Genomic DNA, 115,343 nt, shown 5'->3' on the forward strand with positions numbered 1-115,343 from the left:
TAACTTTAGCGAAACAATATCTTTTACAAAATGATATTTTCACCAAGGGGTAAGTGCGCCCTTTTTTAGTCAGATAATAAAATCAAAATTTTTTCATTTTTCTATTGACATTTATTAGCTGGACTTTTGTTTCACTATTATTAGACAGTTTTTGTCCTAAAAAAGTTTTATATACATTAGAAAAATATTCTTACTTTTTTCTTACAAAATTAATAAAATATTATGTTAGTTTATAGAAAGCCTATATTTTAGGCACAGCTTTAATCTGATACACAAAAAGGACCTTATTTTAAATCAACTTCAAGAAATTCACATTTACTTTTTCTTGGAATTTAAAATAAGATCCTTTAGAAATTTTAATCTTTTATTACTATAATCTACTAACTCTATAGCTAAAATTAAATTACAACTTCCATCAAAAATTTACTATCACATTCCAGCCTTTATCTTCTTACCAGCGATTTGGTAAAGAAATGGTATACTTGCTTTGCTCACACTATTCGCACCTGCTTGTTGTACAAATGTTGTCATGCCTACTGTATCACATTGCTCACCTTTAATATCCGCACCCATTTTGCCTGCAAAAGTACGGTAATATCTTGCACGACGAGCAACCGCACCTGTTCCATTTTCAGATTGACCGGCTTCATTATTGATTATAATAATTGTTAAACCAAAGTTTCCATTGTATTTTGCATTTGCTCCATTTGATTTTGGCTGCCATACTCCGGTAATTACTTCATGACAGGAAGGTTTTGGAGGCTGTGGTGTCATCCAGAACCAAATTCCAGTCATAAAACCTAATACACCATCTTGTGCAACTTTTTCAGGATTTTTTAATAAGACAGAGCTGTCGCCAAATAACACGTCGGAACATAAACCATAATTGTAATTATAGGACAATTGAATTGGTCCACGTCCGTGGTAACTCTTTCCTTCTACCGGAAGATAAGAAGTACCTGAGCTTTGAACGTATCCAATTGCACTCGAACCAATAAATCCTACTTCTTCATTAAAATATAATCCGGACAGGCTTTCATCTACTTCTCCTTCAACCGTTCCACCACCCGTTTCATGGGAAATATTTGCCAAGAATCCTGCAAGCTCACGTTTACGTGTATTTAAATCACCAACTGCCAAAAATGAACCATAGTCACAAATAGAAGTACAAAGTTCTTTTTTTCCTTCCAGCCACTCTGCCCCAAAGCTTGCATCACTATAAATTAACTTCTGTTCTTTCGTCGTTTTATCAAGGCGAATTAAACGATAACACCATTCTGCTCCTTCATACCACTGTACCTTAATAATTGTATTAGCAAGTGTTTGTAATGCACTTTGAAGATTTTCATAAGAATAGTAATCTGGCAAATTAGATGGATCTTTATAATATTGTTTTGTAGCTGAACAATTCTTCCATGCTTCAGATCCAAAACGGTATGGGAATAATTCTTCATAAGAACTTTTTGGAATTAACTCGTTTAATCTTCCCATTGCAGCTTCCGGTGAATAGTCTTTATTAATTCCACCATATAATTTTTCTATTTCTGCATCACTTAATACTTTATTAATTGCATTTGTTTCCGCATTTTCATCCTTCTGATAATTTTTCTCATCTTCTTTTACAGTCCATTCTGCATCTTCTACAAATACCCATGGATCACCTGCATCCGGTTTTGCACCTGCATTTGCATACCATTTATTCTGATAGATTTTTCCTTTATAATATACTTTCGTATTTTTATTTGGATAATTTACATAATCTTTCCAAAATGGATATGGTGGCTCTGTTTTTGTTGCATCAGTTATGGAATCATTTGCTGCAAGCTTTATATTGTCAGACGCCGTTGTAACAGCTGGTAATTTTTTAAAGCATGCATCGATTGTTTTTGCAAACTTGTATCCGTTTGTTGCATCCCAGTTAATTGACCAAGTCATAGCACCCCTTAAATTAGGGTAAGCCTTTGGAGGGGTAAAGCCTCCTGCTTCTTTTCCATATACAAGACTTTCAATGGCTGCTACGACATTTGCAGGATCTTGATATCCGCCACCTGCTGCTCTTGGTACAGCCGGAAGACCGAGTCCTATCTGGTCTGGACGAAGACCACTTTCTAACTGTGTCGTTGCAAGAGAATTTAAGAACCCAATTGTTCCCTGATTATAATTAGCACCGCCATATCCTGGCATTCCGCCGGAATTATAATACTGTGTATTCATAATTGTAAGAATGTCACTTACTTCTCTTGCTAATTTCAAATAAGTTGCATCGTATGTATAGACATCCAGTGTCTGTGGTGCCATTGTTAAAATAAAATCATTTCCTGCTTTATCAGCTAAAAGATGCAGTGCCTTCGCAAGATTTGGAACATCAATTCCATGCTCTAAATCTACATCAATTCCATCAAAGCCATATTCTTTCATTAAACTATAAGCACTGTCAGCAAAATTCTTTGCTGCCTCCTGGCTATTGATAATTACGTTACCAACCTCACCTCCGATTGCAAGTAACACTTTTTGACCCTTTTGATGTGCTTTTGTCACATCTGCTTTAAATTCATCAACGGTATATCCGCCTAATGCCTTACTTAATTTGGCATCAAGATTAAAAGTAATCTCGCCTGCTTTTTGTGTCGCATCTGCAAACGATACACAGATTACATTATATTCTTCTGGTACTTCTTTAAGCTTTAAGCAAGTAGCTCCATTATCAAAATTCTGCCAATAACCTGTAAGAACTCTTCCAGGAAGTGGTGAATTACTTGGCATTGGTTCTGTTGATTTATCCGTTACTGTTATATTACAAGTTGCTTGTTTATCACTCACTGTAGCTGTAACTGTAGCTTTTCCTGCGGCAACTGCAGTTACTACGCCATTTAATACTGTTACAATAGAATTATTACTGCTTGTCCATTTCACCGATTGATTTGTTGCATTTTCTGGCGAAATAGTAGCAATTAATGTAGCCTTTTTTCCACTTTCCAATGTTAATTCTGTTTTATTCAATGCAATTCCAGTTACGGTCACATCCTCTGTCCCAGGATTTGGAGGAGTAGGAATCTCACCTGTATAACTCTCCCATAATGCAGGTGTGCTAGCTGGTTCCCATCCTTCTAAAGATGTGTGTGACTGTTTACATTGATAGTAACCCCCTTTGTAGGAAACAATATCTCCCTTCGCATAACTTTTGCCTGTTTCCCACGATGATACTGTTTTTGCTGAAACAGCTTCTGCCATTGTCTGTACAACAGGTGTTTTTACCCCATTCACCCAGAACCGATCAGTCCCTGTAGAAGCATGAATGGTCACAGCTGGTACAGATGTCATAAGCATAACCGTAGACATCGTTAGACAGAGCATTTTCGATAACTTTGATTTCATATCCTTCTCTCCTTTTTTGGTTTATTTGTACAAAAATAATAAAATATTATTCTTGTTATTGTCTATTGTAACATCTCTTTCCAATTTGTCCTTGTTTATGTTTGACATTTTTTGTGTATTTTTGTTATTCTTATTTAAATCATCAATTCATTTGCAATTTTCATTCTTTTTCGACAAAATTTACAAATACATAACTGTATTTTTAAATAAGTAGTTCTATCGCAGAAAAAAAATGTCTATGATAATATGATGTTGAAATTTATAACAAAAAAACAACAAACTCTGCTTATTGGATTACTAATTTTTCTCAGTGTCTTTTTCACTGGCTGTTCTCCAATCAGTAGCAATGTTAATCTTTCAAGTTCAGCAACAAATACTTCTCAAAATACTGCTAATAAACAAAGTTCGAATATAGAACAAAATGAAACTTCAGATAAAAATAAATTATCGGTTACTGAAAACGGTACCTATACAAGTAAAAAAGAAGTTGCATTGTATATTCACACATATAAAAAACTTCCATCGAATTACATTACAAAGAAAGAAGCCCGTTCCTTAGGCTGGAATAGCAAAAAAGGAAATTTATGGGATGTAACAGACCATAAAAGCATCGGCGGTGACCGATTTGGAAATTATGAAAAAAAATTACCTGACCATAATGGACGTAAATATTATGAATGTGATATTGAGTATGAAGGTGGCTATAGAAACGAAAAGCGAATCGTTTATTCTAACGACGGACTTATCTTTTATACAGAAGACCACTATCAAACGTTTGAAAAATTATATGAATAAATTAAAATAATACCAGGGTCAAAAGATCATTAAAATTGTTGGAGTTACGATTATGAAAGAAATTATATTAAATGTTTCAAAATTCAAAAATGAATCCGATATACACAGATATTTAAAAGAACAATTAAACTTTCCCGAATATTATGGCAATAATTTAGACGCACTCTATGATGTATTAACCGAAATTAATGAAAAAGTTACATTCCGATTAAAAACAGAAAACTCTTCTAAATTACTGCAATGTATAATTACTGTTCTCTATGATGCAGTAGCAGAAAATTCAAATTTAACGATTATTTCTGATGATGTTTCAATTCACAACTCATACAACGGAAACGGGGGGCTGTCGCACTAAGAATTAGTGCGCAGCTCCTTTTACTAAAAATTCGACGGTGTGAAATATTTTCTGTAAATTAAGATCTTCTATGATAATTGATGGACTTGACGGCAGATTCTGCTGTCGAACCCTTGGTTAATTAATATCAAAAATAAGTTGGTATGTCAAGAGCACCCGGAAAATCCGGGTGTGCATTTACTCTTGATATACCGACGTTTTTTGTTACTCAGGCATCCGCTCTGGATACAGGATGGCAAGTTCTCCACGTACTTTTCCCCAATTTCGGATTGGAATAGTCCATTTCTTAGCAATTTCAAAAGTTGCTAAATAGAGGACCTTTAACAATGCCTGTGGGCTTGGAAATACGCTTCTTTGGAAAATTTGAAAATTGGAGATATGGCATCCCAATTATCCTTCCAGCGTGTCATGGAATTGGGATATTGACTCTCCCATTTTTCCCTTACTAATGGACGGTTCCGCCATTCTTCAATTTTAGGAAGCAGCTTATCTGTTATATCAGATACCATTCCCTCTCTGACTTCAAAACCGTAGATATCTTCTATCGTTTCCGGTATCTGCCGTGTGGTCATCCCCTTGGCATACATAGCGATGATTTTGTCATCAATCGCTGAGATGTCTTTTTTCGTTTTGGCAGCACCTGTGGTTCAAAAGAATTCTGCCGGTCTTGTGGAACATCAACCTCGAATTCTCCGTATTTACTGCGGACACGTTTCTGTTTTGTCCCATTTCGGTAATTCGGTTCGCTGGATTGCTCATATTTGTCATAGCCAAGATGTTGATCCATTTCTGCTTCCATCATCTCCCTGAGCGTGCCAGAAAGCAGGTCTTTGAGGGCATCCTGGATATCATCCGCATTCTCAATGTCATACTCTTGAAGCAAGCCCTGGATGATGTTTCGCTTGCCCTCTGTCATTGGTTTCGGTTTGTAAACTTCTTTTTTTCTGTTTGCCATAATTTAAGGTCTCCTATGATATTTAGATTTTATCATAGAAGACTTTACTCCACATCTATCTTCTGATTTTTACAGAAAAAATTTCATAGTCTCAAAAATTCACGAAAATAACAAAAAGATAAATAGTAAAACTATACAAATAATTCCAAAAATACTCTTTGTGTCTAGCTGTATTCTTATGAATTTTTTTAAAACTGATTTTTCTTCACCTATCTTATTTTTTGTAACATTGAAATAAAAAACAGCTAAGTACGAAAATATTAAAAAAAGGATAAAAAATAATAATAAAAATACGTCTTTCATTTAACTACCTTCTAATCTTTAGATTTTATTCTTTATTCCAAATAGTGTCAATTTAAAAGTTGGTGTCACATCATTGACTAATATACAAATTCCCAATAATTTTGGTGCGAATCTCCCGGGATTTTTATGTTCACTTGACATTCGCACCAAATATTTTATTAAAAAATTAATGGATCTGTAACATCAAACCCTGGCTTTGCACCGATATGCTCTATTTTATTTTTATAATTATTGCCCAAATAATAAAAGCGTAAACTATCTACGTTCTTATCAATTATTTTTTCTAATTCTGCTTTTACCTGCCTGCATTTTGTAGCATCCATATTGCATTCACATAATCATGAAGCAAATTCCCCTCTACCGTCCTTACATTTTCCTGCCATTGCATTTCAATATATGACAGTGCCCATTGCCTTCTGCAAAATGCAAAATGTTGAATTCCTGATAATTGTAAATAATCTTCTTCGTTATACAAGGGAATATTCCTCCGGAGCTACACATTCACAATCTAATGGCAACAGCTCAACGTCATAGTCAAAGAAAGATTTTGGACGTACCACGGATTTCTTAGGCTTAATTTGGATACTTCTATGTACTTTTGCAGTTGAAGCCTTTGGTGTTTTTTCATTGTGCTGCCACCAATATACTTTACAAACCTCCATACTGCCCTCCGGTCTTGCTGAAGAAGCATCATTTTCAAATAGTGTCTTTAATGCTTCCTTTAATAATTCTGCATCTTCTTGAGAAAATCCTGTTTTCTCCGCTAATTGGACATTTACACTTCCTTTTATTAAATAAAGACCAAACTCAATTCTATGCTTTGTTCCCATTGTATCCGATGCTTTACTTTCTTTTCCACCTTCACTATTTACACTCTTTGTAATCTGCATACTGACAATATCAACCGGATTGATACTAACTGCCTGATGAATAGAAACAGGACCACGGATTCCGAGTGATACGTCAACTCCCTTAAATGCAAACACTTGACCAAAAGCCCGGACATCTATCCAATTTTCACATGCTATCTTAGTACAAAGTTCCCTATTTGCACTTTTCTTCTTGTCAATTTCTTTTTTCAGCTCTTCGCATCCTTCTGCCCTGTCTTTTAAACTTGTATAAGAATCTGTTGTCCTATCATCTGATTGAACAAAAATCGTTTCACCCATATCTTGAAAACGATTTCTAATTTTTCTCTTAATGCAGACATCTGAAATTTCCCCGTAACCATCAAAATTTTCTCTAGGTCGATTTCCATTTAAAGGATCTCCATTTGGGTTCGCATTTGTTACCGAAACAATCACTGCAAAATCAATCTTTCCTTTTAAATTAGTCATTTTTATTTTCCTCCTCTTCTTTTTCTTTCTTATCTTCCGCTTTTGCTCTATGAGTCATATCATACGATTGACAATGGAAACCAAGTAAATATAATCCATCTAATTTTTCATTCTTTATAAACTCTTCTCTATTAAACTTTGCTGTAATTTTATCCAATAACTGACTATAATACATTCTTTCGGATACTTTTTTCTTATTTAAATAATTTTGAACATTTTCTTCTATTGTTTGCCAAGTCCGATATGGATTCTGAGAAAATGCACACATAAATCGTTTTGCATTCGTTACTCTGTTTTTATCTTCTTCCCTATCAAACGTAGTATATTCAATTCGGTCTGCTACAGCTAACAACCTTCCATATAGATAACTTCTATCACCGCACTCCTCATCTACTTTTCGTATGTCATACTCAGTCTGAACCGATTGTTGTAACTCTTCTTTTTCTAAATCCATAGCTTTTCTCCTTCTTTCCATCTCATCCATTTTTTTCTTTTTAATAAAAGAACATGCAAGCGATAATGCTCTTTCCCAATTATCGTACTCTTCAAACGAAACCGGTGAAGAAGCTCTTTGTACTGCTCGATTTACGAAATCTATCGGCAATGGCTTTTTCTCTGTAATACAAGGCAGCAATCTTTCACATAAATTAGAATATAGCTTCACCTTATTATTTAAAGTCAGTATCCCCTTTTGCTCTGTTCCATATAATACTTCTGCAATTTCCTTTATTCCAACCATTCCAATAAATGAATAGTTCTGCTTGTCCTTTTTCTTTTTATGTAACCATTCACAGCTTCTGTGCCAATATTTAATATTTTCAATATACCTTGCTGATTCAAATGTTTTATATTCTGTCATTGCAAGCCGACCTGTTGTAGCAGAGTTAAAAGAAAGTAAAACAATTTTAGAAGTATCCCCAAGCTTAGTCTTATATCCTCTCATTGCCTTCAAGAATCTTTCCGCCTGTTCTTCTCCTGTCGCCTGTACTTCATTTGCTTTTAATTCTTCCAGCTCCAACGCTTCAAATAAACTATCATAGTCATCGCATATTTTATCTGTGTCAAAACTCCAATCAGGAATCGGTTTTAAATTCGATTCCCATATTACAAGACACATATCATTAAAATGATATCCTTGTCTTCTTATAATCCACTTTAACGCATTATGTGCTTTTTGAGATGCTTCATAACCAATCGAAAATGCCTCTGCTTTATTTCGAAATCGTCCACGAAATGTGAAATTTGCACTGTCATTTGATGAGATAAGTTTTGCTCCATCTCCTTCATTTCTAATTTTTTTTGAATGTAAAAATGAAATCTGAGCATTTTCTCCTGTCAGATAACATAATTGTGGCTCATGAAATGTTGATTTATAATAATCAATAAAGCTTTTCTGCAATGTTTTATCCAACCAGCACTCCGAAAAAAATTGTCCTGAATTATCATTTAAAATATCTTCTTCTGCATCTATGATTTCTTCGATACAAAATCGGACAAACGCTTCTTCCTGTGGAATCCCATTTAGTTTTTCCTTTTCTATAAATACGCCGTTTTCATCTAGTTTTAAAATACCTGCCCTTGATAAATCTGTTATCAACGTCTGTTTTACTAAATATTCATATAAAGCATTTACTTTTTTATGTGTATAAAGAGAATTTCTCCACTTCTCTAACTCGGTTATATAAAGCTCATAATTTTTAGAATAATCTTTTTTCTTGTTATTATAATGAAGCATATAATCACCACATAGATATTTCAAGTTATCACAAAATGGATGTGGTTCAACTCCTGCAGTCCTGCTTCCTGACTTTTCAGTTACCGGTATAATTGTAAGCTTATCCTCCTCTGATACTCTCTCTGCTCTAATAAATTTCCCATTTTCATCAATTATAACTGTTATTTGTGCCGCAACCGTTGTATGAAAAGGAGGCAGTAGTACAAGAGGTCTATTCTGTCGAAATCTTATTTCTCCAGCAATTGCTTCTTCTTTCTCATATAAGTCTAAAAGTTCTCTAACCCAATTCACACTTTTTACCCAGATCATGAATGTCATAGACATCTGATCCTATAATCCTTTCTTTTCATTTTCAATTTTAAGTTTTGGTTTCCAACTTTTATATATTCTCTTTAAACTCCATAAGACCTGTAAAGTTCTGAACTCCAAATTTTTTTATTTCCATTTCTTTTATATGCCTTTTTTCCACACACTGTTCAGGTCTTATAAACTCAATAATTCCACCTTTTTTCATTACAGGACGCCAAAAACGAACCGTCATTTTATTCTTATCATCTTCTAAAATTGCTTCATCTGCATAAGTAATTCCATGATACATAAAACCATATGCTACCTCGCCCTGCATATCGTCATAATAACTTTCTCCTTCTCCAAACACACAAGGTTCAACATACCCCTGACATTCCCTTACCCCAAGAAAAACATCTCGCCTCCCTCCTCTTTCTATCATACGCTTTGCTATATTATGATGCTTGTGCTCATTACGGTCTGCTTCCAATTCCGGTCGATTTTCATTCCATTCAAAATGTCCACGAACTTGATAACACACATCTTTTAAATATGTATAATATGCCAAGTCATTTCCCCCATCATAGTTTAGTGGACGAATTGCTTTCGTTTCTGTTTGGATTGGATTCATAACCCGAATACAATCGATAACCCAATAAAACGTTGGTTTCCAATATACACTATTCATAATTCCTTTTATTGCCTCATAAGTTGGGATATGAAAAGTACAACGTTCTCCCCCAACTCTCGTTACTATATCAGAAAATAGAGCATACTCTCCGCTTACTTGAAATTCTACTGTATTTCTATAAATCATCTTTTCTATTCACCTACAATCTGTCATATCATTAACGTATCCATTCACACGAGAAATGTTGATACCCCTGTTTTTTTACTATAATAATTCTCACTTAAAACAAAGAATCTATTATCGCAGATTGGAGAAACTGCCTTCCCAAGCTCTGCAATCATTTGTTTACTAATTCCTACTATATATGGCTGAAGATTTCTTAAATCCTGTTTTTTTTCTGATAATGATCTAGTTTCATCTTGTAAATAATCAATTAACTTCTTTGCCGTTTCATCATATTCTACAATTACATTAATTTTTCCTTGATTTTCTATCACTTCAAACTGATCTCCTGCAGTTTTAAAAGCCTGCTTTAAATGTAAGCGTTGTTCTTTATGAAAAGACTGCCATATAGAACAATTCGAAGATAAAAGCTCAATTAAAGATGTATCTTTTTTTTCTTTAATCGAAACTAAATACTGCATCTCATCAAAACGGCGGCTCATAAATAATTTATAATAAAGCTCTAACGCCTGTTTTGATTCAAGGCTATAATTCAAAGTCGCCGGATTTCTGCGATATTGATACAAAACCTTTCTCATCGTATCCTGTGCAATTTTAATATCTCTTAGCTGTTTTGATATACGCTCTGCCTCTTCAGACATCTGTACAATATAAACCTGCCCTATATCTATCTCACCATTTCGGTTACATCTTCCCGCCGCCTGTATAATATTATCAAGACCTGCAAGAGAACGCACCACGCATGGAAAAGAAATATCTACTCCTGCCTCAATAACCTGAGTACTGATACATAGAATGGGACGGGTATTTTTCTCATTAGTCAGCTGTACTTTTAAAAAGTCTAATGTTTCCTTTCGATTTTGAGGACACATATTCGTGCTTAAGTGAAATAAATAGCACTTATCTTCTTCATATTTGTTTGAAAATAAATCATACAGATCCTGAGCTGTTTTTTTCGTATTTACAATTACCAATACTTTTCCTTTTTCCAGCAATAAATCCGTTACAAAATCACCTAATTTTTCAATATCCCATCCCTTCTCTATATCTTCCTCTGTCTTATCAATGATTACTGTCCTTTTAAAAGCTTCTTTATAATCGTCTATCGTTTCTACCATATTTTTTACAGGCAGTAAACGATTAGAAGGCAATTGATCAAACAACGGCTGAGTTGCAGAACAAAGTACAATTGTTGTGTTACAAAATGTTGTTAAAAAATTGACAGCTAAATTAAATAACTCTGTAATTCGAACCGGAAGTGCCTGTATCTCATCAAAAATAATAACACTATTACACAAACGATACATTCTTCTAACACTTTCCGTCTTTGATGAAAATAACGTATTTAATAGCTGAACTGCCGTTGTCACTATAATTGGAGAATCCCATCTCTCCGTTAATGTCTGATATTTCTTTTGTTTTTCCGTATCTTCGGAATCAATTATAACATTGCTATGATGTTCCAATACGATTTGCTGATTACCAACTGCATCACGAATTGTTTCTGCATTTTGCTCCAAAATAGAATTATAAGGTGCAACATAAATAATATGCTCCCGCCCAAATTTCTTTGCATGATATAAAGCAAATCTCAAACTGCTTAATGTTTTTCCCGCACCAGTCGGTACAGTCAATCGGTATAAAAATTGCGACCTTTCCGCTGTTCTCCTACATTGGTCCGAAATCCGGCTACGACATTGATCTAAAACTTTAGCTCCTTCAAATTTGCTTAATTTACTCTCTAAATTTAAAATAGATTCTTCCCAAACATCTTCTATCTCTATTCCTGTGCTTTCAAATTGCATTGGTTTGTTTTCAGCAAAAGCATTTGTGTCAAAGCGATCACTGTCAATTAAAAGGGATAAAAGTATTCTTTCATATAACCCTAAAAAGAAATGCACATTTCCATAACTGTTTTTTCTTCCTTCAAACTTAATAAAATTAAGAAGTTCCAATTGAATTTTTTGAAAATCCTGCTCTGCCTGTTCTATATAATTTAATATTTTTTCTTTTTCTATATACTGGTAAAAACGTTCTGATACAACTGAAAGCATGGTCATATTGCTTTTTCTTCTTTTAATCAAAGATTCTCCGGAATCTAAACAAAAGCAATCATTTACGCCATGATGAGAATATATACTATATTGTATAAATTCAGAAAGAAACTTGTTTTTTAACAAACCGTCTGCTAACAACCCACCCGCCGTTGAATGTGTTACCTTTCTTCTGACAAACGCTTTTTGCTCCATCGCTTCATGAATATACTGGTCAAATTCATCATGATATTTCCCACAATCATGAAAAATGCCCGTCAGCCAAGCGATTGAACGCAAGTAATCTAACGGGCAATTATTTTCTGCTAAAAATGCAACTCCTCTGTTATGAGAAGAAACAGTTTGTATTCTATCCTTATTCTGCTCATCAAAATGAGCAATATATTTTTCATTCATAAAAAATTTGACTCCCATTTACTATTACTACATTTTTCTCACTTATTCCACTTTATTTTAGCATATTGTACAAATTTGTCAATCTTTTTTTAAATTTTTGTACAAATTTTTCATCTATCGTATATTTTTTGTTATAGTCAGAATTAACACCTCTTCAAAGATTAGAATCCGCCATTCTGGTATGCTCTCGCTATTACATACGATGGCTCATAAAAAGCACTGCAATTATAATTATCAATCACCTCGCAAATGTCATTATTATACACTCTGATAATACCATCTACGTAATTCTCTTTTGATGACATCGTATCTCTTATCAAACGCTGATAGACTGCTCCCATATCAAGCGGAGAAGGAACTATCGCAGCCATTTCTTTATCCACTGCAGTAATGTCATAGTCACTTGCTTTTAAAGCATAATCTTTAATCCAGTCTTCTTCAACTTTCAATGGGTTTTCACAATGCAATACATTTGCGCAGCTTAATAAATGATATAAGCCATCTTTTCCAATGGTATTTACAACATATTTATTCTTCTGTTTAATATGTCTTGCTACCCTCTCTATCATATAACATACAAAATAAAGATCATTTATCTCTATATCTTCTTCTGGGAAGTACTTATTCTTCATAATGTTTCACTCCCTTCAAAAGTTAATGTTTTCAAAGCTTCTTCCGTACAAAATACAATCTGATGTGTGGGATAATTAAACCTTACAAGTCCCCAAAAAGCATCTCTTGGGATCCTTCCATCAATAAATCCTTCAACAAAATTCCAAATTTGATCATCAGCCATAGGTCCTTCAACAATATCATAATCATGCTCAATACCTCTTCGACAATCAACAACGAAATCCAGCCATTCGTTCGTCATTTCATCAAATTTCAGTATTTTTAAATCAGCATTTGGTGTGTATTCATATCTGCTTACAACAGAGTCACCCTTTCTTGTCATGGCCCATCGCTTTGCCTGTTTCTCGTAACTGGTACAATAAAAGCCATAACCAAAATCTTTGTAGAAGCCATTCTGAAGAATACGCGGAACAAACACTTCTACATTACTGCCATGATATACACTATTTTTTTCCATAAGCGTCCTCCTCGTCTATTCTTCCATACTATCATCCAATGTTTCCTCATTGGAATCATTATATGATTCTATTGCATCCGTCTCATAGCCAGGAATCTTAATATCTCTGACATAAACCTAATCCGTTCCTACTCTTAGTCCTTTCAATATTATATATGCTCTGTAATACATAATCTTCCGTAAAAAGTATAGACCTATTACACATATAAAAATGCTTGACTACAACAATATACATTCTTTATCAGTAAATTCAACACCTTTCGCTAGCACTATGCCAAACAACATTGTTTCTTAAAAAGACAGTTGATTCTCATAAAGGTGTCTAACACTATCATCATTATCACAGCTATTATAAAGACCTCATAACTCTGACAAACCTCCTATATACAAAACTTTACCTTCATTTATTTATATACAGTATACTATAAAGCTCTATTCCTATGCAACTACTTAATTTGTTCCTCCAGGACAATGAAAATTATATATAAATTTGTAACTATTTTATATAGAAACTTTATATAAATTGAGCTATAATTTGTTGAAGCAAGTCGAAAAGGAACGTAGAAAGGATGACTAAAATGCTACAGCATCAAAGACAAATGTCAGAATCTATGGCATTAGGTATTGTTCTAACTCTTGCCGGAGGTTTTCAGGATGCGTATTCTTATAACTGCAGAGGAGCTGTCTTTGCCAATGCCCAAACCGGTAATATTGTTTTATTAGGTCAAAATCTTGCAAATGGAAATTGGCAACGTGCCTTACACTATTTATTTCCTCTGATTGCTTTTATCAGTGGTGTCTATATAACCGAATGGGTTCGTGAATTTTATAAAAATTATAAAAAGGTTCATTGGCGTCAAATCATTCTTATCATTGAAATTGTAATGTTATTTATTGCAGGACTTCTTCCCCAAAGCCTTAATACACTCTCCAATGTTTTAATGTCCTTTGCATGTGCAATGCAGGTCAATAGTTTTCGAAAGTTCAAAGGGATTCCGTGTGCAACAACAATGTGCATTGGAAATATGAGAAGTGCCACCGAAATGTTATGTAAATATCATATTACAAAAAATCCTGAAATGAAGAAAAAAAGTTTACATTACTATTTTATTATTTTGATTTTTGGGATTGGTGCAGCACTTGGTTCAATCTTTACAAACCAAATCGGCAATCATGCAATTTGGATTTCAGCCTTCTTAATGTTTATCGGCTTTATTATGATGTTTGTAAAATAGCAGGTTTCTTATTTGTCATTTTAACACATCCTCGCGGAGCGTTTTTGCTTTATAGGAGACGAAGCTTCCTATAAAGTAAAAAAAACCACAAAACAGATATTTACATTACGCAATATTTTTAATTCGTACCGTAAATAACGTTTTGTGGATTTTTTATTAAATTAATGATTCATATAACCTTGTAATATCTTTCACATATCTTCTTTTATTCTTCTAACCGAAAGTCCTCTAAGACTTTTGCTAATTGTTCTGCATGTTCTGAAAGCTCTCCACAAGATGCCGCATTTTGTTCTGATAATGCTGCATTTGTCTGTGCAACCTCAGATATCTGCCCTACTGCCTGATCAACCTGCTTTAATGCGTCAGTCTGCAATTGAGAAGCATCTGATACATCTTTTGCTAATTTTGCTATTTCAATTGTGGACTCTACAATTTCATTTAAAGATTCTGCTGTACGACTTACTAACTTAGCGCCTTGTTCTACTGCTTCAATACTCTTTGTTATCAGTTCTTCTGTTTCTTTTGTCGCATCTTTCGTTTGAGTCGCAAGTTCACCAATCTCACCTGCTACAACTGCAAACCCTCTTCCTTCTTCACCTGCTCTTGCTGCCTCAATGGATGCGTTTAATGCAAGAAGGTTCGTCTGTCCCGAAATGCCTTCAATAACGGTAATAATTTTCGAAATCTGCTCAGAAGCTTCTGTTATCATATTCATTGCCAGTTTCAACTCTTCCATCTGCTGGCTTCCGCTCTCAACCATTTGCTTTGCATTTTTTGACTGAATGTTTACATGTTCAATATTTTTTGTATTTTTTTCTACCTGTTCTGCCACTGTCTGTACCGTTGCAAGCAATTCTTCAATAGAGCTTGACTGTTCCGTTGTTCCTTGGGCAAGTGACATAGAAGCCTGTGAAATATTTTCAGAGCCATCCGCAACCCTGTCTGCTGTCAGCTGAATCGAATGAATCATTTCCTTAAAAATCTGAATAATAGAAAGCATTGACTTCTTTATATCAGCAAAATCTCCGACGTAATCCGCCTCTACTCCAATCGCAAAGTTCTTTTGTGACATCTGGCTTAACACTTCGTCAATATTATATATGTAAGCTTTTAATTTTTCAGCCATATGCCGAATACCCTCTGCAAGTTCACCAATCTCATTGGAAGCTTCATACTCTAATTCGAAATTCAAATTTCCCTGTTCCATTTGAAATAATGCTTCCTTTACTTCCTCTAATGGAATTGTGATACCATTTGCAATTCTTTTGCCAAAGCGGTTTGCCAATACAATATTGACAATCGTCATAACAATCAGTAAAGCCACTAATATCCAAACACGCAGGCTGGAAGCCCAGACATAGGAATCCATATTTTCAGATACACCGCTTGCAATTATTTCAATCTGCTCTATTATCTTGTCAACAATAGGAAAATATTCTTTTTCAAGATTAGCTTTTGCCTTATCAACCTGTCCTTCTTTTGCCAGTGAAATTGATTGCTCAATCGTATCTTTTCCTTGATTTATGCCACTCTGAATATTGGCAACTTCCGGCTGATTGTTTCCCGATAAAGTTTCTATCAATACAATTGCTTCATCTAATTTCTGCTGATTGCTTTCTAATTCTTCTTCGTATTCTTTAACCTCACTTAAATCTGTCGCAACGCATACCTGATAGATTCCACTCTTAATTTCCGAAAGTGCCTCCTTCGCTTTCCAAGTCGCATCCTCGATCTTACTATACTCCTCATTAAATGTTTTTAACCGATTTAATCCATCAAACAACGTTATAATAGAAAAGACAGTCATAATTACAATAAATATCGTAATGACACCATACGATTCCCGAAGCCGAACTCCTATTGGTTTCGACCCAAACTTCTTTTTTACTTCCCTCGATACCTCTTTTCTAATATCCTCTGTTTTCTTTTTCACATCCTGCATATTCTGCTGCATAATCATCCCTCCATCTGCTTTTGTAATATTACGAAAGCACTTCGCTTTATAATAATATACCAAATGCAGCAGGGAATGTCTACAATCGATAGCAATATAAAGTTCTTGCTTATCATCCGTTTCCATTTACTAAAATCATCTGCTTATAATCCGTTCGCTTTCTCAGTCCTGCACATATTGTCATTGTTACTGATAAAATATAATTAAAATCGTCTTGTACAGAAACAGCCCTTTCCAAATATTCCCTATGAATTTTATCTAACCACAAATCTAAACGCTTTAATGGTTTTTCCCGTTCTCTTAAAAACCATGATTCTCTATTCTGCATTTTATTTTTAAAATATTGATGTAGGGAAGATTCATATTCTGTATGTTTTTTTGATTTGTAACCAAAACGATCATTGTGAGGTCTTGTAAAAGAATCCGTCAAATAGTGCATCATTTTTCCAATACTATACCATTCATAAAAAGTATTATTTCGTTTTGCACGAATTGTCTTAAAAAGGAACTTTTTCCGGTAATGATAGCTATGTCCCTGAAACCATTTTTTCTCAGAAAGAGAAAGGTAAGTTAACGGATTTACGTCGGGAACTAGGTTTCCAAGTAAAAAAGCTAATTTTTTAATTCCATTTATCTCTATATGATCCACCATATATTTTGCTAAAAAATAATGATCCTTTGTTTCCATAGTATGCACCTCCTTTCTTTTATTTTAGCACTTAAACTTAACTCAATGTCAATAGATTATATATGAATTTTTTGTGAAAACTTTTGTCTTAATTATAGAGTATATCCAAAAAAATGAGAATATTGTATATCACAACATTCCCATTTTTTCCAATTTAATTTAATTTTTTTAGTAAATCTTCAACATTTTCTACTTCGCTCATTTTTACTTCATCTCCAAAAAATGTTTCCATGTCTTCCTCTACTGTGCTAATTCCGGCAATACCAAAGTTATCAATTAATACCTTCGCTACATTTGGGGAAAGGAACGCTGGAAGTGTTGGTCCAAGATGAATTTCTTTTACGCCAAGATATAATAAACTTAATAATACAATAACCGCTTTTTGCTCATACCATGCAATATTATAAATAATTGGAAGTTCATTAATATCTGCTAACCCAAATATTTCTTTCAATTTTAAGGCAATTAGCGCTAAAGAGTACGAATCATTACACTGACCTGCGTCTAGTACTCTTGGAATACCGTCAATATCACCTAAGTTAAGTTTATTGTATTTGTATTTTGCACAACCGGCAGTTAATATAACCGTATCTTTTGGAAGTGCCTTTGCAAAATCTGTATAATAGTTTCTCTTAGAAGCTCTTCCATCACAGCCTGCCATTACTACAAATTTCTTAATCGCACCAGATTTTACTGCATCAACTACTTTGTCAGCTAATGCAAATACCTGCTCATGTGCAAAACCACCGATGATTTCTCCTGATTCAATTTCTGTTGGAGCACTACATTTCTTAGCAAGCTCAATAATTTCAGAAAAATCTTTCTGGCTTCCTGCTTCTCCTTCAATATGCTTACAGCCTGCATATCCTGCTGCACCCGTTGTAAACATTCTGTCTTTATAAGATGCCTTTGGTGGTACAATACAGTTTGTTGTCATTAAAATCGGTCCATTAAAGCTTTCAAATTCTTCCTTTTGTTTCCACCATGCATTACCATAATTTCCAACTAAATGTTTGTATTTTTTCAAATGAGGATAATAGTGTGCCGGAAGCATTTCAGAGTGAGTATAAACGTCAACACCAGTTCCTTCTGTTTGGATTAATAACTGCTCGAGATCGGAAAGGTCATGACCGGAAACTAAAATTCCCGGATTCTTTCCTACGCCGATATTTACTTTTGTAATCTCAGGATTCCCATAAGTCTTTGTATTTGCAGTATCTAATAATGCCATACCTTCTACTCCAAACTTACCAGTTTCCAGCGTTAATGCAACAAGTTCATCTATTGTTAAAGAGTCATCAAGCAGTTTCATAAGTGCAGACTGCATAAAACAGTCAATTTCTTCGTTATCATAACCAAGTACATTTGCATGCTTCGAATATGCAGATAACCCTTTTAATCCATAAGTTATTAATTCTCTTAAAGAGCGGGTATCTTCATTTTCCGTCGCTAAAACACCAACTTTATCTGATTTTGCTTTTTCTTTTAACAAATTATTTACCAATGGAGCTTCCTCGCCAATCTCCCATGTTGCAGCTTCCGATAAATTGTTCTTATCTGATAATTGGTTTAGCAATTCCTTTTTCATTGCTAATGTTTCTTTTACTCTTGCATAAAAAATTTCATCATCAAAATTTGCATTTGTAATTGTTGTAAACAAATTTAGTGTAATATAATGATTGATTTCTTTTGAAATTTCTTTTCCTTCTGCCCGTAATCTTGTTGTAACCTCTGATATTCCTTTTGTTACATAGACTAACAAATCCTGCATATTCGCAAGATCCGCACTTTTACCACAAACTCCCGCCTTTGTACATCCTTTATTTCCTGCTGTTTCCTGACATTGATAGCAAAACATTATCTTATCTTCCTTTCTTACTCTTATACTCTATTTTTTATTATGATTCAAGAATTCTTCCATCTGTTGATATTGTCACTACTTGCCATGGTATAAACTTACCGCTTGCCTGAAGTGCATTTTTTACTGCATTCTCAATTCCACCACAACATGGTACTTCCATTCTTACAACTGTTACACTTTTTATTTCATTGTTACGAATAATTTCTGTTAGCTTTTCTGTGTAATCCACATCATCTAACTTTGGACATCCGATTACTGTAATTTTATTCCGAATAAATTCATTATGAAAATTTCCATAAGCATAAGCGGTACAATCTGCTGCCACTAACAGATTCGCATGTTCAAAATATGGTGCCTTTGTAGGAACCAGTTTAATCTGTACCGGCCATTGACGTAATTTTGAAGTAATTACCTCTTTAGGCGACGTATCTTGCTCTTCTAAATTACATCCTCTATGAATCTCTTTTGCCTGTGTTCCAGGACATCCACAAGGCAAAACTTCTTTTATACTTTCTTCTTTTTTTCTTTTATTTTCTAACACTGCCTGTTCATCATAGGCTAAAGCTTCTCTTTCTATAAACGTAATTGCTCCTGTTGGACAAGCCGGAAGGCAATCACCTAAGCCATCGCAATAATCATCCCTAAGTAGTTTTGCCTTTCCATTTACCATTCCAATTGCTCCCTCATGACAAGCAGCTGCACAAAGTCCACAACCATTACATTTTTCCTTATTAATCTCTATAATTTTTCTTATCATAAACGTTATCTCTCCTTTTTCATTCAATCTCTTTCTTCTATTGCTTGACTTGATATGGGAATCATACTATAATAACTTCATCATGTATGTTGTTAGAACAACAAAATAAAAAATGAGCAAATTTTTTAACCAGAGGTGACCTATGAATTATGAATTTATAGCCAAAACATCCATATTTCGTGGAATAGCACCAACCGAATTAAAGGTCATGCTTTCCTGCCTTCAAGGCTATACAAAAAAATATACAAAAGGAGAATATGTCTATCGTGCAGGAAGCCACGTTCAGGCAATGGGGTTGGTTCTCTTTGGAAGTGTAAATATAGAGCAAAATGATATTTGGGGAAATCAAAATATTTTTGCTAATATCAAAACAGGACAGGTTTTTGCTGAAACCTATGCCTGCACGCCATCCGAGCTTATGATGGTTGATGTAATCGCTGTAGAACAAACAGAAATATTATTTCTAAATATTGAAAAAGTTCTAAAACTATGCCCTTCCAATTGTGATTTTCATAACCATTTAATTCGAAACTTACTGTCCGTTATGGCCTCTAAAAATTTGAATCTCACCTACAAAATTACTCATATTACTTCCAAATCAATCCGTGGGCGGCTTTTATCTTATCTCTCTTATCAGGCAATGGAACAGGGTACCTATAATTTTGAAATCCCATTTAACCGCCAGCAACTTGCCGATTACCTTTGTGTTGACCGAAGTGCAATGTCCAACGAACTTAGTAAGATGCAAAAAGATGGTTTGCTAACCTATCACAAAAATAAATTTCATCTGCATGAACATTCTTATGAAATGGAATTATAATTTGAATAACGAATAATAGAAAGAGTGATGATTATGAGTAGCTTAAATTATCTCCAATTTCAACTGCCCAATCAGAACTATTAGCTAGAACGACGCCAACTATTTGGGATGTATTAATCGCAATTTGTGGCGGCACTGCGGGAGTCATCGGTATTACAAGAAAGGAAAGTTCAAATGTAATGCCGGGTGTTGCAATTGCACTAATGCCTCCTCTATGTACTGCCGGTTACGGAATTGCAATGGGCTCTCCCCGTTATTTTCTTGGTGCTATGTACTTATTTTCCATTAATGCTTATTTTATCTGCCTCTCTACCTGCTTTGTTATGCTTACATTAAAAGTACCTGTAAAATCAAGTTTGAATGAACTTAAAATTTTATTTCCTGACGTGCTACATTATGAAACCGGTGTAACAAAATCTTATGATAAGCATACCAAACAGACGAAACAGTATCTCACAACAACGATTATAATATCAAAAGCAATGTTAAACTTCTATAACCTGAACCACATCACCCGGCTGTTTTCCAATCCTGTGAAGAATTTCTTTTTTATATATGACATGGCGTTTCCATTTTACTTGTTATAAATAAACCGCTCCAATTCATTCAATAAAACATCAAAATCCAATGGTTTAACAAGGTATCCCGTCATTCCTGCTTCATACGCACGAATTTTATCTTCTTCAAAAGCATTTGCTGTCATTGCCAAAATTGGAATCTTCGTTGCATCTGCCCGTTCCAACAGTCGAATTGTACGAACAGCTTCCAGACCATCCATAACTGGCATTCTCACATCCATTAATATTGCAGTATAATAATTTAAACTGCTTTGCACAAATAACTCAACCGCCTGTTTTCCATTTTGAGCTGTTGTTACCTCTATCCCATTTAATTCCAAAAACGTTTTTGCTATTTCCCGATTTAATTCATTATCCTCAGCAAGTAAAATTTTACTGCCAACAAATTTTTGCTTACTAATCTGCTTCCTTTCAAATAAATCGTCATCATTCAATTTATAAAATGCATCATAAATATTCGCACGAAATAACGGCTTACATACAAAATAATTGACACCGGCAGCCCTTGCCTCCTCTTCAATACCACTCCAATCATAAGCAGAAATCATAATAATCATTGTATCCATTCCTACTAATTTGCGAATTCTTCTGACAGTTTCAATTCCATCCATATCCGGCATTTTCCAATCAATCATGGCAATATCGTAAAGCTCTTTCTTTTGAAGCGACTGCTTTATTTCTCCAATTGCCTTTTTTCCGGAATCCACCCATTTTACACAGGCTCCTACTTCTTCTAAAATTATCGTAGTCTGTTCCCCCACAATTTCCTCATCATCCGCAACAAGCACTTTTAATCCTTTTAAAAGTTCCTGCATTTTCCGCTCCCGCTCTTTCTCTTCATCATCAGAGACCAATTCAAATGGTACTGTAAAAATAAAGGTTGTTCCTTCTTTCTTTTTGCTTTTTACTTCTATGGTTCCTCCCATCAACTGTATCAAATTGTATACAATTGAAAGACCCAAACCACTTCCTACATTATCCCTGGCTTCACCGGCCGCTTCCTGCTCAAACGGCTGAAAAATTATTTTTTGAAACTCCTCAGACATTCCAATTCCTGTATCCGAAATACGAAATTTTAAATAGCAAAAACCATTTGTTCTTTTTTGCTCCCTTATGCTAACCTCTATTTTTCCTTCTGCAGGAGTAAACTTTAACGAATTCGATAATAAATTCAGCAAAATTTGTTTTAACCGTAAGGAATCTCCAATATAATATTGCTCTAATGGTTCTTCATGATACACTTCATAAGAAAGATTCCGTTCCAATGCTTGCGGATAAATAATCTGATTAATCTCTCCAATCAATTCAACGAAATTAAAATATTCATGAGAAATTTCCATCTTTCCTGTTTCAATTTTCGACATGTCCAAAATATCATTAATCAAAGAAAGCAAATAACGCGAAGACGCATCGATTTTTTTAAAACAGTCCTTTACACTTGTGCTGTCTTCTGCTTTTATCTGACCTATTGTACTCATTCCAATGATTGCATTCATCGGAGTCCGAATATCATGGCTCATTCTTGATAGAAAATCAGACTTTGCCCGATTAGCCGCCTTAGCAGAAGCCAAGGCATCGCGGAGCAATTGTTCTTGCCTCGCCTTTTCAATTCTCTGGGCATCCAAAAATTTTATTAACTCGATTGCTAATATATCATCATCAAACGGATTTTGAACGTAAATTACCTGAATTGATATCCAGTGGTATTCTTCATCAACTATCTTTTGTTGAAGTTCCATATAAATTTCTCTTTCTCCACATTCAAAACGCTTTATAATTGCTTCTCTTTGAAAGGTTGTCGCATAGTCCAACTGATAAGAAGGATAAACAAGTTCTATTGATTGATTTATTAATTCACTAAATATCCCTGTTCTTTCCTTTATAAAAAATTCCTGTTCTTCAATAAAACAATTGTATGTGTTCTTTGTTAAATTGAGGCTTATGATTAGCGGATATGCTGTACAAATTGCCGCTCTAAGCGATTGATTTTCTACAAACTCCTCCTGTTCTTTCTCCATTTCCAATCGTTTCAATTCTGTTACATCAGTAAATACTGCCTGGATTACCTCCACACCATCTACATTTATAATTTTTCGCATCGCAACATTTACCCATGCATGCTCCCCATTCTTTCGAAAAGTTTCCCTTGTGTAATTAATCGTTTCCCCCTCCAAAGGTAATTGTCCAATAATTGTTTTAACCCATTCTCTGTCTTTATCCATAACTGTTTGAATTGGGCTTTCTATTTCACTCCAATATTCTTCCTCTGACGAGTAACCATAAAATTCCCATACCATCCGGTTTACATTAATAATCCGATATTCTTCATCTGTAGTAAACTGAATAATTCCACACGGGATAGAATCAAACAACTGAGCTAAAAAATGCTCCTGTCTTTTATTTTCCTGTGCTTTTTTCTGTAGTTCATTTTCTAATTTATGATATGCTCCAGATACTTCATCTGGAAATAAGTCTTCTCTTGTGTTCTCTACAAACGGAATAGAATGATGAATATGTACTACGCAAAACTTTTCTTCTTTCTGCTGTATTACAAATGAAATTCGATGATAAACCATGTCTACTTGAATATTTGCATCACATAAATAAATTTTTTTGTCAATAAGTGAAATCAAGTAGGTTTCTTCATACTTTTCTCTAACTTTCATTCCTTCTATAATTTTTAAAATAGCATCCTCTCTGCCTTCCGCTTTTTCGTTTTCTTTTGTTCCAATCCATATAATATTCTCTGCAAAAGACGAAAATAAAAAATCCTTGTCAGGTTTCCTAAGAATGTTCCTCACTAATTGCCTGGTAAATTTCTCTACCTCTTTCACCGTCTTTTCATACATTTTTAGGACCTCCTCTTTAAGCATATCAAATTTTGTTAAATTAATCATATCATAGAAAATGGTTCGTGAAAAGAAATGATTTTCTATATTTTGCTGACCGTTTATTCCATTTTATGCGAAATAAAAAAAACAGAAACCCTCTCTCTAAATAACTGCAATTATGAAAAGGCACTAAAACTTGCATATTTTTTATACAAGTTTCAATGCCTTCTGTTCTGTAAGTCCAATATACTATACACGATTAATTTTCGATCATTCGGATAAATATATTCGCCTTTTATTTTATCGTTTTTATAATTGCTTCAGTTACAACATATTTATGTTTTGCATTACTTTGCTTTTTAATTTGATAACTCATAGTCCCAATCTTTGTCTTTGATTTCGTTTCATCATCATAAAGGTAACAAGTACATTCTACTGAATATTTCTGATTACCTAAGTTATAAATTTTATTAATTCCTATTGTTGGATATGCTGTTCCCCAATCTCCCAATACAATAGCAATACTTCCATCTGCTTTCTTATACACGAGCTTATCAATAAACTTAAGATTTTTTGTATTTGTTGGAATCTTACTATAGTTTATACTTTTGCCAAAAATATCTTTAAAATTCTTTTCTAAACTCGTTTTTTTTATTATTGCTTCTGACTCCCCATTCTTACATTCCGAATTAAATGCGGCAACGCAAATTTTCGAATATTCATTCAATTTACCAATTTTCTCTTTTTCTTTTCTTGTCATTACAATACCATTCCAGTATGCAAAATTATTAATCAACTGTTTCACCATCTTTTTGTCCTGAAATGTCTTCGTAACATTTGTTTTTGCTGCTATCTTAGCATAACTTACATTCGTTCCCTGACAAACACTTATCATTAAAATAAATGAAAGGAACATACAAAAAATTCTTTTTTTCATACTTTAACCTCTTTTCATTCATATAGCTATAAAAGAAGACAAGCCCCTCAGACATAAGTCCTTAGAGCCTGCCTCAACGTATAATAGGGTGGGAGTAGAGAACATTTAATGTTCTCTATCTATAATTATATATCTATTTGTAAAAAATTTCAATAGTTTATTTAAGCACTTTTACATTAAAATCTTCTTTTATCCATATAACGCATTTTTCCAGCTACCCGAATCTCCGGCTCTACTTTTGGTCGCTCTCCTGCTTCCTCATTAAATACAGCACGAATTCCACCTGCAAGCTCGCTTATGCAATCTGGACAAAATCGCCCATACCGGATACTGCAGCCACACTTTTCACATTTTAAATAAAAATCGGATCCTTCTGGTATTTCTAACCTTCCTTCTCTTAGATAAGAAGTTATTACTTTTTCTTTTACCCCCGTCGCTTGAGCAATGACTAACAATGGTGCCGTTCCATTTTCTCGCAAAAACTCTTTTATTTTCCCCAAATCATTGAGTGTTTCATATCCACACTCCATACATCTGTATTTTACATTGCTAATTGGCTTCATTTTCCCTTTGCACACTTCGCAATGTAAAATTTTCCCTCTGTTTGCTAATTTCTCAATTTCATTTAATATACTATCGCTCATATCTTCCCACCATTCCCTCTTTTTCTCTTTTTTATAGTTCGTTTCCTTTCATTAGAAAACGACATTCTAACCACTCTCTGACTCTAAAAAAATTGCTATTATCAAAATACTATTTACAATTTTACATGAATATCCGTTTGATTTCAATGGGCTATTATATGCATTTTCATCTTTCACTATAAAAAACTCGAAGAGGCTGTCGTATTAAGTGCATATTTCTAAGAATTATACAAAAAAACAATACAATATAGTATTTATTATTTTCCTCTACACATGCAGTCTACAACTCTCCGACAAACATTTCTACATTTATTACCAATTCCATGTTTCATGATTCTAAAAATTCCCCACATGCCAGATTCAATATCCCATTTTAGACTTCCAGAGCGATAAAGATAATCGCCCGGGCAGCAGATGGAGTCTTTAAGTTCCATATTGAAAGTGTTTCCAACACTAATCGCTCCCTGAATTGGAATTTCCCTAGAATAAGGATCATCTGGTTGTTCTTTCCACTGACACCCGTGAATAGCAAATCCTACATTTCGAGGTTTATCGGCCGGCATTACCGTTCGAAAAACAATTCTTTCCCCTGTATATGCTTTAAAAACAGGTGTAGCCGGATCACCATGAATTTTACTACTAAATACTCGTGCTATCCTACTGTCCTTTTCCAGCCGATTTGCAAAACGTTCAGAACGATAATTATATCCTTTTTCTCCTGTGTCTTCTGCATCTGGTACTTCCCCATCTTCTCCTGATGCCGTACGAATTAAAACACCATCTTTATCTAGCAACCGAATTCCATTTTGAATCAACACAACACATTCGCGAAAATTTTCAACTCCCGGAGCGGTTATCACAGCCTGTTCTTCATACAACGCCTTAGAAAGTGAAAAATTACGATACCATTTTGCTCCCGGAGGTTCAATTAGTATTGTTCCAAATAATCCGTGATATCTATGATTTCTCATGTCACCAAAAGATTGAAGGATACATGCTCCATATTCCTTATCTGCATACCATAAGTATTTCTTACTCTCTCCAGGACCAACTGTTTGTTCTCTGTTATTGTATCCTACATTGACACCAGAATCACAAATTGGATCATATCTTAAAAACTGTGGGTTCAGTGATACACGCATTGATGGCTTATGTTTCATGTCAAGCGGAACTCTCGGATAGTCAAAATATTGTATTGGATTATCAAAATCAAAAAGATTATGAAGTACAACTTCAATCCAATCTCCTGCATTTGCCCGTAAAATCAAAGGCTTTGGCTGATAATTTTCACAAAATGCTTCTTTCAGCTCTTCCAGCGGAACAAAAATTAATCCATCCGGATCATGATCTCCATGTTTATTGTAAAGTATCTTTCTTTGTATTGCTGCCACCTCATACTTACGAATTGTGGCATCCTTTCCAGGACATGGGGGCAAAGGAAGAATCTGATCTTTTCCCTTACATAGTGGCTTCAGCCATTTTTTAGGCTGGTCATACGACCGTATGATTCCCCATAATCCAAGCCATGCATCATCAATGCCTCCAAAATAATAAAGATAATCACCAGGACCATATTTACTAGTAATATGGATGTTAAAAGCCTCCGAAATGCCCATCGTTTGTGATGCCACATCTGGCGATGCAGGATCTGACACTTCCCTTTTCCAGTTCATACCAGTAAGATTAAATACATGCTGTTCTTCATGAGCTCCATCCAAAAGCCGAATCATCATTTCGTCACCCGGATAAGTTTCCAAAATCGGCGTGGATGGATCTCCATGAACAAAAGAACTAAAAATGTACGCTGGATCCTCATCTTTTTTTAGCCGTTCCGGCATAGGCTCAGAACGATAATTAATTCCCATTACTCCTGGATCATCATGAGACCCCGGAACTTCCGGCGGATTCAAAGGCTTCCCATTTTTATCAAATAGTAACGCAAAATCATGAACAAATAACGCATATTCTCTAAATGACGTTCCATCTTTTCTCTTTATAACTGCTTTTGTACCAAATTTAAGTTCTTCTCCTGTAGAAACATCATGAAAAGTAGCTCCTGCTTCTTCAACAAAAAGTGCTCCAAATACACCATGCTGCTGATGGGAATTCGCGAATAGATGATCATGAAAAAATACAGCCCGAAGTTCCGTATCAAGAAAGAATCGTTCAATCAATGTTTCATACTTTCTTGCACCGGCAATATTATTCCAGCCATTTGCAGCACCATCGGAAACAATCGTATCAAATTTTACTAAATGAATATGAAATCCTACAATATCTGTCTTTGTTTTCATTTGAAACGGGCTTTCCTCTATATATTCCGGCAGTAGATTTGTAAGACGTACTTCAACACAATCTCCTGCATTTGCCCGAATAACAAGTGGTTCTACACAAATCGTACCTTTTTCCACTTTCTCTATATAGGAATCTAAACCACCATGTTTTTCTAACTCTTCCTTCAAAACAAAAAACCTTCCTTGTGGATCATTCCAGCCAAAATGATTGTAAACAATTTTCGCCTGGATTAACGCAATTTCAAATACTTTAATCTTTTCTTTCGTTTCACATTCACACTCACACCTGTCAGTGTGGCAGGGACAAGTGTCACTGTATAAAGCACCTGGTCTGAAATTCTCTACAAAATTTTTTTCCTCCAACTTTGTAGGCTCTATCTTATTACTTCCATCTGCATTCAATATCCCGAATGGAGGCTGCAATGGACGCTCGCCAAATGTACCATTAATAAAATTTGGATACCCCGGATGATTCTTATCCTTTTTCGGCGGTAATACTCGATCCTTTAATGGCATTAACGGAGGTATTTTTGTTCCATCCGGCAATTTTCCAGTTCCATCTTCTAATCTGTCATAAATTCGCCACAGCGTCCACATGCCTTCATGAAAATGTGGATATAAATGGCAGTGAAAAATCACATCCCCAATTGTTCTATTTAAGCTTCCAGTACCATGAAGAATATCCAACGTAAAACACTCCTGTGGACTTAAAGAAACGGAATCAATAATGGTAGAATTTGGATTATCACCTTCTAATTTCCACTGATGATTATGAAGATGAAAAACATGAGTTTCCTTTACCCCGCCATGGATTAAACGTATCTTAGAAGGATCTCCTACGTAAGCCCGTAATATTGGCGGTGCCGGATCTCCATATACCCACGAACTCATCGAAATATCTTCCCCTGTATCTGCATGCTCCTCTGTAAGTGGAAGTCGGTTTCTCATAGGTTCTGAGCGATAACTTATCGCTGTCGTTGCAGATGGAAGCCCCGTATGCGGATCAATAGGTTGGTTTCCATCTTTATTTTTAATTTCTAATTCATCATGGAAAAATACGGCATATTCTCGAAATGCAGGATGAACAGGATGATAAATATCGGCAAATAAACCACTCTCCAGCTCCGCTCCGGTTTCTGGATCAAGCCACCTAGACTCTGCAGCTTCTACAATAATTGCACCAAACAAACCATGGACATTCGTTCCTTCTTCACCACTTCTTGTATCTCCCATATCCTGAAAAGAATAGACACCTTCTCGATTGGCATACCATGTATAAATAATTTGATTTTTTGTAGTTGAATCTCTGTTATATCCTACACAAGCACCATCGGATGTCTGAACATCATACCCAAGTCCTTGAACGTGAATAGAAAGAGAACGATTTAGTGAATGGGTAAAAACAATTTTCACTTTATCCCCGACATTTGCCCGAATTACCAAAGGTTTTACCTCTTCATAAGGTTGAGGTATTTCCTGTGAAAAATTACGCCATGCTCCCTCCTGAATTCTCTTAGCATCTTTTTTCAATACATATACTAATCCATTTGGATCATAATCGCCATATTTATTATATACAATTGGAATTTCAATTGCTTCAATTTCATATAATCGACATTTTTGCCGGGTGGGATACTGATATAATTCCATTTTTACTCCTCCTTTACTCTGCACAGTCCGATTGTAAAAGTCTTATATAATGATTTGCTTCCCGCAACACATGATCTGCAAGAAGCGGAAGAATAATCGATGAAATCTCACAGTTTAAAATTCCATTTGCACCAGCTTCTTTAAATTTGCGATATTCTAACGTTTCTTCCAACGATTTTCCAGTTAATCCAAAAGTGGCACGACAATCCTGTTCTCTGGCTTTTTCCAAAAGTTCTTGGTATTCCATCGCAAATTTATCTGCCGTTTTAATCAATTCTGTTTCCGATGGATCCAACAAACCTCGTATAAACAAAGCATGCTCCATCATAATTCGATTCCAGAACTCTTCTGTCTTCCTTAAATTTTTATAAGAAGGCTGCTTATTAGAAAGCAATTCTTCTACCGTAGCCCGATAAAGTTTCGCCTCTCTAAGAATATGTTTAATAAGTAAAGGGTAGTTTGCATTAAAAAGGGTTCCTTTACTGACTGCTGCTAAAATTGATTCTTTAAAATCAATAAAAGCATCTAAAAGCCTAATTGCTCTTTGGTTAATCTTATGAACTACATTTATAACTTCTCTTCCACACCCCATTCTACAGCCTGGAGAAAGATTCTGTTCCTGTATCGAAATTTTACTATCAATTGGAATTCCACTTAAGCATTCGGTTCTTCTTTCCGCAGGGATTGTAAATTCGGTCACCAATTCTTCCGATTTCAAAATCATTTGATTGACCCTTCCATTGCTGATATTCACTGTATCCCTTAACAAATTCTCAAATTGCTGCCGAAACCAATCTGCCTGTTGAATCCAATCCTGATTTACACATGGAAAACCAGCTTCTAAAAAAAGCCCATGTTCTTTCATAATCCTTGAAAAAAATAAATGTGTTTCTAATGATAATGTTGCATAATTTTCCATAAGCTATCATACCTTTTATTTTATACTTCTTTCTAATATATGCAAATCCCAAAGATATCGTGTTCATGCAGGAAAATATATATAAATATTGCTTGTTTCTACTTTCTATGTAGGCAAGCAGTGCCAGAACGAAAGTTCCAAATGTCCACATCAAATAAATTGCTTCAAATTTAAACGAATTTATTCTTCCAATTAATAACAAATAAGAGAACATTTTGAAGGCTTTCGTTTCAAAGTGCTCTCTTACTAAAATAATTTTATTTTTTTCATCATTTAGCGAACCATTTGTACAATCTTCCTTTGATTATGATATGAGATTTTCAAGTGAATATCATAAAGCTTTTCAATTGTCTCTTCTGTGATTACCTCATCTGGTTTTCCCTGAAGCAATAACTTTCCTTCTTTAAGCCCAATTACTTCATCACTATAGTATAACGCATGGTTAATATCATGCAGCACCATAATAATTGTAATTCCATATTGCTTATTTAAAGTTTGAATCATCTCCAGCAATTCAATTTGATGACGAATATCTAAATAGGTAGTTGGCTCATCTAAAAATAATATTTTTGTTTTCTGAGCTAATGCCATAGCAATAAAAACTCTCTGCCTTTGACCACCCGACAATGTTTCCACAGCCTGGTTTCTATAATCCTTTATATTTGTTACTGCCATCGCCCATTCAACTATTTCAAGATTTTTTTCTTTATCGCCATTCCAGAATGAATAATATGGTGTACGCCCATAACTTACCAACTGTTCAACTGTCATCTCTCCGGATATTTTATTATTTTGATGAACAACTGCAACCATTCTGGCAAATTCCTTTTGATTGATACGCCGAATATTTTTTCCATTCAATAAAATTTTCCCATGATTTGGTATCAAATTCTTTGTCATTAATTTTAGCAGAGTTGATTTACCACAACCATTTGCCCCTATAATTGTTGTTATTTTTCCCTCTGTAATTGAAAAAGAAATTTCATTTAATACATTTTCTAAATACGAACCTTTTCTTTTCCTTTTATTCCGGTACGCAAAAGAAAGCTGCTTAACTTCCATATTGTTCACTCCTTCTAAGTAGTAAAATAAAAAATGGTCCGCCTGCCACTGCCATTATAACAGAAGCACTAATCTCATACGGAAAAGCGATTACTCTTCCAACCGTATCTGCAAAAAGGAAAATTGTTGCCCCAAGCAGACCTGAATAAGGAAGTAACACTCTATGATTCGTTCCTACTAAAATTCTTGAAATATGTGGTACAATTAATCCCAGAAAACTAATTGTGCCAGCAATGGAAGAGGCAATGGAGGCAAGTAATACAGCAACAATGGAAATTGTCATTCTAATATAAGTAACATTAATTCCAATTGCCCGCACAGTTTGTTCATCTAATGCTAATAAATTACACCAACGTATGAAAAGAAACGATATCAACAACATAATTGGAATATAAAAGATTGCAATTTTTACATCTTCCCATGTTTTCATTGCAATTGTCCCATTTACAATTGAAGCGGCTCCTGTCTGATTTTGCCCACCCATTGTTTGAAATACTTCAGAAAGACCTGAAAATACTGTACTAACCGAAACACCAACAAGAATAATTCTAAGCGGACTAAGGCCTTGTTTCCATGCAAGAGAATAAACGAGGAAAAATGCCGCAATTCCTCCAACAAATGCTGCCATTGGTAAAAAATAAATTGAGGCTGGAAAAACTATTGTAAATATTGCAGCTACAAATCCTGCCCCTCCAGAAATCCCTAAAATTCCCGGATCAGTTAGCGGATTCTTTAGTACCGCCTGTAATAATACACCTGACACTGAAAGCGCCGCACCAACTAATATTGCAATTATAATTCTCGGAAAACGCAAATCATACACTGCTGCCACATTTTCATCAAATTCAATAAACAGTCCCCGATATAATTGCAATGCTGTAAGTTTTATACTTCCTGTATTTACTGCCCATAAAAAAATAATTAGCAAAAGAATACTTGTAATAAGAAATACAAAGATATTTTTTCCTGTCCTATTTTGTTTTCTACGTTCCATGCCCTTGCTTTATCCTCTCTTTTTCCATCATTTATTCTTTAGGATATAAAATAGATTCTAATTGCTCCAATGCATCTTGATACTGAAAATTTGCACTCATTCCAAATTGATTATAAGAAAGATTATATACTTTTTTATTTTTAACCGCCTTAAAATGTTTCCATATATCATTTGTTTTAAATTCCTCTGAAAACATTTCCATAACCTCATCCGGCAATGCATGTGCAGTTCGCAATATAATATCAGGATCTTTTTTTAGCATATCCTCCGTATTAATTGATAAAAAATCTTTTTCTTCTCCCTGATACACATTGATTCCACCTGCCATCTTAACAAGACTTCCCACATAAGAAATTTCTGTTGCCACAACATAAGAGCCTGGAAGCCCCATTAAAATTAATACATGTGGCGGAGTTTTTCCCTTATTTTTCTCTTGAAATGAAACATAGAAGTTTTCAAATTCCCGCACTAGCTTCTCTGCTTCTTCTTTCCTATCAAACAATGCTCCCAATTCCTGAATGGATTTATACATTCCAGGTATACTGTTAAGATTTAAAAAAGCATATTTAGAATCAATTGCATCATATTTCGGTTTTAAATCAGATATAAGACTAACCGGGGAAAGTATCCAATCTGGCTTCATAGAAGATATAACCTCCATATCAGGTGACATTGGCATACCAATTTCTGGTAAATCTTTATAACATTCTGGTATTTTATATATGTCACTATGAGGAACTCCTGCTAGTGGTATATTCAATTTTTCACAAATCTCTGCTGTCGAGACAGAAGTTGCAATAATTGTTTTTGAATTTTTCCCCTGCGTCTGATCAACACAGCCAGAACAAGAAAAAAGAACAGCACAGAATAAAAGAATAAGGAATATTTGTTTTAATTGTTTCATTTCAAATCCTCCATTCTCTTTATAAAACAGATCCCACCTATTATTGAAGCTCCAATTAAGCATGGAGGAATTGTAATAATCAATATACATTGCCACACTAATGTCCATGGAAGTGCAGCTACCGAACCGGAATTTATATTCTCTTTCTTATTGTCATCGGTTTCCTTTACTTCTTTATCCGATTCTGCTAATCCATTTTCAGTAGAGTCAGAATATACAAGTCCATCTGCCTGCTCAATTAACTCAGCACCTGTCGCCGTCATGCTCTCCAATTGAACTATCTTTTCTTCTGCATCTTCTACCTTTTGACTAGTAGAATTATTTTCTACACTTTTATTAAGACTTGTTTCTTTCTCTTCCACTTGATTTTCCACAATATCACTCTTATTTTTCTGAATTTGCCCCGTAATACCATTCTTTTGTATTTTTTTATTTTTCACTTCAGTAGCAGTAGTGTTTGATGATGTTGTTTTCTCTGCTCCTTTGTTATTCTTATTCTCACCGCCTTCAGAAGATACAGTAACGATAAAATCACCACTTCCTTCTTTTAAATCAGAAAATGTAAAATAAAATATCACATTTCGTCCCATGGCTGTTACATAAAATTCTGTTCTTACAATTGCAGTTTGATCTGGTATTTGAAATCGATAATCCGTACAGTATTTATTTCCAATGTTTTCCTGCATAACTTTACTAGGACTTTTCGTCCATTTTGAAGTTCCTTTTTTCTGAGTTTGAAATGATACTTTACTGATATTATCAGTCAAATAAAAACGAACTGTTGCATATATTTTCCCGCTCTTTTCTTTTTCAATCAAGGCTTTCGGATTCAATACACTTTCTGTCATTCCTTGTCCAATTCCCTCATTTTTTCCAGAATCCTCAATTTCACCTGTAATCGGATGTTTATATGATGGAATTGTTAAAGCAATATATGCTGTACCTATTCCATTAGCCAAAGCCGAAGTTTTACAAAATATTCCGGCTGTACCTATAATTAAAAGCATCGATATGCCTATTGCTCTATGTAAAGATATTATTTTCTGTTTCATCTTAATCCCTTCTTTATAAACCGAAAAAACACAAGAATCATAACCCCTGTAAAGAAAAATGAACCTGCTATCGACAAAAACAAAATATGTTTTGTAAAATTCAAATTATCTTCTTTTTGTTCGCCACTTTGTAAAGTGCTATATTCTAATTGATCTATTTGTTCAGTCCCGTCAGTTTCATTTATCGGATTTTCTTGGATTTCTTCGGTTTGAACTATTTCTTCTTTATCCTTTTCTTGCTCCATACCTTCATTTACACTCTGTTTCTCGATTTCTGGTACTCCTATATTTTCTATATCTTCGCTTATATTAAAACTATTTTCGTTCGTAAAATTTTTATTTATCTCTAATTCATTTCCTTTTTTCTTCAAAGCTATTGAATTACTACTTATCGTTTGATTTTGTAATTCTTCTGTTACAGCAAATTGACCAACCTGATTTGTCGAAAATAAATAATACGTTCCTTTTTTTACTGCTGTCATTTTTATTAAATTTCCATTCTCAACTCGATAGATAACTATTTTTTTTCCTTCATATTTCTTTTTCATTGGAAAATAAATTTGTATCATTCCATTCGGTTGTATACTTTCTTTCTTACTGGAATATAAATTAATTTCATACAAATATCTCAGTTTATTTTCCTTGTTTAATGCTTTTTCTGCACTAGAAATTTTACTGCCAGAACTTATTTTTTTGCAATCAAAAATTACATCATCAGGTAATACATTCTCTTCTGCAATAATTTTAATCTTTGTTTCTTTATCTATTAAATTCACAGCCTTTGACTGCGATACAGTATCCGTAGGTTTCGAAATCATTTCTATCTTTGTCGTATCAGGCACTTGCTTTAATGTATCCCAATCAATTTTTAATCTGGCAGGCAAAGGGTCATTTCCCATTACTTCTACTTTAGGGTCTATCTTCACTTCGATAAAATTGTTTTTATGAGGCATAGAAAAAAAAAAAATACTAGGCTGCCCACCCAGATTATTACGAGCTGTTATTTTTGCAGTTTTATAATGATTATCTTCCTGCTTAATTTCAAGCGTTTGAAGGCAAGCTGTTATTGTACCGACAGTCATTGGATATGTTGCCAATTCCATGATATATTTTCCTTTTTTAACTGTAATTAGCGCCTCATGATTTAATGCCAAATTGCCCATAGAAGCTTTGTCAGATACAGCATGCCATAAGTTCACAACAACTGTATATTTTCCATCTGGCAAGTTATCTTTATCTAGCTTTACTTCATTCTCTGAATTAGAATTCTCTTCTTCTTTTTCATATTCGTTCCATTGTTCTAATTCATTCTGCCCCAATGTATAATTTTCTATGGAAGCCTCATTTGTTGAGGCTTCCAATAGGCTGACTGGAACGGAATGAATTACTTCATCTATTGTATGTGCTTTTGTGTTACCAGACCTAAAACCCAATAAGAAAATAATAATCAAAAAGCTTATCATAATCTTTATGTACTTTCTATTATCTGTTAGCAATTCCATTCCAAACTCCTTTTACTGAACAGTTACTTGAATTGTCTTTTTTTCTGTACCGCTTTTTACTACAATTTTCACTTTTCCTTTTTTCTTTGCTTTGACAACACCACTTTTATTGACAACAGCAATTTTTTTATTACTGGATGAATAAATCACTTTCGCTTCCGGCTGTTCTGTAACTTTTATTTGTGCTGAACTTCCCTTTTTTAATGTAATCTTTGTGCTCGCTACCTTTAATTCAGCTTTTTTTAATGAACTGTAATCAATTTTTATTCTTGCCTCTTGATTTCCAAATCCCATACTTCCCATAATCGGAACATAAACATGCACCCATACATAATCCTCTCCCAATTCTACCGGTATAGAAAGTTCTTTCGGATATTTTTCCCCTTTACAGCTAGAATCCTTACTATCTGAACTATTGAATTCATCAATCACGTCATAAGCAGATACTACCGTTGCAGGCTTTTTCGTATAAGTTTCCGGATATCCCTTTTCATTCCACTTAATATCTGTCATAAGATTCAACTGAGATAAATAGCCTGTCATTCCAGAAAACTGCATAGGCTTTAATGTTAAGCACAGTTCTCCCTTTCCATTTTTTACAATTAACTTTGCAGTTTGAGAAAGTGCATTATTTCCCATAGACTCCTTGTCTGAAATTGCATTCCATAAATTTACTCCAACTTTATATACTCCATCTGCAATTTTTTGTTTATTCTCCGCTGTTTCGGCAATGGAATGAAAGGTTGTATCTGCCGCCAATGCTGGTACTGTCTGTATTGTAAGTGAAGATGCTAATAATGCTATTGCCGCCATTTGAATATATTTTTTTCTCATCATAACACTCCTTTATTTCTGCTTTATCAATTTTCCCGATTTATCAAAATAATATTTTATTCCTTTTACCGTAACCCATTTTGAAACTGCAAGTTTTCCATTTTTTTGTGCATAGTATTTATTTTCCTTATAGGTTACTATTTTTGAAGTTATCATTTTGCCACTTTTGTTAAAATAGTATCGGTTTCCTTTATAAGTTACTACTTTTGAAGTTACAGCTACACCATTTTTTCCAACATAATATTTTTCATTTTTATAAGTAACCATCTTAGAAGTTACCATTTTTCCATTTTTGTCAAAATAATATTTTTTGCCATCAGATTTTATTAATTTGGAAATTACTTTCTTACCATTTACATAGTAATATTTTTCGTCACCCTTTTTTTGAAAGCCATTTAAGTCTATTTTATTAGAAGGAGAATCTGTTGTTTTATTATTTTCCTTTGATTCTTCGTTTTCTTTTTCATCTGTAGGCTGCTTTATTACCAATTCTTGTTTTGTATCCGTTGTACTGCTTGTTTCTTCTTTTATTGTGCTGTTAGAAGAATCTGCTGTTTCTGTTAATATGGAACTAGATATTTTTCTAATAGAAGAATAGTTAATTTTCAAACGTGCTTCCTGATTACCTGCTCCAAGACTTCCCATTACAGGAACATAGACATGCACATTTGTATATTCTTCTTTTGGAAGAACCGATATGGCTATACGCTTTGGATAGTTTTTACCTTTGCATCTTTCATCTGTACTATTCTTTCCATTAAACTGGTCTACTACGTTGTAGTATCCAATTATCTCTGCTGGTGTTATCTCTGATAAATATCCTGTTTTTCCTTGAAATGATAAAGCAGATAAATTTACATACAAAGTTCCCATTCCATTTTGAATCACTAATTTACCAGACTGCCCTAAGGCTGCATTTCCCATAGATGGCTGATCTTTATAGGCATGCCATAAACTTACAGATACCTGATAAGTTCCATCTTCCAATCCCTGATTTATATCAGCAGTCTTTTCCTTAACTATAACAACACAACTGGCTGTTACTCCATTTGCTTCCGCTTTAATTGTTGTCACACCTGCTTTCTTTGCTGTAACTACTCCGGCTTGTGTTACAGAAGCAATTGTCTGATTTTCTGAACTCCATACCACTTTATCACTATCACCTGTTACTATAGCTTTAATTACCGCTTCTTCTGTTTTAACCAAATCAATTGACGATTTGTCAAGACTGATTCCTGCTTCTTTCTTTTCAATAGCATTTGCAAAATCAATGTATAATCTTGCTTCTTGCCAACGACCGCTGTTTAACTTAATATCTGTATAATTTACATTTTTAGAAAGCGTAAAGGTAAGCTCCATAATATGCTTTTCGTTATCCATTTTTGTAACTTGCGCTTCCTTATATTCTCCACTGTCTAAATACTGAAGTCCTTGTATATACGCAGTCTGACCAAATACAACAAGTGGCTGTGTTTCTAAAATAACTGTTGTTTTATTCGATTTAACTTGAAGCTGTGCAGATTTAATAATGCTGTTTGCCATAGAAGTTTCTTCTATTGCCACTTTACGAAATTGTACTGTTGTATTATAATTTCCATCTTTTAGTGTATACTCAGCTACTGCATTTTCTGATTCTTTTTCATTATTATTTTGTTGTCCCTGTTGATTTTGGTTTTCTGTATCTTGCTCTTTCGTTTCTTGGTTCTCCCCAGGTTCTTCTTCATCCTGTTGCTTTTCTTCCTGAGCAGTTTTATTCTGTTCGTTTTCACTCTCTTCTTTTACCGCATTTTCATAATCCAATTTTATTCTAGCTTCTTGGTCACCAGCACCAAAACTTCCCATAATTGGTACATACATATGAACCCATGTATATTCTTCACCAACAGTTACGGGTATACTTAATTCCTTTGGATATAGTCGTCCTCTGCAATTTTCATCTGTACTTGATTCATTATTATAATTATCTACTGTATCATAAGTAGATAACACAATTGCTGGCACCTTCCTATAGTCAATAGGATATCCATTTTCATTAAATGTAATATCTGACATAACATTTAACTGTGATAAATATCCCTCCAAACCAGAAAATGATAGTTTTTTCATGGTTAATGTCAATGTTCCTTCTCCATTTTCCACTTTTAAAGTCGCTGTATGTTCAATTCCCGCATTTCCCATAGATGGTGCATCACTTGCTGCTTTCCAAAGATTTACCGGAATTGTATAGATACCATCACCTATTGCTGCCTTTTCTGTTTCTCTTGCCCTAGCCATATTAGGTGTTCCCATACCCAACACCATTACAAAAGCTAATAAAACGGATAAACACTGTTTGAATACATAATGTCCTTTCATCATATCCTCCTTAATTCTCATTTTTTATTTAGTTAGTTTTAACTAACCATTTCAAACAGCTATTATCTTACCATAATATATTAATTGGTCAACGACCTTTTTCGTTGCACGGAATGCAACATTTTATATTTAGCTTCCAATTTTTTCTTTTCTTTTAGGCAAAAAATAAATGTTGTTTCCAATGCAACCATTTTTTGATTGTTGATAACATTTTTCAGTTATTGTAAAAAAAGAATAAGATTTGCAGCACTTTCCGGCATATGTATACTGCCCGCTGTACAAGTCATAATTAATCGAATCATGCCACGCAAAATATTGTCCTCTGGGATATAAACAAACCTTATAGCCTCAAGTGGAATATATGCAATCTCGTCATCAATCGTTACTTTTTTAATCTGATGTTCGTATTCATATTTCATTGTCCGCATTTTTCCTTGAATTTGAATTCGACTTCTAGGCGATGTTTTTCTAATTGTTTTTAATTTTAAACAAACGTGCCCACGATTCTTTCTCAATATTAAAACTGCTGGATGAAAAAATGCTTCATTTGCCATAGATATCTGATCAATTCCCATTTTTCTATCCTTATAAAAAACATACTGGATTTTATAAGTTCCCTCTTCTATATATTGACAAATTTCTTCTCCATTTAATATAATTTTTCGCTTATTGTCGCTTCGAAGCTCTTGATAAACCTTGGTCCAAACTCCCTTTACCTGGAAAAATTGAATTGTTTCATTTGAACATACCTCCAGTATCGCATAAGCATCTTCCTTAGCAGTTTCCTCTCCAACCCCATTGCATTGCAGCATATATCTTAAACAATCAAATCGTTTTTTATAATCACTTACATAGCTTTTTCCATAAGGCGTCAAACTGAATTCCTCATCTAATATTCCCTCCTGAATTCCATTAGAAATTGCTCTACTCACTGTAGACTTATTTACACCAAAAATTCTTGCTACCTCACTTATATTTTTCTTTTGTTCCTGCCTAATAAGACAAAGAAGATATTTCATCTGATTCCCCGTCATCTTTCTTTCCTCTCTTTCTAATGATGGTTAGTTGTAACTAACTTTTTACAGTTTACCTCTCCTTTCTCTATTTTTCCATAGCAAACACTGATAATTTTTCTCAAAATACAAAAATAGTGCTTAAAAAAATAAAAATTCTTTTTATCTTTTCAAACACCACTTATTTTTGTATATTTCAATTTAAAATCTTATTTTACGCTTTTCTTATTTTTCTATTCATAAAATTTCAATAGAATTTTTTACTAAAAACACATCCCGGAATATGTATAAAAAATATACCAATTTTAAAGAAATAATGATATAAATTTGTATCTACTGGTTATACTCATCGCATAAACATTATTTAACCCATTCAGTGCATTTTCCACTCTTTATGGAGCTTTTAAATATTTTTTTCCCTCTTTATTTTGCTACTCATAATAACAGCTACAATAAGTGCAGCAAACTCTGCAATTGGAAATGCCCAAAATACAAGTTCTTTATTATCAGCATATCGAACAAATAACCATGCAAGTGGCAAAGCAACAACAACAAGGCGAATCAGTGAAATGACAAGTGAATGAATTCCATAGCCAAGTGCCTGAAAAATTCCTTGATATGCAATATTAGCACCTGCAAAAAGATATCCAACCGCAATAATATGAATTGCTGTAGTACAAAGAGCTTGGATTTCTGGTGACAGTGCAAAAATACCTGATATTAAATTTGCACAGAATTCCAATCCAATCATTCCAATCGCCATAATAATCAAAGTATCAATCATTCCATAACGGATACTCTCTTTCATTCGTTTTTTATCTTCTCTTCCGTAATTAAATGCCAAGATTGGAATCAGCGCATTATTTAATCCAAATGCAGCAAAAAAAACAAATTGTTGGATTTTATAATATACACCGTAAGCGGTTACAAAGCTACCAGAAACACTACCCAAAATAATATTAACACCGTATGTCATAAATGACATTAAAGCCTGCATTAAAATAGCTGGAAATCCTACCATATATATGCCTTTTATAACTTTTTTCTTAGGTTTTAAATAATATAGCTTATGTTCTAATTCTATATTATGTTTATAATGAAAATATGCTCCCAGAACCATAGTTACAATCTGACCAATTACAGTTGCATAAGCTGCTCCTCTAATTCCCAACTCTGGAAATCCTGCGAGTCCAAAAATCATAACAGGGTCCAAAATAATATTAGTAATCGCACCCGCCATCTGAGCAATCGTTGACTGCATTGTCTTTCCAGTCGCCTGCAAAAGTTTTTCGTAAATCATATTCAGCATTACTCCAAAGGACAATATAGTGCAAATGCTAAGATATTGTTTTCCAAGTCCTATTACCATTTGATTTTCTGTCTGTGATTTTAAATATAATGGTATTCCAAACACTCCAAACAATAAAAACACACAATAAGTACAAATTCCTAAAAATATCGCATTTCCAGCAATCTGGCTTGCTTTCTTTTTATTACCCTCTCCCAAGCTTCTTGATAAAATTGCATTGATTCCTACACCCGTTCCAACCCCGATCGCTACCATCAGCATTTGTATAGGAAACGCCAGTGTTAAAGCATTCATAGCTTCATCCGCTACATCTGGAATTTTAGAAACAAAATAACTGTCTATAATATTATACAACGCTTGTAATACCATAGAAAATATCATAGGAACCCCCATTGACAACATCAGTTTTTTCACCGGCATTACTCCCATTTTATTCATTTCCTGACTATCCTCTTGTTTCAGATTGTCCAAATTCTGTTCGATTTTTTTCGGTTTCATCTCTCCATTTTGATTCATTCGATTTTGTATAACTTCCTGCATTTTTCCACCTTCCTTAATATTTTTTGCCAAATTCACGACTCTTTTATTGCTTATACATTTACCAAAACAAAAAATACGTATAATCTAAGTAGTTCAAACTACGATAGATTACACGCATTCAAATTTTGCCGGACTTACATCTATATGTATATGCCTTGTTCGTTTTTATTACAGGTTTATTATATCAAACAATTTTAATTTATGTAAGAATTTTTTTAATTTTTTTATCTACATTTGCTTATTTTAAATAATCACCTACAGGAGATGTATTATATTACTTGATAATTTCTAGTATCACAGAACCATCTGGTTGTCTTTCCTCTGAAACTATTTTATATTGAGTTTTGTTTCGTTCAAGCTGCTCCTTGTATTTTTTCACTTCCTCGTCAACCATTTTAACTGCATAATCATGACCTAAATCTTCTTTCAACATAAAATGTAAAGTCTGTGTAATACATGCTGCTTTTACTCTTTTCATCTTATTACCATCCTTATCTCTTATATTATAATGAGACAATCAATTATGTTTTTTCAATCGCTTATAAGTATATTTTATCAAATATTTTTTCCTTATATATCACTTTCATCTAACCATGATTTTATGTTAGCATTGCTCCGTAATATGCTCTACACCACTAAATCTTAATACCTTTTAAGTTAAGGAAAAAATTAATTTCTTAAGCTTTCAATTTACAAAACCTATACAGACTTTGACGTAAGCACAATTAGTTTACTTCGACAAGATGGTATTTCAATCCACAAAGCCTATACAGACTTTGACACATAGTGATGCAAGATACCTGTTACAAAAAATATTTCAATCCACAAAGCCTATACAGACTTTGACAGCAAAATCAGCCAAGTTTTAACTCATTTCTTATTATTTTTCTATTACTATTATACAATTTTTGTTCCAAAAAGCAATACTAATTTCTTTCATTTCTTAATAATTATTTATTTTGCACAACAAAATTTTGGTGCGAATCTCCCAGGGTTTTTATGTTCACTTCACATTCGCACTAACTATAAACAGAACAAATCTCATTGAATTTTGATACAATTTTCCGAAGTACATCTCCCTAACTTATCTCATTATCAATTGTACAGTCATATACAGTATGTCCTTCCTGATTTAATAATCTGACTACTTCTTTTTTACTTTTCTGGCTTCAGTAGATTCTTTCATAATTCCTACTACTCCACTATCTATCTTTCCATATCTGCCAACAAAGCGATTGAACACAGAATTGGTACGATAACTGCCCTGTACACAACGATTTCCTATATTCTATAGTAACATGGTTATTTCTTCCATTCAATTATTTTTTTCCCATTTATACTTATGTTTGAAATTAATTGTGGGACTTACTCCGTGCGACATAACAAAAAAGACCGTAACCCATTGAAAACACTAAGTTTTCTCTGAAATTACGGTCATTCGATACTCTTATAAAATCGCTATATTTTATACTCTCTTTAAATATTCACCTGTTCTAGTATCAATACTAATTCTATCACCTGTTTCAACAAACAATGGAACCAAAACAGTTGCACCTGTTTCAACTGTTGCTGGTTTTGTTGCTCCAGTTGCTGTATCACCTTTAAAACCTGGTTCTGTTTCTGTAATCTCTAATTCTACGAAAAGTGGTGGTTCAATTGCAAATACTTCTCCGTTGTGAGATAACATTTTTACCATATCGTTTTCTTTTACAAATTTTAAAGAATCGCCAATTGCATCTTGATTTAATGCAAACTGATCAAATGTTTCAACATCCATGAAATTATATAATTCTCCATCAGAATAAAGATATTGCATATCTCTCTTTTCGATGTGAGCCTGTGGACATTTTTCTGTAGGACGGAATGTTTTTTCAACAACTCCACCATTTTTAATATTTCTCAATTTTGTTCTAACAAAAGCAGCACCTTTACCTGGCTTTACATGCTGGAATTCAATTACCTGATAAACTCCATTATCTAATTCAATCGTAAGGCCATTTCTAAAATCACCTGCTGATACCATATTTGATATTCCTCCTTAAAATAATTACACTTCTATGTGGCAACATATTTCTTATGCCGACCTCTTTCTTTCTAAATCGTTCGGTTCAATTCCACACTAATATATTTATTTTATCGTATCTTATAACATTTTTCAACTGTTTTTTTGTACAATTCCCGAATCTCCCGTCATAATCTTGTAATTTCTTATAATTTCTTCTACAATTTCATCTATTGTTTTATGGTCTGTCTCTATCATCATATGTGCAGTATACTCATAAATTGGTTTCCTAAACTCTAATAATTTGGCTACTTTTTCTTCTGCATGATCACCGGCTAACAAAGGTCTGGTCATATCATACTTCAATCTTTTTATTACAGTATCCTTTTGAACACTTAAATAAACTACAAATCCCAACTTACTTAAGATTTCTCCGTTTTGTTCCATTAAAGGCATACCTCCACCTGTGGAAATAATACAATTTTCACTGGAAATCTCTAAATTTTTTAACAGTTCTGTTTCACATTTTCGAAAATAATGTTCCCCTTCTTCTTCAAATATTTTGTTGATTGTTTTATGTTCTTTCTCTTCAATCTCCCTGTCTGTATCAAGGAATAAATACGCAAGCTGTTTTGCAAGAACTTTTCCTACCGTTGATTTTCCACTTCCCATAAATCCAATCAAAACAATATTTTTTTTCATCTTTTTCTCCATTTCTCTCTTACTTTCATAACTTATCTCTGTTTTTCATAAAAATATAGTACAATTTTTTCTAAATATCGTTTGAATACAATTTGTATTTCTTCTTTTTTATCAATTGGAGCAACTAAAATATTTCTCATACCCAAACGCTTTGCCCCCCATACATCCGTAAAGAGCTGGTCACCAATGAAAATTGTATTTGCAAGATTGGTGTTCATTAGTTCCATTGCTTTTTTATAATTTCTGCGTGCAGGTTTGTGAGCGTCATAAATGTAATTTGTTTGAATTTCTTTGTTAAACCGAAGCACTCTTTCCCTTTTATTATTTGACAGCAAACAGCTGGAAAATCCTAATTTTTTTAAATGCTCAAATAATTGTTTTGCTCTCTCATCAGCATCTTTTCCATGCTCAACTAAAGTATTGTCAATGTCAAAAATAATCCCCCGATACCCCTCTTGATACAATTTAGCAAAATTAATCAGATAAGTAGAGTCTATCCTCTCATCAGGATAAAATGCACGAAACATATAAAGTCCTCCTAATCAATCAGAATCTGACACATCTTCATTGCGTCTAATGCCCTCTGATGGCTTTCTTCCGTCACTCCTGCACAACATAAGGCATCCACATGAACTGGTACTTCAGGCAAAAATGCTTTTATTAACAGCGCATTGGATATCACACAAATATCCGTACAAAGACCAATTACTGTAATTTTTTCTATCTCATGTTCTTTATTCTGTTCCACCAAATATTCTGCCAGTTCTTTCGAACCAAACGTTTCTTTTAAGAACCTTTTTCCGTGTTTATGCTCTACTGCTTCTTTTACCGATTTATTTAGTTCCCAACCTTTCGAATCTTTGACACAATGTACAACCGGAAGATTTTTTCCTTCTTGTGTAGTCAGATAATTCTCCATATGTGTATCTAATGTATAAAGTATTGTTCCATCAAACTCTTCAATCTTCTTAACTACATCTGGCACAATTGCTGCCGCCTTCTTAGTGCCAAGACTTCCATCTACAAAATCATTCTGCATATCAATTACCAATAAATATTGTTCCATCGTTTTTTCTCCTCTTAATTTGGCAATACGAATCGAGTTTCCAAACTCCATTATAATAATTATAATAAACCAATCCAACAGAATCAATAAATAATTCTCTCCTTTCATTTGCCACGGAAAAATATACAAAAAACAATATTCAAAAACACCTCCTCAAGTTGAATAATTATACATTATTCTTGTATTTTCTTACTTACTATGCTATATTAACTAAAAGAGACTATTAGAAAAAGGAGACTATCGCTATGACAATGAAAGATTCTATCTTAAAGTGCTTAAAAGAATTGGATTTAGATTGTAAAATATGTGAACATGAACCAGTATTAGATTTTGAAACTGCTGCTTTAGTAGATGAGCGATTTCATTTAACAGGTGTAGAAAGTAAAAGTCTATTTATAAAAACAAAATCTGAAAAATACTATATTTATCTCACAGTTCAAGGCGAAAAATTAGATTCTAAATATATGAAAAAACTACTCGGTGAAAAAGTAAGTGTTGTAGGACCCGATGAACTGACAAATCTCACAACATGTGTACCAGGATGCGTTGCCCCATTCGGGTTTGACAAAGAATTGAATGTTCGTATTATTGTAGACAAAAAAATATTTAATTACGAAAAATTTATTTTTTCTCCTGCCGTTCCTGAAATGACTGTCGAGGCAAAAACAGAAGATTTACCAAAAATGTTAGAACAATACTATGATGAAATTCTATATAAAGAATTAGACGAAGAAGAATAAAATTCAGGTCTTTCCAAAACCATATCTGATTTCAAATAATATGATTTTGAAAAGACCTTTTTTCTTATCCAACCATGTTTTAATTTCCTGTTGATTTGTCGGGATTCCATACACCCCGACCATAGAAAACTAATGACAAAACAGAACCAATAGTCCAGCCAATTGGCCAGGAAAGCCATATTCCAAAAGCCCCCATATCCATTGTAATACATAAAAAGAACGCCAACAAAACTCTTAATATCAAATCTGCAAAAATTCCATTTTACTGTCTGAATTCATAAATAGTAACAATAAATCATTTGGGAAAAAAAAGAAAGTTTTCAATTCCTTATTTTTTTCTTCTTACGTATTATAATCTTTTTACCCCAAATGTAAAGAGCTTTTTTGCTTTTTAAATTATAACTGCTAGAAATCCCTGGTATATTGTCTGTAAACTTTCATATTTGAATTTATAAAACCAAATAATATAAAAAGTTCTGCAAAGCATTTTTAATCTGCTATACAGAACTTTTTATAATTTTATTGGTATTTACTTTAGTATTTTTCTTTTCATCGATAAGAAGTCTTTAATGCTTTCGCCAAAACCTTCGGATCTTTTTTATATGGTGTAACCGGGCAAATCTTTTTATCAGTTACGCCCATTAAAGTATACACCGCAATTCTAGCTGCACGAACAGAATATTCCTCTGTAAACACCATATCTTCCGGAATCTCTACAAACTGGCTAATCATCGCAAAATTGGTGGAACCTTCCGGAACAACATGTGGACGATCTGTCATTTTACGAGGCTGGAATTGTGCATCAATATAAGGCATCATACATGGAATTACATTAATTACGTCTTCCATAATTTCCTCTTTCTTATCTTCAAAATGAAGATGATGTAATAATTCAGTCAGTATTTCTTCCCCTGTACAGTCCCGCATTGTTTTCTTTATATAGTCACCTTCCTGATTGGTATATAAGCCATAACCCCAGAAAATCGTCGTATCCATTGGCTGGTTTTTAAAATGTGGCTGAGCAGCAACAACAATACTCATAAGCCAGTTTGAATCTTTAAAAGTCATTAGGGCACCACTTCCGGGAATATTTCCTGAAAACTCTTCTATCATTTTTAATAGCTTATTTCCTTTACAGGTAACTGTAAAACTTTCCCAATTAGACTCATCCGGATGATTGAAAAAAGGTTCTGGATTGCCAAGACCAGGTTTTTTCTTTGCAACTTTAGCCCAAAGTTCTCCCGATATCGGTTTATCTGCAATATACTCTGCCGGTGTATATAAATCACCTAACGCTGCATTATCTGTCATACATCCATTTGTCATAAAGCAAATATCATCTTCACTAAGTTCAAGAATCTCTTCCTCTTCTCCATCTCTCTGAATATGAATCGCTGTTGCCGTAATCTGATTGCCTTCTTTAAAATCAATATCTGTAACGGTTGCTTTTATACTAAAGTCAACGCCTCGTTCTTCCAAATATACTTTAATTGGAAGAATCACAGACTCATATTGATTGTATGGTGTTCTTGTAACACCTTCTAACGTTTCAATTCTTGAAAATTCAAAAATCATACGTTCCATATAACGCTTAAATTCAAATAAACTAGACCATTTTTGGAAAGCAAATGTTGTCTGCCACATATACCAGAAATTTGTCGTAAAGAAATGCGGTGTATGGGAAAACCATTGCTGAATTGTCATGTTATCCAACTTTTCTTCTGGCGTAATCATTAACTTGCCAAGTGCCATACGGTCTTCATTATTAAATCCCATACTTTTCACATCTTGAATAATACCAAATTTGTCAACCAAACGTGCCTGAGCATGTGTTGGATGATGATGATCAAAATTAAGAATTTCTTCGGTTACACTTTTTTCTGGTACATCAATAGAAGGGATCGAAGAAAATAATTCCCAAAAATTTTCATAGGTTTCTTCGTTTAACATTCTTCCGCCTCGGCATATAAATCCATGTTCAACATCACCTGCACCATCATTACTTCCGCCAAGAACATGCATTCCTTCTAAAATATGAATATTTTCACCTTTCATGCCACAGTCGCGAATCAAATAAGCAGCTCCGGCTAAAGAAGCAAGGCCTCCACCCACAAAATAAGCATGGTTCTTTTCTATCGGTCCATAGGTTTTTTTAACCGTATTTTCTTTTAATCTGGTATCCTCTTGTTTTTTTGCATATACAGCAGCCGCCACTGCGGTCCCTGCCAATGCCCCTGCTGCCAGTAAAACATTTTTCTTCTTTCCCATGTTGTAAATCATTTCCTTTCTCAAGTCCTTCATTTTCTTATTTCACTATATTATATAGGATTTCCATTTGTATAGATTTATACAATAATTCTAAAGTATTTATTGTTCTTCTTCGGCTTTATTTTCTTCGATAACTTTGGCCTGAACATCGGAAGGAGCAGGTTCATAACGTGCAAATTCATAAGAAAACTCTCCAATTCCACCTGTCATGGAACGTAAATCTGTTGAATAACCATATAGTTCAGCCATAGGAATATCTGCCACAATCTCCTGCTTTCCTCCATTCATTGGATTCATACCTAGAACACGTCCCCTGCGTTTGTTTAGATCTCCCATAATATCTCCGGTAAACCGATCCGGTACAACAACCTTTAAAGAGGCAATTGGCTCTAGCAAAATAGGTGTTGCTTCCATGATGCCCTGCTTAAAAGCCTGAATTGTAGCAAGCTTAAATGCCATTTCAGAAGAATCCACCGGATGATAAGAACCATCAACTAACGTTGCTTTAATTCCTACAACCGGATATCCTGCCAAAGGTCCTTTCATAACGCTTTCTGCCAGCCCTTTTTCTACTGCAGGGAAATAATTCTTTGGCACTGCACCGCCAAATATCTTTTCCTCAAAAATATAAGCTTTTTCTAAATCACCAGATGGTTCAAATTCAATATGAACATCTCCATATTGACCATGACCTCCCGATTGTTTTTTATGTTTTCCTTGTACCTTTACTTTTTTACGGATTGTTTCACGATAAGGAATTCTTGGTTTACTAAGTTCAATTTCAACCTTATAGCGTGCCAAAAGCTTTGCAACAACAATTTCCAGTTGTTGATCACCAATACCATATAAAAGTGTCTGTCTGTTTTCTTTATCATTTACAACCTTTAATGTTAAATCTTCATCCATCATCTTAGCCAAAGCCTGTGATACCTTATCATCATCCCCTTTATTTTTTGTTTTGAATCTTTGGTATGTGTATGGACTTGAAATCTTTAATTTATCGAATTCAATTGGGCATGCTTTTGTTGAAAGGGTATCTCCGGTTTTTACATCATTTAACTTTGTAATTGCTCCAATATCTCCTGCATACAACTCTTTTACTTCAATCTGTTCTTTTCCTCTTAATACATAAAGTCTTGAAAGCTTTTCTTCCTGTCCGGTTCTCGAATTATAAATAAGTGCATCTGATTTTAATACACCCGAGCATACTTTTATCAGCGAAAACTTTCCAATAAACGGATCTGCAATTGTTTTAAATACCCTTGCAGTCACATCCTTATTCGCATCATAGTCTGCACTATATGTACTATTTTCTTTTGTATTAATACCTGTAATAACACAACGGTTTGGTGAAGGGAAATATTTATCAATTGCCTCTAACAGCATCGTTGTTCCTTGTGCATGAAGCCCTGAACCCATTAGAACCGGGACAATTTCACACTCGGACACACTGCTTCGCAGTGCAGTCGACATCTCAATCTTTGTAAAATCTTCTCCGTTGAAATATTTTTCCATAAGTTCTTCACTTGTTTCAGCAACTGCTTCCATAAGGGATTCTCGATAACGTTCTAGATATTCTTTTGAATATTCAGGAATTTCACATTCATTATATTGGCTCTTAGTAGTAAATCTTCTTCCTTTCATCTTTACTACATTGACATAACCAACAAATGATTCATTTTCTCGAATTGGCAAATGGAATGGAGCGATTTTCTTGCCATATAACTCTTCAAGCTTCTCAATTACTTCACGATAGCTGGCATTATCATCATCCATATCTGTTACAAAAAAGATACGAGGTAATTTAAAGCGTTCACACAAATCCCATGCTTTCATTGTGCCTACTTCAACACCCGCTTTAGCAGAAATTACAATTACAGCCGCATCTGCTGCCTGCAGAGCTTCTTCTACTTCCCCTACAAAATCAAAATACCCCGGAGTATCTAAGAAATTAATTTTTGTATCTTCCCATAAAATAGGAACTACCGAAGTACTAATGGAAAATTTGCGTTTCACTTCTTCTTTATCAAAGTCGCTAATTGTGTTTCCCTCTTCAACCTTCCCCTGTCGGGTTGTAATTCCCTGCGTGTACGCCATGGCTTCAACCAAAGTGGTTTTACCACAGCCTCCGTGCCCTAACAATGCAACATTCCTAATCTTCTCATACTTAAATGTTTCCATAGCAAGCTCCTCCAATACACATTATTTGATTTTTTAATTATAAATTGTTAATTTTAAATCATGTTTATATTTTACTAAAAATTTTCAGAAATATCAATCCTTTTTACTATTTTTCACATTCTATTTTGTTCTGTACATTAAACTTTTAAACTTTAACGTATTATATTATTGACATGTTATTTCCAATGTAGTACAATCGGTTAAGATATTATACAGTTAAGGAGTAAAACTATGATTATTGTTATGAAACCAAATGCAAAGAAGTCTTCAATCCAAGAAGTTCTTCATATAATAGAAAAAAATGGTTTAGAAGCTCATTTATCAGATGGAAAAGAGGTTACAATCATTGGAGTAGTTGGTGATAAAAATAAATTAAAAGAACAAAACCTGGAAGTTTTTGAAGATGTTGATAAAGTCATGGAAGTAACAGAAAGCTACAAATTATCAAACCGCAAATTTCATCCGAAATCCTCTGTAATAAAAGTAGGAAATACAACAATCGGCGGAGATGAATTTGTAATTATGTCCGGTCCATGTGCAGTAGAAAATGAAGAGCAAGTCATAGAAACAGCCCGCTCGATTCAAGCATCCGGTGCACAAATCTTGCGTGGAGGAGCCTATAAACCAAGAACTTCTCCTTATTCATTTCAAGGTTTAGAAGAAGAAGGTTTAAAAATTATGCGTAAAGCCGGAGACGAAACCGGTCTTTCTATTGTTTGTGAAGTTACAAGTCTGGAGGCGATTGAATCCGCCTCTAAATATGTGGACATGCTTCAAATCGGTGCAAGAAATATGCAAAACTTTTACCTCTTAAAAGAGGCTGGAAAAACAGGGCTTCCAATTCTTTTAAAACGTGGTTTGTCTGCAACAATTGATGAATGGCTTAATGCTTCAGAATATATTATGGCAGAAGGAAATCCAAATGTAGTTTTATGCGAACGCGGAATTCGTACATTTGAAACTGCCACCCGTAATACACTTGATATTAGTGCAGTCCCAGTTATCAAAGAAAAAAGCCATCTTCCTATTATTGTAGATCCAAGTCATGCAACAGGAATCCGCAAATATGTGGCTCCGCTTTCAAAATCTGCAGTTGCAGCAGGGGCTGATGGATTAATGATTGAAACCCATCCAAATCCCGCAATCGCACTTTCGGATGGTCCACAGTCTTTAACACTGCCTGAATTTGATAGGTTATGCAAAGAATTAAAACCTTATATTGAATTAACAGGCAAAAAATTTTAATAGGAGGAGTTTAAATGGAAGATACTTATGGGTTTATTGGGTTCGGTCTTATTGGTGGCTCTATTGCAAAAGCAATAAAAAAGGCAAAACCGGATTGTTCTATTATTGCTTATCAGCCAGACCACAATACTATAGACAGCCACATTGAAAATAGCCTTTTACTTGCAAAAAAAGAGTGTATCATTCAGATAATCACTACAAGCCTTGAAGCTTTTTCATGCTGTGACATCATATTTTTATGTGCTCCTGTGCTTTCTAATATAGAATATTTAGAAAAATTAACAACCATCGTCAAACCTGACTGTATTATTACGGATGTGGGGAGTGTAAAAGGGAATATTTGTAACGTTGCAAGTTCCCTCTCTGTTTGCAAAAATTTTATAGGCGGTCATCCTATGACCGGCTCCGAAAAAACAGGCTATGAAAACGCAAAAGAATATCTTTTTGAAAATGCTTTTTATATTTTAACGCCAAACATAGATACAAAACCTGAGTTTTTAACCCGCTTAAAGCAATTTGTACAATCTATCAATGCAATTCCTGTTATATTAGATGCAAAAGAACACGATAATATTGTAGCAGCAATCAGCCATGTGCCACATATTATTGCCTCTTCCCTTGTATCCATGATAAAGGACAACGATGATAAAAATCATACAATGCTTTCACTGGCAGCCGGAGGTTTTAAGGATATCACAAGAATTGCTTCTTCCTCTCCTATTATGTGGCAAAATATTTGCCTGACTAATAAGGAAAGTATTCAAACATTTTTAACCTTGTACAAAGACACAATTGATTCGTTTTTACAACTTCTTGTACCAGAAAAAGAAAAAGAACTTCTTCACTTTTTTGAGAATGCAAAGGAATACCGCGATTCCATTCCTGCTTCTGTGAACGGAATTCTCTCAAAAACTTATGAGCTGTATCTGGATATCATTGATGAATCCGGAGCAATTGCTTTGGTTGCTTCCTTATTAGCCAGTCATAAAATCAGTATTAAAAATATTGGAATTATACATAACAGAGAATTTCAAGATGGCGTGCTAAGAATTGAATTTTATGATATAATAGCAATGGAACAGGCCATTGTTCTATTCCAACAACATAATTATACAATTTATGAACGATGAAAGGATTTTGCCTATGAACTCTATAACTGTTTCTTCTTTAAAAGGAGAACTATCCGTACCTGGAGATAAGTCAATTTCCCACCGTGCTATTATGCTTGGCTCCCTGGCAAATGGTTTGACAGAAATCACTAATTTTTTAGATGGGGAGGACTGTCTTTCAACGATACGTTGTTTTAAAGAAATGGGAATCAAAATAACACAAACAAAAGATACTGTTGCAATAACAGGCAACGGACTTTATAATCTTTCCGCCCCTAAATCCACACTCAATGTAGGAAACAGTGGAACAACAGCCCGTCTACTTTCTGGTATCCTTGCAGGGCAGACATTTGAAAGTACAATAACCGGTGATGAATCAATTCAATCCAGACCAATGAAACGTATTATAGAACCACTTTCTTCCATGGGTGCTGACATTGCAAGTATCTATGGAAATGATTGTGCACCATTACATATAAAAGGAAGTAAATTAACCGGAATATCATATCAATCTCCAATTGCATCGGCACAAGTAAAATCCTCCATTCTTTTTGCCGGATTATATGCAGATGGAACGACATCTGTCACGGAACCTTATTTATCAAGAAATCACTCAGAGCTCATGTTACAGGCCTTTGGTGCAAATGTGAAAACGGAAAACACAACCATCACGATCACTCCCTCCGTTAATGAATTAGCCGGACAAAAAATTAAAGTTCCGGGGGATATTTCATCTGCTGCATATTTCATCGCAGCCGCTTTAATTGTTCCTAATTCTGAAATCAAATTATGTAATATCGGTATCAATCCGACACGGGATGGAATTCTTCAAATTTGCCAAAAGATGGGTGCTGATATTAAAATAGAAAACCAGCATACTACAAATGGTGAACTTGTCGCTGATTTAATTGTTCGTTCCTCTTCCCTAACCGGAACAACAATAGAGGGAGAAATTATTCCAACTCTGATTGATGAAATTCCAATTATTTCTGTTTTAGCTTGTGTTGCCAATGGAACTACAATCATCAAAGATGCAGCTGAATTAAAAGTAAAGGAGTCCAATCGAATCGATGCGATGGTAAAAAATCTTTCAAAAATGGGAGCGGATATCACTGCTACCGAAGATGGTATGATTATTCATGGTGGCAAACCTTTACATGGCACATTAATTGACAGCAAAAAAGACCATCGAGTTGCTATGTCATGTATAATTGCCTCATTAATCGCCGATGGTCCAACAGGACTTAGCGATTTCTCATGTATTAATATTTCCTATCCAAACTTTTTAAACGATCTTAGCAAATTACACAGCCAATAAATTGCTATAAAAGAGAAGCCCATAAATCCATGCAGAATTGCCTGAACTTATGGGTTCTTTTTTCTTTATTTTTCCCTTTTTCCTCTTCGATATACAATCGCTTTTTCATGATTCCATATCTCTGATTTCTTGTAGGAACCACCATATTCACCATCAACTGTCCATGCAACCTCTTTATCACAAGTTAATATCAGATGATTGGTACGAAACGTGTACATATACTTACTGTCATGAACTCTTGTAATTAATGAATTAATAATGGATTGAAGTTCAACCGGATTTTTAGGATTTTTTATCAATGCCACTTCAAATAAACCATCATCTAATTTTACATTTTTTCCGTTTAAACCTTTAAATCCACCAACGGAATTAGAATTTGTGATCATTCCAAAAATAAAATCATCTTCCAGACAAACATCATCATGTTCCACTTTCAAATGATAATAGCTGATACTCGGAAGTCTTTTAACCCCGTCCAGTATATAGGCCAGACGACCTAACAGGTTTTTTGTAGATTGTGGCGTTTCATAAGCAACTTCTGTAAATGCTCCAAACGCCGCAATATAATTAAAATAATCGGAATTTAAGGAACCAATGTCATACGGAAACCATTCTCCGTCTACAACAATCTCTGTTGCTTTTTTAATCTGTTTCGGAATTTTTAAGCTGGAAGCAAAATCATTTACTGTCCCGGCAGGGATATAACCACAGGGAGGTCTATGCTCTAGTGACATTAATCCATCTGTTATCTCATTTAATGTTCCATCACCACCCGAACAGACAATATAGTCATATTCATTTCCCAGTTCCTTTACCAGCTCAGCCGCATCTCTTTTTTTTCTTGTAGGATAAACCGTCACTTCATAATCTGCAGCAACAAAACATTCTAATACTTCTGAAAGCTTTGATTTCATAGCTTCTTTTCCTGCATGAGGATTATAAATGAATAACATTTTCTTTTTCATGGACCAGCCTCCTTTTCCCTTTTTTCTGATATAATATAGTTATGACTAACCTTCCTTACAGCTAGTAGAAATTACCCTTCTTGTCGTTATTTAATCATTTTATACTACTGTGAACTACCCCCCACTTACAGAAGTGCGGGCTTCTTGCTTCAACCACTACTGCTTAGCAATACAACAGACGCAAACCTTCCCTTTTTATATTAATAGCTGCATTATAATCACGGTCTATATGAATTCCACAACTGCACTGATAAATTCGTTCGCCTAAAGAAAGTTTCTTTCTGTAACCACAATTACTGCACAACTGACTTGATGGATACCATTTATCCACTTTTACAAGGTATTTACCTCTTTCATGAAGTTTATATTCCAGCATTTGTAAGAATAATCCATATCCGTTATCAACTGTTGCCTTTCCATTACCAAAACCTTTATTGGCTACAGCTTTCATATTAAGAGTCTCAACACACACTACATCGTACTGATTGGCTATCTCAGTAGATTTTTTATGTAGAAAATCAAGTCTCTCATTTGCTGTATGTCTATGAATTTTATTGACTTTCTTTAACTGTTTTAAGTAATTATTCGACTTTGTTTCCTTCTTTTTTGAACCAGTTTTTCGTGACAATCTTCTTTGTTCTTTTACAAGTTTTTTACTGTTTTTACGATAGTATTTCGGCATATCTGCCTTAATTCCATTACTATCCATATACAATCCATCCGACTTATAATCCAAACCAACCGCTTTCGTACTTGTTTTAGATACAGGTATAACATCCATGTCATATCAAACAATACAGCCTGTTCAGTTGTGGGATATATCCTCTACTTAATTGCTCTGTTTGCCATAATCTTATTTTTCTCCTTGTGACTGAATGTACTTTTTAATAGTTTCTATTGTTGCTCCACCTGTTGTAATTAAGCAGAATGACCTTGACCAAAAATATTCTTTCCAAAGTTTATTCCTGATTTGAGGATATTCTTTCTTTATAAGCCTGCTGCTTGCAGATTTATAAGCATTTATGAATTTTGATAACTCGCTGTTTGGTTGAGCCTTGAACAAAATATCAACATGATCAATATCATGATTCCATTCTGTAACGGAAATATTATAATTTGGTGATATTTTTTCGAATATTTCTTTTAGTCGATTTGATATTTCATCATTTATCACTCGTCTTCTATATTTCACAACAAGAATAAGATGATAATTCATATAGAACACTGAATGATTATTACTTTCCAATTCCATTTATATAATACCTTTCATGTAATTATCACTGAATATATTATACATCATTTTCAAGAACTTCACAACAAAAAAATACCAATTCATCCCGCCACTTATAGAAGTGAGGGAATTCTTGGTAATTTTAGTTAAATATTTAATATACCAAAATAAGGCTGTCGCTAACGACAGCCTCATCATTTCATATATTATTTGCAAGAGATTACAGACACATTTTATAAATTTCTTCTACATCAGCAGCTGTAAGATTTTTCGGACCAGAAATCACGCCACCAAAGCAAGCATGCTCCGCCATATTTTTAAAATGCTCATCATTAATTCCTAAGTTGGAAAGATTTGCTTTTAATCCAAGGGTATTGAAACAGAAATTAGAAACTGCTTCAATTGCTTTTTTTGCTCCTTCCATTACAGCAAATTCTTCAGAAATCCCAAATACTTTTACACCAAGACGATAAATTGCCGGTGCAGTTTTTTCATCTAAAATGTATTGTAACCAGCGAGGTGTTACGATTGCAAGACCATGACCATGCGTAATATCATAGTATGCCGAAAGTTCATGTTCCATTGCATGGCAGGCACAACCATGAACAGTTCCTGCGTCAAGAATATTATTTAATGCCATAGAAGAAGCCCACATAAGATTGGCTCTTGCTTCGTAGTTTTCAGGCTCTTTCATAGCAACAGGCGCCCATTTTACAACCGCACGCATAACTGCCTCCTGAAATTCTAAAATCATATCAAACGTTGCATCACCTGCAAGATAGTAATTATCCAAAACATGGTTAAAGATATCAAATGCACCGCAGGCAGTCTGGTAGGTTGGAAGTGAAAAACTCAGTTCAGGGTTTTCAAAAGCAACTCTTGGCACAAGTGCACCTCCTCCAAGACCAATTTTCTCATTGGTATCCATATTGGAAATTACAGCCCATGAATCCATTTCCGAACCAGTTGCAGCATTTGTTAGAATTGCAACAATTGGTAAAGCTTTTTCTACCCATACTCTGTTTGAAACAAGAGGCCAGACATCACCTGTTTCGGTTAATGCAGCTGCTGCAACACCTTTCGAACAATCAATTGTAGAACCGCCTCCAACAGCTAAAATAACATCGATATTTTCTTTTTTACAAATTTTTGCACCTCTATTTGCAGTTGTATGACGAGGATTTGGTTCAACACCGGAAAGTTCAAAAATTTCTATGTCATTCGCTTTCAATAATTTGGTAACAGTATCATAAAGTCCATTTTTCTTAATGGAACCACCGCCATATACCAGTAAAACCTTTTTACCGAATTTTAAAAGTTCCTCTGGTAAATGTTCCATCTGGTTTTTTCCAAAATATACTTTATCCGGATTGTGAAAAATAAAATCATTCATTATAATTTCCTCCATAAATTTATAATTTTTTTATATTTCTCATTCTTTTTTATTCCACCGTTTTTGCCCAGGCTTTAAGTTCATTTTCCGTCGCATTTTGAGAAAATCTTTTTCCTTCTTTTAAAACAGCTCCCTTACAGGAATCCAAAAGTTCCTTATTTGTATTACCCATACCGCTGCCACCTGATGTAGCAAAAGGAATGATAGTTTTTCCTGTCAGATCATATTTCTCTAAAAATGTATTAATAATTGTCGGTGCAACATACCACCAGATTGGAAATCCTACATAAATCGTATCATACTGCTCCATATTAGCAACTGTGTCGGAAATAGCAGGTCTAAACGCCTTATCGTTCATCTCAATCGTAGAACGGCTTTTTTTGTTTGTCCAGTCAAGATCTTCTGATGTATACGCTTCTTTTGGTACAATTTCATGTACGTCTGCACCGACAGCCGATGCTAATGTTTTTGCAAGTTTTGCAGTTACTCCACTTGCACTAAAATAGGCTACCAATTTATTGTTCATGCTCTTATTCTCCTTTCTCTGCATCAGGACAATCCCAAATTAATTTCCCTGTTTTAACTGCAATCTCATATTTTGAAATTTTATAATTAAGCTTAGCAAGTGTTTCCTCCAACTGCATTTTCTGAGCAAGCAAAAGCTCCCGCTGTTCACTAAGCAGCTCCAGCCTTGCCTTAAAGGTGGAATCTCCTTCACTGTAAAGCCTTTGATATTCAATTAAAGCTTCTATAGGAAGTCCTGCTGCCCTCATACATTTCGCAGTTTCAACCCAGGAAATATCACTTTCACAATAATCTCTTATTCCACTCGCTGTTCGTGTCACATGAGGAATAACGCCCACTCTTTCATAATACCTCAATGTATCGACAGGAATACCACACCTTTTACTAACTTCTTTAATTGTCAATCCCAGAATTACCACCGTCCTTTCTTGATTAATATTATTGTACAACTTGGAGTGAACTCTAAGTCAAGAGAATTTTTAAAAAATTTTTATAAAATGTAAAAAATAACGGTATAGCCATAAAACTACACCGTTGCTTCTTACCTATTTTAAAATCTCTACTGCTTCTTTATATAATTCACTTTCCTTTCCCCAAATCGATTTAATAAATTCTCTTGCATCTACCCCGATTCGCTTCAATTGACGATACGCTTTTTCTTTTGTCCAATCTGGTTCACACTTTTTATAATTTTTTTCATTCTTATGAATTTCATCTCTTATGTAAAAACTTCCACCCTTTATCCATACCGCTCTAAGATAAGCCCATATCATTTTTTCTGGTACATCTTCTTCCAAGTTTTTCTTTCGTTCATAATCTGGAATTACCTTAATGACTTCTGAAATGTCTAGTTTTTTATAAATATTCTGGTTCAATAAATCTTTTGTTTCTAGCTCTGAATAATATATTTCATCGTCATAGCCTGCCTCCCGAAAACAGCATGGACACAACTCTCCTGAGCCAAAATAATCAGGTAACTCATAGCCACAAATTGGGCAATAATAGATTTCTTGTTTTTTCACATCATTTTCCCTCTTTATAATTATTAATTACTATTTTTATCTATTTCATAATCTCTATAGCTTCTTTATATAATTCACTTTCTTCTCCCCAGATTGATTTGATAAATTTTCTTGCATCTATCCCAATTCTCTTCAATTGAAGATACGCTTTCTCTTTTGTCCAATCTGGTTCGTCAACAACATCATAAACCTTAGGATCTTTATAATCATCATCATCAATATTTTTAATAATGTCCCAAGTATAATAACTGCCCCCTTTTATCCATACCGCTCTAAGATAAGCCCATATCATTTTTTCTGGTACATCTTCTTCCAAGTTCTTCTTTATTTCATAGTCTGGAATTATTTTTATAACTTCTGAAATGTCTAATTTTTTATAAATGTTCTGTTTTAATAAATCTTTTGTTTCCAGCTCTGAATAATATATTTCATCGTCATATCCTGCTTCCCGAAAGCAGCATGGACACAGCTCTCCTGAACCAAAATAATCTTCTAATTCATAGCCACAAATTGGGCAATAATAGATTTCTTGTTTTTTCACATCATTTTCCTTCTCTATAATTATTAATTGCTATTTTTATCTATTTCATAATCTCTACGGCTTCTTTATATAATTCATTTTTTTCTCCCCAGATTGATTTGATAAATTCTCTCGCATCTACCCCGATTCGCTTCAATTGACGATACGCTTTTTCTTTTGTCCAATCTGGTTCATCAATAACTTTATAACCATAAATATCCTCATAATTATCTTCACCACGTTCAAGTTCTTCTAATCTGACTTTTTTAACAATGTCCCAAGTATAGGGACTTCCACTTTTTATCCATATTGCTCGCAAATAATCCCACACTATTTCTTGTGGTACATATTCCTCTAAATTATATTTCTTTTTATAATCTGGTATTATCTTTCTAATTTCCTCTCTATCTAATATTTCATAATATTTTTGATTTCTAGACTCTCCATCTATTTCATCATAACAAAGTTCATCATCACAACCTGCTTCCCGAAAGCAGCATGGACACAACTCTCCTGAACCAAAATAATCTTCTAATTCATAGCCACAAATTGGGCAATAATAAATCTCTTTTTTCATAATATCTTCTCCTAATTCTTACTTTTTAGTATGTCGTAAAAAATATTTTAAGCATTCTGCTCTCCATCTTGACAGTGAATATTCCTTATTAATATATTTTTTAGCCTTTGGTAAATAATAAGTTATTATTTTTTTCGTTTTTAACTCATATACAAGATATTCGCAAGTATAAGTATTAAACTTTATTCTTCTATTTCCCTGAGACCATTTTACATCTTGTCCCTCTATGATCCGTTCTGACTTACTTCTTAACATTCTTTTAGCCATTTCCCAATACCGTTTTTCATTTGGTTTTTTCCCATTTCCTCCTGGCATATATGCGAAGTCTGCTCCATGATCATTATAGTGTCTTCCAAAATTATGAAACTCATCCTCTCCAGGCAAATCTTCCATTTTTTTTAAAATCTTATTCATGATTGGCTTTATTTTAGAGCCACAAAAATCAGTCATTACTTTAACAATCTTATTCCAACTTGCCTTTATTTCATCTTTATAATAAATAGAAACGCCAATTACTCCTGCCAGTGCAATTGAATCTAACACTACACCCGGCACCATAACACTTGCAGCCAAAGCGGCGTATGCTTCACATACTGCTGTTGGCAGTCCTAAGCCTTTTAGTTCATTTAATACTGCTACTGCTGCTGTTCTTGTTTCCTGCGAATGTAAATTATTTTTTCCAAATTCCTTTTCAGTAAAAGTTTTCTTTGCTGCTTTCGAATCTATTTTCCCATAAATAGGAATTTTTATATTTCCCTGTCCTTTTACACAAAGAAATTCACCGCTGCTAATATGATATTTATCTTTTAATAATTGATAAGAGGAAAATGCCGAATTTGCATTGCATAATAATTCATATAAAACAGCTGCTGTTTGAGATACTACATATTGATTTCGTACAACACCTGAATATCCGTAATATGTATTAAGCCCCTTTCTAAACTATTTCAATTAATTGTATATATATTCATTATAACCTGTATACTTTATTTTTATCAATTATGATTTTTGTCCTTTTCTGTCTATTTTTGCTTAGTCTATTTTTAATTCAAAAGGCCAGGAAAACACACGCAATATGTTTTCCTGACCTTTTCTAATCTTATATTATAATCATTGCATCGCCAAAGCTAAAGAACCGATATTTCTCTTTTACTGCCTCTTCATAAGCAGCTAAAATATGCTCTTTTCCTGCCAGCGCGGACACTAACATTAACAGTGTTGACTGTGGAAGATGAAAGTTTGTTATCAATCCATCTAAAACTTTAAATTGGTATCCCGGATAAATAAAAATATCGGTATCACCACTACCTGCCATGACATATCCATTTTCGTCAGCTGCAGATTCTATCGTACGGCAGCTTGTTGTTCCAACGCAGATAATTCTTCCACCATTTCGTTTTACTTCATTAATTTTATCTGCTTCTGCTTTTTCAACCTGATAAAATTCAGAATGCATATGATGCTCTAACACATTGTCTACCTTGACAGGTCGAAATGTTCCAAGTCCGACATGGAGTGTTACATTTGCAATAACCACACCCATTTCTTCAATCTGTTTTAACAATTCTTTTGTAAAATGAAGTCCTGCTGTCGGTGCAGCGGCAGAACCTTCATACTTTGCATAAACAGTCTGATATCTGTCTTTATCTTTTAACTGATGTGTTATATATGGTGGCAATGGCATCTGACCAAGCTGATCTAAAATTTCCTCAAAAATGCCCTGATAAGTAAATTTAACATGTCTGTTTCCATCTTCTAACACTTCTATAATTTCACCGACTAAAAGACCATTTCCAAAAGAAATCTTTGTTCCAGGTTTTGCCTTTTTCCCCGGTTTGACAAGAGTTTCCCATATATCATTTTCTTTTCGCTTCAATAATAAAAGCTCGATTTTTGCTCCGGTTCCCTCTTTTTCTCCAATTAAACGGGCAGGGATTACTTTTGTATTATTTAATACAAGACAATCACCCGGTTTTAAATATTCAATTACATTTTTAAATATTTTATGTTCCCACTCCCCAGTCTTTTTATCTAATTTAAGAAGTCTTGAGCTGGATCGATCTTCCAATGGATCCTGAGCAATTAACTCTTCCGGTAAATAAAAATCAAAATCTTTTGTTCTCATAAGTTTATTGTTTCCTTTCCTTTTATCCAATTCCTTGCAAATTTTTTGTTTCTATTTTTATTCATGATTGGATTTTAATCTCTTTAAAATAATAATTTAAAATTTCTTTATAACTATATCCTTCCTTGGCCATTCCTTTTGCTCCTGACTGGCTCATACCTACACCATGACCAAATCCCATTCCAACAATTTTAATTGTTTGATTATTTTTTGGTGCCTTCCTTGCAAAATTTGTCATGTTGTCTTTGCTCTTTACAATATACTGCTCGACTGACTGACTCATTTTTGATACCTTTCCGTTTCCGCTGATAACATAAGAACTTTGAATTCTTTTCTGTCTTTTCTTTTTGCCGGATAAAATATATACTTTGTCAGGTTTTTCTTTTGCTTTAACTATTTTATATTTGTTGCCTGGAAGGGAAAAGAAGCTTCTTCCTTCCTCTCTTTTCCACACCTTAGTATCATTTTCCCCTATCATTTTTAATTCCATAACCCTGCCTGAATCCGAATATTTTTGAACGAAAACATTTTTTATTTTTCCTAAATCAATCCCTCGGTTTTTAAGCAGATTCTGAATCTGTTTTGTAGTAAAATTAAAACTCCAGGGTTCTTTTTCTGGTTCGGACTCATAATTGTCTGGTACACTTTTTAAGTAAGGTACTTTACTGCCCCAAACATTTTCTGCACTTTCTGTTGCACCACCACTTGTTGAAAAATAATTTGCTTCTATTACTTTCCCATGATACCATAGCTTTTTTCCCTTTGTTGCATTGACTGCTGCCGTTGTCTGATTTGTTTCTGTACTAAATCCGCCGTACACCTGGCAATGAGAAGTATCGCAGACAACAAACGCCTGATTCGCATTGCTATCAACGACAGACTCTTTTCTGCTATAGCAAAAACTTCTCGCACAAACTGCCTGAGCCTTCAAAGCTTCAATTGGATAGGAACTTGACATTTCATTTGGAACAACACCTTTTAAGTAATCTTCAACTGGTAAAATATTTACTGTCGTCAGAGTATTTTTATTATATCTTCCAATCTCTAACCTTCCACGGTAAGAACAGTTCTCCACTACAATTAAATTTACTCCCTGCCGGTTATTAGAATTTGATGCAATTTGAGGATAAGCATTGTGTTTATCCGTATCAATTACAATTATTCCTTCATCTGTAAGTATTGTAATCCGTTTTTTATTATCACTTTGTAATTTTCCAAACGAAAGATTATACCTTCCTTTTATTTTCTTATATTGCTTTTTTACTGTTTCTTTTCTTGTACTTCCTCCAACATATATATTCCATGAGGAATGGTAAGTAACAGCAGGATAGGCAGATACACCTAGTTTTCTAAGTTTATCCGCCATTTTCTTTGCACTTTTATAAGTTCTATATTCTTTTTTCCCTATATAATAATATCCTGTCGCCGGTTTTACAACAAATCCTTTACTGCCCGCCAATGTGGTTTCTTTCTCAAAATTTCCATAGATACAATATCCAAGCGTAATATAATTTGTCTGTATTGTCAACTGCCTCCGCTCTGAAAGACTTCTTTCAAGACCAACCCGGATCCAGTCCTTTTGTTCTGCCTTTCCTATGGCCGGATAGATAAAACTCATACATATTACCAAAAATATCAAAAAACACCGTCTGAAAAAACTGCCTCGTACCATTATACTGTCTTCCTTTACAAAAATCCACTGCATTTTCTTAATTCTACTTTCCTTTTTCTAATACAAATGTTTCAATTGCATAAGCAACACCATCCTCTGTATTCGATTTTGTTATATAATCGGCAACTTCTTTTACATCAGCTGTTGCATTTTCCATCGCTACTCCAAAACCGACCGCTTTTAACATCTCTCTATCATTTCCACTGTCCCCGCAAGCCATAATTTCTTCTTTGTCAATACCTAACAAATTACCAAGTACAATAAGACCATTTCCTTTTGTTGCCGATTGTCTCGTAATCTCTAAATTGGTAGAAACACCTGATACAACAGCCAGACCAGAAAATTTCTCCAATTCCTGTTTTACTTCTTTCAGGCAATGAAGGGAGCCATCCGTATTTGTTTTAAAATTTACGGTAATCTTTTCTATTCCCCGCTTATCATCTAATATAAATTGTTCTAAGCAATCAACGGTCTTTCTGGTTGATAAAATATACTTTCTGACTGCTTGTGGCATTGCATATTCCATATTTCTATCCTGTTTTTTCTTTTCTACATACCCCATACCATCAATAAACACATCTGCCATAACATCATACTGATCCAGTACATGTATAATAGAAGCACATGTTTCATATTCCATGCAGTCATGATAAATACATTCTTTCGTTTTTGTATTATAAATTGCAGCTCCATTTGCAGTTAAAGCATATGAAATACCATCTATATTTAAAAGCTCTTTTGGTACGCCAATAATCGGACGACCCGTTGCCGGCACAATAATAACGCCTTGTTTTATTGCTTTTTCTATTGTTTGAATCGTTTTTTTAGAAATATGTTTTTCGTCATCAAATACAGTCCCGTCTAAATCAAGTCCGACTAGTTTTATTTTTTTTCCTTTTTGTTCCATAATTAATATCTGCCTTTCCGTTCACTTTCCCGCACATTCCTATATTAGTATAGCGATTCATATAAAAAAACACAAGTCCATCACTTATTATTTCAGATTAAACCAACAGATAATATCTTTATAATACACAAAAGAAAAAAATGATATTCTTTTATCTTTTGGTTATATTAATATCGAGGTGATTAATATGTCTTATGTTTCTCCTGAAGTACGTCCTAAATTTGAAACATTATCGATTGAGTTAAAAAATCTTATCTTAGAACGAGATGTTCAGATTAATACGATTCACGATTTAATCAATGTATTAGAAGATATTGTAAACGAGGGATAATGATATTCATTTATTACGTTTAAAAGAGAAAAATAAAGGCAGATACTCCAAACAGGGGTACCTGCCTTTATTAATTAAGAATAATATTTTCGTCTTTTATAAAACTTTATAACGATTAATGCTATAACAAGGATTACAACCGCTCCACCTATCAGAATGAAATCCGTTTTTGAATAACTGGTAGGATTCATATCAGGAGGCGTCATATTTTTACCATCATGTTTTCCCTCTGGTGGCATAGGTCTGTCATTTCCCTTCATTTGTTCTTGTCCGATATTACCGGTATTATCTGTTTTTCCTTCTAGTGGTTCCATTTTCTCTTCCAAGTTATTATTTTTATGGTCGCCACCCTGTGTTCCCATGTCTTTAATCTGAATCTTAGAGGCATCGACAAGCAAACCACTTGCTGTTTCTTGTTCCTCTTTTATAGATGGAATACTTCCATCTAACTGCCCTTTTATGCTTTCTGCCCGAAGCAGACCAAATTCCTTTAGCGTTTGAACTGCTTTTTCATATTCATCGTAAGTATAAAAAGCAGTGGCATCGTTTTTTACGTAGGAACTGATTAATTGATTTACCACTTCTATCTTTTGTTCAAAATACCCATTTTCAAAGTATTCTTCTACAATTTTCTTTAAATAACTGTGATATTTTTCTTTATATTCATCTACTGCTAATAATTTTGCAATCATTGGGCGCTCTTCTAAGTTTGCTCCTGAAACTACCGTATCAATTGGAAGGTTAACTGCATCAGACGCTGAATTGCTTTGAAAACCTGCAAATGCCAGGTTATAATCCCAAGGTATCATAGAGAGCTTTCCATCTTGTTCATACAAGTAATAATTATGTAACATCGTACCAAAATAGCTATCTAAATTCACAAGCGTAACATTTCCTGCAATATATCGAAGCACTTCATCGACATCTATATACTCTTCTAAGTTTGTTCCTTCATTTAAATTTTTTAATGCCTCTATTACTGCATTTTCATCTTCATCGGATACATTTTTGAATACCGCATTATCAAATATATCACTATATTCAGAACTGTCATCTCCATTATAGGCTAAATCAGCCCCACCCGAACTTTGTTGTTCTTCTTTGCCTGCTCTATCACCTCTAAGACGCTCTGATTCCGGCTTATAAAGCTGTCCAAATCCGGTTCCAAAATTCCGTTCTGCAAATGACTGCTCTACTCCTTCAATCGCAAGATATAGACCCCAGTTTTCTCCATTTACTTTTATATCTGAAAATGCTGTAAGTGAAGCGTCAACACCAATAAACCGAAGCAAATCATAAGATAAATATTCCTTCATATAAGTTGCATCGCTCATAATATTATTTAAAATTAAAGTATCTAATCCTTCACATGTCTGGCCACTTACATATTTGTCAAAGTCCAGCTTAAAGCTATAACGGTCCGTTGTGTCATCGGATGCAATCTGGGTTAAACTTGTATTTCCTTTTGGGCGGATTCCTACATTTTTATAGGTTGTCCCATTAATTTCCACATCGCAGGAATAATATTCTTCTTTCGTTGCATTTTCAAGCATCTCGTTCCAATTTTTTTCATCCATTCTAATATTTACCGACATAACCTTTGTATCATCAAATAAAGAAGCCTCGTAATCCTTTGCTACACCAGATGTTTCAGTTTCTCTTGTCTGGTAAAACGAATAAGTGCAAAAAGATGCTGCTATTAATGCAATTACGATACAGATTACTGCTATTTTGTCAAATAATTTTCCTTTAATCATTGCCTCACCTGTTTTATCCCATATAATCACCATTGTAGCTTACTAACACCGCATTATGTACTCCTTCAACTACAGAAAGTTCATTAACAAATTGAGTTGTCATATCTTTCAGGCGAATTTCTAATGTCAGTTCAATGCTATCTTTTGCCACACGTTTTGATTTTACAACATGTTTTTTTACTTTGTCTTTTAATATATCCATTACCTGTTTTTCTGCCTGTTCATTTTCACAAGATACAACAACCAGATAAGGATTATCACTCGTCTTTTTATTTATAAATACAACCATTAAGATTCCAATAAACAAAGAGCCAAATACTGCTAATGGTATCATTCCTGCTCCAATTACAATACCAACTGCAATCGCCCAAAACAAAAATGCAATATCAAGAGGTTCTTTAATTGCGGTACGAAAACGTACGATTGATAATGCACCAACCATACCTAATGACAATACAACATTCGATGTTACCGCAATAATTACAAATGTCGTAATTAAAGTCATCGCCATAAGCGAAACACCAAAGCTTTGAGAGTACATTACTCCATTAAAAGTCTTTTTGTATATGTAAAAAATAAATAAGCCAATTGCAAATGCCAGGCCCATTCCAATCATAGTATCTATAATACTAAACGATACTACATTATCATAAAAATCGGATTTAAAAATATCACCAAAATTCGTTGCTAAATAAATAGAATTCATATTGTTTAACTCCTTTCTCGTTTTGCTATAAACTGTTTACTGATTTCATTCTTTTTTACCAATTCAATAACAATCTTTAGCCATACATACGGCATGCAGCATATTTCGAATAACTGGTTCCACGCCTGTCATTTAACCTGACTGCATTTTGTATCACTTCCGGAAGAAATGAATCATACTTCACTTCTAATATGATTTGATTATCCGGTACCTCTACCGAAATACTCTCTGTGTCAAATAGATTTTGATTATATAGTCCTGTTTTAATCTGTGTATCAATTGTCACACGTACATTTCCGGCTTCATAAATATAAGGCTCCCTTACATAATCAACTAATACCTTCGGTCTTAATTGTTGATACATCATTTTCGCATAAAGTTCAACAAATAAAGGATTATCACTTACTTTCATCCATAAAGTATCATTATTAAGTAATCGCTCACATTGTTCGCTTGTAATTGATGCTGAAACTTTCGAACAGAGTCCATTAATTTTACTCTTTTTTTCTAAACGGATAAAACTTGTATCACCGTTATAATATCGGATTCTAAATTTTTCACGCCGATTATAACCATTTAATTTTTCAAGCAACACTTTATCGTCTAAATTATCAAAATACAAACTTCTTATCTGATAAGTTCCATCTTCTCTCACATGATAATCTTGTTTTGCAATCACTTGTAAACGGTTTCTCAATATTAAATAGTCACAATAATTGATAACATGTTTCCATTCATGCCGAAACGTTTGCTCTTGTGTCGGTAACAGCCAAATCGCTTTCTGTTCCATATTTACTTTCCTTTCCATATTTTCTTTTTCTATCTTTTTTCTTGCAAATATTAATTTGATTTTATATTTATAAAGATAATCTGTATTTGTGAAAGAGAATTATAAAGTTCGTGAAAAATTTGTGAAAACCCGATAAAAAAAAGATATAATCAAAAATGACTATACCTTTTTATAGAAAATTATTATATCGATGCCGGAACACCAGCTAGATAATTAATAAATTGTAGCTATATCCAACAGCCGATGAATTTCTTCATAAATACGGCAACTCAATTCTTCTTTATTATAAGTTCCAGTAAAAAATTCTTTGCAAATCTCTGCCAGTTTTAATAAAATGCTATCTTTCTCCATGTTTCGGTAAACCACCATTTTTGCTAATTGCCGATACATTTTCGCACCTTCTTTTCGCTAAGTAAACAAGACCAATGTTCCTACATATCCTCCAAACTCAATAAAGTCATATTACTGATTCCCCGTGCCTTTACTTCCAGCCCATTTGTAAATCCATTTTTAGAAAATAAGAAATAATAATCCGGTTCAATGCCTGCCTGAATTGTTAAATTTAATACATTCATAAAGTCTTCCTCTGTCATCGCTTCCTGACTCCATTTGCATTTACCAAGAAAAACTTTTTTGTCCATCGTTTCTCCAATAATATCAAGCATCCCACCTTCTCCATACCAGCTTCCTATTTTATCAATTTGATATGGCAGTCGTTGATGCTCACTCAATAGCTCCATATATTCTTTACATATTTCAATAAAATAAGGTTCCAAATAATGTTCCAGCTCATTTTCTATTTTCTCAGAATAAACTTTTTTAAACTCTCTTTGCTCTAATAATGACAAATTAGGAAATACAAAGCGATACCAAAACTGTACTACTCTCTCCCGAATCCGATATATCCCCCTTAATCCGTCTTTATTAAAGGGGTCATAAGATGGAACCTTTTCCAAAATGTCAAGATCCATCAAGTTCTTAACATATACACTTACTTTAGCTCTGCTAAAACCGGTCTGCTCATAGATATCGTTTAATTCGTTTGTTCCTCCCACGAAAGAAGAAAGTATTGTATTGTATAGCCCCAGCTCTCTTAATTCCATTTTTAAATAGTTTTGTGCTTCCCTATAAAGCCTGCCATCTTTGTGTAAAAAAAGTGCCTCTATGTTTTCTCTCAAAGTCCGTTTTTCCATCCATAAATTCAAATAAGCAGGAACTCCGCCTAAAATACTATATACAATCATACACTGCTCAATATCAAAATCCGGAAAACGACTCATAATATCTACAAAAGTAAATTCTCTTATCTTTAAAAAGGCAGAAATTGATTCAGCCAATTCACCAATGGAATTGACCATATCATTTTCTACCCAATGGATCGAAGAACTGCTGAGAATAACAAGAAGTTTCTTGTTACTCTCTTTTATAACTGAATTTAAGGCAACCGCCCACTCTTCACTGTTCTTCATCATATAATGAAATTCGTCAATAATAAGAACCGAATATTGTTCCGCAGCTTTTGCTAACACTGCACTATATCTTTTTTCCTCTGCCTTTATACCATAAGACTCTTCCCATTCCCTTTCTAAGATATAATACTGTTCTTTTATTGAACATTCCCTTGCATTATAATAAATACACTGTTTATCCTTTGAAAAAACACGCAATAACTCAGTCTTACCGATACCTCTTCTTCCATAAAGAACAACTAAATTACTTTCTTTCCTTTGATAATAATCATTCAGAAAATTCAATTCCTTCGTTCTTCCAATAAACAATGTTGCTTCCTCCGCTACTTACATTCTATCTGGTGCTTCAATCGCTAAAATGTCAATACATTGATTTAACATGTCTAATGTGTACTGGCACAAAGCAATCCAGGAAGCCTGCTTGTCCTTATCTTCTTCTGTAACAATTTTATTTTCATGATAAAAACGATTAAAAGCATTTGCTAATTCATATACAAACTGGCACACTTTGTATGGTGCATTTTCTTTAAATGCAACATCAATCATTTCGTTGAACTTAGTAATCTGAAGCATCAATGCTGTTTCACTTTCACTAAATGCTGGTAAAATCTTAAGTTCTGTATCCAACTCTCCATGTAATTCCTTATATTTTGCCAAGATGGATTTAATACGAACAATTGTATATAAAATATATGGTCCTGTATTTCCTTCAAATGATGTAAACCGTTCTAAATCAAAGATATAATCTTTTGAAGCCTGGTTTGATAAATCGCCGTATTTGATTGCAGCAACACCAACTTTTTCTGCAATCGCTCTTGCTTCTTCCTCATTCATATCACGGTTTTCAATAATTTTTTGATATACTGCCTCTGTTACATCATTAATCATTGTTTCAAGACGCATAACCCCGCCATCTCTTGTCTTAAATGGCTTACCATCTTTTCCATTCATTGTACCAAATCCTAAGAACGTAAGCTCAACATCATCACCAACTAATTTTGCTTTTCTTGCACAACGGAATACCTGCTGGAAGTATAAATCCTGACGTTTATCAATAACATATTTAATTGCCTTTGGATTAAATAATTTTACACGCTCTACAATTGTTCCAAGGTCAGTTGTATTGTAAAGTGCAGAACCATCTGATTTCAAAATCATACATGGTGGAATTTCTTTTGTATCTCCCTCTTCTTTTACATCAACAACTAAAGCTCCATCGCTGTAATGAGCATATCCTTCATCTTTTAAATATTTTACTAAATCAGGAATATAGCTTTCTGCATCACTTTCCCCTTTCCAAAGTTCAAAGTGGATGTTTAATCGATCATAATTCTTCTTTAAGTCACTAATTGAAACATTGCAAATATGCTTCCATAAAGCTGCGTATCCCCTCTCGCCCTTCTGAAGACGGAATGTAGCATTTCTCGCTTCTTCCAGATAATCCGGATGCTTCTTAGAATATCCACTTGCATATGGATAGATTTCTTCCAGTTCAGAAATTGTAAATGGTGCTTCTTCCGGATATTCTCCTGTAAAGTCTGGATCAAAATATGGAAGATCCGGCTGACGTTTCTTTAACTCCGTAATAATAAGTCCCATCTGGAGTCCCCAGTCACCTAAATGAACATCACCAATCATATTATGTCCTACGAATTTACCAATTCGTTTTACTGCTTCACCAATTGCTGCAGCACGAAGATGTCCTACGTGAAGTGGTTTTGCAACATTAGGTCCGCCATAGTCAACTACGATTGTATAAGGTTCTCCCTCTAGTGTATATCCGAAATGTCCTTCTTCCCTCATTTGATTTACATATTTGGAAATGTAAGAATCACTTAAAATAATATTAATAAAACCAGGATTAATTGCACTGATTTCTTTAAAAGAATCACTCTTTTCTAAAATTGCAACTACTTCATTTGCTATCATAATAGGAGCTTTTTTATATTGTTTTGCTGCTGCCATTGCTCCGTTACATTGATATTGACATAAGTCTGGCCTGTTTGAAATTGTAACCATCCCATATTTTTCATCATAGCCAGCTTTTACAAAAGCTTCTGTAACTTCTTCTTTTAGTAAGTCAAGTATCTTTTTCATATTGCTCCCTTCCGCCTGTTTACTCATAATTATACATAACAAGCTCTTTTATTATCATTTAACAACCATTATAAGTTGAAATGCTTATTATTGCAAGAGATTCTTTTGATAATTTTACAAGTTTGTGAAAAAAATCACGTTTTTATTTCCTTGAGTTTTTTTATTTTTTTGTGGTATACTTTTGAATAGATTTATTTTAACTTAATAAAAATGAAAGAAAAGCTACTAAATATTCAAAATAAGGAGAATCAAAATATGTACGCATTTATTACCGGTGCCTCAAGTGGAATTGGAAAGGAACTCGCAATTCTTCTAGCAAAAAAAGGATACAATCTAATTTTAATTGCCCGCAGAGAAAAACGTTTGCTTCACCTAAAAAAATCACTTGAATCCCGTTATCCTATAAAAGTCATGGTAGAGACTTGTGATTTATCAGATGCTAAATCCTGTATCACATTGCACAACACTTACAAAAACTATCCCGTCACGGTACTCATAAATGGTGCCGGGTTTGGAAAGGTTGGGAATGTTTCTGATATTCCTTTAGAATACGATTTGTCAATGCTTCATACAAATATAACGGCTCTCCATATTTTAAGTAAACTCTTCGCTTCTACAATGGATCATGGTTATATTCTTAATATCGCAAGCATCGCAGCATTCCAACCCGGACCTTATCTGGCAACCTATAGTGCAACAAAATCTTATGTAGCAAGTTTTAGTATTGCCCTTAACTATGAAATGAAACGAAAGAAAAAACCAATTCACATCGCAACACTATGCCCCGGTCCTGTCGATACGGAGTTTAATCAGGTTGCAGGAACAAGCTTTTCACTTCCTTCTATTTCTGCTAAGAAATGTGCCAAAATTGCCCTTCACGGATTATTTCGCAAAAAAACGCTTATTATTCCTTCGTTATCAATAAAATTAAATTATATTGGCTCTAAGCTTTCACCTCTTGCTCTAATTTTACCGCTTGAATATAAAATTCAAACTGCGAAGTTGAGCTCAAAAAAACATTAGATAACTGGCTGTTATTTCTAACCTTTTCATTACGAAATAACAGCCATGAACAATTTATTGTACTAAATACTCTGCAAATATCTGAATTACCCGTTCACTATACTCATATAGTGGTACAAAAAATATATCTTTTTTTATCAGCACCCTATCATATGGGTTTCTTAACGTTGCCAGAGCAACAGGAAGGGAACTATGATCTAATATAGAAAGTAGTTTTTTCTGACCTTCATATAAATGTCCATTTAATGTCCCAACTACAACGGATGTTTTTCCAATTAAACTTTCTTTTACTTGTTGCAGTTCCTCTTCGCCCGGGTCTAAGCTTAATGTTATTTTCGTTCCCCCATATTTGTTTGCAAGATAGTCAGCAAATAGAATTGGCTGTCTAGCTATATCAGATACATTCGTTGTATTTGACGGAATAATCCCAATAAAAATTGGATTTTCTCCAAGAAAAAATGCTTCCTTTTTCCCCTCTTTCTGAATGGTTTTCTCTAAAAAAGAATTTGTAAAATCAAGTTGCTCTTTTGTTCCTGCTTTTGCAATATCTATTTCTTCTAGCGTTGAAAGTGTTTCCTTTGCTTTTAAAATTCTTGCTACTTTTTTATCAAGCTCTTCCATTGTAATTTCTTCTCGTTTTACTGCCTCCCTGACTGCTTTACTTGCTCGCTTTACAAGTGACGGTGTATGTGAAATAAAAATCAAGTCAATTCCAGCTTTTAATGCCGAAATAACATTTTCTTCAATCGTTCCATATTCGCTCATTGCTTTCATTTCCATGCAATCGGATATAATCAGTCCTTGATAATTCAATTCTTTTCGCAAATAATCAGTTAATACTGTTTTCGAAATCGTACAAGGAATTTCTAATGGCTCTAATGCCTTTACAACGATATGTGCAATTGTAATAGCTGGAATTTCTTTCCTTATCATTTCTTTAAATGGGACTAACTCTTGTCTTTCTAATTCTTTACGGCTTTTTTCAATAACAGGAAGTCCTAAATGAGAATCGATATCTGTATCTCCATGTCCAGGAAAATGCTTGCCACTACATAAAATGCCAATCTCCTTATGTGCCTTCATCACTTCTTTTGCATAAAAACATACATCATCTGAACATTCACCAAAGCTACGAACTCCAATTACCGGATTTTGACGATTGCTATTAATATCTAATACAGGTGCCAGGTTCATATTAATTCCCAACTGTTTTAATTGTTCTGCGGTAATCCTTGCCCCTTCATAAATAAGCTGTCTGTCCTTTGTCTGAGACTGTGCCATTGCAGAGGGCATAATCGCACATTCTTTTGGAAGTCTTGTTACAACACCACCTTCTTCATCAACACTAATAAACGGTATAATTCCTGTTTCTTTCACTATTTTTTTACGTAACGTTTTATTTAAACAAGCAAGTTGCTTTTTATCCGAAATGTTATGAGAAAATAAAATAACATTTCCTAGCTTTTCTTCCTCTATCAGATCTAAATATTCCTCGGTTGGCCAAAGTCCAAAAAAACCAGAAACAAATAATTGTCCAACCTTTTCTTCTAACGATAACCCTTCTAACTTTTTATTCATATAACTTCCAACTTTCTGATTTCCTTTTTTGTATAATCTCACTTATATAGATGAAAACTTTCTTTTCTCTTTCGAAAAGTTTCCCTATCTTTTTCAAATTCATGTAATATATCATCAAGAGAAATAGTTTCATCACGAAGTTTTTTTGTCCCAGCTAATAAATCAATAAAGCATTTTCCATCTTTTCTTACTGGTGGCAAAAATTCAAAATCCATTTCATAACAAGTTCTTATTGTATATAGTAAAGTCATTCCCGTTTCTACTGCATTAAATTCCTTATTATTTGTAATATGAACATGAACCCCTTCACATGCCTTGCCCTCATATTTGGAACAACTTGGTGTGAAATAAATAGGAGAAAATACTACACCCGATAATTTCTTTTCATTCATATATTTTGCCAAACGATACCCGTCTATATAAGGTGCTCCTATTATTTCAAATGGTGCAGAAGTACCACGTCCCTCTGATACATTCGTTCCTTCAAATAAACAAGTGCCTGCATACATAAGTGCCGTTTCAAATCTTGGTATTCCAAGACTTGGCATTACCCATGGCAATCCTGTTTCCGAAAACAGCATTGTTCTTTTCCAATCTTTTACAGGAATAATGTGGAACGAAAAATGATATTGATTTTCTTCATATATCATTTTTCCTAATTCTCCCACAGTAAGACCATAGCGCATACAAATTGGATAGGCACCAACAAAGCTCTTATATGTTGAATCTAACACATTTCCCTCTACTTTATCTCCAAGAGGATTGATTCTATCTAATACAATCATTTCTTTGTTGTAAACCTCACATTCCTGCATAGCATAATACATCGTAGAAATAAATGTATAATAACGAGTGCCCACATCTTGAATATCATATACAATCGAATCCACTTTATCGAGCATCTCTTTTGTAAGTCGTTTGGAATCGCTACGATAAAGACTATAGACAGGAACCTTTGTATAGGGGTCAACTTCATTTCCAACCATTTCACCAGCTCCAACATTTCCACGCACACCATGTTCCGGACTAAACAAAGCTACAAGTTCATATTTTTCATATAATCGGTCAATCGTTGATACAAGCTGACTGTCAACACCCGAAATAGAAGTAATCAAGCCAATACGTTTATCTTTTAATAAAGAATCATATTCTTTTATATTGTCGATTCCATTTTTTACCATTTGTTTCGTTTCACCTCTATTTTCTTCTCCATGTTTTCTTTTCTAAAATTTCTCTAAAATCAATTTTATTTCTTCTTCATTTACCATAAAGCGTTCTGCATAGTCACATCTTGCAAGATATCCATTACAGCGCATGAGATGAGAATAATATTCCATATAATGAAAACTTTTACTGTTAACTGCAAACCAATGCTCTTTGATTGCTTTTTGCCAAAGTGCAAACCCGTCATTTGTTACTTTCATATATACATATGGTACAAAGTTTGTGGCATCTTCCCAGTTCTCAGCATAATAAGGACCTTTTGCATAATGTGCCGGCAATTCTCGTTCCACGGAAGAAAGTCCGGCAAAAAATTGTGCGTCTTTTACAATTCGATGTGTTGCCTCATGGTCTTTGTGCATACTGTATTTCCAATGTGTCATAAGTGCTTCCGGCTGATACTTGCGAATTACGTCGCATAACTCCATTCTTACTTCATTTGTATCTGGAAGTTCTCCATCTGCATAAGGAAATATAATTGCCTCGCCCCCAAGCATTTTTGCAAACTTATTTGCCTCTTCCTCTTTTTGTTTCCGATATTCTTCTACCGTAAGATGTGGAGGATTGCCTCGCTCCCCACCTGTTAAAGCAACCGTTATAACTTTATAACCTTGCAAAGCATACGTTGCCAAAACGCCTCCACAAGTAAGTTCCGCGTCCCCTATATGTCCCCCTATTGCCATAATTGATTTCTGCATACTAACAAACCCCCTATTTTGATTTTCTCATATCTGCAAATGTTCTTACAACTTTAAAACCAGCCTCCTCGTAAATATGGCGTGCCGGATTATTTTCTCCCGTAAATAATGTCATAAATTTCGCATTTTGCTTTTTTAGACTCTCGCATAAAAAAGCAAACAATACTTTTCCCATTCCTTTTTGTCGATATTTTTTATCAATTCCAATACCAGCAAAATAACCACGTCCACTCGCTTCTACATCTAATGCTCCTGTAAAACCACACACTTCTCCTTTATAAACCGGAACAAGAATAGGGCGCCCCTTTTCATAAATAGGTGGCTCTGATAAAATATCCCGATTCCACATAGGATTACCAAAACCTTCTATTACTTCTTTCATATTTTTATGAATTCTATCATCATACACTTCAAATGTAATTCCTTCCTTTTCCAAGCTTTCTTTTTTCCTTAACAGCATATCGGAATAACTATAATTTTCCAAAGGAAGATAATACACATTTTGAATTGCAAAATTTTTATACCCACAAGCCAGAAAGAAGGAATACGCAATAGAATCCATATCAACACCGGGTGTATTAGGGTGATTTGCTTTTCCATTTGGAATTCTCCAAGAAAATGTAATTGGGTTAAAAAAAGATAATTCAATCACTTCAAAACCCGATTGCTTAAAAATAACTTCTTCTAAGTTTTGCAAAATAGCCCTTCCAATTCCTTTTCGTCTCTCTTCTTTTTCTACAACAACCATGGTAACAAATGCTTTTTGATTCTTTTTGTCCATACACCCTGTAGCAAATGCCTTTCCTCTGCTTTCAAGAAAAGTGATTTTTTCCAAACCTTCTTGCTCCCAAAATAACTTTTCTTTAAATTCAGAAAAATCAAGTAACTCATGCAACATATCTTTTTCGTTCACTGCCTGCATATACAATTGATACATCTGTTTTTGCTGTTCCTCATTTGTTTTATCTACTTTATAATATTCCATTTTTGTTCTCCCTCTAGCTTGGAATTTTTTTTTAAAATTTTGTTAAAAATTCGATTTGAAAACGTTTTTTATTTGAAAAATTGTGGTAAATAGTCTTTATGGGCTTCTAATAATTCATCTAATACAATTTTTGCTGTTTCCTGTGACATAACAAGTGGATTTATCATAAGTGCAAGTAATGCCTCTTTTTTATCGCCTGATACTGCTGCATCACTTCCAATTATTTCAAATGATTTTATTTGTTGAATTAACCCATTTACTGCTTTGGGAAGTTCTCCAATTTCAACTGGAACCGCTCCATCTTTTGTAATTTTGCAGCTTGCTTCAATTACTTCATTTACTTCAAAGTTTTGTATCGCTTTATGATTATCGCTATTGATATAATTGACTGTATTCACAACCTGAATATCTCCTCTATCGTTATAAATGGAATCAATTAAGCTACAAGCTGCATCACTATAATACGCGCCCCCACGTTCTTCCAAAAGCTTTGGTTTTTCGCATAAATTGGGGTCTTTATAAATCTCAAACAATTTATCTTCTACTTCTTTTACAAATTCAGCACGAACTTTATGTTCTTTCAATTTCTCCATTGCCTCTGCTAAATATTCTTTTGTCATATAATAATAACGATGATAGGAACATGGAAGAACTCCTAATGCCTCTAAAAAATCCGGTTCCCATACAATTCCCTTTATATTTTTTACTGTCTGGTCAGCCCACTTTTTAATTACTTCTTTTGTTACATCAACACCATCAATCACAACTTTTGTTGCAAATACCATATGATTCAGTCCACCAAACGTCACTTCTACTTCTTCCATTTTTCTGTCCATTAAATCAGCAATCGCTTTGTGCATACCGATCGGAACATTACAAAGCCCAATGATTTTTCTAAAGTTTGTATGTTTTACAATTCCTTCCATAACCATTCCAACAGGGTTTGTAAAATTAATAAGCCATGCCTTTGGACACAATTCTTCCATGTCTTTACAAATATCAATAATAACAGGAATCGTTCTCATTCCTTTAAACAGACCACCTGCTCCATTTGTTTCCTGTCCCAATATTCCGTGAGAAAGCGGAATTCTTTCATCTTTGATTCTTGCTGATAAACCACCAACACGAAGTTGTGTTGTAACAAAGTCCGCTCCCTCTAAAGCTTCTCTTCTATCTAAGGTTGTATGAATTTCCATTGGTATTCCGGCTTTTTTTACCATACGTCTTGCCAGTCCGGCTACAATATCAAGCTTTTCTTTTCCGGCTAAAATATCAACAAGCCATAATTCTTTAACCGGTAAACTATCAAATCGTTTTATAAACCCTTCTACAAGCTCAGGCGTATAACTAGATCCACCACCGATTGTTACAATTTTCACACCATTTTTCATTTTCTCCAGCTTTCCTTTCTTTTCTATTTTTCTTTCAACTTTCATTCTTTTTTCCATACTTTTCAAGCCATAAATACAATGCTCCAACTCTTCCGGCTAAATTCCCCATTTTACAAGGTAATATTTTTGTATACTCTTCAAAATGAGGATAAATTTCAAAAACTGCTTTTCTTAAATCATCTATAAAACGCTTTTCATGGCTAATTCCACCGCCAATTAACACAACCTCCGGGTCAAGAAGTAATGCCATATTTCCAACAACAACTGCGTTTTTATAAATCCAATGTTTGTAAATCTTATAAATCTCTGGATTATCTAAATGTTTAAATACATACATTCCGTCTATTTCTTTCCCAACTATCTCGGAAACTTTTTTCACTAATACAGAAGTTGCACCAGCACTTTCGCCATTTACTTGCTCGCCATTTTCATTTAATCCAATTAACATATAACCAGCTTCGCCAGCTTTAAAATGCTTTCCACGAACTAATTGCTTATTTAATACAATTGCTCCACCAATTCCTGTTCCGATTGTAAGCAAACAAAAATCCGATACTTCCTTTGCACTGCCACATACCATTTCTCCAAGTGCAGCACAATTACTATCATTTTCTAAGATAACAGGTAACTTTGTTATGTTTTCTAATTCTTCTTTTAAATTGTAAGCTTTGAATCGTTCACTGATTCCAAAATCTGTATTTTCTCCTGTTTCTGGATTAATAAATCCTGCAATACAAAGTGCCACTCCCTCTACCTTATCTTTGTATTCTTTTCCAATGCCAAGCAGTTGGTTTAAGAACGCTTCCGGCTCTTTTTTTGTAGGTTGGACGTATTCTTCTAACACTTCATATTGTTTGTTCATCACACTATATTTAATAAAAGTGCCACCAATATCAATCGCTAAATATTGTTCTTTCATCTTCCCATAAAACCTTTCTCTCTTTTTTATCCTTTTTTAATAATCGCAATGCTCCTAATACTGCCTCTTCTTTCGAAACTACAATATTCATCTCTTTCTGTTCCTGATGAATTTTCTCTATCAATTTTGTAGAAATTCGTGTGTTTTTTACTAAAACACTTCCTGTAAGTGCCAGATTTTTTTCTTGTGGCATTTGTATATGGACTGCTTTCCATAGCTCATATAAATCATTCACACTTTTTTCTTCAATGGAACAAGCGACCTTATCACCTAATCGTATCGCCTCTTCTATTAAAATAGCAAGATTGGCAACTTCTTTTTTCGATCGATTCTCTTTGTATAAAAATTGAATTAATTGTTTTATTTCTTTTATTCCAAGAAAATCGAATACAAGAGAAGTAAGAACCGTTTTCTCTCCACGTCCGTCCTCCGCTCTTACAATTGCTGTAAGCATATCTCTTGCAATCGCATAACCACTTCCAACATCATCAATAATATGTCCATAACCACCTGCGCGCACAGGCTCTTCTCCCTTTGTTTTTCCAAAACAAATAGAACCTGTTCCAGCAATTAAAATCATACCATAGCAACTTTCAAATACAGCAGAAAGTGCTGTTTCTTGGTCACCATACAAAAAAATGGGACACTCATACTCCCGCTTTAAAAATTGTTCTTTTAAAAAAGTAGCTACAACCGGATTACTAATACCTGCTGTTCCAATGCCAATTCCTTTACAGTTTTTTACTTCATATCCATTTTCTTTTAATTGTCTATCTATGTCGTCCAATGTCTTTTTTGTTTCTTTTTCTCCTTGTCCATTTATATTAAATGCTCCAAAATAAAAGAATTGTCTCGTTTCCTTTTCTTTTGTCAGCCCTTCTACACAGACAACCGTCTTCGTTCCACCACCGTCAATTCCTAATAAATACTCCATATTTGCTCCCATCTGCCCACTGAAGTGGACACTTAACTCAAAGAAATTAAAATTTTTCCAGCCTTCCACCTCAAACTATTTTTTATCAACCTTTTACTGCTCCGACTGTAACACCTTCCAAAAAGTATTTTTGTAAAGAGAAGAATAAAATAAACATAGGAAGTGCTGATATCGTAGCACCCGCCATCATTGGTGCAAAATAGGTTGTATTTGCAAAACTAAAATTTTTAAGCCCAACCTGAATTGTCTGCATTGCTTCCGAATTGCATACTAAAAATGGCCAAAAGAAAGTATTCCATTCTCCTAAAAATGTCATTATCGCCATAACAGAAAGAATTGTTTTGGATAATGGAATTACTATTTTCCATACAATCATAGGTTGACTACAGCCTTCCATTTTTGCCGATTCAATAATGGAAGTTGGCAAAGAAGAAAAAAACTGTTTTGCTAAAAATACGTTGTAACAAGTAACTAAGGTTGGTGCAATTAATGCCGGATAAGTATCTTGTATTTTTAAAACATTAACAACTAAAATATAAAGCGGAACTTGTGTTACCTGATAAGGTACCATCATTGCTACTAGCAATAAGAAAAAGATTACTTTACAACCCGGAAATCTTAATTTTGCAAAAGCATAGCCAGCAAGACTTGCAAATATCACATTACTTAAAGTAACTACAGTTGCTACAATGAAAGAATTTAAAATCCAGCGAAATGAATTCACACTATAATGAAAGAAAAATTTATAAGAATCAAGTGTAAATTCCTTTGGTATTAAAGAATAACTCGCTCCACCTGCCTCTGTTGGTGTTCCAAAAGAGGATATAACCATATAATAAATCGGGAACAGCGTAACAACTGCAACTAAAAAAAGAATGATTGCAATTAAAATGTTCCTTGTTAATTCAATATGTCTTTCCTTACTACTATATTTTTTAAACAAACCCATTTTTTACGCCTCCTTCCTAATATTCCACATCATTTGCACTTAATTTAAATTGTAATATAGCAAAGATTGCAATAATTCCTGCAAGTATAAGTGCTTGTGCACAAGCCTCGCCATATTCAAAATACTTAAATGCACGATTAAAAATTAATAAACCTGCCATTGTTGTTTCATTATCCGGTCCTCCACCTGTCATTAAGTACGCATTTTGAAAGGACTGAAACCCATTAATTACGCTTGTAATTGTTAAAAAGATTGTCGTTGGCTTTACAAGTGGCCAAACAACAAATCGAATCTTTTGAATAAAAGTAGCACCATCCATGTCTGCTGCCTCATAATAAGACGGATCAATACCAAGTAGTGCTGCAATATAAATAATAATGTTTCCACCAAGACCGGCAAATACTGCCATAATAACAAGTGATATCATCGCCGTCTTTCCACTACCAAGCCAGTTTTGATTGCTAATTCCAAATATATGAAAAACGCTATTCAATAATCCAGAAGGAAGTGGGTCATAAATCCATTTCCATACAAAAGAAAGTGCTACACCAGAAGCAATTGCCGGTAAATAAAATGCTGCTTTAAATACAGATTGGATTCGTTTTTTAAATGGTAAAATCATAATAGAAATTGTAAAAGAAAGTAACATACCAACAGGAACAGTCATTACTGTATATACAAGTGTATTTTTTAGGGACTTATAAAACAATGAATTTTTAAAGGTATTTATATAATTTGTAAAACCTATCCATTCAGAACCAAGTGGTCTATATTTTTGAAAGCTTGTAATCGCAGCCGAAACAACTGGATATAATGTAAAAATAGTAAATGTACACAGTGGGACAAGTATAAATAAATATGCCCACATAGTATCTTTTTTCATCTTCTTCATCGCTTCACTCCTCTCTCTTTCTAAGCAAACCCCTTTGTAGAAAATGTGAAAAAAGGGTTACAGCTTTACAATTAAACCTATGAACTCCAAGATATTGTAAGCTGTAACACCCTTATTTCACCTGTCAAATTAATTCTTAATCATTTACACAGCCGTCCTCACCGAATACATCATGTGCTGTATCAACAATCGCCTGATACATTTCTTCTGGTGTTACTTCTCCAGATAATAATCCTTGGAATTTAGGTACAATGACTTCATCTTCAATCTTAATTGCTTTTGCTCCTAAATCTGCTGGAATATCCGGTCTTGCTTCAGCTACTTGTTTTGTTAAAAGCTCAACTGCCTTTGTATTATTTTCATTTTTATCTTCAATTGGTGGAAGTTTGTCATATTCTGTACGACCTGTTTCACAAATTGGTTTTAAGTATAATTCTTGACAAGTATTTGCTGCACGTTCTCCACTTGCTAAATAATAAGCAACTTTTGCAACATTTTTAAGATGTTCTTCATTTGGTTCTTTTTCACCTGTTAAGCAAATATAACCATCAATTGCACCATATGCGGATTGCTGTCCATTTTCAAATACAGGAACCGGAAGAACAACATAATCTAATGGAATACTATTTTCTACTGCATTGCTATCTTTTGCTTCTAATAATTTTGTATTATCACGGGCAGATTTTTCAAAAGAAGATAATCCTTTTCCTGTAATCATTGTTTGACCGGTAAGCATCATATTCCAACGTTTACCAGCATCAATCGAACTAAGTTCTTTTGGCATAGAACCGTCATCAATTAAAGCTCTTAAATCTTTTAAGAAACTAAGCATATCTTTGCTTGTGTAAGCATATTTAAGTTCTTTATCAAATACTGCCGGCATACCAGCGTTTTTAACAAAAATACTAAAATAATCTTTCGCTGCTACTCCTGAACAAGCAAATAGGAAACCATAAGTATTAATCTTATCTCCATTTTTTATAACACCTTTTTTAATGCTTTCTCTAAATTCATCGTATGTCCAGCCTTCTTGTTGAATCTTTTTCCAATCAATTCCAGCCTTTTCAAGCATCTCTTTGTTACCACCGATACATTGTACTTCACAATAGGCTGGTAATCCATAAACACCTTCTCCATTTTTGAAATAAGCTAAAATATTTTCATCAAAATCTTCAAGCATTCCCTCTTCAGCATATTTAGAAATATCAACTGCCATTCCTGTATCGAGATATTTTGTTACGCCTGAAGAACCGATAAATGCAATATCTGGTGGTGAACCCGCATTTACCTGAACATCTAATTTTTGTGTCACATCTTCCCAGCTGGCTGTTGTTACTTCAATTTGAATATCCTCATTCTCTTTATTGAAGTCCTCAATATAAGTATTGATTTTATCTTGGTAAGTAGCCGATACCGGTGGTAATAACGCTGTTACAACATCTTTTTTTGTTGCTGCTGTTCCCCCCTCTTGTTCTCCACTACCATTTGTGTTGCTGTTTCCACAACCCATAAGCAGGCTGGTAGTCATTGTTGCAACTAACATAAAGCTTAATAATTTTTTTCTCATTAGAATCCTCCTTTTTTATGCTTAATTTTTAGTTACTCTATTATTTTCCGTTTTGATACGGCAACCTTTACTTTCCCCTTTGCCTCTGACAAAGATGTCTTTGCAGTTTCAATATCGCATTTTAATAACATTTTTGTAATTGCAAGTTTTGCTTCGCCCTTTGCTTCTAAAAGTGCCTCCTTTGCTTCTTCTCTTGAGCAATGAACTGCCTCCATTACTATATTTTCTGCACGAGTGACTAATTTTTGATTTGTTTGTCTTACATCAACCATAAGGTTTTCATAAGCTTTTCCAATTCCTACCATACTAGCTGTAGAAATCATATTTAATACCATTTTTTCTGCCGTCCCAGCTTTCAATCTTGTTGAACCGGTTAAAACTTCTGCCCCTGTTAAAAGTTCAATGGCACAATCTGTTTCTTTGGAAATCTCTGCGTCTTTGTTAGAAGAAATTGCAACTGTTTTTGCATTTACCTCCTTTGCATAGCGTAATGCTCCAATTACATATGGGGTACGACCACTCGCTGCAAGTCCAATTACAACATCCGAAGAAGTAGGCTTAATTTTTTGTAAATCTTCTTTTCCAAGTTCAAAGCTATCTTCTGCGCCCTCTTTTGCTTTGACAAACGCTTGTTCTCCTCCAGCAATTAATCCAACAACCATTTCATAAGGAACTCCAAAAGTTGGTGGACATTCCACTGCGTCTAATACTCCAATTCGTCCACTTGTTCCAGCTCCAACATAGATAATTCGTCCACCTTGTTCCAAGCTTTCCGTTGCCCGAAGAACTGCTTGCTCTATCATTGGTAAAGCGTCTTTTACTGCTTCTACTACATGATAATCTTCTTCATTCATCGTTTGAATAATTTCATAAGGTGTCATTTCGTCTAATTTCATCGTATGTTCATTTCGCTGTTCCGTCATTAGCCGATCTAGTTTTACCAAATCACTCATCTCCTTCCCTCGTATCTTTTCTTTCCTTTTTCTCTATGTAAGTATTTTTTAATGAGCCCATACATCTTTCATAGTCCTTTTGTACATACGAAACATACAACATATCAATCACAACAAGCTGTGAAAGTCTTGAACCTAACTTACCTGTTTGAAAATTAAATTCTGTCGCTGTAACATATAGACAATAATCAGCAAGTCTTGATAACGGTGATTCATGGAAAGAGGTAATTGCAATAATGGGAACTTGTGCATTTTTTAAAATGGTTGCACATTCCATTACTTCTTTTGTCATACCAGAATAACTAACAATAACTGCTACATCTTTCTTTGTCATATTTTTAGCTAAAACAAGCTGTGTATGAAATTCTTCATTTACCATACACGTTTTATTAACGCGTAAAAATTTTAAATATGCGTCTTTTGCAACCAAAAGTGAGGCACCCATTCCAAAAAAAACAATCTTTTCTGCTTTGTAAAGTAAATCTACACTCTGCTCTAATACTTCAATATCAACTAAACTTTTTGTATCTTCTAAGGAAGCAATACTTTTATAAATAATTTTTTCTACCAACCGTTCGGAAGAATCATCTTTTTGTATTTCACAATTTAATTCATCAATCGCCTCTTTTCGTATCGCATTTTCATACAACAAACATTTTTGAAACTCTTTATATTGTTCAAATCCAGCTTTTCTACATAGTCTTGTTATCGTAGACGGCGATGCAAATGTCCTTTTTGACAATTCACGAATACTCATTTCCGCTACTTCTTTTGGGTTTTCCAATAAATACTGAATCACTTCTTGTTCCGTACTACTTGCTTGTTTTAAATATTCCCGAAATTTAACAATTACACTTTTCATTCAATATTCACATTCCTTTTTCCTATAGGATATTTTTTTATTGTGCATATAGTTTAATTTTTTTATTTTTTCTTTTGTTTCATAGGTACTATTATACTGATAGAAACAAATAAATCAATCTTTTCTATTGTTTATGGTACTTTGTTTCAGTTTTTGGTTCATTTTGTTATTTTTTATGTAAAAAAAAGAAAATTTACTCTAATTAATTCTTTAAAAAACAAAAAGTGGGTGTCGCAAAATCATCAAATCAGACGATAGAACGATGCACCCACTCTAAATATGGTCATCTTTCATATACTTAAATATAACATTTTAATAGAATCATCATCAGGAAACAAACTATTGTATTTTTCTATTTCTTATTTTATCAACATACTTTTCTATGATAGGATCTTTCATCTCGTATACCCGAACCCACTCCTTGCTATCCCCTACCTTCACTGTTTCACTGCTGTTTCTACTTAAAAACCTTGTTAAAGCATAGCAATCAATCCATATTTCATTATTTCCCTCTTTTTGTGATTCATCAAAGATTAACTGAATACCAAAATGTAAATGAGTACAGTCGATATTATTTACATTTTCTTTTGCACTATATCCAGTATGTCCCATATAACCGATAACATCACCCGCTGTTACAATACTCCCTTCTTTTAATCCTTCTGCATATGGTGCATTCTGTCTAAGATGTGCATAATAATAATAGCGCTTTTTATCAAAGCTTCGAATTCCAAGCCTCCATCCTCCATATTGATTCCATCCGATTGCTTCGACATAGCCGGATTCAACTGCAATGATTGGTGTTCCAATTAACCCCATCATATCATGCCCTAAATGAGGTCGATTATATCCATAACTTCTAGATGCTCCAAAATCATCGTATTCACAATAACCAAAACCTTTCGCAATTGGCAAAAATGCTTTTAATCCATATCTTTTTTCAAAAATCGTATTTTGTTTTTTCCCCTTTTTCTTTCGATTTGTCGAAATTATATTATCTGTAGATTTATTTTTTGCTATTTCATATTCACCTACATAGCCACCTAATACAGCCGAATATACCTCATAATAATATTTATAATATTTCATGTCCTTTGTCAGTGTTTTTATCGTTTCTTTTCCTTTTAATTTTTCTACCAAATCACACATATCTTTCTCTTGATAAGAAGAAAAATTCCCACCATACTTTGTTCCTAAGTATGCCAGCAACTCAATCCAATGAACAGGCGTTTTTGTATCATGCAACTCAACATCATATCGGTATGCCTGGTCTAATGCTTCATAAGTCACATTAAAATCCACCCATTTAATATAATTCTTTTTTTTCTTCTGCGATTCTTGCTGATTCAAACCCTTAAACACAGGTAAATTATTTGTTCTATCTATTCCTAAAAACAAAAGCAGTAAAACGGAAGCTATCGTAAAAGCAAAAAATAAACAGCTTTTTCTCTTAAACACTTTCACTGCAGACCACCTCAAAAAAATGTTATAAAATCTTATGAAACATCTTTTTATTCTATACCTCTTTTTTTCTGTCTCAAGGACATGACGTCCCTTTTACAGACAGTAATTTTAAAATTTAGAACAAAGTGGACAATTCCACCTCAATTCCCTGTATCTCTCACTCATGAGGGACTTGCTCCACTTTGCGTGCCAGATGCGTGTTGCATGCTTTTTGCAACAATACTCCTTTCGCATCTGTGCACATCCTCGCGGAGCGTTTTTGCTTTATAGGAGACGAGGTTTCCTATAAAGCAAAAAAAGACATACATCTTTATGCTTAAAAGATGCATGTCTTTTTTCTATTATCAGAATTTACTTTATTTTTTTGTCTAATGATTTACATGAGAATAATCAATTGGATTCTTTTTCTCACTACGTTTTCCAAGAATAATCAATGTTCCTACCAATAAAACAATTGATACAATCATTGGAATAATAAATGTATCTAATACTCCCATCAGCAAATAACCAACTGCACAACAAGCCGCAACGGTAGAAGCATATGTTAACTGTGTAGATACATGATCTAAATGATTACATCCTGCTCCAGCCGATGATAAAATCGTTGTATCTGAAATTGGTGAAATATGATCACCAAATACCGCACCACCTAAAATTGCCCCTAAAATAGGTAATGTAAGTTCCGGTGTATTGGTCGTTGTACAAATTGTTCCTGCAATTGGAATCAATAGCGCCATTGTTCCCCAAGAAGTACCTGTCGCAAAAGCAAGAAAACCGGCTACCAGGAAAATAATAAATGGCAATATGGCAATTGGAAATCCTCCGGTCGCCACCTGATAGCCTACAAATTCTCCAGTTGCCAAATATTCAGAACTACAGATTCCTCCGATTGTCCATGCAAGTGTCAAAATTACGTAAGCACCAACCATAGAACGAATTCCTTCATTAATGCTTTCCATAAATGCTTTAAAACTTAATATTTTTCTTGGAATATACAGAATAAATGTAACAACAATCGCCCCAAAACTTCCCAATACTAGAGAAAGGGAAGAATTACACTGACCAAATGACTCAAAGACTCCTGTTTCGCCACTAAAGCCTCCACCTGTATAAATCATAGAAATAATGGAAATTATAATTAACGATAAAATAGGTATTACCAAATCGTAAACCTTTCCTTTATCTCCCAATTGATTTGATACAGACTCTTCGCCTTCTGGATAATTTCCGGAAAATAAATCGTTCTTTTCTATTGCATTTTTTTCAAATTTTGCCATTGGTCCATATTGTATCTTTGTACGACAAATGATTATTACCATAATAATTGTCAAAATAGCATATAAGTTATATGGGACTGCCTGGATAAATGTAGTCATACCATTTCCCATATTGGCTTCTGAAATATAAGTCGCTACAGACGCACCCCAGCTGGACACTGGTGCAATAATACAGATTGGAGCTGCTGTCGCATCTAAAAGATAGGCAAGCTTTGCTCTTGAAATTCTATGTTTATCTGTTACCGGCTTCATAACTGTACCTACAGTAAGACAATTAAAATAATCATCGATGAAAATAATACAGCCAAGAATTGCTGTTGCTATTGAAGCAGAGCTTCTCTTCTTAATTTTTTTAATTGCCCAATTTCCATAAGCAGCGGATCCTCCACCCTTCGTTACAATGACAACCAAGGCTCCTAGCAAACCAAGAAAGATGACAATAAAAATATTGGATGCCATCTTGTCGCCCATAACGGTAAAACTTGTTTCCACCATACCAATCAAGTTACCATGAGAATAAATCAGTGACCCTGCTAAAATACCGATTAACAGAGATGAGATTACCTCTTTTGTGATTAGAGCTAACGCAATTGCGATGATTGGTGGAAGAATTGATAACCACCCGAACTCCATAATAATTTCCTCCTACTTTTTCACATAGTATCTGATAATATTCATTAGACATGTATTAATGTAACATTATTTGCATAAAATTTCAACAAATTTTTGAAATGCTTTTTGTCCTTTCTCATCTCTTTTATACACTCCTGCATGCTCTAGCACTTTCATAAACACGATTCCTATCTCTGTTTTTAACACATTTTCTACATTTTCTTTGGATATTTTTTCATATTTTTTGCTAAAATCTTCTACCCAATCTGCATGCTTTGCAATCGCTTCACAAGAACGAATCTCTTTTTTCTCAACAATATACTCTCCTAATAACCTCATCTCCTCTTTTAATCGTGCTGGAAGAACTGCCAGACCCATAACCTCAATCAATCCAATATTTTCTTTTTTTATGTGATGAAGTTCACTGTGAGGATGAAATACCCCTAATGGATGTTCTTTTGTAGTAAGATTATTGCGCAATACCAAATCTAGCTCATACATATCTCCTCTTTTTCTGGCAATCGGAGTAATTGTATTATGCGGTTCCCCATCCGTATATGCGTAAATTTGTACCGATTCATCTGTGTACTCTCTCCATTTAGAAAGAATTTTATCACCAAGTTCAATTAAGCGTTCCGTCTTATTGCCACGAAGCCGTAATACCGACATTGGCCATTTTACACGACCGACTTCAATCTCTTCAAATCCATTTATCACAAATCGTTCTTCAATTGGTGCTTTTGCCATTGCAAATTCATAACATCCTCCTTGAAAATGATCATGACTCAAAATAGAACCTCCAACAATCGGAAGATCCGCATTCGACCCTACAAAATAGTGGGGAAATTGCTTTACAAAATCAAAAAGCTTTGCAAACGTATTCCGATCAATTTTCATTGGTACATGCTCATAATTAAATACAATACAGTGCTCATTATAATAAACATAAGGTGAATATTGAAATCCCCACGTCTGACTTTGAATTGTAACTGGTATTACTCTGTGATTTTGTCTTGCCGGATGGTTTAAGCGACCGGCATATCCTACATTTTCTTTGCATAAAAGACAGATCGGATATCCGCTCTGTTTTGCCATTTTCGCCGCGGCAATCGCCTTAGGATCTTTTTCAGGCTTTGATAAATTAATTGTAATATCCATATCGCCATACTCCGTTGAAGCAATCCATTTCATGTCTTTTTTAATCCGGTAGCTCCGTATATAATCGCTTTTTTTACTCAATTCATAATAATAATCCGTTGCTCTCTTTGGAGATTCCCCATAATAATTATAAAATCTTTTCGTCACCTGACTCGGTCTTGGAACAAGAATTCCCATAAGCTTTGTATCAAACAAATCTCGTTCCGTTATATTATCTTCTATCAATCCTTTTTCGCATGCATAATCAAGCAAATCTGCTAAAATTGTTTCTAAATCAGCATCTTCCGGACCATCATTTGGTACTTCCTCATATTCATTTAGCAAAAGACAATCTAACAGTTGATTAATCATATAAATCCGATCTTCTGCTTCTACTAATTTCATCTGTATTCCATAATCTGCCAACTGACCAATTCTTTTATAAACATTTCTAAAATCCATATTCTATCCCGCCGTTACTGAAAACTTATAAAAAGTTATAAACTTTTATGTTTCATTCCTACTTCAATGTGTATGCTTTTGTACTGAATAAGTCCAGATACTACTCACAAGTTCTTGTACACTCCATAGGCGTAAATTCCTGACTAACGTACCAGTACATATCTGCATTAACTTGAACGTGTTAGGATACAGATTGTTGTTCTAACGTCGTTTCTCCATATCTTTTTAGATTCAAAGAAGCTTGGTAATCTCTATCTATCACGTTTCCACATTCACATTTGTAAATACGGTCTGATAACTTTAAATCTTTCTTGATATTTCCGCAACAACTACATAGTTTAGAACTTGGAAAGAATCTATCTGCAATAATTATCGGAATATTCTTCCATACAAATAAAACTTGGTTCTCGTTTTATGATTTCAGATGTTGTTTGACGTAAATAGTTTTGACGAAGATTGGTTAGTCTGTGATTTAACTTTAAAAGTTCTTGTTCACTTTTTATAAGGTTACTTGTTTTACAGTAATTTTCTCCTTTCTTATTTTTCTCATATCTTCTTGATATGGAACGCTGTAACCTGCGTTTTCTTTTCTCTAATTTCTTTACTTTTTGAGTTTTATTTATATTCTGATATTTATGCCCATTCGAACAGATTGCTAAATCTTTTATTCCTAAATCAATTCCAATTCCTTCGTTTGATGGAAGAGCAGAACTGTCTTCGTATTCCATTCCAATTGTAATCCACCAATTTAATCCGTCATATTTTATACGAGGATTCATGTACTTTACATTTGCAATAGGAATACGACCATGTTCTGCAAGTCGGATCCAATTTAGTTTTTGTTTGTTTTTCTTTTTCGAAGCAGCGAATCCTTCTACTTTTACATGCGTGTCTGTAAATTGGATTTTTACATTATCCTGATAGAATTTTGGCATGGAATGTTTCTTACTCTTAAATCGTGGAAACCTTGTATACCCATTAAAGAAATCTCTATATGCTTCACAAGCATCCTTAATTGCCTGCTTGGTTACATTGTTAGAAACCTTATTTAACCAAGCATATTCTTCTGTCTTCTTTAATTGTGTAAATTCTTTTCGTAAATCTCCATCCGATATAAACTTACCACCGTTTTTATAATTATCCTGTTCTCTACCCAAAGCCCAGTTATAAGCAAATCTGGCCGTATTAGCATATTGGAATAATTTAGTTTTTTGTTTATTATTTGGAATCAGCATTACTCGAATTGTTTTTATCATTGTCTTCACCACCTTCTTCTATCAGTTCTTTAACAAGTTTTCTTGCTTTATTTGTAAGTTTTCCTTGTAACTTACAACTGAATACAGTTATTATTTGAACTAAATCTTCAACAAGTTCTTGTTGTTCTGATTTTTCAGTATTATCAATTATTTCTATATCGCAATTATATAAACTTGCAATATATTCAACTAATTCAAAACCAAATCGTAATAAGCTATCTTGATACAAAACTACAACCTTTTCGACTTTGTTCTGAGAGATTCGTTTAATCAGTTCTTTTAATCCTTTTTTCTTATAATTGATTCCAGAGCCAATGGTAATTCTATCAAGATTTGGTTTTATATTCATCACTTGATTCAATTATTCGTGCGAATAATATCTATATCCATTGCCAGAAGTATGATGTGGATGAAGTTTTCCGTTATTGTCCCAATTCCGTAATGTTTGTGCTGAAACTCCTAAAATCTTTGAAAATTCATTGATAGAATAGTATTTGCTCATAATTAAAATCCCCTTATAATGTTTATTACTTTATTCTATCAAGATAAGTTATAAAATTCAACAGATATTTATAACATTTTATAAGTTTAATTTATCCGTTTGCCGCCTTCTCCAACAAATTAAAATCTAAACTTCCTCAAGTATACAAGGACCATCACCAATTTCCACAACATAAAAATCCGCATCATAGCCAATTCTTTTCTTGTACGCCTCTCCAACCTGTTTGACAAACCGCTCCACCTCATTGTCATCTACAATGCTAACAGCACATCCTCCAAAACCGGCTCCCGTCATTCTAGCTCCTAATACCCCCTTTTGTTTTAATGCTTCTTCAACTAATGTATCCAATTCTATCCCTGTCACTTCATAATCCTCTTTCAGCGAAAGGTGTGATTCTGTCATCAACTTCCCAAATAAAATTAAATTATTACTTTTCAGAGCCTCAACTGCTTCTATTGTTCTCTGATTTTCATAAACTGCATGTCTTGCCCGCTTTTTTCTCACCTCACTCTGAATTGCATCCTTATACTGCTCAAATTCTTCTTTCGAAAGTTCTCCCAATGTATTTATATCCAATACAGCCTTTAGCTCTGAAAGGGCTTCCTCACATTCTTTTCTTCTCTCATTATATTTCGAGTCACTAAGCCCTCGCTTTTTATTCGTATTCATTATAACAATCTTTTGATGCCCTAAGTTTACAGGCGCATATTCATAAGATAAATCCGCTGTATTCAAAAAAATTGCACGATCCTTCTTACCCATTGCAATTGCAAATTGATCCATGATTCCACAATTTACCCCATTAAAGTTGTTTTCTGCAAATTGCCCAAGTAAAGCAAGCTCTGTCATACTTATCTCCACATGAAATAAATCCTTTAATACAAACCCAGTTAATACCTCAATAGAAGCCGAAGAAGAAAGACCGGAACCATTTGGAATTGTACCGTAATATAAAATATCCATTCCGGAATCAATTTCATACCCGTTCTTCTTCATTGCCCAAATGACACCCTTTGGATAATTCGTCCACTCATCCTCTTCCCTAAAAACCAAATCTTCCACCGAGCTTTCAATCACTCCAAATTGTTCAAAATTCATAGAATAAAATCTTAAAGCAGTATCCCTTCTTTTTCTTGCTACAGCAAATGTCCCAATTGTCAAAGCACATGGAAAAACATGACCTCCATTATAATCTGTATGCTCTCCAATTAAATTAACTCTTCCCGGTGCAAAATACTTTCTGGCTTCCGTTTCCTGTTCACACGTTCCGAACACCTCATAAAATTTTTTTAATAAATCATACATATCGCTACATCCCCTTTCGATTCATTTTTTACTACACACTTTTAAAACATATCTTTTGTTTTAAAACATTTTTTTTGTTTTAATAATACCATTTACGCTTTAAAAAGTAAATACAAATCGAATCATTCCATAGAAATTCGCATAACAAGTTCCTGAGGTACATTTCCGAATCCATCTCCAAACAAATTAACTCCTCCAATATGTTTCGCGTCTTCCTTCATTCCAATTCGGACCGATATATAATCATTTTCCTTTAAATGATACTCTTTAATTGTCAGGTTTGAAACTTTCTTATCATCTAAAAAAGTCCCTTTTTCATTCAGACACCATCGTTTCAGAACTCCAAATTGTGTATTTTTATCCGGCCACCATTCTGGATTTAATCTACCTCTTTGTCCGCCAAAATCACTAGGGCAAAAATAAGTTCCAGCGTCAATTCCATTAATCCAGACTGTAATATCAGATGGACAGTCTAAATTATATTCATGGTCTTCCGAACAAAGTTCAGCAGAAAATTCCAACTGTTTCTCCTGCTTCCCTGTCAGACAATAATTCGGGAATCTATATTCCACAAATCCTTCCCGAAACCAAAGTAGTTTGGCATCCATTCTCTCAGGGGCATAAAAGCTGGCCGGCTCATCTTCTATGCCTATAGGTCCTTTTAATCCTGCAAGGCCACAAGTTGGTGCAACTTTAAAATCGACAAAACTTCCGACGGGCATTCTAATAATTTCATCTTTTGTCCCTTTTAAAGAATCCGTAGAAATCTCAATATATATATGATCTAAACAAATATAACAAACCTTCATAGAACCGCGAACTCCAGGCAAAAGTCTTGTCCGAATAAGTCCTGCCTCCTCTAATACTTTAACATGTACTGCAGCCGAAGATGCCGGAATTGAAAGTTCCTCTGCAATCTCATTGATATTCATTTCCTTTTCTCTAAGTTTTTTTAAAATCCGTATTCTTACTTCCGACGACAAAGCCTTTGAAAGAACAGACAAATGCTTTTCATCATCTAAATTCATTTTAATCGTCTTAATCATAGTCAAACCTCAAAAATTCCTGTTTTTTTAGAATAAAACATTATTTTTGTTCCAAAGAAAACATCCAATTTTTTTTAATATAAATTGTACTAATTTTCTCTCTAATTTTCAATATAAGACTTATTGAAAGAGATATTTTATATATATAAAGACTATTGCTCTGGTAGATGATTCACCTACTTTTGCAATAGTCCCTTTTCAACCTTTTTTATTTTCTTTTATGTCTTAAAATTCCTTTTACAGAATCATAAGCTAATACAACTCCAGTTAACGAAAACAATACAGTCAGACTAGTAAAAGTAGCTGTATGCTGACTGGAAGTATGAAATGCCGTCGGGCTGACAATAATCGTATATACCGTAAAAAATAAAAACAGGCTCAATGCCAAGCGAATATAGTAACGGTATACTGGAAGTTCTTGTTGCCCTTCTTTTTTTTCATTTCCCTGCTTCATCATTTCCTCGCTTATCAATTGCCTCAAAACGCAATTCATTTTTTATTTTTCTAAAAATGCTTTCACCTTATTATAAATACTTTCCGAGTCTAATCCATATTTCTTAATTAATTCTACTGCAGGTCCGGATTCACCATAAGTATCTTCAATTCCTATCTTAAGAACCTGTGTTGGCGCTTTGGCAGACAATGTATCACAAACTGCACTTCCAAGACCTCCAATAATAGAGTGTTCTTCAATTGTAACAACTTTTCCTGTTTCTTTTGCTGCCTCTACGATTAAATCCTCATCTAATGGCTTAATTGTATGAATATTAATTACTTTTGCATCAATTCCATCTTTTGCAAGTAATTTAGCAGCTTCTAATGTTTCAGATACACATAAACCAGTTGCAACTAAAGTAATATCTTTTCCTTCTTTTAAAACAACACCTTTTCCAAGCTCAAATTTATAATCCGGGTTATCATTAATTACAGGAACTGCTAATCTGCCAAAACGAAGATATACAGGTCCCTGATGTTTAATTGCTGCTTCTACTGCCTGTTTCGCTTCAATGTCATCTGCCGGATTAATTACTACCATTCCCGGTATTGTACGCATTAAAGCAATATCTTCATTACACTGATGAGTCGCTCCATCTTCACCAACCGAAATGCCGGCATGAGTTGCACCAATTTTTACATTTAACTTTGGATAACCAACTGCATTACGAACCTGCTCAAATGCACGACCTGCTGCAAACATTGCGAAAGAACTTGCAAATGGAATTTTACCGGTTGTCGCAAGACCTGCTGCAATACCAATCATATTACACTCTGCAATACCACAGTCAATATGACGTTCTGGAAAAGCCTTCTTAAAAATTCCTGTTTTTGTTGCTGCTGCCAAATCGGCATCTAATACAACTAATTCTGGATATTTTTCGCCTAACTCAGCCAAAGCATTACCATAGCTTTCTCTTGTTGCAATTTTTTTTGTTTCTTTTACTGACATAATGCTTCACCTGCTTTCTCTAATTCTTCCATTGCCTGTGCATATTGCTCGTCATTCGGAGCAGAACCATGCCAGGAAGCTTGATTTTCCATAAAGGATACACCTTTACCTTTGATACTCTTTGCAATAATTGCTGTTGGCTGTCCTTTTGTTTCCTTTGCTTCTTTAAATGCCTTTTCTAATTCATCAAAATTATGTGCATCTACATGAATTACATGGAAATTAAATGCTTCAAACTTTTTATCAATTGGATATGGAGAACATACATCATCTACATTTCCATCTATTTGTAATCCGTTATTATCTACAATCACTACCAGGTTATCCAGCTTTCTGTGACCGGCAAACATAGCTGCCTCCCAGATCTGACCTTCCTGAATTTCTCCATCGCCGGCCAATGTATATACCCGGTAGGATTTGTTATCCATTTTTGCTGATAAGGCCATTCCTACTGCCACTGACACACCCTGTCCTAAGGAACCACTTGACATATCAACACCTGGAATATGCTTCATATCCGGATGTCCCTGAAGATAAGATCCAACATGACGAAGTGTCTTTAAATCTTCTTTTGGGAAATATCCTTTTTCTGCCAATGTTGCATAAAGACCCGGTGCAACATGCCCTTTGGATAATACAAAACGATCACGGTCCTCTTTCTTTGGATTTTTTGGATCTACATTCATCTCTTCAAAATAAAGATATGTGAAAATATCTGCTGCGGATAATGAACCGCCTGGATGACCAGATTTTGCACTGTGAACTGCTGTTACGATTCCTTTTCGAACCTCATTGGCAGTCTTCTGTAATTCTAACTTATTCATGCACTTACCACCTTTTATAATCTTTTTGTACATACTACGTTCCCATTATACGTTATTTTTTGGTGAATTTCAATGATAGATGTCCTTTTTTTATAGCTTCACGAACAATGTCTTATACTGTCTTACTGGAACCAGAAATTTTTCATATCATATTTATAAATCCGATATGTATAAGTTTCCACATTATAATTTAATCCATGAATTAAAACACCATCCTTGTCATATTCACCCAATGAGCATTTTGTACCAGAATTTACAATAAAATGTTCTTTATAATTTTGAATACTACTGTCATAGCTGGAATATGGAATTGAAAACGATTCCGCTAACTGATAAGTTCCGGCTGACTCATCCACATAGTACTTATAATATTTTGATGTGGCTGCCTTTTTCTTCTTCGTACCAATGCCATTTACATCGGACCATTTTAAATCTTTTCTTGTATCTGAATTTCCATAATTATTATTGTACATCGTAATATAATATTGCTCACTACCAAGTCCATTTTCGTTGATTACCTGAATATCACTTTGCCCAAATTGGCTCTTAAACGTAGATTCTGTACTCGCATTTTGCTGGTTATTTTGTGTTCCGTTTGTATTCCCTGATTCCTCTTCTTTATTTGCCTTCGTATATACCTTATCTGCATATTTTGTACTTTCCCACACAAAATTAGGTCCTATAATATAGCCAAGAGATGGTACTACACTTGTAATCCCGTTAATCTTAATTAAACTACTCAATTCTTTCGAACTTACAATAACAGAGTTACTTCCTGCCATAGCAATCGAGTTGAGTCTGAGCCAATTCAGCTTCTTTGCACCGGAAGGCTTGGAAGCTTTTTTCTTCATTTTCGGAAATATTTTTCCTAAATCAACACTTTCCTTTGAAGTACCCTTTTCCAAATTTAAAGATACAATTCGATCCTCGACCGTATTACTATTTTCCTTTGTTGCCAGCATAATAAGATTTCCATAACCATCGTAAACAAAATCATGATGTAATTTATATCCTTTTAATGGATAATTCTTTACAACCTGTCCTAATGAATTGACTGCCGCAAATCCTTTATCACTATAGTTATAAATCATCGTTCCATTAAAAAAAAGTACCCTGTCTGCACGATAATTTACCAAAGGAATCGAGCTTCTTATTACACCGGAATTATCATATAAATAGATTTTTTTCGGTGCTTTTTTATTATCTGTGTCATATCCTAAGAAAAAGTAAAGTCCATTCGATAGTTGCTCTCCACTTTTGCCATCTGCTTGTGAAAGCTGGATTGCCACATTCCCGGAAAGCTTATCTGGCTTAAAACGATACACTGCACTTTTTTGTACTTCTCCTTTTGTGTTATATAAATCTAAGTAAATATAATTTTCCTTACCAGGAACTAACCCGACAATCTGATATTCATGTTCTTTTGAAAATTCCGCTCCATCTGCACTGTAACAGGTTCTCGTAAAATCAGGTATATCCTCATCATTTACCTGTATTGTATATTTTAATTTACAAGCATCTGCTGTCTTAAAATACAAATAAAAAGAAAGCTCATTCGTTCCATATGGATTATATGCCCAAAGTGGAGATTCAAAGTTGTATCGTTCTCTTGTCTTTTGTTCCTCTAACTCTGATTTAACTGCTTTTGAAGCTTTCACATTATAAATTTCTTTCGTATTCTTATGAGAAAATGTCAGAATCGAATCTTCTCCACTTTTAGAAAGTGTAGTAACAGGTACACTGCCTGCTTCCCGTTTCGACTTTCCATACTGATTCATATCCAATTCTTCCTGACTCACTTCTTTTTCTTCTTTTTTTCTGGAAAGATAACCCTTTCCTGCAAGTCCTGCCACTGCTCCTAAAACAACAAGCATAATCACACTTGTTAATAAAATAACTTTCAAATAATGTTTCATATTAGTACCTTACTGCCTTTCTCTAAAGTGTCTCGATTGCTCTAACCAATTGCTGAACGCTCTCTAATGTCGTTGCCCATGAAGTCACAAAACGTACTGCATAGGTTCCATTTGGAAATTCCTGTTCTACCTGGAAGATAAAACTACTTTCTAATTTTTGCTTTTCTGATTCTGTTAAGATAGGGAAAAGCTGGTTGCTACATGGCGGCTGATAAAATACAATCTTTTTCTTCTGAAATGCTTTTATAATCTGTCTGGCCATCTGATTTGCATGTTCTCCCAGTTCATAATAAAGACCATCTTCAAATAACGTTTCAAACTGGATACCCATAAGAAAACCTTTCGCCATCATCGCACCTCTTGTTTTAATCAGATAACGAAAATCTTCTTTTATCGTATCATTACAAAGTACAAGCGCTTCACCTAATAATGCACCATTTTTTGTTCCTCCTATATAAAATAAATCTACAAGTGAAGCAATATCTTTAAGCTCTAAATCATTTTTATCACTGGCAAGTGCACTAGAAAGTCTTGCTCCATCTAAAAACAAATATAAATTATGTTGTCTGCATACTTTAGAAATCGCTGAAAGTTCTTCTTTTGTATATACCGTTCCAAGCTCTGTAGTATCAGAAATGTATACAAGCTTAGGCTGTACCATATGCTCATCTTTGTGATAGTTAAGAACTTTTATAATCTGTTCCGGCTTTAACTTTCCCTCCTCATTTGGCACAGTAACAACTTTATGTCCTGTTGCCTCGATTGCGCCTGTTTCATGAACATTAATATGTCCTGTATCCACAGTAACCACACATTGATGAGGTCGTAAAATAGAAGAAATTGCCAATAAATTAGTCTGTGTACCACCCGGAATAAAGTGAATCTCTACATCATTTTGACCAATTTCCTTTTTTATCAGTGCTTTTGCCCGTTCACAATGAGAATCCAGACCATAACCCGGATTCTGCTCCAAATTACTTTTTAGCATTGCTTCTAATATTTTCGGATGTGCTCCTTCACTATAATCATTTGCAAAACTGTACATACTGCTTCCTCCTATTTTCGATTTTTCAGTAATAAAAGCTATAATCACTGATTTTACTACTAAATAGTACCATATTTTAATTTTGGATTCAATGAGAGAACATTCCCTAATTCATAATTGTATCATACTTTTTCTGATAATTATAACTTATATCAAGTTTTTTCTTTTTGTTTGTGATATACTATATATCTAATATAAAATGAAAGGAAGCATTATTAACATGAAACGAAAAAGATCAAAAATCTATATAAAGTCACCGGAACAAATCGAAAAAATTAGAGAAAGCGGAAAAATTAATATTGCACTTCTTGATGAAGTAACGCCATTAATAAAAGAAGGGATTTCCACAGAAGAAATTGACCAGTTTATATATAATAAAACGAAGGCTTATGGTGCAATTCCTGCACCATTAAACTATGAGGGTTTTCCGAAATCCGTTTGTACATCCATTAACGCACAGGTTTGTCATGGTATTCCTTCTAAGGACACAATTTTAAAAAATGGAGATATTATCAATGTAGATGTTTCTACGATTTACAATGGATATTTTTCAGATTCTTCCCGTATGTTCTGTATTGGAGAAGTTTCTCCTGAACGTAAATTATTAGTTGAACGTACAAAAGAGGCAATGTATCTTGGACTTGATGTAGTGAAACCCGGTAATCATTTCGGTGACATTGGACAGGTAATTTCCGACTTTGCTAAAAAACATAATTACACTGTAGTAAGAGAAATCGGCGGGCACGGAGTTGGAATTAAATTCCATGAACAACCTTTTGTTTCTTTCGTAAGCAAAAAAGGAACCGGGGCTTTATTTGAACCAGGTATGATATTTACAATAGAACCTATGATTAATCTTGGTGATAATGAAGTATTTATTGATGAATCGAATGATTGGACAATATATACCGCAGATGGAAAAGACTCTGCACAATGGGAGATTATGGTATTAGTAACTGAAACCGGAGCTGAAATATTAGCTTACTAAAATTATCCCTCATCTTTGAGCAAAACATTCTCAAAGATGAGGGGGATAAATAAATATGCAACACCACCATAGGTTTTCATTACAAAACTCTAATATTATCTATCGTTCCTTTTTCTTCAAAAATAGTCCATTCACATATATTAACTGCATGATCGCCAATTCGTTCTAAATATTTTGCAATCATTAATACATCAACACAATAATCGGCATTCTGATTGCCACCTTGTAACAGACTAATTATTTCCGTCTTAATCTTATCAAATAATCCGTCTATAATATCATCCTGCTTCATAATCTCTCCTGCAGCTTTTACATCTCTTTTAATAAATGCATTTAGGGAGTCATGGACCATCTTTTTTGTTGCCTCTATCATTTTCGGAACCTGCTTTGATAAATGGTAAAAGTCCGCATGCTCAAATCGAACAATAATTTCCGCAATATCCGCCGCATGATCTCCAATTCGTTCCATATCTGTCACGACTTTTAAGGCAGTTGATACCATTCTCAAATCTCTTGCAACCGGTTGTTGTCTTGTAATCAATGCAAGGGATTGTGCCTCAATTCCTTTCTCCATATCATCGACAGTATCATCTCCCTCCATAACTTCCTTAGCCAGTTCAATATCCATTGTTTCTAAGGCCTTAAAAATCTGATCAATGGATTTTTCAACATACTGTCCCATTTCAACTAAATTATCATTAAGTGCCTCTAACTGATGTTCAAAACTGATTCTTGGTGTCATTGTTATCTCCTTTCATTAACCAAAACGTCCTGTTATATAATCTTCTGTCTTCTTTTCTTTTGGACGGGTAAATAAAACATCTGTTTCACTATATTCGATTACTTCCCCCACAAGAAAAAATGCAGTATAATCTGAAATTCTGGCTGCCTGCTGCATATTATGGGTAACAACAGCAACTGTATATTTTTCCTTTAATTCTCCCATTAAATCTTCAATTTTAAGTGTAGATATGGGATCAAGAGCCGATGTAGGTTCATCCATCAATAAAACTTCCGGTTCAACTGCCAACGCTCTTGCAATACAAAGTCTTTGCTGCTGACCGCCTGACAGACCAAGTGCTGATTTTTTAAGCCGGTCTTTCACTTCATCAAATATTGCAGCACCTTTTAAACTCCTTTCCACGATTTCATCTAACTGCTCTTTCGACTTAACACCATGAATCCGAGGTCCATAAGCAATATTATCATAAATACTCATTGGAAATGGATTGGGCTGCTGAAATACCATTCCGACTTTTTTACGAAGCAGTGTTGTATCAACCTTTTCATCATACACATTTTCTCCATCTAATAATACAGTTCCTTCAATTCTTACGTTATCAATCAAATCATTCATTCGGTTCAATGTTTTTAAAAAAGTAGATTTTCCACAGCCGGACGGACCAATAAACGCAGTAATTGCTTTATCCTTTATTTCCATATTTATATTTTTCAATGCATGATTTTCTCCATAATACAAATTCAAATCCTTCGTGATTATTTTGTTCTCTGACATAAGTAATGTTCCTTTCTATTTTGCTGATACATCAAACCGCTTTGTTAAATATTTCGTAATGATATTAATTACAAATACAATAACAAGTAACACAACTGCGATTCCGAATGCCTCCTGATATTTTGCTTTCGACATGCTAAGATAAAGTTCGATTGTAAGTGTACCACCCGGCTGAAAGATTTTCTGAAATAATCCATTTCCATATTCACCAAGTTTAGGAAGCAAGAATCCGCTTCCTGCTGTAAATAATAACGCAGCCGATTCACCAACAATTCTTCCGATTGCAAGAATAACTCCCGTAATAATTCCGGGCATTGCAGATGGCAATAAAATTGTCCGAATCATATACCATTTTGGTGCTCCCATACCAAGGGCGCCACTTCGATAAGTATCCGGCACTGTTTTTAATGCTTCCTGTGTGTTTCTCGTAATAAGTGGAAGTACCATCAAAGTTAATGTAAGAGCTCCTGTTAAAATCGAATAACCAAGCTTTAACGTATTTCCAAAAAACACCATGCCAAACAAACCAAAAATAATAGATGGAAGTCCGGCTAAAATCTCCGTCGTAGCTTCAATTGTTCTTACAATTCTCCCTTGTTTTGCATATTCATTTAAATAAACTGCAGCTCCAATTCCCAGAGGAGTTGCAATAAGAAGCGTAAGAAAAATCATATATAAAGTATTTACAATATTTCCTGCAATTCCATAATTTCCTTTTATTGTGCTTGGAACAGTTGTCAGAAAATTCCAGTTTATTACTCCGGCTCCCCTATAAAATACATAGCCAACAATTCCAACTAACAAAAATATGGAAACAGAAGCACTAGCGTAAATTAAGACATACCATATCCTATCTGATATTCTTTTCTGCTTTCCATTTATAGTACTAATTTTCTCCATCCTGCTTCCCTCCCTTCAATATTTTTGTCAGCACTAAATTTATAACTAAGATGAAAACAAATAATACCAGCCCTATTGTAAATAAAACTTCTCTATGTGTATCCGCCGCATATCCCATCTCGCTTACAATCGCAGTTGTTAAAAAGCGGACAGAGTTAAATGGAAGCGGTAAGTTGACCGCACTTCCGGATACTAAGCTAATCGCCATTGCTTCGCCAATTGCACGCCCAACACCTAATACAATCGCAGCAATAATACCAGATTTTGCAGCCGGAAGAATTACTTTAAAGATAGTCTGAATGTGAGACGCCCCCAATGCAAGCGAAGAGCTTTTTAGCTGAGCCGGCACTGCCCGTATTGCGGATTCACTTATATTAATTACAGTTGGAAGTATCATAATTGCCAATACAAAAACCGCAGAAATCAAGTTTGCTCCACCTGTGAATTGATGTGTCTGAGAATCCTTAAATATGAACTGTTCCAGTTTGTACATAAGCGGATTTAATATAAGTAATCCCAACAGACCATAGATAACAGAAGGGATTCCTGCTAATAACTCTACAGCCGGTTTTACAATCGCTGCTAATTTCTTCGGCGCTGTTTCTGCAAGAAAAACAGCAGTCAGCACCCCAATTGGTACTCCAATCAATACAGCAAAAAAAGTACCGATAATCGAAGTAAGAATAACATAAAGAATACCATAAGAAGCCGGATTAGCAGCTGGCTTCCAGACCGTTCCAAATAAAATTTCAGTAATTCCAACCTTCAAAAGAGCCGGCGTTCCACTCAGTATCATATATAAAGTGATTGATAACACAGCCAGAACAGCGAAAAAACCGCATAATGTAAATAAAATGAAAGCGGTTTTTTCTGCTATTTCTTTTGTCTGATGGCTGCCTATAATTGAATTTTTCTTATCCATCATCCACGCCTTTCTTAGTCTACTGTAATTAGTCCTACCGATTCGACCAATTGTTTTCCTTCTTCACTCTTAAGGTAATCAAATAACGCTTTTACTAAATCATTTTGTTCACTAATCTCACCTTTTGTTGCCATTACAAATGGTCTGCTTAAGAAGTAATCACCAGATTTAATATTTTCAGCAGTTGGTTCAACCCCTTCTAATGTAAGGGCATTTACTGTATCATCTAATACATCTAAAGAAACATATCCGATTGCACCTTTCGTAGCTGCAACCTTTGCCATAACTGCACCGGTACTATCCAGTTCATTTGCATACTTACATTTATCTTCAATTCCTAAAATTTCTTCAAAAGCACCTCTTGTACCAGATCCGGCTTCTCTTCCTACTACAACAATTGGTGTATCGTCTCCGCCAAGTTCTTTCCAGTTTGTGATTTCACCACTGTATATTTTTGTTAAATCATCTTTTTTTAAATCTTTCACTTTATTATCCTCGTCTGTCACAATTGCAATACCATCAATTGCCACTATGTTCTCAACAGCTCCTGCTTCTTTTTCACTATCTTCTAAATTTCTGGAAGCATTGCCGATATCTGCTGTTCCACCAACTAATGCTTCAATACCGGCACTGGATCCTACAAATTCGGGACTTACTGTTACGCCTGGATTTTTCTCCATAAATGCTTCACCTAACGCATTTGCAAACTTCTCCATTGAAGTCGATCCAATCATTGTAATTGTTCCATTTAAATTACCTGTGTCCCCTGTTACATTGTTATCCGTTGTTTTTGTCTTTTGTTCTGTTTTGGTATCCGAATTTTCACCGGTTGAAGTTCCACATCCGGTTACCATAGTTGCCGCAAAAACTCCAAGTAACATCATTCCTAATATTTGTTTCATCTTTCTCTTCATCGTTTCTTTCTCCTTTTCTTTTTGATTACGTCTAAAGAATAAATCACGACTGTTAAAAACAAATATAACTTTTGTATTTTTTTTGTAAATACTATGTAAATTCGTTCATTTGTATAAATACACTTCTTATGTTAGAATAGGAGAATAATTGTGTTTATATAAGGAGAATTTATCATGGACAAGTATCAGGAAACTTTTGAGAAAATCAAAAAATTTACAGAAAAAAAAGACTATCTTTCTGCTTCTAAAGAAATGAAGCAATTACTGGAACAATTAGAATGTGACTTAAAAGACCAAAAAGGAACTTATTTTAGCTTTAACCATATTTTAGAAGCTTACCAATATCAATACTTTAAAAAAACAGCCAATGAACCTCTATTTACAGAAATAAATATTGCTGCATTTTATCGTTTTTATGGATTTATTTTAATGCACTTGAACCGTATTGGTGACTCAATCACTGCTTATGAAAATGCACTTGATTGGAACCCTGTTGACTTAGACGCATTCTTTCAGTTATCCGAACTATATAAAAAATCCGGCGATTTAAAACATACAAAAGAAACTACATTAGCTTTATATAACTATTGCTGTACAAGAGCAACTATGGCACATTTTTACAGAAATTTAGGATTTTATTATTTGGAATCCTATAAACCGGAAATTGCAATTCCGCTTTATATTTATAGCAATATTTTTTATGATACCAAACAAGCACACAATGAACTGGAATATCTATCGAAAGCTCTGAATCAGCCAACCCGCGAATATTCGATAAAGGAACTACAAGCAGTCCTATCCAAGGAAGATCTTCCAATCGGTCCAAATCCTGATACAATTGGTATTACATTCCGAGTTGGACAATTAGAGCTGGAATTAGAGCACTTCTCGAATGCCTTCGACTGTTTTTCTATGGTTTATGATTTAACCCAAGATAAAGAAGCTAAAGAAATGGTAAATATGTTAAAAGATAAGGCAGATATAAACTAGGAAAAGACGGCTGGTTTTGCAGCCGTCTTTTCCTTATCTATACTTTTCTATTTATTTTGTTGCCAAAAGTTTTTCAATACTAACAATTTTCACACAAAGCACAAACAATTCAGCTGCCTCTGCTAATTCCTCCGGTGTAGGGAATGTAGGTGCAATACGGATATTACTGTCTTTTGGATCTTTTCCATATGGGAATGTCGCTCCTGCATTTGTCATAATGACACCTGCCTCTTTACATTTCGCAACAATTTTCTTTGCACAACCTTCCATCGACTCAAAGGAAATGAAATATCCTCCCTTTGGCTTAATCCATTCGCCAATTCCAAGACCGCCAAGTTCATTTTCCAGCACCTCTAGCACAGCTTCGAATTTCGGTCTGATAATGTCTGCATGCTCCCTCATTTTTGCCTTTAATCCAGCTAAATCCTTAAAATAGCGAGCATGACGCAACTGATTCAACTTATCATGACCAATTGTCTGAATTGTAAGCTGTTTACGAATTTCTTCTAAGTTACGGTCAGAGGCAGCTAAAAATGCAACTCCTGAACCAGGAAAGCTCACTTTTGATGTAGACGCAAACTTATAAACAAGATCTGGATTTCCTGCTTTTTCACATTCCTCTAAAATTTCCAATAGAAAATCCTGGTCATCTTCGTACAAATGATGAATACAATAAGCGTTGTCCCAAAAAATTCTAAAATCCTCTGCTGCTGGCTTTAAGCGTGCAAATCGCCGAACTGTTTCGTCTGAATAAGTAATTCCTTGTGGATTTGAGTACTTTGGAACACACCAGATTCCTTTTATCGAATCATCCTTTGATACTAACTCTTCTACCATGTCCATATCCGGACCTTCCGGTGTCATAGGCACATTAATCATTTCAATCCCAAAATATTCTGTAATCGCAAAATGTCTGTCATATCCTGGTACAGGACATAAAAATTTTACTTTATCCAGCTTCATCCAAGGTGTACTCCCCAATACTCCATGTGTCATGCAGCGTGATATCGTATCGTACATAATATTCAAACTAGAATTGCCATACATAATAATTTTTTCTGGTGGAACTTCTGCCATCTGAGAAAAAAGTCGCTTTGCCTCTTTAATTCCATCCAATACTCCATAATTTCGGCAATCAACACCATCTTCACTTACTAAATCAGTTGAACTGTCTAAAACATCCATCATTCCCGCTGTAATATCTAATTGAGCCTTTGACGGCTTTCCTCTTGACATATCAAGTTTTAGCCCTTTTGCTTTTACTTCCTCATACTTTTTATCCAACTCTTTTTTCAACGTTTCCAGTTCTTCTTTACTCATTTTCTCGTATGATTTCATAGTTGCCTCCTTATTAATTAACACTTACATTTTTATAATTTTATGAGAAAGAGTAAATTTTGTCAACACCCTCTTCTTTTTTATCATGACAAGAAGCTTTCATTTCAACTTATATAGTTTCCCAATTGTCAAAACAGGCTGTTTGGACTCGTCAAAAATAGTTGTATATAAAACCTCATACTCTTTTTCTACCCCATCTTTTTCATTGACACAAAAAGTAAACGAAGCCATCTCATCTTTTCCCTCAAAATTTTTTTGTTCCCTTAATTCATTGTAGAATTCTATAATTTTTTGCTCATCATTTTCACAAAAAGAACGAATATAATGTTTTTTTACCTTCTCTATATAATTATAATAAACTTTTGAAGTTTTCCCTGACGCATAGGAAATAATCATTTTATCTTCTTTGTGACGATATTCAAAAATATCTTCTCTTGTTAACTTTTGCAAAATCTTATAGCGGTTAATCTGCTCTTCCAATTCTTCATTGGTCTTTTTTAACTTCCATTGAAGCAAATTAGAGTTCATATAATAGACAAAAAAAACTCTTCCAATAATTCCTGCACAAATTGCTAAAGTAAATATTAACTGATAATTTTCCGCTTTTCCTCCTATGCAGATAAGAAATCCATATTCCAAAACAATGATAATTCCTGTACAAATTAAAATTTCCTTATTTTTCAAAACTAATATGATATTCAATGCTGCTAACAAAAGAAATACATTTTCATAATGCTCATCTTCCAAAAATTCTAACGCATGAAAACACCATGTAATCACCGTAAATTGAAAGAGCCAGACTGTTGTGTATTTTTTTTTCTTCTTTATACTATTCGGATATCTCCATTCTATTATATGAAAATAAATAATTTGGATGATACAGGCAGCAATCATTACTATAGTTGCTATTTTGTATTGCTTTTGAAATCCCGAATGTGCGTCTGTCTTAAATAATATGTAAAGATTCGTACATTGTAAAATCAAAATCGCAATAACCATTATATTAATTCGACTGACATTCGCACAGATTCTTAACTCATGCAGTTCTCTTTCTTCACTATTATTTAACCGGGCTATATCCAAAACAATTTCATTTATTTTATGCCAAACTCCCACGATTCCTTCTGCCATACCTTTCATGAAATATTACTCTCCCTGCATTTAATTTTATAGTCATCATACCATATTTTAGCAGAAAAAGAAATATTGTGGTCAAGCTATGTCTTCCACTCTTACTAATTTGAATTTTTTTTGCCTCCCATCTCGTTCATTGCGGTGTTTGGCAGAATACTCCTTTCGCATCTGTGCACATCCTCGCGGAGCGTTTTTGCTTTATAGGAGACGAAGTTTCCTATAAAGTAAAAATAGGAAAGTGTCATACTTACAACACCTTCCTATTTTTAACATTAATTTTTATACAATTTGGTTTGCTTTTCTTTTAATAAATGATAGCTTTAATAAAATTGGAGATACCACAGTTGTAATAACAACCATAATTACGACTGGTCCCATTAATGCCGCAGATAACAAATTACCAGCTAATCCCTTCTGTGCTACAATTAAAGCAACTTCTCCACGTGAAACCATACCTACACCAATCTGAACAGATTCCCTATTGGTATATTTACATAACTTAGCTCCAAGTGTACAGCCAATTATTTTTGTTATAATTGCCACTAAGATATATACAAGACAAAAGGCAATCAATATGCTACTCATTTTCGGCACAGATACTTTAAGTCCTATACTTGCAAAGAAAATAGGTGCAAAAATGGCATAAGACACCGTTTCACATCGATGAGCGACATATTCCGTCTGAGAAATTGATGATATTACAAGTCCTGCAATGAATGCACCGGTAATGTCTGCGACGCCAAAAAATTCTTCTGCCGCATATGCCATAAACAGACAAAATGAAAAGCATACAATTACAAACCTTCTCTGGCTTTTTTGAATATGTTCTGTCCAATATTTAAACACCAGATAAAATAAACCGCCCAATATTCCGGCAAAAACAAAAAATCCTAAAATCTTTAGTAATACAACCGAAATACTAACATCTGAACCAGCTAAACTTGTAACAATTGTAAGAACAATAATACCTAAAATATCATCAATAATCGCTGCACCTAAAATTGCTGTACCTGCTCTGGAATTTAATTTTCCCATCTCCTTTAATGTTTCAACTGTAATACTAACTGAAGTAGCTGTTAAGATTACACCAAAAAACAAATTCTGAAGATAAAGAGGAGAATTAACTCCCATATTCAACATAGATGGACGATTGAACAGATAGGCTACTAAGACTCCACCAATAAGTGGAATAATAACGCCCAATACTGCAATGACAAAAGAAGCTTTTCCTGCTTTCTTAAGCTCTTTCATATCTGCTTCCATTCCGGCCATAAACATTAAAATAATAACTCCAATTTCTGAAAATTGAGTTAACACTTCTTTTGCCTCGACTAAATTAAAAGCAGCAGGTCCTAACAAAATTCCTGCAATTAATGCACCCACAACCTGCGGCATTTTAATCTTTTCAAACAAGATTCCAAGAAATTTTGTAGACATTAAAATAATTGCCAAGTCTAATAAGAAATCATATGATTCCATTTTTCTTCATCCCCTTTAGAGTCATTTCTTGACACCTCATTTATGATATACACCGGAAGGAAATAAGTCAAGGTTTAAATATTTATTTAATATTTTTGTAATATTTATACATCCGGTTCATCAAATTCTACGATTACATAAAAACCGCGGTCGGTCTGTTTTATTTGTTTTACAACTCCATAAGATGACTTTAAACGTTCCCTCTCTAGGTAACACCCAGACATTGCAACGGCAGGCTCAATAATATAATAGTAATTTGCCGGACATTTACGCTCTACGACCTGAACTTTCTCTCCTTCCTCTACTAACCCGCTTCGTTCCATCTTAAATTCTATTAATCTCAATCTTTTTCCTTCTTTCTTTTGCAAACAGAATTAATTGCCAATAACAATTTGATTTCTCCCTGCGTGTTTTGCTTCATATAAAGCATCGTCGGCTATTGAAAACAACGTTTCATAACGGTCAATTGCTTCCACTAAAAAAGCAATCCCCATACTTGCAGTCACCATACAATTCTCATCACAATAAGTCAGTTTATTCAATTCCCTTCTCAGCTCATCTGCTCTGGCAATACTGTCTTCTTTTGTATACGCTTCACTAAAAAAGACAACAAATTCATCACCGCCAACACGCCCAACCATTTCTGAGTATGGAAACATAGTCTTAATCTTATCTGCCACATCACAAATTAGCTGATCACCAGTTAAATGCCCTAGCGTATCATTAACATTTTTAAAATGGTCTAAATCAATTAAAATAAGGGCCGGACATCGGTCATACTCTTTATTCTTTTCCAGATAAGTTCGAATTGACTCCTCTAATGTCACTTTATTTAAAAGCCCTGTCATTTTATCCCTACGGCTAATTTCTTCGTATTTTTCTTTTTCTTTTTGTGTCTTTCGAAGATTTTGTATATTTTGCATTCCCGTAAGCTTTGTTTTTTTTATATAATATTCATACTTTTCCTGCATAACCATATACTCACGGCAAGCATTTAAATAGTTCTCATAATGACTGTATCGATTCTGATAAACGACTTCTAATGACTGAACCTTCAGCTTAATATAAATCAGCTCCGTTGCATCTATATTTGCATGTAGACAGTTTAAAAGTATTCTGGCTTCGGTTCTCATTCCCTTTGATAACGCATAATTACAAACATCGATATAAAATTCACAAAATTCCAAAAAATCTATTCCATTCTTCGCCTGTTCAATCAAAGCATATAAATTTTCATTTACTTTTTCTTTTTCACCAAGATAATCATAAAGACGCACATAAAGATTTTCAACTGATACATCATAAAATAAAATTGAATTCTTTTTTCTTAGCCTCTCAATTATACACCCACATTCAAGTGCCTTTTCATATTGTTCTAAATTACAAAAAATCTGTCCTCTATACGCATGACACAAAATTTCAATATTATAATAGTTATCTGAATCTGAACGTTTTAATTCTTCCAGTGCCAAATCATAATATTTTAATGACTGTACTAAATCATCTAAGTCCCGGTACAACCATCCCATATTTATATAAGTAATTGCTTTCTGATTATAAAGACCATATTTTTCTGCTGAATCAAGACTCTGGAGATAATGTTCCAATGCCACCACCTCATAGCCAAGAAGTGAAAACATAAGTCCCAATACATTATAAGCTGCTGCTTCAAGATAGCTGTTTTCTTCTTTTTTTCGATGCATTAAACTACAATTTAAGTAAGTAATACAAGGGTCATATTTTCCCAGACGAAAAAAAGCCTCTCCACGGTAAAAATAAACACAGGCTAAACCATCCTCATCTTTTTCTCTTTTACAAATCTCCTCATATTCTTGCAATAAATCAAATAATTCATCTTTAATCGGCTGAAACCGATATGCTACAACCTTTTCTAATAACTCTTTTTTTCTGCCTCTCATCATACCCTCGCCACATTACAAGCAATCTATTTTATTTTAATATTAATTAGCTAACGCTTCGTTGTCAAGCTCATTCAACAACAAACATACTTTTTTCGCCCTCTGCCTGTAGGAAGATTGTAAAGTTACATTTTTATAATAAAGAAGTCAAATCTCCCAATCGTTCAATCTGCCAGTATATCCTTTTTTTTGTTTCTTCATCCGGTTTTGTTAAATCAGGAACCATAATTGTCTTTAGCCCGGCCAAGGAAGCTGACAATACGCCATTAGGTGAATCCTCAACTGCAACACAATTTTCAGGCATTTCTCCAATTTGTTCACAAGCATATAAATAAATATCCGGCATAGGCTTTCCATTTTGAACCATTGTGGCACATACTACTTTATCAAATTTTTCATATATTCCAATCTGCTCTAAATAAACTTTTGTCCGTTCAAAATCAGAAGCAGTCGCAACCGCCGTCTTATAGCCTTTCTTTTTTAAATACGCAAGCGTCTGGTCCACATCCCTCTTTTTCTCCAATCCATACTGCTTAATATGACTGCTCATTAACTCTTTTCTCCGGCTTCTGACTGCCTTATAATCGAATTGTTCCCCTAAAAGCTCTTTTAATTTCGCTTCAGCAAAGTTTGCTGCAAGACTCCTTATCAAAAGTGCATGCTCCCTTTTCATCTCAAATCCCAACTCTTTTGCTGCCTGACACCAATATTTTACTAAATATTTTTCCGTATCAATTAAAACACCATCCATATCAAAAATTACAGCATGTACCATATAAAATCCCCTTTCCATTGAATTAAAAAAGGCATTAAACTGAATAAAGAATTTGCTTCCATTGCAATTTTTATTCAAGTTTAATGCCTCAAAACGATTAATCTATTTTTAATTCCCTAACCTTTTTACGAAGTTCTAAAATCATACTAGGTGAAACACTAAGCTCATCAATTCCTATCCGAAGAAATTCTTCCGTCAAACTAGTATCTGCTCCTAATTCACCACAGATTCCAATCCATTTTCCTTCTTTATGTGCATTATCAGCAGCCATTTTAATTAATTTTAAGATTGCTTTATGGTGTGGATTATAAAATGGCTCAAGTTTTTGATTTTGACGGTCAATTGCCAGCGTATATTGTGTCAAATCATTTGTTCCAACACTAAAGAAATCTACTTCTTTTGCAAGCTCATCACTTACAAGTGCTGCTGCCGGTGTTTCTATCATAATTCCGGTTTCTACTTCTTTTTTATAAGGAATTCCTTCTTGTTCCAACTCATTCTTCACTTCAGCTACAATTTTATTAATATTCTTTATCTCTTCTACTGAAGTAATCATTGGAAACATAATCGAAATATTTCCAAATACAGCTGCACGATAAAGTGCTCTTAGCTGTGTCTTGAAAATCTCCGTTCTCGTCAGGCAGATACGAATTGCACGATAACCAAGTGCAGGATTTTCTTCCTTGTCTAAATGAAAATATTCTGCTTGCTTATCCGCACCAATATCCAGTGTCCTTATAATTACTTTTTTACCGGCCATTGTTTCCGCAACCTGTTTATAAGCCAAAAATTGCTGTTCTTCTGTTGGAAAATCTTCATTTTCCAGATATAAAAACTCACTTCGGAACAATCCAATTCCGCCTGCGTCATTTGTTAAAACTGAACCTACATCACTCGGATTCCCAATATTTGCAAAAATATTAACTTTCCGTCCGTCTAATGTAATATTTTCTTTTCCTTTTAATTTAGAAAGAAGCTCTTTCTTTTGTTCAACTTCTTTTTTCTTTTGTTCCATTTCTCGTTTGGTCTTCTCATCTGGTTCAATGTAAACAGTACCGGTAAAACCATCAATAATTGCTTCTTGTCCATCAAACGATTCCAAAAAGTCTTCTCCCAACCCAATAACAGCTGGAATTCCCATACTTCTTGCAAGGATTGCCGTATGGGAATTAGCAGAACCAAACTGCATTGCAAATCCTAATACCTTACTTTTATCCAGTTGAATTGTTTCACTTGGAACTAAATCATCAGCCGC

At 34.2% G+C, this 115,343-nt stretch carries 102 protein-coding genes and 4 pseudogenes (1 of these 106 running past the window's edge); 13 read left to right on the top strand and 93 right to left on the bottom strand.

Features of this window, described 5'->3' with window-relative positions; all coding sequences use genetic code 11:
- Positions 1-429: 429 nt before the first annotated feature.
- Complete coding sequence (locus FYJ58_RS06510; RefSeq protein WP_154518933.1) at positions 430-3,375, bottom strand: glycoside hydrolase family 19 protein; 2,946 nt, start codon at positions 3,373-3,375, stop codon at positions 430-432.
- A gap of 246 nt (positions 3,376-3,621) precedes the next feature.
- Between FYJ58_RS06510 and FYJ58_RS06515 the strand changes: the two genes are divergently transcribed.
- Entirely contained in the window at positions 3,622-4,170 is a 549-nt protein-coding gene (locus FYJ58_RS06515; RefSeq protein WP_235912577.1) for a ribonuclease domain-containing protein, read from the top strand.
- Positions 4,171-4,222: 52 nt separating this feature from the next.
- Positions 4,223-4,525 (top strand): barstar family protein, encoded by a 303-nt coding sequence (locus tag FYJ58_RS06520; protein WP_154518934.1) that lies wholly within the window; start codon positions 4,223-4,225, stop codon positions 4,523-4,525.
- Between the two features lie 320 nt (positions 4,526-4,845).
- On the opposite strand, the pseudogene FYJ58_RS06525 reads toward FYJ58_RS06520, so the two are convergent.
- From FYJ58_RS06525 to FYJ58_RS06565, 9 genes and pseudogenes are all read right to left on the bottom strand, one after another.
- Positions 4,846-5,480, bottom strand: a pseudogene (locus tag FYJ58_RS06525) (transposase).
- Positions 5,481-5,941: 461 nt separating this feature from the next.
- Positions 5,942-6,106 (bottom strand): CRISPR-associated endonuclease Cas2, encoded by a 165-nt coding sequence (locus tag FYJ58_RS06530; RefSeq protein ID WP_154518935.1) that lies wholly within the window; start codon positions 6,104-6,106, stop codon positions 5,942-5,944.
- Positions 6,107-6,120: 14 nt separating this feature from the next.
- A pseudogene (locus FYJ58_RS06535) lies at positions 6,121-6,258 on the bottom strand (CRISPR-associated protein Cas4); the annotation flags it as partial.
- Positions 6,251-7,120: a type I-C CRISPR-associated protein Cas7/Csd2 gene (cas7c, locus tag FYJ58_RS06540; RefSeq protein ID WP_154518937.1), complete on the bottom strand. Its 870-nt coding sequence runs from the start codon at positions 7,118-7,120 to the stop codon at positions 6,251-6,253. The pseudogene FYJ58_RS06535 and the gene cas7c, both read right to left, overlap by 8 nt.
- Positions 7,113-9,173 (bottom strand): type I-C CRISPR-associated protein Cas8c/Csd1, encoded by a 2,061-nt coding sequence (gene cas8c, locus FYJ58_RS06545; protein ID WP_235912578.1) that lies wholly within the window; start codon positions 9,171-9,173, stop codon positions 7,113-7,115. Before cas8c ends, cas7c begins: the two co-directional genes overlap by 8 nt.
- Positions 9,174-9,234: 61 nt before the next feature.
- Positions 9,235-9,960 carry a type I-C CRISPR-associated protein Cas5c gene (gene cas5c / locus FYJ58_RS06550; RefSeq protein WP_154518938.1) on the bottom strand — a complete coding sequence of 242 codons (726 nt, stop codon included), beginning with the start codon at positions 9,958-9,960 and terminating at the stop codon, positions 9,235-9,237.
- A gap of 44 nt (positions 9,961-10,004) precedes the next feature.
- A complete protein-coding gene (cas3, locus tag FYJ58_RS06555) occupies positions 10,005-12,407 on the bottom strand; it encodes a CRISPR-associated helicase Cas3' (RefSeq protein ID WP_154518939.1) in 2,403 nt (800 codons plus the stop codon).
- Positions 12,408-12,568: 161 nt separating this feature from the next.
- Positions 12,569-13,039 carry a hypothetical protein gene (locus FYJ58_RS06560; RefSeq protein ID WP_154518940.1) on the bottom strand — a complete coding sequence of 157 codons (471 nt, stop codon included), beginning with the start codon at positions 13,037-13,039 and terminating at the stop codon, positions 12,569-12,571.
- Positions 13,036-13,497, bottom strand: a complete 462-nt coding sequence (locus FYJ58_RS06565) for a DUF3990 domain-containing protein (protein WP_154518941.1) — start codon at positions 13,495-13,497, stop codon at positions 13,036-13,038. Before FYJ58_RS06565 ends, FYJ58_RS06560 begins: the two co-directional genes overlap by 4 nt.
- A 569-nt stretch (positions 13,498-14,066) precedes the next feature.
- On the opposite strand from FYJ58_RS06565, the gene FYJ58_RS06570 reads away from it, so the two are divergent.
- Positions 14,067-14,732, top strand: coding sequence for a YoaK family protein (locus FYJ58_RS06570; RefSeq protein ID WP_408647373.1), 666 nt, complete (start codon positions 14,067-14,069; stop codon positions 14,730-14,732).
- A 205-nt stretch (positions 14,733-14,937) separates the two neighbouring features.
- On the opposite strand, the gene FYJ58_RS06575 is transcribed toward FYJ58_RS06570, so the two are convergent.
- From FYJ58_RS06575 to FYJ58_RS06590, 4 genes are all read right to left on the bottom strand, one after another.
- Positions 14,938-16,686 carry a methyl-accepting chemotaxis protein gene (locus tag FYJ58_RS06575; protein WP_205839180.1) on the bottom strand — a complete coding sequence of 583 codons (1,749 nt, stop codon included), beginning with the start codon at positions 16,684-16,686 and terminating at the stop codon, positions 14,938-14,940.
- Positions 16,687-16,798: 112 nt separating this feature from the next.
- Positions 16,799-17,374, bottom strand: coding sequence for a zinc dependent phospholipase C family protein (locus tag FYJ58_RS06580; protein WP_154518943.1), 576 nt, complete (start codon positions 17,372-17,374; stop codon positions 16,799-16,801).
- Positions 17,375-17,528: 154 nt separating this feature from the next.
- On the bottom strand, positions 17,529-19,232 hold the full coding sequence (hcp, locus tag FYJ58_RS06585; protein WP_154518944.1) for a hydroxylamine reductase: 1,704 nt from the start codon (positions 19,230-19,232) through the stop codon (positions 17,529-17,531).
- A gap of 40 nt (positions 19,233-19,272) precedes the next feature.
- Entirely contained in the window at positions 19,273-19,992 is a 720-nt protein-coding gene (locus FYJ58_RS06590) for an ATP-binding protein (RefSeq protein WP_154518945.1), read from the bottom strand.
- A 142-nt stretch (positions 19,993-20,134) separates the two neighbouring features.
- Here FYJ58_RS06590 and FYJ58_RS06595 point away from each other — a divergent pair, with 142 nt between their 5' ends.
- Positions 20,135-20,812, top strand: a complete 678-nt coding sequence (locus tag FYJ58_RS06595; protein WP_154518946.1) for a Crp/Fnr family transcriptional regulator — start codon at positions 20,135-20,137, stop codon at positions 20,810-20,812.
- A 56-nt stretch (positions 20,813-20,868) separates the two neighbouring features.
- Positions 20,869-21,399 (top strand): DUF389 domain-containing protein, encoded by a 531-nt coding sequence (locus tag FYJ58_RS06600; RefSeq protein ID WP_328597812.1) that lies wholly within the window; start codon positions 20,869-20,871, stop codon positions 21,397-21,399.
- Here the strand turns inward: FYJ58_RS06600 and FYJ58_RS06605 are convergent.
- From FYJ58_RS06605 to FYJ58_RS06695, 20 genes and pseudogenes are all read right to left on the bottom strand, one after another.
- Positions 21,387-24,239 carry a response regulator gene (locus FYJ58_RS06605; protein WP_154518947.1) on the bottom strand — a complete coding sequence of 951 codons (2,853 nt, stop codon included), beginning with the start codon at positions 24,237-24,239 and terminating at the stop codon, positions 21,387-21,389. The two genes, FYJ58_RS06600 and FYJ58_RS06605, sit on opposite strands and share 13 nt — an antisense overlap.
- A gap of 277 nt (positions 24,240-24,516) precedes the next feature.
- Positions 24,517-25,158 carry a hypothetical protein gene (locus tag FYJ58_RS06610; protein WP_154518948.1) on the bottom strand — a complete coding sequence of 214 codons (642 nt, stop codon included), beginning with the start codon at positions 25,156-25,158 and terminating at the stop codon, positions 24,517-24,519.
- A 176-nt stretch (positions 25,159-25,334) separates the two neighbouring features.
- Positions 25,335-25,802, bottom strand: coding sequence for a hypothetical protein (locus FYJ58_RS06615; protein WP_154518949.1), 468 nt, complete (start codon positions 25,800-25,802; stop codon positions 25,335-25,337).
- 257 nt (positions 25,803-26,059) lie between these two features.
- Positions 26,060-29,746, bottom strand: a complete 3,687-nt coding sequence (locus tag FYJ58_RS06620; protein ID WP_154518950.1) for a multicopper oxidase domain-containing protein — start codon at positions 29,744-29,746, stop codon at positions 26,060-26,062.
- Between the two features lie 13 nt (positions 29,747-29,759).
- Positions 29,760-30,665 (bottom strand): DUF2935 domain-containing protein, encoded by a 906-nt coding sequence (locus tag FYJ58_RS06625; protein WP_154518951.1) that lies wholly within the window; start codon positions 30,663-30,665, stop codon positions 29,760-29,762.
- A gap of 106 nt (positions 30,666-30,771) precedes the next feature.
- Positions 30,772-30,879, bottom strand: a pseudogene (locus tag FYJ58_RS15305) (putative holin-like toxin); the annotation flags it as partial.
- A gap of 59 nt (positions 30,880-30,938) precedes the next feature.
- Entirely contained in the window at positions 30,939-31,727 is a 789-nt protein-coding gene (locus FYJ58_RS06630) for an ABC transporter ATP-binding protein (RefSeq protein WP_154518952.1), read from the bottom strand.
- Entirely contained in the window at positions 31,717-32,721 is a 1,005-nt protein-coding gene (locus FYJ58_RS06635) for a FecCD family ABC transporter permease (protein ID WP_154518953.1), read from the bottom strand. Before FYJ58_RS06635 ends, FYJ58_RS06630 begins: the two co-directional genes overlap by 11 nt.
- Positions 32,722-32,752: 31 nt before the next feature.
- On the bottom strand, positions 32,753-33,625 hold the full coding sequence (gene isdE / locus FYJ58_RS06640) for a heme ABC transporter substrate-binding protein IsdE (RefSeq protein ID WP_154518954.1): 873 nt from the start codon (positions 33,623-33,625) through the stop codon (positions 32,753-32,755).
- Positions 33,622-34,677, bottom strand: coding sequence for a heme-binding Shp domain-containing protein (locus FYJ58_RS06645; RefSeq protein ID WP_154518955.1), 1,056 nt, complete (start codon positions 34,675-34,677; stop codon positions 33,622-33,624). Before FYJ58_RS06645 ends, isdE begins: the two co-directional genes overlap by 4 nt.
- A complete protein-coding gene (locus FYJ58_RS06650; protein WP_154518956.1) occupies positions 34,674-36,179 on the bottom strand; it encodes an NEAT domain-containing protein in 1,506 nt (501 codons plus the stop codon). Before FYJ58_RS06650 ends, FYJ58_RS06645 begins: the two co-directional genes overlap by 4 nt.
- Before the next feature lie 12 nt (positions 36,180-36,191).
- On the bottom strand, positions 36,192-37,016 hold the full coding sequence (locus FYJ58_RS06655) for an Ig-like domain-containing protein (protein WP_154518957.1): 825 nt from the start codon (positions 37,014-37,016) through the stop codon (positions 36,192-36,194).
- A 9-nt stretch (positions 37,017-37,025) separates the two neighbouring features.
- Positions 37,026-39,371, bottom strand: a complete 2,346-nt coding sequence (locus tag FYJ58_RS06660) for an NEAT domain-containing protein (protein ID WP_205839181.1) — start codon at positions 39,369-39,371, stop codon at positions 37,026-37,028.
- A 215-nt stretch (positions 39,372-39,586) separates the two neighbouring features.
- Positions 39,587-40,402: a hypothetical protein gene (locus tag FYJ58_RS06665; protein WP_154518959.1), complete on the bottom strand. Its 816-nt coding sequence runs from the start codon at positions 40,400-40,402 to the stop codon at positions 39,587-39,589.
- Between the two features lie 382 nt (positions 40,403-40,784).
- Positions 40,785-42,128 (bottom strand): MATE family efflux transporter, encoded by a 1,344-nt coding sequence (locus FYJ58_RS06670; RefSeq protein WP_154519053.1) that lies wholly within the window; start codon positions 42,126-42,128, stop codon positions 40,785-40,787.
- Between the two features lie 376 nt (positions 42,129-42,504).
- Positions 42,505-42,708, bottom strand: a complete 204-nt coding sequence (locus FYJ58_RS06675) for a hypothetical protein (RefSeq protein WP_154518960.1) — start codon at positions 42,706-42,708, stop codon at positions 42,505-42,507.
- 987 nt (positions 42,709-43,695) lie between these two features.
- Positions 43,696-44,253 carry an elongation factor P gene (efp, locus tag FYJ58_RS06680; RefSeq protein WP_154518961.1) on the bottom strand — a complete coding sequence of 186 codons (558 nt, stop codon included), beginning with the start codon at positions 44,251-44,253 and terminating at the stop codon, positions 43,696-43,698.
- Positions 44,254-44,385: 132 nt separating this feature from the next.
- On the bottom strand, positions 44,386-44,934 hold the full coding sequence (locus FYJ58_RS06685; protein WP_154518962.1) for a shikimate kinase: 549 nt from the start codon (positions 44,932-44,934) through the stop codon (positions 44,386-44,388).
- 32 nt (positions 44,935-44,966) lie between these two features.
- On the bottom strand, positions 44,967-45,461 hold the full coding sequence (locus tag FYJ58_RS06690) for a YqeG family HAD IIIA-type phosphatase (protein ID WP_154518963.1): 495 nt from the start codon (positions 45,459-45,461) through the stop codon (positions 44,967-44,969).
- Positions 45,462-45,472: 11 nt separating this feature from the next.
- Positions 45,473-46,000, bottom strand: a complete 528-nt coding sequence (locus tag FYJ58_RS06695) for a cysteine hydrolase family protein (RefSeq protein WP_154519054.1) — start codon at positions 45,998-46,000, stop codon at positions 45,473-45,475.
- Positions 46,001-46,245: 245 nt separating this feature from the next.
- Between FYJ58_RS06695 and FYJ58_RS06700 the strand changes: the two genes are divergently transcribed.
- Positions 46,246-46,740 (top strand): YbaK/EbsC family protein, encoded by a 495-nt coding sequence (locus FYJ58_RS06700; protein WP_205839182.1) that lies wholly within the window; start codon positions 46,246-46,248, stop codon positions 46,738-46,740.
- A 79-nt stretch (positions 46,741-46,819) separates the two neighbouring features.
- On the opposite strand, the gene FYJ58_RS06705 is transcribed toward FYJ58_RS06700, so the two are convergent.
- The 3 genes from FYJ58_RS06705 to fusA all read right to left on the bottom strand — a co-directional run bounded on the left by FYJ58_RS06705 (position 46,820) and on the right by fusA (position 51,189).
- Positions 46,820-46,984 carry a hypothetical protein gene (locus FYJ58_RS06705; RefSeq protein ID WP_154518964.1) on the bottom strand — a complete coding sequence of 55 codons (165 nt, stop codon included), beginning with the start codon at positions 46,982-46,984 and terminating at the stop codon, positions 46,820-46,822.
- Positions 46,985-47,289: 305 nt separating this feature from the next.
- The gene (locus tag FYJ58_RS06710; RefSeq protein ID WP_154518965.1) at positions 47,290-49,008 is read right to left on the bottom strand and encodes an oleate hydratase; all 1,719 of its coding nucleotides are present in this window, start codon (positions 49,006-49,008) and stop codon (positions 47,290-47,292) included.
- Between the two features lie 99 nt (positions 49,009-49,107).
- A complete protein-coding gene (fusA, locus tag FYJ58_RS06715) occupies positions 49,108-51,189 on the bottom strand; it encodes an elongation factor G (RefSeq protein ID WP_154518966.1) in 2,082 nt (693 codons plus the stop codon).
- A gap of 231 nt (positions 51,190-51,420) precedes the next feature.
- Between fusA and aroF the strand changes: the two genes are divergently transcribed.
- From aroF to aroA, 3 genes are read left to right on the top strand one after another with little or no spacing between them, the layout of a single operon-like run.
- On the top strand, positions 51,421-52,434 hold the full coding sequence (aroF, locus tag FYJ58_RS06720; protein ID WP_154518967.1) for a 3-deoxy-7-phosphoheptulonate synthase: 1,014 nt from the start codon (positions 51,421-51,423) through the stop codon (positions 52,432-52,434).
- A 14-nt stretch (positions 52,435-52,448) separates the two neighbouring features.
- Complete coding sequence (locus FYJ58_RS06725; protein WP_154518968.1) at positions 52,449-53,564, top strand: prephenate dehydrogenase; 1,116 nt, start codon at positions 52,449-52,451, stop codon at positions 53,562-53,564.
- Positions 53,565-53,577: 13 nt separating this feature from the next.
- A complete protein-coding gene (aroA, locus tag FYJ58_RS06730) occupies positions 53,578-54,861 on the top strand; it encodes a 3-phosphoshikimate 1-carboxyvinyltransferase (RefSeq protein WP_154518969.1) in 1,284 nt (427 codons plus the stop codon).
- Positions 54,862-54,926: 65 nt separating this feature from the next.
- Here the strand turns inward: aroA and FYJ58_RS06735 are convergent, their stop codons facing one another.
- The 13 genes from FYJ58_RS06735 to FYJ58_RS06795 all read right to left on the bottom strand — a co-directional run bounded on the left by FYJ58_RS06735 (position 54,927) and on the right by FYJ58_RS06795 (position 65,798).
- Positions 54,927-55,826 carry a diacylglycerol/lipid kinase family protein gene (locus FYJ58_RS06735; RefSeq protein WP_154518970.1) on the bottom strand — a complete coding sequence of 300 codons (900 nt, stop codon included), beginning with the start codon at positions 55,824-55,826 and terminating at the stop codon, positions 54,927-54,929.
- A 163-nt stretch (positions 55,827-55,989) separates the two neighbouring features.
- Positions 55,990-56,607 (bottom strand): RNA-guided endonuclease InsQ/TnpB family protein, encoded by a 618-nt coding sequence (locus FYJ58_RS06740; RefSeq protein WP_205839183.1) that lies wholly within the window; start codon positions 56,605-56,607, stop codon positions 55,990-55,992.
- A 72-nt stretch (positions 56,608-56,679) separates the two neighbouring features.
- On the bottom strand, positions 56,680-57,078 hold the full coding sequence (gene tnpA, locus FYJ58_RS06745) for an IS200/IS605 family transposase (RefSeq protein WP_154518971.1): 399 nt from the start codon (positions 57,076-57,078) through the stop codon (positions 56,680-56,682).
- A gap of 199 nt (positions 57,079-57,277) precedes the next feature.
- Positions 57,278-58,450 carry an iron-containing alcohol dehydrogenase gene (locus FYJ58_RS06750; protein ID WP_154518972.1) on the bottom strand — a complete coding sequence of 391 codons (1,173 nt, stop codon included), beginning with the start codon at positions 58,448-58,450 and terminating at the stop codon, positions 57,278-57,280.
- A 49-nt stretch (positions 58,451-58,499) separates the two neighbouring features.
- Entirely contained in the window at positions 58,500-58,976 is a 477-nt protein-coding gene (locus FYJ58_RS06755) for a flavodoxin (RefSeq protein WP_154518973.1), read from the bottom strand.
- A 4-nt stretch (positions 58,977-58,980) separates the two neighbouring features.
- Entirely contained in the window at positions 58,981-59,379 is a 399-nt protein-coding gene (locus FYJ58_RS06760; RefSeq protein WP_154518974.1) for a MerR family transcriptional regulator, read from the bottom strand.
- 141 nt (positions 59,380-59,520) lie between these two features.
- Positions 59,521-59,997: a hypothetical protein gene (locus tag FYJ58_RS06765; RefSeq protein ID WP_154518975.1), complete on the bottom strand. Its 477-nt coding sequence runs from the start codon at positions 59,995-59,997 to the stop codon at positions 59,521-59,523.
- A gap of 40 nt (positions 59,998-60,037) precedes the next feature.
- On the bottom strand, positions 60,038-60,538 hold the full coding sequence (locus FYJ58_RS06770) for a hypothetical protein (protein ID WP_154518976.1): 501 nt from the start codon (positions 60,536-60,538) through the stop codon (positions 60,038-60,040).
- Between the two features lie 40 nt (positions 60,539-60,578).
- Positions 60,579-61,094, bottom strand: coding sequence for a hypothetical protein (locus FYJ58_RS06775; RefSeq protein WP_154518977.1), 516 nt, complete (start codon positions 61,092-61,094; stop codon positions 60,579-60,581).
- A gap of 18 nt (positions 61,095-61,112) precedes the next feature.
- Positions 61,113-61,667: a hypothetical protein gene (locus FYJ58_RS06780; protein WP_154518978.1), complete on the bottom strand. Its 555-nt coding sequence runs from the start codon at positions 61,665-61,667 to the stop codon at positions 61,113-61,115.
- Between the two features lie 526 nt (positions 61,668-62,193).
- Positions 62,194-63,219: a tRNA preQ1(34) S-adenosylmethionine ribosyltransferase-isomerase QueA gene (gene queA / locus FYJ58_RS06785; protein ID WP_154518979.1), complete on the bottom strand. Its 1,026-nt coding sequence runs from the start codon at positions 63,217-63,219 to the stop codon at positions 62,194-62,196.
- A gap of 61 nt (positions 63,220-63,280) precedes the next feature.
- Positions 63,281-64,891 carry a SpoIID/LytB domain-containing protein gene (locus tag FYJ58_RS06790; protein ID WP_205839184.1) on the bottom strand — a complete coding sequence of 537 codons (1,611 nt, stop codon included), beginning with the start codon at positions 64,889-64,891 and terminating at the stop codon, positions 63,281-63,283.
- Positions 64,892-64,934: 43 nt separating this feature from the next.
- Complete coding sequence (locus tag FYJ58_RS06795; RefSeq protein ID WP_154518981.1) at positions 64,935-65,798, bottom strand: Cof-type HAD-IIB family hydrolase; 864 nt, start codon at positions 65,796-65,798, stop codon at positions 64,935-64,937.
- Between the two features lie 187 nt (positions 65,799-65,985).
- On the opposite strand from FYJ58_RS06795, the gene FYJ58_RS14725 reads away from it, so the two are divergent.
- Positions 65,986-66,129 carry a hypothetical protein gene (locus tag FYJ58_RS14725; RefSeq protein WP_205839185.1) on the top strand — a complete coding sequence of 48 codons (144 nt, stop codon included), beginning with the start codon at positions 65,986-65,988 and terminating at the stop codon, positions 66,127-66,129.
- Positions 66,130-66,203: 74 nt separating this feature from the next.
- Here the strand turns inward: FYJ58_RS14725 and FYJ58_RS06800 are convergent, their stop codons facing one another.
- From FYJ58_RS06800 to argS, 6 genes are all read right to left on the bottom strand, one after another.
- On the bottom strand, positions 66,204-67,919 hold the full coding sequence (locus tag FYJ58_RS06800) for a CotH kinase family protein (RefSeq protein WP_154518982.1): 1,716 nt from the start codon (positions 67,917-67,919) through the stop codon (positions 66,204-66,206).
- Positions 67,900-68,592 carry a DUF4956 domain-containing protein gene (locus FYJ58_RS06805; RefSeq protein WP_154518983.1) on the bottom strand — a complete coding sequence of 231 codons (693 nt, stop codon included), beginning with the start codon at positions 68,590-68,592 and terminating at the stop codon, positions 67,900-67,902. The genes FYJ58_RS06800 and FYJ58_RS06805 overlap by 20 nt, the downstream gene beginning before the upstream one ends.
- A 76-nt stretch (positions 68,593-68,668) precedes the next feature.
- On the bottom strand, positions 68,669-69,382 hold the full coding sequence (locus tag FYJ58_RS06810) for a polyphosphate polymerase domain-containing protein (RefSeq protein ID WP_154518984.1): 714 nt from the start codon (positions 69,380-69,382) through the stop codon (positions 68,669-68,671).
- Between the two features lie 213 nt (positions 69,383-69,595).
- Positions 69,596-69,772, bottom strand: coding sequence for a hypothetical protein (locus FYJ58_RS06815; RefSeq protein WP_154518985.1), 177 nt, complete (start codon positions 69,770-69,772; stop codon positions 69,596-69,598).
- 41 nt (positions 69,773-69,813) lie between these two features.
- Positions 69,814-71,160 (bottom strand): ATP-binding protein, encoded by a 1,347-nt coding sequence (locus FYJ58_RS06820; protein ID WP_154518986.1) that lies wholly within the window; start codon positions 71,158-71,160, stop codon positions 69,814-69,816.
- A gap of 18 nt (positions 71,161-71,178) precedes the next feature.
- Positions 71,179-72,948 carry an arginine--tRNA ligase gene (gene argS / locus FYJ58_RS06825; RefSeq protein ID WP_154518987.1) on the bottom strand — a complete coding sequence of 590 codons (1,770 nt, stop codon included), beginning with the start codon at positions 72,946-72,948 and terminating at the stop codon, positions 71,179-71,181.
- 255 nt (positions 72,949-73,203) lie between these two features.
- Here argS and FYJ58_RS06830 point away from each other — a divergent pair, with 255 nt between their 5' ends.
- Positions 73,204-73,971 (top strand): SDR family NAD(P)-dependent oxidoreductase, encoded by a 768-nt coding sequence (locus FYJ58_RS06830; protein ID WP_205839186.1) that lies wholly within the window; start codon positions 73,204-73,206, stop codon positions 73,969-73,971.
- Positions 73,972-74,025: 54 nt separating this feature from the next.
- On the opposite strand, the gene FYJ58_RS06835 is transcribed toward FYJ58_RS06830, so the two are convergent.
- The 25 genes and pseudogenes from FYJ58_RS06835 to FYJ58_RS06950 all read right to left on the bottom strand — a co-directional run bounded on the left by FYJ58_RS06835 (position 74,026) and on the right by FYJ58_RS06950 (position 101,213).
- Entirely contained in the window at positions 74,026-75,549 is a 1,524-nt protein-coding gene (locus FYJ58_RS06835) for a glycoside hydrolase family 3 protein (RefSeq protein ID WP_154518989.1), read from the bottom strand.
- 38 nt (positions 75,550-75,587) lie between these two features.
- Positions 75,588-76,730: an exo-beta-N-acetylmuramidase NamZ family protein gene (locus FYJ58_RS06840; RefSeq protein WP_154518990.1), complete on the bottom strand. Its 1,143-nt coding sequence runs from the start codon at positions 76,728-76,730 to the stop codon at positions 75,588-75,590.
- A 42-nt stretch (positions 76,731-76,772) separates the two neighbouring features.
- On the bottom strand, positions 76,773-77,468 hold the full coding sequence (locus FYJ58_RS06845) for a PIG-L deacetylase family protein (RefSeq protein WP_154518991.1): 696 nt from the start codon (positions 77,466-77,468) through the stop codon (positions 76,773-76,775).
- 13 nt (positions 77,469-77,481) lie between these two features.
- Positions 77,482-78,453, bottom strand: a complete 972-nt coding sequence (locus FYJ58_RS06850) for a GNAT family N-acetyltransferase (RefSeq protein WP_154518992.1) — start codon at positions 78,451-78,453, stop codon at positions 77,482-77,484.
- 68 nt (positions 78,454-78,521) lie between these two features.
- A complete protein-coding gene (locus FYJ58_RS06855) occupies positions 78,522-79,889 on the bottom strand; it encodes a 6-phospho-beta-glucosidase (RefSeq protein ID WP_331464164.1) in 1,368 nt (455 codons plus the stop codon).
- Positions 79,879-80,763 (bottom strand): ROK family protein, encoded by an 885-nt coding sequence (locus FYJ58_RS06860; RefSeq protein ID WP_154518993.1) that lies wholly within the window; start codon positions 80,761-80,763, stop codon positions 79,879-79,881. The genes FYJ58_RS06855 and FYJ58_RS06860 overlap by 11 nt, the downstream gene beginning before the upstream one ends.
- On the bottom strand, positions 80,738-81,697 hold the full coding sequence (locus FYJ58_RS06865; protein ID WP_205839187.1) for an N-acetylglucosamine kinase: 960 nt from the start codon (positions 81,695-81,697) through the stop codon (positions 80,738-80,740). Before FYJ58_RS06865 ends, FYJ58_RS06860 begins: the two co-directional genes overlap by 26 nt.
- A gap of 85 nt (positions 81,698-81,782) precedes the next feature.
- Positions 81,783-82,646, bottom strand: coding sequence for a carbohydrate ABC transporter permease (locus FYJ58_RS06870; RefSeq protein ID WP_154518995.1), 864 nt, complete (start codon positions 82,644-82,646; stop codon positions 81,783-81,785).
- A 16-nt stretch (positions 82,647-82,662) separates the two neighbouring features.
- Positions 82,663-83,538: a carbohydrate ABC transporter permease gene (locus FYJ58_RS06875; protein ID WP_154518996.1), complete on the bottom strand. Its 876-nt coding sequence runs from the start codon at positions 83,536-83,538 to the stop codon at positions 82,663-82,665.
- A gap of 136 nt (positions 83,539-83,674) precedes the next feature.
- A complete protein-coding gene (locus FYJ58_RS06880) occupies positions 83,675-85,105 on the bottom strand; it encodes an ABC transporter substrate-binding protein (RefSeq protein WP_154518997.1) in 1,431 nt (476 codons plus the stop codon).
- Positions 85,106-85,137: 32 nt separating this feature from the next.
- Complete coding sequence (gene murQ, locus FYJ58_RS06885) at positions 85,138-86,049, bottom strand: N-acetylmuramic acid 6-phosphate etherase (RefSeq protein WP_154519057.1); 912 nt, start codon at positions 86,047-86,049, stop codon at positions 85,138-85,140.
- A gap of 1 nt (position 86,050) precedes the next feature.
- Positions 86,051-86,920, bottom strand: coding sequence for a MurR/RpiR family transcriptional regulator (locus FYJ58_RS06890; RefSeq protein ID WP_154518998.1), 870 nt, complete (start codon positions 86,918-86,920; stop codon positions 86,051-86,053).
- Positions 86,921-87,259: 339 nt separating this feature from the next.
- A complete protein-coding gene (locus FYJ58_RS06895; RefSeq protein WP_331464166.1) occupies positions 87,260-88,384 on the bottom strand; it encodes a M23 family metallopeptidase in 1,125 nt (374 codons plus the stop codon).
- Between the two features lie 368 nt (positions 88,385-88,752).
- Positions 88,753-90,294 (bottom strand): Na+/H+ antiporter NhaC family protein, encoded by a 1,542-nt coding sequence (locus FYJ58_RS06900; RefSeq protein ID WP_154518999.1) that lies wholly within the window; start codon positions 90,292-90,294, stop codon positions 88,753-88,755.
- A gap of 66 nt (positions 90,295-90,360) precedes the next feature.
- Positions 90,361-91,872 (bottom strand): UDP-glucose--hexose-1-phosphate uridylyltransferase, encoded by a 1,512-nt coding sequence (gene galT, locus FYJ58_RS06905; RefSeq protein WP_154519000.1) that lies wholly within the window; start codon positions 91,870-91,872, stop codon positions 90,361-90,363.
- Positions 91,873-92,053: 181 nt separating this feature from the next.
- A complete protein-coding gene (locus FYJ58_RS15310; RefSeq protein WP_334296400.1) occupies positions 92,054-92,251 on the bottom strand; it encodes a zinc ribbon domain-containing protein in 198 nt (65 codons plus the stop codon).
- Complete coding sequence (locus FYJ58_RS06910; protein WP_331464167.1) at positions 92,229-93,128, bottom strand: RNA-guided endonuclease InsQ/TnpB family protein; 900 nt, start codon at positions 93,126-93,128, stop codon at positions 92,229-92,231. Before FYJ58_RS06910 ends, FYJ58_RS15310 begins: the two co-directional genes overlap by 23 nt.
- Positions 93,091-93,630 (bottom strand): annotated as a pseudogene (locus FYJ58_RS06915) (MerR family transcriptional regulator). Before FYJ58_RS06915 ends, FYJ58_RS06910 begins: the two are co-directional and overlap by 38 nt.
- A 126-nt stretch (positions 93,631-93,756) precedes the next feature.
- A complete protein-coding gene (locus tag FYJ58_RS06920) occupies positions 93,757-94,935 on the bottom strand; it encodes a galactokinase (protein WP_154519001.1) in 1,179 nt (392 codons plus the stop codon).
- Positions 94,936-95,057: 122 nt separating this feature from the next.
- Entirely contained in the window at positions 95,058-95,981 is a 924-nt protein-coding gene (locus FYJ58_RS06925; protein ID WP_154519002.1) for an ArsR/SmtB family transcription factor, read from the bottom strand.
- A gap of 208 nt (positions 95,982-96,189) precedes the next feature.
- On the bottom strand, positions 96,190-96,474 hold the full coding sequence (locus tag FYJ58_RS06930; RefSeq protein ID WP_154519003.1) for a hypothetical protein: 285 nt from the start codon (positions 96,472-96,474) through the stop codon (positions 96,190-96,192).
- Positions 96,475-96,477: 3 nt separating this feature from the next.
- On the bottom strand, positions 96,478-97,428 hold the full coding sequence (locus FYJ58_RS06935; protein WP_154519004.1) for a transketolase family protein: 951 nt from the start codon (positions 97,426-97,428) through the stop codon (positions 96,478-96,480).
- Positions 97,419-98,252: a transketolase gene (locus FYJ58_RS06940; protein ID WP_154519005.1), complete on the bottom strand. Its 834-nt coding sequence runs from the start codon at positions 98,250-98,252 to the stop codon at positions 97,419-97,421. The genes FYJ58_RS06935 and FYJ58_RS06940 overlap by 10 nt, the downstream gene beginning before the upstream one ends.
- Positions 98,253-98,374: 122 nt before the next feature.
- A complete protein-coding gene (locus FYJ58_RS06945) occupies positions 98,375-100,168 on the bottom strand; it encodes an aryl-sulfate sulfotransferase (protein WP_154519006.1) in 1,794 nt (597 codons plus the stop codon).
- 22 nt (positions 100,169-100,190) lie between these two features.
- Complete coding sequence (locus tag FYJ58_RS06950) at positions 100,191-101,213, bottom strand: threonine aldolase family protein (protein ID WP_154519007.1); 1,023 nt, start codon at positions 101,211-101,213, stop codon at positions 100,191-100,193.
- Positions 101,214-101,433: 220 nt separating this feature from the next.
- On the opposite strand from FYJ58_RS06950, the gene map reads away from it, so the two are divergent.
- On the top strand, positions 101,434-102,201 hold the full coding sequence (map, locus tag FYJ58_RS06955) for a type I methionyl aminopeptidase (RefSeq protein ID WP_235912580.1): 768 nt from the start codon (positions 101,434-101,436) through the stop codon (positions 102,199-102,201).
- 79 nt (positions 102,202-102,280) lie between these two features.
- Here map and phoU read toward each other — a convergent pair whose 3' ends face one another.
- From phoU to FYJ58_RS06980, 5 genes are read right to left on the bottom strand one after another with little or no spacing between them, the layout of a single operon-like run.
- Complete coding sequence (phoU, locus tag FYJ58_RS06960; protein WP_154519009.1) at positions 102,281-102,943, bottom strand: phosphate signaling complex protein PhoU; 663 nt, start codon at positions 102,941-102,943, stop codon at positions 102,281-102,283.
- Between the two features lie 15 nt (positions 102,944-102,958).
- Positions 102,959-103,717, bottom strand: coding sequence for a phosphate ABC transporter ATP-binding protein PstB (pstB, locus tag FYJ58_RS06965; protein WP_154519010.1), 759 nt, complete (start codon positions 103,715-103,717; stop codon positions 102,959-102,961).
- 15 nt (positions 103,718-103,732) lie between these two features.
- Positions 103,733-104,617 carry a phosphate ABC transporter permease PstA gene (gene pstA / locus FYJ58_RS06970; protein ID WP_154519011.1) on the bottom strand — a complete coding sequence of 295 codons (885 nt, stop codon included), beginning with the start codon at positions 104,615-104,617 and terminating at the stop codon, positions 103,733-103,735.
- Complete coding sequence (gene pstC, locus FYJ58_RS06975) at positions 104,604-105,542, bottom strand: phosphate ABC transporter permease subunit PstC (protein WP_205839189.1); 939 nt, start codon at positions 105,540-105,542, stop codon at positions 104,604-104,606. The genes pstA and pstC overlap by 14 nt, the downstream gene beginning before the upstream one ends.
- Before the next feature lie 11 nt (positions 105,543-105,553).
- Positions 105,554-106,453 (bottom strand): phosphate ABC transporter substrate-binding protein, encoded by a 900-nt coding sequence (locus FYJ58_RS06980; RefSeq protein ID WP_154519012.1) that lies wholly within the window; start codon positions 106,451-106,453, stop codon positions 105,554-105,556.
- A 174-nt stretch (positions 106,454-106,627) separates the two neighbouring features.
- On the opposite strand from FYJ58_RS06980, the gene FYJ58_RS06985 reads away from it, so the two are divergent.
- On the top strand, positions 106,628-107,443 hold the full coding sequence (locus tag FYJ58_RS06985) for a hypothetical protein (RefSeq protein ID WP_154519013.1): 816 nt from the start codon (positions 106,628-106,630) through the stop codon (positions 107,441-107,443).
- 51 nt (positions 107,444-107,494) lie between these two features.
- Here FYJ58_RS06985 and FYJ58_RS06990 read toward each other — a convergent pair whose 3' ends face one another.
- The 7 genes from FYJ58_RS06990 to ptsP form a co-directional block, all read right to left on the bottom strand.
- Complete coding sequence (locus FYJ58_RS06990) at positions 107,495-108,781, bottom strand: aminotransferase class I/II-fold pyridoxal phosphate-dependent enzyme (RefSeq protein ID WP_154519014.1); 1,287 nt, start codon at positions 108,779-108,781, stop codon at positions 107,495-107,497.
- Between the two features lie 99 nt (positions 108,782-108,880).
- Positions 108,881-109,921 carry a hypothetical protein gene (locus FYJ58_RS06995; protein ID WP_154519015.1) on the bottom strand — a complete coding sequence of 347 codons (1,041 nt, stop codon included), beginning with the start codon at positions 109,919-109,921 and terminating at the stop codon, positions 108,881-108,883.
- Between the two features lie 273 nt (positions 109,922-110,194).
- Complete coding sequence (locus tag FYJ58_RS07000) at positions 110,195-111,394, bottom strand: cation:proton antiporter (RefSeq protein ID WP_154519016.1); 1,200 nt, start codon at positions 111,392-111,394, stop codon at positions 110,195-110,197.
- Between the two features lie 104 nt (positions 111,395-111,498).
- On the bottom strand, positions 111,499-111,738 hold the full coding sequence (locus tag FYJ58_RS07005; RefSeq protein WP_154519017.1) for a hypothetical protein: 240 nt from the start codon (positions 111,736-111,738) through the stop codon (positions 111,499-111,501).
- A gap of 30 nt (positions 111,739-111,768) precedes the next feature.
- Positions 111,769-113,316, bottom strand: coding sequence for a tetratricopeptide repeat-containing diguanylate cyclase (locus FYJ58_RS07010; protein ID WP_154519018.1), 1,548 nt, complete (start codon positions 113,314-113,316; stop codon positions 111,769-111,771).
- A 130-nt stretch (positions 113,317-113,446) separates the two neighbouring features.
- On the bottom strand, positions 113,447-114,088 hold the full coding sequence (locus FYJ58_RS07015) for an HAD family hydrolase (RefSeq protein WP_154519019.1): 642 nt from the start codon (positions 114,086-114,088) through the stop codon (positions 113,447-113,449).
- A 97-nt stretch (positions 114,089-114,185) separates the two neighbouring features.
- A protein-coding gene (gene ptsP, locus FYJ58_RS07020; RefSeq protein WP_154519020.1) for a phosphoenolpyruvate--protein phosphotransferase crosses the window boundary here: on the bottom strand, positions 114,186-115,343 show its 3' portion. Its footprint extends 471 nt past the window's final position; only the last 1,158 of its 1,629 coding nucleotides appear in the window; its start codon lies beyond the right edge, outside the window; its stop codon occupies positions 114,186-114,188.

This window comes from Velocimicrobium porci (genome assembly GCF_009696045.1).
Lineage (GTDB): Bacteria > Bacillota > Clostridia > Lachnospirales > Lachnospiraceae > Velocimicrobium > Velocimicrobium porci.

Coding starts and splice junctions, on each gene's coding strand:
- FYJ58_RS06510 (WP_154518933.1), bottom strand. CDS start 3,375: ATGAAATCAAAGTTATCGAAAATGCTCTGTCTAACGATGTCTACGGTT.
- FYJ58_RS06515 (WP_235912577.1), top strand. CDS start 3,622: ATGATGTTGAAATTTATAACAAAAAAACAACAAACTCTGCTTATTGGA.
- FYJ58_RS06520 (WP_154518934.1), top strand. CDS start 4,223: ATGAAAGAAATTATATTAAATGTTTCAAAATTCAAAAATGAATCCGAT.
- FYJ58_RS06530 (WP_154518935.1), bottom strand. CDS start 6,106: ATGGATGCTACAAAATGCAGGCAGGTAAAAGCAGAATTAGAAAAAATA.
- cas7c (WP_154518937.1), bottom strand. CDS start 7,120: ATGACTAATTTAAAAGGAAAGATTGATTTTGCAGTGATTGTTTCGGTA.
- cas8c (WP_235912578.1), bottom strand. CDS start 9,173: ATGACATTCATGATCTGGGTAAAAAGTGTGAATTGGGTTAGAGAACTT.
- cas5c (WP_154518938.1), bottom strand. CDS start 9,960: ATGATTTATAGAAATACAGTAGAATTTCAAGTAAGCGGAGAGTATGCT.
- cas3 (WP_154518939.1), bottom strand. CDS start 12,407: ATGAATGAAAAATATATTGCTCATTTTGATGAGCAGAATAAGGATAGA.
- FYJ58_RS06560 (WP_154518940.1), bottom strand. CDS start 13,039: ATGAAGAATAAGTACTTCCCAGAAGAAGATATAGAGATAAATGATCTT.
- FYJ58_RS06565 (WP_154518941.1), bottom strand. CDS start 13,497: ATGGAAAAAAATAGTGTATATCATGGCAGTAATGTAGAAGTGTTTGTT.
- FYJ58_RS06570 (WP_408647373.1), top strand. CDS start 14,067: ATGACTAAAATGCTACAGCATCAAAGACAAATGTCAGAATCTATGGCA.
- FYJ58_RS06575 (WP_205839180.1), bottom strand. CDS start 16,686: ATGCAGCAGAATATGCAGGATGTGAAAAAGAAAACAGAGGATATTAGA.
- FYJ58_RS06580 (WP_154518943.1), bottom strand. CDS start 17,374: ATGGAAACAAAGGATCATTATTTTTTAGCAAAATATATGGTGGATCAT.
- hcp (WP_154518944.1), bottom strand. CDS start 19,232: ATGTTTTGCTATCAATGTCAGGAAACAGCAGGAAATAAAGGATGTACA.
- FYJ58_RS06590 (WP_154518945.1), bottom strand. CDS start 19,992: ATGATAAGAAAAATTATAGAGATTAATAAGGAAAAATGTAATGGTTGT.
- FYJ58_RS06595 (WP_154518946.1), top strand. CDS start 20,135: ATGAATTATGAATTTATAGCCAAAACATCCATATTTCGTGGAATAGCA.
- FYJ58_RS06605 (WP_154518947.1), bottom strand. CDS start 24,239: ATGTATGAAAAGACGGTGAAAGAGGTAGAGAAATTTACCAGGCAATTA.
- FYJ58_RS06610 (WP_154518948.1), bottom strand. CDS start 25,158: ATGAAAAAAAGAATTTTTTGTATGTTCCTTTCATTTATTTTAATGATA.
- FYJ58_RS06615 (WP_154518949.1), bottom strand. CDS start 25,802: ATGAGCGATAGTATATTAAATGAAATTGAGAAATTAGCAAACAGAGGG.
- FYJ58_RS06620 (WP_154518950.1), bottom strand. CDS start 29,746: ATGGAATTATATCAGTATCCCACCCGGCAAAAATGTCGATTATATGAA.
- FYJ58_RS06625 (WP_154518951.1), bottom strand. CDS start 30,665: ATGGAAAATTATGCAACATTATCATTAGAAACACATTTATTTTTTTCA.
- FYJ58_RS06630 (WP_154518952.1), bottom strand. CDS start 31,727: ATGGAAGTTAAGCAGCTTTCTTTTGCGTACCGGAATAAAAGGAAAAGA.
- FYJ58_RS06635 (WP_154518953.1), bottom strand. CDS start 32,721: ATGGAACGTAGAAAACAAAATAGGACAGGAAAAAATATCTTTGTATTT.
- isdE (WP_154518954.1), bottom strand. CDS start 33,625: ATGAAACAATTAAAACAAATATTCCTTATTCTTTTATTCTGTGCTGTT.
- FYJ58_RS06645 (WP_154518955.1), bottom strand. CDS start 34,677: ATGAAACAGAAAATAATATCTTTACATAGAGCAATAGGCATATCGATG.
- FYJ58_RS06650 (WP_154518956.1), bottom strand. CDS start 36,179: ATGGAATTGCTAACAGATAATAGAAAGTACATAAAGATTATGATAAGC.
- FYJ58_RS06655 (WP_154518957.1), bottom strand. CDS start 37,016: ATGATGAGAAAAAAATATATTCAAATGGCGGCAATAGCATTATTAGCA.
- FYJ58_RS06660 (WP_205839181.1), bottom strand. CDS start 39,371: ATGATGAAAGGACATTATGTATTCAAACAGTGTTTATCCGTTTTATTA.
- FYJ58_RS06665 (WP_154518959.1), bottom strand. CDS start 40,402: ATGACGGGGAATCAGATGAAATATCTTCTTTGTCTTATTAGGCAGGAA.
- FYJ58_RS06670 (WP_154519053.1), bottom strand. CDS start 42,128: ATGAATAAAATGGGAGTAATGCCGGTGAAAAAACTGATGTTGTCAATG.
- FYJ58_RS06675 (WP_154518960.1), bottom strand. CDS start 42,708: ATGAAAAGAGTAAAAGCAGCATGTATTACACAGACTTTACATTTTATG.
- efp (WP_154518961.1), bottom strand. CDS start 44,253: ATGGTATCAGCAGGTGATTTTAGAAATGGCCTTACGATTGAATTAGAT.
- FYJ58_RS06685 (WP_154518962.1), bottom strand. CDS start 44,934: ATGAAAAAAAATATTGTTTTGATTGGATTTATGGGAAGTGGAAAATCA.
- FYJ58_RS06690 (WP_154518963.1), bottom strand. CDS start 45,461: ATGTTTCGTGCATTTTATCCTGATGAGAGGATAGACTCTACTTATCTG.
- FYJ58_RS06695 (WP_154519054.1), bottom strand. CDS start 46,000: ATGGAACAATATTTATTGGTAATTGATATGCAGAATGATTTTGTAGAT.
- FYJ58_RS06700 (WP_205839182.1), top strand. CDS start 46,246: ATGACAATGAAAGATTCTATCTTAAAGTGCTTAAAAGAATTGGATTTA.
- FYJ58_RS06710 (WP_154518965.1), bottom strand. CDS start 49,008: ATGGGAAAGAAGAAAAATGTTTTACTGGCAGCAGGGGCATTGGCAGGG.
- fusA (WP_154518966.1), bottom strand. CDS start 51,189: ATGGAAACATTTAAGTATGAGAAGATTAGGAATGTTGCATTGTTAGGG.
- aroF (WP_154518967.1), top strand. CDS start 51,421: ATGATTATTGTTATGAAACCAAATGCAAAGAAGTCTTCAATCCAAGAA.
- FYJ58_RS06725 (WP_154518968.1), top strand. CDS start 52,449: ATGGAAGATACTTATGGGTTTATTGGGTTCGGTCTTATTGGTGGCTCT.
- aroA (WP_154518969.1), top strand. CDS start 53,578: ATGAACTCTATAACTGTTTCTTCTTTAAAAGGAGAACTATCCGTACCT.
- FYJ58_RS06735 (WP_154518970.1), bottom strand. CDS start 55,826: ATGAAAAAGAAAATGTTATTCATTTATAATCCTCATGCAGGAAAAGAA.
- FYJ58_RS06740 (WP_205839183.1), bottom strand. CDS start 56,607: ATGGATGTTATACCTGTATCTAAAACAAGTACGAAAGCGGTTGGTTTG.
- tnpA (WP_154518971.1), bottom strand. CDS start 57,078: ATGGAATTGGAAAGTAATAATCATTCAGTGTTCTATATGAATTATCAT.
- FYJ58_RS06750 (WP_154518972.1), bottom strand. CDS start 58,450: ATGAATGATTTTATTTTTCACAATCCGGATAAAGTATATTTTGGAAAA.
- FYJ58_RS06755 (WP_154518973.1), bottom strand. CDS start 58,976: ATGAACAATAAATTGGTAGCCTATTTTAGTGCAAGTGGAGTAACTGCA.
- FYJ58_RS06775 (WP_154518977.1), bottom strand. CDS start 61,094: ATGAAAAAAGAGATTTATTATTGCCCAATTTGTGGCTATGAATTAGAA.
- queA (WP_154518979.1), bottom strand. CDS start 63,219: ATGAGAACAAAAGATTTTGATTTTTATTTACCGGAAGAGTTAATTGCT.
- FYJ58_RS06790 (WP_205839184.1), bottom strand. CDS start 64,891: ATGGTACGAGGCAGTTTTTTCAGACGGTGTTTTTTGATATTTTTGGTA.
- FYJ58_RS06795 (WP_154518981.1), bottom strand. CDS start 65,798: ATGGAACAAAAAGGAAAAAAAATAAAACTAGTCGGACTTGATTTAGAC.
- FYJ58_RS14725 (WP_205839185.1), top strand. CDS start 65,986: ATGTCTTATGTTTCTCCTGAAGTACGTCCTAAATTTGAAACATTATCG.
- FYJ58_RS06800 (WP_154518982.1), bottom strand. CDS start 67,919: ATGGTGATTATATGGGATAAAACAGGTGAGGCAATGATTAAAGGAAAA.
- FYJ58_RS06805 (WP_154518983.1), bottom strand. CDS start 68,592: ATGAATTCTATTTATTTAGCAACGAATTTTGGTGATATTTTTAAATCC.
- FYJ58_RS06810 (WP_154518984.1), bottom strand. CDS start 69,382: ATGGAACAGAAAGCGATTTGGCTGTTACCGACACAAGAGCAAACGTTT.
- FYJ58_RS06815 (WP_154518985.1), bottom strand. CDS start 69,772: ATGTATCGGCAATTAGCAAAAATGGTGGTTTACCGAAACATGGAGAAA.
- argS (WP_154518987.1), bottom strand. CDS start 72,948: ATGAAAAAGATACTTGACTTACTAAAAGAAGAAGTTACAGAAGCTTTT.
- FYJ58_RS06830 (WP_205839186.1), top strand. CDS start 73,204: ATGTACGCATTTATTACCGGTGCCTCAAGTGGAATTGGAAAGGAACTC.
- FYJ58_RS06835 (WP_154518989.1), bottom strand. CDS start 75,549: ATGAATAAAAAGTTAGAAGGGTTATCGTTAGAAGAAAAGGTTGGACAA.
- FYJ58_RS06840 (WP_154518990.1), bottom strand. CDS start 76,730: ATGGTAAAAAATGGAATCGACAATATAAAAGAATATGATTCTTTATTA.
- FYJ58_RS06845 (WP_154518991.1), bottom strand. CDS start 77,468: ATGCAGAAATCAATTATGGCAATAGGGGGACATATAGGGGACGCGGAA.
- FYJ58_RS06850 (WP_154518992.1), bottom strand. CDS start 78,453: ATGGAATATTATAAAGTAGATAAAACAAATGAGGAACAGCAAAAACAG.
- FYJ58_RS06855 (WP_331464164.1), bottom strand. CDS start 79,889: ATGAAAGTTGAAAGAAAAATAGAAAAGAAAGGAAAGCTGGAGAAAATG.
- FYJ58_RS06860 (WP_154518993.1), bottom strand. CDS start 80,763: ATGAAAGAACAATATTTAGCGATTGATATTGGTGGCACTTTTATTAAA.
- FYJ58_RS06865 (WP_205839187.1), bottom strand. CDS start 81,697: ATGGAGTATTTATTAGGAATTGACGGTGGTGGAACGAAGACGGTTGTC.
- FYJ58_RS06870 (WP_154518995.1), bottom strand. CDS start 82,646: ATGGGTTTGTTTAAAAAATATAGTAGTAAGGAAAGACATATTGAATTA.
- FYJ58_RS06875 (WP_154518996.1), bottom strand. CDS start 83,538: ATGAAGAAGATGAAAAAAGATACTATGTGGGCATATTTATTTATACTT.
- FYJ58_RS06880 (WP_154518997.1), bottom strand. CDS start 85,105: ATGAGAAAAAAATTATTAAGCTTTATGTTAGTTGCAACAATGACTACC.
- FYJ58_RS06890 (WP_154518998.1), bottom strand. CDS start 86,920: ATGAAAAGTGTAATTGTTAAATTTCGGGAATATTTAAAACAAGCAAGT.
- FYJ58_RS06900 (WP_154518999.1), bottom strand. CDS start 90,294: ATGGAGTTCGGGTGGTTATCAATTCTTCCACCAATCATCGCAATTGCG.
- galT (WP_154519000.1), bottom strand. CDS start 91,872: ATGGATTTTAGAAATGTTTATAAAAGAATTGGTCAGTTGGCAGATTAT.
- FYJ58_RS06910 (WP_331464167.1), bottom strand. CDS start 93,128: ATGATAAAAACAATTCGAGTAATGCTGATTCCAAATAATAAACAAAAA.
- FYJ58_RS06920 (WP_154519001.1), bottom strand. CDS start 94,935: ATGTATGATTTATTAAAAAAATTTTATGAGGTGTTCGGAACGTGTGAA.
- FYJ58_RS06925 (WP_154519002.1), bottom strand. CDS start 95,981: ATGATTAAGACGATTAAAATGAATTTAGATGATGAAAAGCATTTGTCT.
- FYJ58_RS06930 (WP_154519003.1), bottom strand. CDS start 96,474: ATGAATTGCGTTTTGAGGCAATTGATAAGCGAGGAAATGATGAAGCAG.
- FYJ58_RS06935 (WP_154519004.1), bottom strand. CDS start 97,428: ATGTCAGTAAAAGAAACAAAAAAAATTGCAACAAGAGAAAGCTATGGT.
- FYJ58_RS06940 (WP_154519005.1), bottom strand. CDS start 98,252: ATGAATAAGTTAGAATTACAGAAGACTGCCAATGAGGTTCGAAAAGGA.
- FYJ58_RS06945 (WP_154519006.1), bottom strand. CDS start 100,168: ATGAAACATTATTTGAAAGTTATTTTATTAACAAGTGTGATTATGCTT.
- FYJ58_RS06950 (WP_154519007.1), bottom strand. CDS start 101,213: ATGTACAGTTTTGCAAATGATTATAGTGAAGGAGCACATCCGAAAATA.
- map (WP_235912580.1), top strand. CDS start 101,434: ATGAAACGAAAAAGATCAAAAATCTATATAAAGTCACCGGAACAAATC.
- phoU (WP_154519009.1), bottom strand. CDS start 102,943: ATGACACCAAGAATCAGTTTTGAACATCAGTTAGAGGCACTTAATGAT.
- pstB (WP_154519010.1), bottom strand. CDS start 103,717: ATGTCAGAGAACAAAATAATCACGAAGGATTTGAATTTGTATTATGGA.
- pstA (WP_154519011.1), bottom strand. CDS start 104,617: ATGGAGAAAATTAGTACTATAAATGGAAAGCAGAAAAGAATATCAGAT.
- pstC (WP_205839189.1), bottom strand. CDS start 105,542: ATGATGGATAAGAAAAATTCAATTATAGGCAGCCATCAGACAAAAGAA.
- FYJ58_RS06980 (WP_154519012.1), bottom strand. CDS start 106,453: ATGAAGAGAAAGATGAAACAAATATTAGGAATGATGTTACTTGGAGTT.
- FYJ58_RS06985 (WP_154519013.1), top strand. CDS start 106,628: ATGGACAAGTATCAGGAAACTTTTGAGAAAATCAAAAAATTTACAGAA.
- FYJ58_RS06990 (WP_154519014.1), bottom strand. CDS start 108,781: ATGAAATCATACGAGAAAATGAGTAAAGAAGAACTGGAAACGTTGAAA.
- FYJ58_RS06995 (WP_154519015.1), bottom strand. CDS start 109,921: ATGAAAGGTATGGCAGAAGGAATCGTGGGAGTTTGGCATAAAATAAAT.
- FYJ58_RS07000 (WP_154519016.1), bottom strand. CDS start 111,394: ATGGAATCATATGATTTCTTATTAGACTTGGCAATTATTTTAATGTCT.
- FYJ58_RS07010 (WP_154519018.1), bottom strand. CDS start 113,316: ATGATGAGAGGCAGAAAAAAAGAGTTATTAGAAAAGGTTGTAGCATAT.
- FYJ58_RS07015 (WP_154519019.1), bottom strand. CDS start 114,088: ATGGTACATGCTGTAATTTTTGATATGGATGGTGTTTTAATTGATACG.